The organism is Paenibacillus macquariensis (genome assembly GCF_900156375.1).
GTDB classification, from domain to species: Bacteria; Bacillota; Bacilli; order Paenibacillales; family Paenibacillaceae; genus Paenibacillus_AQ; species Paenibacillus_AQ macquariensis.
This window is the reverse complement of sequence record NZ_FTNK01000003.1, coordinates 1-115,343: the sequence shown is the minus strand read 5'-3', so window position 1 is coordinate 115,343 and position 115,343 is coordinate 1. Positions and strand designations below refer to the sequence as shown.

Annotated in this window: 113 protein-coding genes, 12 tRNA genes, 2 pseudogenes and 3 other annotated features (1 of these 130 running past the window's edge); of the genes and pseudogenes, 26 read left to right on the top strand and 101 right to left on the bottom strand. The window is 40.1% G+C overall.

The features are described 5' to 3' along the window. From BW961_RS06265 to BW961_RS06230, 8 genes are all read right to left on the bottom strand, one after another. Positions 1 to 666: the 5' portion of a carbohydrate ABC transporter permease gene (locus BW961_RS06265; RefSeq protein WP_068582228.1), read on the bottom strand. It extends 201 nt beyond the left edge of the window; 666 of the gene's 867 nt are visible here — the first part of the coding sequence; it begins with the start codon at positions 664 to 666; the stop codon falls past the left edge of the window. Positions 667 to 737: 71 nt separating this feature from the next. Then, the gene (locus BW961_RS06260) at positions 738 to 1,973 is read right to left on the bottom strand and encodes an ABC transporter substrate-binding protein (RefSeq protein WP_068582226.1); all 1,236 of its coding nucleotides are present in this window, start codon (positions 1,971 to 1,973) and stop codon (positions 738 to 740) included. Between the two features lie 203 nt (positions 1,974 to 2,176). Next, on the bottom strand, positions 2,177 to 3,199 hold the full coding sequence (locus BW961_RS06255; RefSeq protein ID WP_068582224.1) for a LacI family DNA-binding transcriptional regulator: 1,023 nt from the start codon (positions 3,197 to 3,199) through the stop codon (positions 2,177 to 2,179). Positions 3,200 to 4,020: 821 nt separating this feature from the next. Continuing rightward, a complete protein-coding gene (locus tag BW961_RS06250) occupies positions 4,021 to 4,632 on the bottom strand; it encodes an SMR family transporter (RefSeq protein WP_244555889.1) in 612 nt (203 codons plus the stop codon). A gap of 31 nt (positions 4,633 to 4,663) precedes the next feature. Beyond that, positions 4,664 to 5,476 (bottom strand): MBL fold metallo-hydrolase, encoded by an 813-nt coding sequence (locus tag BW961_RS06245; protein ID WP_068582223.1) that lies wholly within the window; start codon positions 5,474 to 5,476, stop codon positions 4,664 to 4,666. An 80-nt stretch (positions 5,477 to 5,556) separates the two neighbouring features. Continuing rightward, entirely contained in the window at positions 5,557 to 7,146 is a 1,590-nt protein-coding gene (locus BW961_RS06240) for an extracellular solute-binding protein (RefSeq protein WP_068582220.1), read from the bottom strand. Positions 7,147 to 7,221: 75 nt separating this feature from the next. Continuing rightward, on the bottom strand, positions 7,222 to 8,076 hold the full coding sequence (locus tag BW961_RS06235; protein ID WP_394327602.1) for a carbohydrate ABC transporter permease: 855 nt from the start codon (positions 8,074 to 8,076) through the stop codon (positions 7,222 to 7,224). Positions 8,077 to 8,132: 56 nt separating this feature from the next. Continuing rightward, complete coding sequence (locus BW961_RS06230) at positions 8,133 to 9,056, bottom strand: ABC transporter permease (protein ID WP_082867387.1); 924 nt, start codon at positions 9,054 to 9,056, stop codon at positions 8,133 to 8,135. A 249-nt stretch (positions 9,057 to 9,305) separates the two neighbouring features. Here BW961_RS06230 and BW961_RS06225 point away from each other — a divergent pair, with 249 nt between their 5' ends. Then, positions 9,306 to 11,546: an AraC family transcriptional regulator gene (locus tag BW961_RS06225; RefSeq protein ID WP_068582213.1), complete on the top strand. Its 2,241-nt coding sequence runs from the start codon at positions 9,306 to 9,308 to the stop codon at positions 11,544 to 11,546. 304 nt (positions 11,547 to 11,850) lie between these two features. On the opposite strand, the gene BW961_RS06220 is transcribed toward BW961_RS06225, so the two are convergent. The 4 genes from BW961_RS06220 to BW961_RS06205 form a co-directional block, all read right to left on the bottom strand. Further along, positions 11,851 to 12,804: an AraC family transcriptional regulator gene (locus tag BW961_RS06220; protein ID WP_068582211.1), complete on the bottom strand. Its 954-nt coding sequence runs from the start codon at positions 12,802 to 12,804 to the stop codon at positions 11,851 to 11,853. Positions 12,805 to 12,844: 40 nt separating this feature from the next. Beyond that, entirely contained in the window at positions 12,845 to 15,250 is a 2,406-nt protein-coding gene (locus tag BW961_RS06215) for a glycoside hydrolase family 3 N-terminal domain-containing protein (protein ID WP_068582208.1), read from the bottom strand. Between the two features lie 890 nt (positions 15,251 to 16,140). Further along, on the bottom strand, positions 16,141 to 16,254 hold the full coding sequence (locus BW961_RS29475; RefSeq protein WP_082867386.1) for a YjcZ family sporulation protein: 114 nt from the start codon (positions 16,252 to 16,254) through the stop codon (positions 16,141 to 16,143). Positions 16,255 to 16,396: 142 nt separating this feature from the next. Further along, entirely contained in the window at positions 16,397 to 16,591 is a 195-nt protein-coding gene (locus BW961_RS06205) for a hypothetical protein (RefSeq protein WP_068582194.1), read from the bottom strand. A gap of 55 nt (positions 16,592 to 16,646) precedes the next feature. Between BW961_RS06205 and BW961_RS06200 the strand changes: the two are divergent. Beyond that, positions 16,647 to 16,875 (top strand): annotated as a pseudogene (locus BW961_RS06200) (transposase); the annotation flags it as partial. Positions 16,876 to 16,992: 117 nt separating this feature from the next. On the opposite strand, the gene BW961_RS06195 reads toward BW961_RS06200, so the two are convergent. The 5 genes from BW961_RS06195 to BW961_RS06175 form a co-directional block, all read right to left on the bottom strand. Beyond that, positions 16,993 to 17,481 carry a DedA family protein gene (locus BW961_RS06195; RefSeq protein ID WP_068582192.1) on the bottom strand — a complete coding sequence of 163 codons (489 nt, stop codon included), beginning with the start codon at positions 17,479 to 17,481 and terminating at the stop codon, positions 16,993 to 16,995. Beyond that, complete coding sequence (gene pssA, locus BW961_RS06190) at positions 17,472 to 18,011, bottom strand: CDP-diacylglycerol--serine O-phosphatidyltransferase (RefSeq protein ID WP_139331549.1); 540 nt, start codon at positions 18,009 to 18,011, stop codon at positions 17,472 to 17,474. Before pssA ends, BW961_RS06195 begins: the two co-directional genes overlap by 10 nt. A gap of 207 nt (positions 18,012 to 18,218) precedes the next feature. Continuing rightward, a complete protein-coding gene (locus BW961_RS06185) occupies positions 18,219 to 18,836 on the bottom strand; it encodes a DedA family protein (protein WP_068582190.1) in 618 nt (205 codons plus the stop codon). 118 nt (positions 18,837 to 18,954) lie between these two features. Next, positions 18,955 to 19,380, bottom strand: coding sequence for a MarR family winged helix-turn-helix transcriptional regulator (locus BW961_RS31525; protein WP_068582187.1), 426 nt, complete (start codon positions 19,378 to 19,380; stop codon positions 18,955 to 18,957). A 543-nt stretch (positions 19,381 to 19,923) separates the two neighbouring features. After that, on the bottom strand, positions 19,924 to 20,727 hold the full coding sequence (locus BW961_RS06175; protein WP_068582184.1) for a MerR family transcriptional regulator: 804 nt from the start codon (positions 20,725 to 20,727) through the stop codon (positions 19,924 to 19,926). A 134-nt stretch (positions 20,728 to 20,861) separates the two neighbouring features. Here BW961_RS06175 and BW961_RS06170 point away from each other — a divergent pair, with 134 nt between their 5' ends. From BW961_RS06170 to BW961_RS31100, 3 genes are all read left to right on the top strand, one after another. Beyond that, the gene (locus BW961_RS06170) at positions 20,862 to 21,494 is read left to right on the top strand and encodes a GNAT family N-acetyltransferase (RefSeq protein ID WP_068582181.1); all 633 of its coding nucleotides are present in this window, start codon (positions 20,862 to 20,864) and stop codon (positions 21,492 to 21,494) included. Between the two features lie 58 nt (positions 21,495 to 21,552). Continuing rightward, positions 21,553 to 21,654: a DUF7695 domain-containing protein gene (locus tag BW961_RS31865; RefSeq protein ID WP_425298674.1), complete on the top strand. Its 102-nt coding sequence runs from the start codon at positions 21,553 to 21,555 to the stop codon at positions 21,652 to 21,654. Positions 21,655 to 21,982: 328 nt separating this feature from the next. Next, positions 21,983 to 22,249: a hypothetical protein gene (locus BW961_RS31100; RefSeq protein WP_068582178.1), complete on the top strand. Its 267-nt coding sequence runs from the start codon at positions 21,983 to 21,985 to the stop codon at positions 22,247 to 22,249. Positions 22,250 to 22,857: 608 nt separating this feature from the next. Here BW961_RS31100 and BW961_RS06160 read toward each other — a convergent pair. Next, on the bottom strand, positions 22,858 to 24,081 hold the full coding sequence (locus BW961_RS06160) for a chloride channel protein (RefSeq protein ID WP_068582175.1): 1,224 nt from the start codon (positions 24,079 to 24,081) through the stop codon (positions 22,858 to 22,860). Positions 24,082 to 24,397: 316 nt separating this feature from the next. Between BW961_RS06160 and BW961_RS06155 the strand changes: the two genes are divergently transcribed. Then, entirely contained in the window at positions 24,398 to 25,375 is a 978-nt protein-coding gene (locus BW961_RS06155) for a tRNA dihydrouridine synthase (RefSeq protein WP_068582172.1), read from the top strand. A gap of 243 nt (positions 25,376 to 25,618) precedes the next feature. On the opposite strand, the gene BW961_RS06150 is transcribed toward BW961_RS06155, so the two are convergent. The 8 genes from BW961_RS06150 to BW961_RS06115 form a co-directional block, all read right to left on the bottom strand. Continuing rightward, complete coding sequence (locus BW961_RS06150) at positions 25,619 to 25,846, bottom strand: hypothetical protein (RefSeq protein ID WP_139331548.1); 228 nt, start codon at positions 25,844 to 25,846, stop codon at positions 25,619 to 25,621. A 234-nt stretch (positions 25,847 to 26,080) separates the two neighbouring features. Beyond that, the gene (groL, locus tag BW961_RS06145; protein WP_068582167.1) at positions 26,081 to 27,709 is read right to left on the bottom strand and encodes a chaperonin GroEL; all 1,629 of its coding nucleotides are present in this window, start codon (positions 27,707 to 27,709) and stop codon (positions 26,081 to 26,083) included. A 53-nt stretch (positions 27,710 to 27,762) separates the two neighbouring features. Next, a complete protein-coding gene (gene groES / locus BW961_RS06140; protein ID WP_068528071.1) occupies positions 27,763 to 28,044 on the bottom strand; it encodes a co-chaperone GroES in 282 nt (93 codons plus the stop codon). Between the two features lie 368 nt (positions 28,045 to 28,412). Then, positions 28,413 to 29,189, bottom strand: coding sequence for a twin-arginine translocase subunit TatC (gene tatC / locus BW961_RS06135; protein ID WP_068582164.1), 777 nt, complete (start codon positions 29,187 to 29,189; stop codon positions 28,413 to 28,415). 91 nt (positions 29,190 to 29,280) lie between these two features. Continuing rightward, on the bottom strand, positions 29,281 to 29,508 hold the full coding sequence (locus BW961_RS06130; protein WP_068582161.1) for a twin-arginine translocase TatA/TatE family subunit: 228 nt from the start codon (positions 29,506 to 29,508) through the stop codon (positions 29,281 to 29,283). A 214-nt stretch (positions 29,509 to 29,722) separates the two neighbouring features. Further along, positions 29,723 to 30,208: a MogA/MoaB family molybdenum cofactor biosynthesis protein gene (locus BW961_RS06125; RefSeq protein WP_068582158.1), complete on the bottom strand. Its 486-nt coding sequence runs from the start codon at positions 30,206 to 30,208 to the stop codon at positions 29,723 to 29,725. 36 nt (positions 30,209 to 30,244) lie between these two features. Then, on the bottom strand, positions 30,245 to 30,718 hold the full coding sequence (gene moaC, locus BW961_RS06120) for a cyclic pyranopterin monophosphate synthase MoaC (RefSeq protein WP_068582155.1): 474 nt from the start codon (positions 30,716 to 30,718) through the stop codon (positions 30,245 to 30,247). After that, positions 30,696 to 31,352: a 5-formyltetrahydrofolate cyclo-ligase gene (locus tag BW961_RS06115; protein ID WP_082867385.1), complete on the bottom strand. Its 657-nt coding sequence runs from the start codon at positions 31,350 to 31,352 to the stop codon at positions 30,696 to 30,698. The genes moaC and BW961_RS06115 overlap by 23 nt, the downstream gene beginning before the upstream one ends. 278 nt (positions 31,353 to 31,630) lie before the next feature. On the opposite strand from BW961_RS06115, the gene BW961_RS06110 reads away from it, so the two are divergent. Further along, on the top strand, positions 31,631 to 33,577 hold the full coding sequence (locus BW961_RS06110; protein WP_068582151.1) for an ABC-F family ATP-binding cassette domain-containing protein: 1,947 nt from the start codon (positions 31,631 to 31,633) through the stop codon (positions 33,575 to 33,577). 354 nt (positions 33,578 to 33,931) lie between these two features. Here BW961_RS06110 and BW961_RS06105 read toward each other — a convergent pair whose 3' ends face one another. From BW961_RS06105 to BW961_RS06075, 7 genes are all read right to left on the bottom strand, one after another. Next, positions 33,932 to 35,494, bottom strand: a complete 1,563-nt coding sequence (locus BW961_RS06105) for a 2-isopropylmalate synthase (protein WP_068582149.1) — start codon at positions 35,492 to 35,494, stop codon at positions 33,932 to 33,934. A 142-nt stretch (positions 35,495 to 35,636) separates the two neighbouring features. Next, positions 35,637 to 35,908: a binding site (T-box leader), on the bottom strand. 45 nt (positions 35,909 to 35,953) lie between these two features. Next, positions 35,954 to 36,280, bottom strand: a binding site (T-box leader). A 97-nt stretch (positions 36,281 to 36,377) separates the two neighbouring features. Then, positions 36,378 to 37,430, bottom strand: a complete 1,053-nt coding sequence (gene tsaD / locus BW961_RS06100; protein WP_068582147.1) for a tRNA (adenosine(37)-N6)-threonylcarbamoyltransferase complex transferase subunit TsaD — start codon at positions 37,428 to 37,430, stop codon at positions 36,378 to 36,380. Further along, the gene (rimI, locus tag BW961_RS06095) at positions 37,423 to 37,944 is read right to left on the bottom strand and encodes a ribosomal protein S18-alanine N-acetyltransferase (protein ID WP_068582144.1); all 522 of its coding nucleotides are present in this window, start codon (positions 37,942 to 37,944) and stop codon (positions 37,423 to 37,425) included. Before rimI ends, tsaD begins: the two co-directional genes overlap by 8 nt. A gap of 19 nt (positions 37,945 to 37,963) precedes the next feature. Further along, on the bottom strand, positions 37,964 to 38,764 hold the full coding sequence (gene tsaB, locus BW961_RS06090) for a tRNA (adenosine(37)-N6)-threonylcarbamoyltransferase complex dimerization subunit type 1 TsaB (protein ID WP_068582142.1): 801 nt from the start codon (positions 38,762 to 38,764) through the stop codon (positions 37,964 to 37,966). Beyond that, positions 38,761 to 39,249 (bottom strand): tRNA (adenosine(37)-N6)-threonylcarbamoyltransferase complex ATPase subunit type 1 TsaE, encoded by a 489-nt coding sequence (gene tsaE, locus BW961_RS06085; protein ID WP_068582316.1) that lies wholly within the window; start codon positions 39,247 to 39,249, stop codon positions 38,761 to 38,763. The genes tsaB and tsaE overlap by 4 nt, the downstream gene beginning before the upstream one ends. Before the next feature lie 311 nt (positions 39,250 to 39,560). Further along, on the bottom strand, positions 39,561 to 39,749 hold the full coding sequence (locus tag BW961_RS06080) for an H-type small acid-soluble spore protein (protein WP_068582140.1): 189 nt from the start codon (positions 39,747 to 39,749) through the stop codon (positions 39,561 to 39,563). A gap of 27 nt (positions 39,750 to 39,776) precedes the next feature. Further along, complete coding sequence (locus BW961_RS06075) at positions 39,777 to 39,986, bottom strand: hypothetical protein (protein WP_068582138.1); 210 nt, start codon at positions 39,984 to 39,986, stop codon at positions 39,777 to 39,779. 206 nt (positions 39,987 to 40,192) lie between these two features. Between BW961_RS06075 and ku the strand changes: the two genes are divergently transcribed. Continuing rightward, a complete protein-coding gene (gene ku, locus BW961_RS06070; RefSeq protein WP_068582136.1) occupies positions 40,193 to 41,041 on the top strand; it encodes a non-homologous end joining protein Ku in 849 nt (282 codons plus the stop codon). A gap of 25 nt (positions 41,042 to 41,066) precedes the next feature. Then, on the top strand, positions 41,067 to 41,960 hold the full coding sequence (gene ligD / locus BW961_RS06065) for a non-homologous end-joining DNA ligase (protein ID WP_068582134.1): 894 nt from the start codon (positions 41,067 to 41,069) through the stop codon (positions 41,958 to 41,960). Between the two features lie 58 nt (positions 41,961 to 42,018). On the opposite strand, the gene BW961_RS06060 is transcribed toward ligD, so the two are convergent. Next, positions 42,019 to 42,861, bottom strand: a complete 843-nt coding sequence (locus tag BW961_RS06060) for a YitT family protein (RefSeq protein ID WP_244555897.1) — start codon at positions 42,859 to 42,861, stop codon at positions 42,019 to 42,021. Positions 42,862 to 43,030: 169 nt separating this feature from the next. After that, positions 43,031 to 44,461: a cardiolipin synthase gene (gene cls, locus BW961_RS06055; protein WP_068582132.1), complete on the bottom strand. Its 1,431-nt coding sequence runs from the start codon at positions 44,459 to 44,461 to the stop codon at positions 43,031 to 43,033. Between the two features lie 231 nt (positions 44,462 to 44,692). On the opposite strand from cls, the gene BW961_RS06050 reads away from it, so the two are divergent. Then, positions 44,693 to 45,679, top strand: a complete 987-nt coding sequence (locus BW961_RS06050) for a M23 family metallopeptidase (RefSeq protein ID WP_068582130.1) — start codon at positions 44,693 to 44,695, stop codon at positions 45,677 to 45,679. Between the two features lie 182 nt (positions 45,680 to 45,861). Then, entirely contained in the window at positions 45,862 to 46,278 is a 417-nt protein-coding gene (locus BW961_RS06045; RefSeq protein ID WP_068582126.1) for a bactofilin family protein, read from the top strand. A gap of 142 nt (positions 46,279 to 46,420) precedes the next feature. Here the strand turns inward: BW961_RS06045 and BW961_RS06040 are convergent, their stop codons facing one another. The 12 genes and pseudogenes from BW961_RS06040 to BW961_RS05985 form a co-directional block, all read right to left on the bottom strand. Then, a complete protein-coding gene (locus tag BW961_RS06040; RefSeq protein ID WP_326112070.1) occupies positions 46,421 to 47,215 on the bottom strand; it encodes an ABC transporter permease in 795 nt (264 codons plus the stop codon). After that, positions 47,199 to 48,110: an ABC transporter ATP-binding protein gene (locus tag BW961_RS06035; RefSeq protein ID WP_068582122.1), complete on the bottom strand. Its 912-nt coding sequence runs from the start codon at positions 48,108 to 48,110 to the stop codon at positions 47,199 to 47,201. Before BW961_RS06035 ends, BW961_RS06040 begins: the two co-directional genes overlap by 17 nt. 418 nt (positions 48,111 to 48,528) lie before the next feature. Further along, positions 48,529 to 49,011: a DUF1854 domain-containing protein gene (locus BW961_RS06030; RefSeq protein ID WP_169810263.1), complete on the bottom strand. Its 483-nt coding sequence runs from the start codon at positions 49,009 to 49,011 to the stop codon at positions 48,529 to 48,531. Positions 49,012 to 49,069: 58 nt separating this feature from the next. Then, complete coding sequence (locus tag BW961_RS06025; RefSeq protein WP_068582118.1) at positions 49,070 to 50,038, bottom strand: LCP family glycopolymer transferase; 969 nt, start codon at positions 50,036 to 50,038, stop codon at positions 49,070 to 49,072. 26 nt (positions 50,039 to 50,064) lie between these two features. Continuing rightward, positions 50,065 to 50,310, bottom strand: a pseudogene (locus tag BW961_RS06020) (cupin domain-containing protein); the annotation flags it as partial. 21 nt (positions 50,311 to 50,331) lie between these two features. Next, the gene (locus BW961_RS06015) at positions 50,332 to 51,084 is read right to left on the bottom strand and encodes a sugar phosphate nucleotidyltransferase (protein ID WP_068582114.1); all 753 of its coding nucleotides are present in this window, start codon (positions 51,082 to 51,084) and stop codon (positions 50,332 to 50,334) included. 46 nt (positions 51,085 to 51,130) lie between these two features. After that, positions 51,131 to 51,367 (bottom strand): glycosyltransferase, encoded by a 237-nt coding sequence (locus tag BW961_RS06010; protein WP_280175191.1) that lies wholly within the window; start codon positions 51,365 to 51,367, stop codon positions 51,131 to 51,133. Positions 51,368 to 51,680: 313 nt separating this feature from the next. Then, positions 51,681 to 52,847, bottom strand: coding sequence for a DUF1972 domain-containing protein (locus tag BW961_RS06005; RefSeq protein ID WP_068582111.1), 1,167 nt, complete (start codon positions 52,845 to 52,847; stop codon positions 51,681 to 51,683). 25 nt (positions 52,848 to 52,872) lie between these two features. Then, the gene (locus BW961_RS06000; protein WP_280175190.1) at positions 52,873 to 53,136 is read right to left on the bottom strand and encodes a glycosyltransferase; all 264 of its coding nucleotides are present in this window, start codon (positions 53,134 to 53,136) and stop codon (positions 52,873 to 52,875) included. 199 nt (positions 53,137 to 53,335) lie between these two features. Continuing rightward, complete coding sequence (locus tag BW961_RS05995; protein ID WP_082867381.1) at positions 53,336 to 54,034, bottom strand: sugar transferase; 699 nt, start codon at positions 54,032 to 54,034, stop codon at positions 53,336 to 53,338. Positions 54,035 to 54,470: 436 nt separating this feature from the next. Continuing rightward, positions 54,471 to 54,908 carry a YveK family protein gene (locus BW961_RS30340; RefSeq protein ID WP_076576701.1) on the bottom strand — a complete coding sequence of 146 codons (438 nt, stop codon included), beginning with the start codon at positions 54,906 to 54,908 and terminating at the stop codon, positions 54,471 to 54,473. A 114-nt stretch (positions 54,909 to 55,022) separates the two neighbouring features. After that, entirely contained in the window at positions 55,023 to 55,430 is a 408-nt protein-coding gene (locus BW961_RS05985; protein WP_068582104.1) for a hypothetical protein, read from the bottom strand. A 205-nt stretch (positions 55,431 to 55,635) separates the two neighbouring features. On the opposite strand from BW961_RS05985, the gene BW961_RS05980 reads away from it, so the two are divergent. Then, positions 55,636 to 56,004, top strand: coding sequence for a helix-turn-helix domain-containing protein (locus BW961_RS05980; protein ID WP_068582102.1), 369 nt, complete (start codon positions 55,636 to 55,638; stop codon positions 56,002 to 56,004). A gap of 86 nt (positions 56,005 to 56,090) precedes the next feature. On the opposite strand, the gene BW961_RS30335 is transcribed toward BW961_RS05980, so the two are convergent. The 4 genes from BW961_RS30335 to BW961_RS05965 all read right to left on the bottom strand — a co-directional run bounded on the left by BW961_RS30335 (position 56,091) and on the right by BW961_RS05965 (position 64,537). Further along, positions 56,091 to 56,240 carry a hypothetical protein gene (locus BW961_RS30335; protein WP_156510103.1) on the bottom strand — a complete coding sequence of 50 codons (150 nt, stop codon included), beginning with the start codon at positions 56,238 to 56,240 and terminating at the stop codon, positions 56,091 to 56,093. Between the two features lie 253 nt (positions 56,241 to 56,493). Continuing rightward, a complete protein-coding gene (gene gltB / locus BW961_RS05975) occupies positions 56,494 to 61,089 on the bottom strand; it encodes a glutamate synthase large subunit (RefSeq protein ID WP_068582100.1) in 4,596 nt (1,531 codons plus the stop codon). Between the two features lie 366 nt (positions 61,090 to 61,455). Then, positions 61,456 to 63,798: a YhgE/Pip family protein gene (locus tag BW961_RS05970; RefSeq protein ID WP_068582098.1), complete on the bottom strand. Its 2,343-nt coding sequence runs from the start codon at positions 63,796 to 63,798 to the stop codon at positions 61,456 to 61,458. Positions 63,799 to 63,943: 145 nt separating this feature from the next. Then, the gene (locus BW961_RS05965) at positions 63,944 to 64,537 is read right to left on the bottom strand and encodes a TetR/AcrR family transcriptional regulator (RefSeq protein ID WP_068582095.1); all 594 of its coding nucleotides are present in this window, start codon (positions 64,535 to 64,537) and stop codon (positions 63,944 to 63,946) included. Positions 64,538 to 64,862: 325 nt separating this feature from the next. On the opposite strand from BW961_RS05965, the gene BW961_RS05960 reads away from it, so the two are divergent. After that, complete coding sequence (locus BW961_RS05960) at positions 64,863 to 66,023, top strand: MGDG synthase family glycosyltransferase (protein ID WP_068582092.1); 1,161 nt, start codon at positions 64,863 to 64,865, stop codon at positions 66,021 to 66,023. 136 nt (positions 66,024 to 66,159) lie between these two features. On the opposite strand, the gene BW961_RS05955 is transcribed toward BW961_RS05960, so the two are convergent. Further along, the gene (locus BW961_RS05955; protein ID WP_068582090.1) at positions 66,160 to 66,948 is read right to left on the bottom strand and encodes a cell wall hydrolase; all 789 of its coding nucleotides are present in this window, start codon (positions 66,946 to 66,948) and stop codon (positions 66,160 to 66,162) included. Between the two features lie 91 nt (positions 66,949 to 67,039). Further along, positions 67,040 to 67,621 carry an RNA 2',3'-cyclic phosphodiesterase gene (gene thpR / locus BW961_RS05950; protein WP_068582087.1) on the bottom strand — a complete coding sequence of 194 codons (582 nt, stop codon included), beginning with the start codon at positions 67,619 to 67,621 and terminating at the stop codon, positions 67,040 to 67,042. A 401-nt stretch (positions 67,622 to 68,022) separates the two neighbouring features. On the opposite strand from thpR, the gene BW961_RS05945 reads away from it, so the two are divergent. Next, a complete protein-coding gene (locus BW961_RS05945; protein WP_068582084.1) occupies positions 68,023 to 68,994 on the top strand; it encodes a D-2-hydroxyacid dehydrogenase in 972 nt (323 codons plus the stop codon). An 88-nt stretch (positions 68,995 to 69,082) separates the two neighbouring features. Here the strand turns inward: BW961_RS05945 and BW961_RS05940 are convergent, their stop codons facing one another. The 11 genes from BW961_RS05940 to BW961_RS05885 all read right to left on the bottom strand — a co-directional run bounded on the left by BW961_RS05940 (position 69,083) and on the right by BW961_RS05885 (position 80,764). Next, the gene (locus BW961_RS05940) at positions 69,083 to 70,846 is read right to left on the bottom strand and encodes an ABC transporter ATP-binding protein (RefSeq protein ID WP_068582081.1); all 1,764 of its coding nucleotides are present in this window, start codon (positions 70,844 to 70,846) and stop codon (positions 69,083 to 69,085) included. Between the two features lie 18 nt (positions 70,847 to 70,864). Continuing rightward, on the bottom strand, positions 70,865 to 71,257 hold the full coding sequence (locus tag BW961_RS05935) for a CopG family transcriptional regulator (protein ID WP_211269756.1): 393 nt from the start codon (positions 71,255 to 71,257) through the stop codon (positions 70,865 to 70,867). Positions 71,258 to 71,460: 203 nt separating this feature from the next. Continuing rightward, the gene (locus BW961_RS05930; RefSeq protein WP_068582078.1) at positions 71,461 to 72,870 is read right to left on the bottom strand and encodes a deoxyguanosinetriphosphate triphosphohydrolase family protein; all 1,410 of its coding nucleotides are present in this window, start codon (positions 72,868 to 72,870) and stop codon (positions 71,461 to 71,463) included. A gap of 148 nt (positions 72,871 to 73,018) precedes the next feature. Next, on the bottom strand, positions 73,019 to 73,321 hold the full coding sequence (locus BW961_RS05925; protein ID WP_068582076.1) for a hypothetical protein: 303 nt from the start codon (positions 73,319 to 73,321) through the stop codon (positions 73,019 to 73,021). A 25-nt stretch (positions 73,322 to 73,346) separates the two neighbouring features. Further along, entirely contained in the window at positions 73,347 to 74,525 is a 1,179-nt protein-coding gene (locus BW961_RS05920) for an anti-sigma factor (protein ID WP_068582073.1), read from the bottom strand. Then, entirely contained in the window at positions 74,518 to 75,027 is a 510-nt protein-coding gene (locus tag BW961_RS05915; protein WP_068582071.1) for a sigma-70 family RNA polymerase sigma factor, read from the bottom strand. The genes BW961_RS05920 and BW961_RS05915 overlap by 8 nt, the downstream gene beginning before the upstream one ends. A 462-nt stretch (positions 75,028 to 75,489) precedes the next feature. Then, positions 75,490 to 76,323 (bottom strand): carbohydrate ABC transporter permease, encoded by an 834-nt coding sequence (locus BW961_RS05905; protein WP_068582066.1) that lies wholly within the window; start codon positions 76,321 to 76,323, stop codon positions 75,490 to 75,492. A gap of 104 nt (positions 76,324 to 76,427) precedes the next feature. Further along, complete coding sequence (locus tag BW961_RS05900) at positions 76,428 to 77,318, bottom strand: carbohydrate ABC transporter permease (protein ID WP_068582061.1); 891 nt, start codon at positions 77,316 to 77,318, stop codon at positions 76,428 to 76,430. Positions 77,319 to 77,410: 92 nt separating this feature from the next. Next, positions 77,411 to 78,817 (bottom strand): ABC transporter substrate-binding protein, encoded by a 1,407-nt coding sequence (locus tag BW961_RS05895; RefSeq protein ID WP_068582057.1) that lies wholly within the window; start codon positions 78,815 to 78,817, stop codon positions 77,411 to 77,413. A 301-nt stretch (positions 78,818 to 79,118) separates the two neighbouring features. Next, the gene (locus BW961_RS05890) at positions 79,119 to 80,270 is read right to left on the bottom strand and encodes a transglutaminase domain-containing protein (protein WP_068582050.1); all 1,152 of its coding nucleotides are present in this window, start codon (positions 80,268 to 80,270) and stop codon (positions 79,119 to 79,121) included. Positions 80,271 to 80,311: 41 nt separating this feature from the next. After that, on the bottom strand, positions 80,312 to 80,764 hold the full coding sequence (locus tag BW961_RS05885; RefSeq protein WP_068582047.1) for a hypothetical protein: 453 nt from the start codon (positions 80,762 to 80,764) through the stop codon (positions 80,312 to 80,314). A 217-nt stretch (positions 80,765 to 80,981) separates the two neighbouring features. Here BW961_RS05885 and BW961_RS05880 point away from each other — a divergent pair, with 217 nt between their 5' ends. Together BW961_RS05880 and BW961_RS05875 are read left to right on the top strand one after the other, a co-directional pair. Next, the gene (locus tag BW961_RS05880; RefSeq protein WP_068582044.1) at positions 80,982 to 82,163 is read left to right on the top strand and encodes an MFS transporter; all 1,182 of its coding nucleotides are present in this window, start codon (positions 80,982 to 80,984) and stop codon (positions 82,161 to 82,163) included. A 432-nt stretch (positions 82,164 to 82,595) separates the two neighbouring features. Further along, positions 82,596 to 82,946, top strand: a complete 351-nt coding sequence (locus BW961_RS05875; RefSeq protein WP_068582043.1) for a toprim domain-containing protein — start codon at positions 82,596 to 82,598, stop codon at positions 82,944 to 82,946. A gap of 79 nt (positions 82,947 to 83,025) precedes the next feature. On the opposite strand, the gene BW961_RS05870 is transcribed toward BW961_RS05875, so the two are convergent. After that, complete coding sequence (locus BW961_RS05870; RefSeq protein WP_068582304.1) at positions 83,026 to 83,643, bottom strand: SCO family protein; 618 nt, start codon at positions 83,641 to 83,643, stop codon at positions 83,026 to 83,028. 61 nt (positions 83,644 to 83,704) lie between these two features. Continuing rightward, a complete protein-coding gene (cyoE, locus tag BW961_RS05865) occupies positions 83,705 to 84,640 on the bottom strand; it encodes a heme o synthase (protein WP_068582301.1) in 936 nt (311 codons plus the stop codon). 213 nt (positions 84,641 to 84,853) lie between these two features. On the opposite strand from cyoE, the gene BW961_RS05860 reads away from it, so the two are divergent. Next, complete coding sequence (locus BW961_RS05860) at positions 84,854 to 85,843, top strand: metal-dependent hydrolase (protein WP_068582042.1); 990 nt, start codon at positions 84,854 to 84,856, stop codon at positions 85,841 to 85,843. Positions 85,844 to 86,019: 176 nt separating this feature from the next. On the opposite strand, the gene BW961_RS05855 is transcribed toward BW961_RS05860, so the two are convergent. After that, entirely contained in the window at positions 86,020 to 86,235 is a 216-nt protein-coding gene (locus BW961_RS05855) for an alpha/beta-type small acid-soluble spore protein (RefSeq protein ID WP_068582041.1), read from the bottom strand. 118 nt (positions 86,236 to 86,353) lie between these two features. Here BW961_RS05855 and BW961_RS05850 point away from each other — a divergent pair, with 118 nt between their 5' ends. Further along, positions 86,354 to 86,539 (top strand): hypothetical protein, encoded by a 186-nt coding sequence (locus tag BW961_RS05850; RefSeq protein ID WP_068582040.1) that lies wholly within the window; start codon positions 86,354 to 86,356, stop codon positions 86,537 to 86,539. Here the strand turns inward: BW961_RS05850 and trpS are convergent. After that, positions 86,536 to 87,531, bottom strand: a complete 996-nt coding sequence (gene trpS / locus BW961_RS05845; RefSeq protein ID WP_244555888.1) for a tryptophan--tRNA ligase — start codon at positions 87,529 to 87,531, stop codon at positions 86,536 to 86,538. The two genes, BW961_RS05850 and trpS, sit on opposite strands and share 4 nt — an antisense overlap. 50 nt (positions 87,532 to 87,581) lie before the next feature. Further along, positions 87,582 to 87,832 (bottom strand) — a binding site (T-box leader). A gap of 136 nt (positions 87,833 to 87,968) precedes the next feature. Between trpS and BW961_RS05840 the strand changes: the two genes are divergently transcribed. Next, positions 87,969 to 88,940, top strand: coding sequence for an aldose 1-epimerase (locus BW961_RS05840; protein WP_068582034.1), 972 nt, complete (start codon positions 87,969 to 87,971; stop codon positions 88,938 to 88,940). Between the two features lie 135 nt (positions 88,941 to 89,075). Next, complete coding sequence (locus BW961_RS05835; RefSeq protein ID WP_068582032.1) at positions 89,076 to 89,315, top strand: alpha/beta-type small acid-soluble spore protein; 240 nt, start codon at positions 89,076 to 89,078, stop codon at positions 89,313 to 89,315. 95 nt (positions 89,316 to 89,410) lie between these two features. Here the strand turns inward: BW961_RS05835 and BW961_RS05830 are convergent, their stop codons facing one another. Together BW961_RS05830 and BW961_RS05825 are read right to left on the bottom strand one after the other, a co-directional pair. After that, positions 89,411 to 89,815: an O-methyltransferase gene (locus BW961_RS05830; RefSeq protein ID WP_068582030.1), complete on the bottom strand. Its 405-nt coding sequence runs from the start codon at positions 89,813 to 89,815 to the stop codon at positions 89,411 to 89,413. A gap of 257 nt (positions 89,816 to 90,072) precedes the next feature. Further along, positions 90,073 to 91,872 carry a M3 family oligoendopeptidase gene (locus BW961_RS05825; RefSeq protein ID WP_068582028.1) on the bottom strand — a complete coding sequence of 600 codons (1,800 nt, stop codon included), beginning with the start codon at positions 91,870 to 91,872 and terminating at the stop codon, positions 90,073 to 90,075. 124 nt (positions 91,873 to 91,996) lie between these two features. Here BW961_RS05825 and BW961_RS05820 point away from each other — a divergent pair, with 124 nt between their 5' ends. Together BW961_RS05820 and BW961_RS31095 are read left to right on the top strand one after the other, a co-directional pair. Further along, positions 91,997 to 92,167, top strand: coding sequence for a YycC family protein (locus BW961_RS05820; RefSeq protein WP_076576698.1), 171 nt, complete (start codon positions 91,997 to 91,999; stop codon positions 92,165 to 92,167). Beyond that, positions 92,164 to 92,394, top strand: a complete 231-nt coding sequence (locus tag BW961_RS31095) for a hypothetical protein (RefSeq protein WP_068582025.1) — start codon at positions 92,164 to 92,166, stop codon at positions 92,392 to 92,394. The genes BW961_RS05820 and BW961_RS31095 overlap by 4 nt, the downstream gene beginning before the upstream one ends. Before the next feature lie 86 nt (positions 92,395 to 92,480). On the opposite strand, the gene BW961_RS05810 is transcribed toward BW961_RS31095, so the two are convergent. Further along, positions 92,481 to 93,188, bottom strand: a complete 708-nt coding sequence (locus tag BW961_RS05810) for a DUF2225 domain-containing protein (protein WP_170878532.1) — start codon at positions 93,186 to 93,188, stop codon at positions 92,481 to 92,483. Between the two features lie 555 nt (positions 93,189 to 93,743). On the opposite strand from BW961_RS05810, the gene ylbJ reads away from it, so the two are divergent. Continuing rightward, positions 93,744 to 94,952: a sporulation integral membrane protein YlbJ gene (gene ylbJ, locus BW961_RS05805; protein WP_068582297.1), complete on the top strand. Its 1,209-nt coding sequence runs from the start codon at positions 93,744 to 93,746 to the stop codon at positions 94,950 to 94,952. Positions 94,953 to 95,032: 80 nt separating this feature from the next. Beyond that, a complete protein-coding gene (locus BW961_RS05800) occupies positions 95,033 to 95,839 on the top strand; it encodes an NAD kinase (RefSeq protein WP_068582293.1) in 807 nt (268 codons plus the stop codon). 39 nt (positions 95,840 to 95,878) lie between these two features. Here the strand turns inward: BW961_RS05800 and BW961_RS05795 are convergent, their stop codons facing one another. Beyond that, positions 95,879 to 96,190 carry a YutD family protein gene (locus BW961_RS05795; protein ID WP_139331546.1) on the bottom strand — a complete coding sequence of 104 codons (312 nt, stop codon included), beginning with the start codon at positions 96,188 to 96,190 and terminating at the stop codon, positions 95,879 to 95,881. 43 nt (positions 96,191 to 96,233) lie between these two features. Next, positions 96,234 to 97,115, bottom strand: a complete 882-nt coding sequence (gene lipA, locus BW961_RS05790; protein WP_394327601.1) for a lipoyl synthase — start codon at positions 97,113 to 97,115, stop codon at positions 96,234 to 96,236. A gap of 204 nt (positions 97,116 to 97,319) precedes the next feature. Here lipA and BW961_RS05785 point away from each other — a divergent pair, with 204 nt between their 5' ends. Continuing rightward, on the top strand, positions 97,320 to 98,399 hold the full coding sequence (locus BW961_RS05785; protein ID WP_068582017.1) for a M23 family metallopeptidase: 1,080 nt from the start codon (positions 97,320 to 97,322) through the stop codon (positions 98,397 to 98,399). Positions 98,400 to 98,528: 129 nt separating this feature from the next. Here the strand turns inward: BW961_RS05785 and yunB are convergent, their stop codons facing one another. From yunB to BW961_RS05755, 6 genes are all read right to left on the bottom strand, one after another. After that, positions 98,529 to 99,335 carry a sporulation protein YunB gene (yunB, locus tag BW961_RS05780; protein ID WP_068582016.1) on the bottom strand — a complete coding sequence of 269 codons (807 nt, stop codon included), beginning with the start codon at positions 99,333 to 99,335 and terminating at the stop codon, positions 98,529 to 98,531. A gap of 86 nt (positions 99,336 to 99,421) precedes the next feature. Beyond that, a complete protein-coding gene (locus BW961_RS05775) occupies positions 99,422 to 100,129 on the bottom strand; it encodes a response regulator transcription factor (RefSeq protein WP_068582013.1) in 708 nt (235 codons plus the stop codon). A 189-nt stretch (positions 100,130 to 100,318) separates the two neighbouring features. Beyond that, positions 100,319 to 101,677 carry a glycoside-pentoside-hexuronide (GPH):cation symporter gene (locus BW961_RS05770; protein ID WP_082867378.1) on the bottom strand — a complete coding sequence of 453 codons (1,359 nt, stop codon included), beginning with the start codon at positions 101,675 to 101,677 and terminating at the stop codon, positions 100,319 to 100,321. A gap of 80 nt (positions 101,678 to 101,757) precedes the next feature. Continuing rightward, a complete protein-coding gene (locus BW961_RS05765) occupies positions 101,758 to 102,663 on the bottom strand; it encodes a phosphatase PAP2 family protein (RefSeq protein ID WP_068582007.1) in 906 nt (301 codons plus the stop codon). Between the two features lie 265 nt (positions 102,664 to 102,928). Continuing rightward, positions 102,929 to 103,726 carry a TrmH family RNA methyltransferase gene (locus BW961_RS05760; protein ID WP_068582004.1) on the bottom strand — a complete coding sequence of 266 codons (798 nt, stop codon included), beginning with the start codon at positions 103,724 to 103,726 and terminating at the stop codon, positions 102,929 to 102,931. Positions 103,727 to 103,757: 31 nt separating this feature from the next. Further along, entirely contained in the window at positions 103,758 to 104,420 is a 663-nt protein-coding gene (locus BW961_RS05755; protein WP_068582002.1) for a potassium channel family protein, read from the bottom strand. 122 nt (positions 104,421 to 104,542) lie between these two features. On the opposite strand from BW961_RS05755, the gene BW961_RS05750 reads away from it, so the two are divergent. Continuing rightward, positions 104,543 to 104,776, top strand: coding sequence for a small acid-soluble spore protein SspI (locus BW961_RS05750; RefSeq protein ID WP_068528273.1), 234 nt, complete (start codon positions 104,543 to 104,545; stop codon positions 104,774 to 104,776). A gap of 53 nt (positions 104,777 to 104,829) precedes the next feature. Here the strand turns inward: BW961_RS05750 and BW961_RS05745 are convergent, their stop codons facing one another. From BW961_RS05745 to BW961_RS05640, 22 genes are all read right to left on the bottom strand, one after another. Next, a complete protein-coding gene (locus BW961_RS05745; protein WP_068582286.1) occupies positions 104,830 to 106,413 on the bottom strand; it encodes a peptide chain release factor 3 in 1,584 nt (527 codons plus the stop codon). Between the two features lie 105 nt (positions 106,414 to 106,518). Then, positions 106,519 to 108,069 (bottom strand): glucose-6-phosphate dehydrogenase, encoded by a 1,551-nt coding sequence (gene zwf, locus BW961_RS05740; RefSeq protein ID WP_068581999.1) that lies wholly within the window; start codon positions 108,067 to 108,069, stop codon positions 106,519 to 106,521. A gap of 172 nt (positions 108,070 to 108,241) precedes the next feature. Next, the gene (locus BW961_RS05735) at positions 108,242 to 109,000 is read right to left on the bottom strand and encodes a YwmB family TATA-box binding protein (RefSeq protein WP_068581996.1); all 759 of its coding nucleotides are present in this window, start codon (positions 108,998 to 109,000) and stop codon (positions 108,242 to 108,244) included. A 165-nt stretch (positions 109,001 to 109,165) separates the two neighbouring features. Then, positions 109,166 to 109,822: a response regulator transcription factor gene (locus BW961_RS05730; RefSeq protein ID WP_068581993.1), complete on the bottom strand. Its 657-nt coding sequence runs from the start codon at positions 109,820 to 109,822 to the stop codon at positions 109,166 to 109,168. Continuing rightward, positions 109,794 to 110,876, bottom strand: coding sequence for a sensor histidine kinase (locus BW961_RS05725; RefSeq protein ID WP_068581989.1), 1,083 nt, complete (start codon positions 110,874 to 110,876; stop codon positions 109,794 to 109,796). The genes BW961_RS05730 and BW961_RS05725 overlap by 29 nt, the downstream gene beginning before the upstream one ends. Positions 110,877 to 110,893: 17 nt before the next feature. Next, positions 110,894 to 111,541 (bottom strand): cell wall-active antibiotics response protein LiaF, encoded by a 648-nt coding sequence (gene liaF / locus BW961_RS05720; protein ID WP_244555887.1) that lies wholly within the window; start codon positions 111,539 to 111,541, stop codon positions 110,894 to 110,896. 130 nt (positions 111,542 to 111,671) lie between these two features. Beyond that, on the bottom strand, positions 111,672 to 112,370 hold the full coding sequence (locus BW961_RS05715; RefSeq protein WP_068581986.1) for a PspA/IM30 family protein: 699 nt from the start codon (positions 112,368 to 112,370) through the stop codon (positions 111,672 to 111,674). Between the two features lie 3 nt (positions 112,371 to 112,373). Continuing rightward, positions 112,374 to 112,817: a PspC domain-containing protein gene (locus tag BW961_RS05710; protein WP_068581981.1), complete on the bottom strand. Its 444-nt coding sequence runs from the start codon at positions 112,815 to 112,817 to the stop codon at positions 112,374 to 112,376. Between the two features lie 4 nt (positions 112,818 to 112,821). Next, the gene (locus tag BW961_RS05705; protein ID WP_068581979.1) at positions 112,822 to 113,496 is read right to left on the bottom strand and encodes a PspA/IM30 family protein; all 675 of its coding nucleotides are present in this window, start codon (positions 113,494 to 113,496) and stop codon (positions 112,822 to 112,824) included. Between the two features lie 48 nt (positions 113,497 to 113,544). After that, a complete protein-coding gene (locus tag BW961_RS05700; RefSeq protein WP_068581976.1) occupies positions 113,545 to 113,844 on the bottom strand; it encodes a LiaF transmembrane domain-containing protein in 300 nt (99 codons plus the stop codon). 382 nt (positions 113,845 to 114,226) lie between these two features. Then, positions 114,227 to 114,308, bottom strand: a tRNA-Leu gene (locus tag BW961_RS05695). 9 nt (positions 114,309 to 114,317) lie between these two features. Continuing rightward, positions 114,318 to 114,394, bottom strand: a tRNA-Arg gene (locus tag BW961_RS05690). Between the two features lie 19 nt (positions 114,395 to 114,413). Further along, a tRNA-Leu gene (locus BW961_RS05685) sits at positions 114,414 to 114,502 on the bottom strand. Between the two features lie 8 nt (positions 114,503 to 114,510). Next, positions 114,511 to 114,584: transfer RNA gene (locus tag BW961_RS05680), tRNA-Cys, on the bottom strand. 10 nt (positions 114,585 to 114,594) lie between these two features. Next, positions 114,595 to 114,669: transfer RNA gene (locus tag BW961_RS05675), tRNA-Gly, on the bottom strand. Between the two features lie 7 nt (positions 114,670 to 114,676). Then, positions 114,677 to 114,751: transfer RNA gene (locus BW961_RS05670), tRNA-Gln, on the bottom strand. Between the two features lie 18 nt (positions 114,752 to 114,769). After that, a tRNA-His gene (locus tag BW961_RS05665) sits at positions 114,770 to 114,845 on the bottom strand. Positions 114,846 to 114,883: 38 nt separating this feature from the next. Continuing rightward, positions 114,884 to 114,959 (bottom strand) — tRNA-His (locus BW961_RS05660). Positions 114,960 to 114,986: 27 nt separating this feature from the next. After that, a tRNA-Trp gene (locus BW961_RS05655) sits at positions 114,987 to 115,060 on the bottom strand. 10 nt (positions 115,061 to 115,070) lie between these two features. Beyond that, positions 115,071 to 115,155 (bottom strand) — tRNA-Tyr (locus tag BW961_RS05650). Between the two features lie 7 nt (positions 115,156 to 115,162). Then, positions 115,163 to 115,238, bottom strand: a tRNA-Thr gene (locus BW961_RS05645). A gap of 28 nt (positions 115,239 to 115,266) precedes the next feature. Beyond that, positions 115,267 to 115,342, bottom strand: a tRNA-Phe gene (locus BW961_RS05640). Between the last annotated feature and the right edge of the window lies 1 nt (position 115,343).

Here is a 115,343-nt window from a genome sequence, read left to right as displayed (position 1 = left end):
CATCAGTCCGCTCTTCATAGCAAGCACCATATTTATAGTGAAGAAGGAAGCCAGTAAAGGAAAAGTAATACTAATGAATTCTCTAAACTTGCCTGCTCCATCCAGATTCGATGCTTCATACAAATCCTTTGGAATCGTCTGGAGTCCAGCCAAATACAAAATCGTATTAAACGCGATCCCCTGCCATACAGCAACTATAACAATCCCGATCCACGCCCAATCGGCGTTACCGAGAATATTTTGCGAGAGAAATTCACTACCCATTTTCGCTCCCCAGGTCGTGAGAACATTGGAGAATAAGTAGTTGAAGATGAAACCAACAATAAGTACGCTGAGAATGTTAGGCAAGAAATATACACCACGAAAAAAGTTCTTGAATTTGATCTTTGCGTTCAATCCCAAAGCAATAAGCAAGCTTATCACATTAATTAAGATGGTCACGACAATCGCATATTTAAAAGTAAATATATATGAATTAATCACATTCTCATCTTTAAAGAGGTTCACAAAGTTCTTGAATCCTACAAAATCGTAACTTTCGCCAAAACCATCCCAGTTCGTAAATGCATAAAAGATCCCTTGCAACGCAGGGAAGGTATGAAAAGTAAAGAACAGCAACAAAGCAGGTATAGTCATCAGGTAAAAGGCAATGCGGCGTTTAGCCATATGTTGGTTCTCCCTTCTAAAGAAACAGCGGAGACAAGAGCACTTCATACTTATCTCCGCGCATTTCTGTATTATTTACGGTTACTAATTTTATCCCACTCGGTATCGAATTTAGTCAGATACGCGTCAATATCTTTCTTTTGCAAGAATTCTTGAAAAATTGTCTCTACTTTCATACCAGCAGGGATATAGTGATCCGCGAAATCGATCAAATTACCACTTTCGAATGATTCCTTCAGATCAGCCACACTAGCATCGTCTTGTGTCACACCTGTCACAGCTGAGAATGCTTTTTGTTCGGAGATATATTGTTTAATGTTATCTGGTTGAAGCAAGAAGGCTACAAATTTCTTGGCCTCTTCTTTATGCTTCGAGCTCTTAGCAACCGTTAGCAATGTATCCACACCGGAAACAAGCTTATTCTTCGTTGCATCATTTGTGCTTGGGAATGGGAATACACCTAATTCAATAGCAGGGTTTGCCTTTTGAATTTCTGGAATAGCCCATACGCCTTGTAGGTACATGGCAGACTCGCCTTTAGCAAAAGCAGTGTTACCGTCATTATAATTCTTACCAAATACATCCTTCTGAGCAAAATCCAGTACCTTAAGCTGCTTCTCAGCAACCTCACGATACGTATCCTTGAACGTTACTGTGCCTGCTGCACGCTGTGCGAAGAAATCAAGACCAACGATATTACTTTCTAGAGGATTGAAAATGGAAAGTGTTGTCCAAGCATCCTTTAGTGTGAGATAAAAAGCATTTTGGCCGGAATCCTTAACCTTTTGAGCAACTGCCATGAACTCATCCCATGTTTTCGGAATCGTAAGGTTCAGCTCTTTGAAGATCGCTTTGTTATAAATAACACCGTTCGCATTGGTTGAGAAAGGAACACCATTCATCTCCGTCAACCCTGTCATATTTGTCAGCATTTCTAGATATGCGGGTTGGATATCCTTAATCAATGGATCATTTGTAAAATCTTCAAACAGTCCACTTTTGGAGAGTGTCGAGAACGTATCCGTTGCCCCCATTCCCACTACATCAGGAATATCCTTCTTCGCTACGCGTGTCTTCAGAACTGTTTCTGCATCCGGTGGATTCACTTGGGTTACCTTAATATCTGGGTTAGCCTCGTTGAACTTGGTAATCAACTTGTCGAAAGTGGCTTTAGCTTCAGCTTTACCTTGGAAGAATTCAACTTCGACCTTGCCGCCTGCTCCTTCAGAATTACCATTATTACCACATGCACTAAGTAAAGAGATCGCTAGTACGCCTGCCAAAATAGGTTTAATTACTTTTTTCATCATGTAATCCCCTTTAAAAAATTTATGGTTATAGTTATTATTCCAGCTCTTAGTTATTTCTACTATTTAATTAATCAATTCACAGGAGTAAACGTTTACGTTATGTTCATGTGTTAATCTTTCCTCTTATTTCAAGTCCCCTCTCTCAAATACTACGTTTAAGATTCATGCAGTAAACGTTTACGTTATATCGAAAAAAGGAATCAAGTAAGTCGCCTTACTGTCTGCCTTTCAACAATCCTATGAGGCATAATACTACTATCGGCCACGCAGTGATTCTCAATCATATCAATTAGTTTCCCAGTAGCTAATTTCCCCATGTCATACAGCCGCTGATCCACCGTTGTTAAAGGCGGCACTGCCATTTCAGCAAGCTTCAGATTATCGTAGCCAATCACAGAAATGTCATCAGGAATCTTGAGACCATGCTTAGCAGCAACGGCCAGAACTGCAACCGCCATTTCATCACTTGCCGCAAAGATAGCAGTAGCCTCCGGCGCATTCTGAATCAGCTTCTCCATAGCTATACATCCCTCATCAAACGTGAAATTTCCATAGACTAGATAATTCTCTTTAAAAGGAATCCCATAATCCTGTAACGCTTTCAGGTAGCCTTCAACTCTGGTAGTTCCAGCCATTGTATCCGTCTCGGTTCCGCTAACCATAGCAATTTCACGGTGACCATGTAAGATTAAATATTGTACCGCATCATACGCGGCCTGCTTATCATCCACTTTGATGTAGGGTACGGAAGCATAATCCGCTTTGGAGGATACCAGCACAACAGGAACTTTCATCGCTTGTAGTACTTCATAATACTCTTCCTTCAGCATTTCGCTGGAGAATATAATACCGTCCACCTGTTTCTCCCGCAACACATGCAGGTATTTCATCGTACGCTTGCCATCCTCATCCGTATTGCAGACAAATACACTGTAGTTATGGTCGTTGGCGAACTCTTCAATACCATGAAGGATGTCCGCAGAGAAATAACTCGATACATTCGGGAACATAACCCCGATCGTCTGCGTACGTTTATTGATGAGACCACGAGCAATTGCATTGGGTTGATAGCCTATTTCTTTAATAACCTGATTTACCTTTTGCTCCGTTTTGTCCGAATACCCGGACAAATTATTAAGCACCCGAGACACAGTGGCTATAGAGACATTGGCCTTCCTTGCTACATCTTTTATCGTTGGATTATTTGAAGCGTTTGGATTCATATATATCGATTCCTCTTTTACCTGTCATGAACAATAAATATAAGCGACTTAGCATCTCAATTACTTACCATCTATAAAAATTTAATCAATAAAGCAACTTTGTAGGTAAACGCTTACCTAAAATATAAATCTTGCTGTTATTTTTGTCAACCACCGACCAATAATGAAATAACCCTGTTACCTATATAGGAGACACTAAAGTATTTATTTAGTTATTGTGAATGCTTCTGTTATATCTTCCAAACCAATGAATAAAACCATATTCACAGATTACCATGATAAAAACTTTATATTTGTCCATGATAATGGATACCCGTTCCGTCATAAACACAACAGTATGATCTAACCGACAAAATGAAAAAGAATGCCTACGATAGATTAAAACCCACTTTAATTCTATCAGAGAATGTGATCTATTGAAATAAGGCTCCCTCTCGGGAGCCTTACACACACTAGTAGATCAGAGTTCGTGATGTAATAATTACATCATGCCGCCCATGATATTAGGTGAGTTTTTTGTGTATTTCAGGTCTTATCATAGCTTTTCTATCCGAATTCCCCTAAGAATCAGTCCTATATTTCCAAGTAAATATGATCCGTTCGCAGTGTTCGTTGTCACCATGTGGTCAAGCGACTAGATAGTTCAAAGCTTCCAATTCCTCATCTTATACATTTCTGCATTGGGTATAGACCCAACTTATCCCCATAAAGCAATGGAGATGATCCCACAGGTAATCACAGCCGACATGATAATTCGTCGAAGTCCTTGCTTCTCTTTTAGTACAAGTATACCAAGAATCGTACCTATCACAGTTCCAATTTCATGTATGGGCGCAATTGAGGCTAGTGGAGAAAGGAACAATTACATAATTAATATTGGATAATTCAAGCGTGGATAGTGGCGATAATTGCTGGACAATCAGTTTATCCATTAATGTATAGCCCGCAACACAGATCCCTACTACAATTGCATACAGAATGGATATGGAATGTGCTGATTCCCCTTGATTTGCATGACGATTAACGATTCCACTAATAATAAAGAGCCCTGCTAAGATACAACAAAAGCCTATCCAGCCTGCCATAGATAATGAATCCCCGAATAACACAACACTTAACAAGGTCACTAACATGACGCCAGTGCCTCGCATGATTGGATAGGTCTGTGATAAATCACCGTAGGAATACGATTTGGAGAGGAATATAAAGTACATCCCTTGGAAAAAAGCAGATATCACCATATAGCCAACTGTCTCTACTTGCAGCTCAACTTGGAGCAGTTCAATTATAAAATAAGGAAGTAGAATTACTGTACCTACAATATGAATGGACCAGAGAAATACGTATTTATTCAGACTTCTCTTTGTAAATAGGTTCCATACCGCATGTGTGAAACCTGAAAATAGAACTAATAAGAATGCCATTGAAATCATAGAAATATCCTCATTTCACATATGCGCTAACTCATATTTCCAGTTGCATCCCATCATAGGCTACCGTGATACCACTCTGCTCAAAAATTTGAACCAAATCTTCATGCAATAGATGCGCATTATGAGAGAAATGAGTGACTACGATTCGTCCTTCTGCTTGCATAACATGATTCTCTACTAACCAATCCCGTGTTTTTAGTGTATCCTTGACATTCATATGACCGTCGCATTGTTCGGCATTCCCCGTCGTACATTCCAGTATGGCAAGATCCAGTTTCTTCCCTTTCAACCAGTCCCAAGTCGGTTTGGGAAACCAGCCGCTGTCGTGACCATAGAAGATGGTTTTGCCGTCCTTCTCTATTAAGTACAATAAACAAGTTTCTTTAGGATCATGGTTGGCAAGCAATGGGGTAATCGTAGCTGTTTGCGTGTGTACGGTTTCAAAGGGTTTCAAATTGTGGAATTGGAATCGATGCCTTTCCGTGGCAAGCAATTGACTGCAGTGCTTAATAGGCAAGTCATGCCCATACAGATGGAGTTCTTCCTCTTCATTAAATTGGGCATAACCAAACGCACGAATCAGTAAATCTTCAGGATACAAATGATCTGAATGTGAATGTGTAAACAATAAATCACGAACCTTATCCATATCTACAGAATCACGAATGGAATGATGTAAGGTGTCCGCCGGAAAATCAATCTTAAGTACTTCATCAATCAAGACCGAAGTGCGTGTACGAATATTTTTCCCACCAAGTACTTTGGCTTGCTTGCAAGTCTCGCAATGACAGAATAAAGAAGGAATTCCTTCGAATGCAGCTGTTCCATGAAAATGAACTTTCATAAATATTATCCCCCTTATCGAATAGAAGAGAACAACAGGACCTTAGTCCTGTTGTTCTCTCTAAGTAACTCTAGACTAGCTTACTTAATGTTTGAATCATCCAAATACTGTACCCATTGCTTCGTGTATTCCGCTTGAATTTTATCGAGACCAGCTTTTTTGGCCTTTTCCATAAATAACTTCAGGCCGCCTTCAACATCCTTAACCATACCATCATTCAAAGGATATAAGTATTGCTTTTCAACTTGTAGAAGGGCAGCCTTCTCTGCTTGATAAGACGTCCAATCCTCTCCGAAGCCTTGGAAAATATTCGGCTTCGCTATCTTATCCATTTCATCGAACATGTCTAGCACAGCTTGATAGCTCTTATCAAACAACATGAACTCCGGATTTCTCCATGCCCATCCATTCATACCTTCTCTTGTGAAACCGTTTGATTGGGCATCACCAAGCATTTTGTAATATTTCCCATCCTCAATTTCAAAATTTTTGCCTTCGATACCGTATTGCGTCAGCCAATTGTAGCGTTTATCCGTGACCAATTTCTCATAGAAAGCAAGCGCTCTCTCTGGGTTTTTGCTACTGCGTGGGATGGCAAAGCCATTATGAATCGGGTGAACGGGTGAAGCAAACCCTTTTATATTTGGATATGGGGTATAGCCTAGCTCCCAATCCGGGTGCAGTGATTTCACTTTGACAACAGCATCACCAAAGCGGTTTGGATTCTCAGATCCTAAAATTGCTGCGGCTTTACCGGCGGCAAATATATCACTACCACTATCTTTAATGTTCAGCATATTCTTCATAAAGAACCCTTTTTCCTGCCAACTCCTGAACATTTTTAAATCTTCCAAATGCTGCGGAGAGCCCCAATAGCTGGTTACGTCTCTTGGGGTGTCATACATGATGTTAAGTCCATATGGAACTTTATCGTTGGTATTCACTACTTTAGTTGTCATTTGACGGACGGAATCTACATGACTAACCTCAGTATCCGCCAGAGGCAGCATATCCGGTTCATTCTTGCGTATGCCATCCAAATACTGCTCTAGAGTTTCGAGTGATTCCGGCTTTGGCAAATTATACTTTTTACGCAAATCTTCCCGATAGGCAATACCATCGTTTACATACTCCTTCCAGATCGCTGGAACTGTGTAAATTTTCTTGTCAACCTTGACTGCTTCCCAGAAATCCTGCGGTACATATGCTTGTAGCTTAGGTGCAGCCTTCGGTAAGAGATCATCTATCGGAAGGAAAGCTCCTTTCTTCGCATATGACTGGTAATTTGTCCATTCTGCCGTAAAGATCAGGTCAATCGGCTGCCCTGAGGACAACAGAAGCTTATACTTCTGATCCCAGTCTGTCCAGGTTGTGAAGTTGAATTTGACGGTTGCATTCAAATCTTCTAAAGCCAGTTTGTTAACTTCATCCTGAATGAGCTTTAAATCCTTTGGGGCATCGCCTAGCATATAGAACTGAAGCTCCACTTTTTTGGATGTGTCGATTCCAGTTGCTTCTTTTACAGTCGCTTCTTTTACAGCTGGAGTCTCCGTGCTGGTATTTGACGTAGTCTCCCCAGTTTTCGCAGTACTACTGCAGCCAGCAAACAAACTTGCAGTTAAGAATAAAGACGTACTGATCGTTAACAATTTCTTTTTCCCTTTTCTCATACTAACCCTCCCCTTAAATTGAAAAATATATATGTCAGCCGATCGCATACGAGTTTCTTTCGTTTGCTTTCGGTACTAACCCTTCACCGCACCAATCGTTAATCCCTTCACGAAATATCGCTGCACAAACGGATACAAGAAAATAATTGGTCCTGTAACGACGATCGCCATCGCCATCTTGGTCGATTCCGTCGGAATTTCGCGCCCAAGGGACACCCCAGTTCCAGTGGCCATTTGAGAAACGAACATCATGGTATTGACCGTGTTATACAAGTAGTATTGAAGCTGATACATGCTAGCGTCATTAATGAACAAGGAAGACATGAACCAGTCGTTCCAGTACGTCAGAGCAAGGAACAGACCGACAGTCGCTATACCAGGCATAGCAAGCTTCAGCACGACACTGTAGTAGATCCTAAAGTCGTTCGCGCCATCGATTTTGGCTGATTCGAATAATTCTTCCGGAATCGCAGATTTGATAAAGTTTTTCATTAAAATAATGAGAAAAGGTGTCATAAGACCAGGTAATATAAGTACGGCATAGGTGTCTGTCAGCCCAAAGTATGTGGTCAGCATGATGTACCAGGGCACAAGCCCCCCTCCAAACAGCGTTGTGAAATAAATGAAGAAGGACAAGTGATTGCGATACTTGAAATCTTTCCTCTGCAGAACATAACCTGCCATCGTAATAAGAAACAATCCCAGCAGTGTTCCAACCACAGTTACAAAAATCGTAACACTATAAGCCTTGAGTAGCTGAGCCGGAAAAGTAAACACCATTTCATAACCTTCCAGCGAGAACACTTTAGGAATGAAGTGAAAACCGTCACGAATAATGGATTCATTGGCTGTTAATGAGCCTGAAATGATCAGAATGAAAGGAAAGAGACAGAGCAAGGAAAAAATCGTAATGATCAGGTAAGCCATCATGCGGAAAATTCTAGAACTTAGAATGTTGTCATCCAATGTAATCCCTCCTCCCTATTTTAGAACAATGCATAATCATCATTAATTTTCTTGATGATATAATTCACTGTCATAATCATTACAAATCCGAAGATAGACTGATACAAGCCAGCAGCAGTTGCCATACCAATATCAAAATTAACTTTCAAAGATCGATAAACGTAAGTATCGACAATATCCGTAACGTTGAAGAGCACTCCGTTGTTCCCGACAAGCTGATAGAACAGATCGAATTGACCTTTCATAATGCTTCCGAGTGCAAATAAGAGCAGAACGATAAATGTTGCCTTCAGCATAGGTATGGTAATATACCAGATTCGATGAAAAATATTTGCACCATCCATTTTGGCAGCTTCGTAATACTCATCGCTGATTCCCATAATGGATGCAAGATAAATAACCATGGAGTAACCTAGATTTTTCCATATATAAAATGCTGTAATCAGAATTGGCCAGAGCCATGGTGTATTGTATATGTCTACAGGATCGAATCCGAACGATGTTAGTACCTGATTAACAAAACCGGAATCAGCATTAAACATGTTAAACGCTAACACACTAATCAGAACAAACGAAACGAAGTAGGGTAGAAACATAATGGATTGTGATAATTTTTTAAATAACTTACCTCGGACTTCACTTAATAGGATTGCAGCCCCTATAGATATCACGTTACCTAATATGATAAACACCACGTTGTATCCAAGCGTATTGATTGTTAACTTTAACAGAATTCCAGATTGAGATAAAAATTTAAAATTGTCTAATCCTACAAACGGACTTCCAAATAAACCACCTGCAAAATCATAACTTGTGAATGCATAATAGATGCCGACCATTGGAAAATAAGAATTAATTAAGAAAAAAAGCAGTGTCGGTGCTATCATCAAAAACATGATTTTATTCTTATTTAATTCATATAAAAAACCTTTCTTCTTAAACATGACTGACCTCCTCCTGAATAGAATTACTCGTGAATCATTACTTCCAAATCATAAAGGAGGATAATTCGATAATATACTGTACAATGCCGCACATTGCTGTAATCTCGGTACTTCTGAAGTATGAACTTTCTGTACTTTTGTGAATATTCACTACATTTAACCTAATATTGGCAGTTAAATTACAAATTTGATTGAAAGCACCAAACTGATGAATTATACTCAGACTAGTGATGAAAGGGGTTTCATAAAATGATGAAACAATGGTCTAGAGAGCATAAAAAAGTTTATAGCCGAATACTCCTTGGCTCTATTGGATGTGTTGTTATTACCCTTTTGATAACTTCAACTATTCTTTATATGAACTTCACAAGCATCGCACTCAAACAAGTTTATCGTTCCGATTCGAATAGTCTGAATCAAATTAAAACAGAATTATCTATTATGACAGAGACTGTTACCTCACTGTCCTCCCAGATTTACTATGATTCTGCGGTATCTAAATTGTTGTATTATGCGAACTTGAATATCTATGACGTCATATTTGCACAGCAACAACTTGATAACTATCGCGCATCCTTACCATTCATTGAATCCATTTATGTATATAATGCGAAATCCAATCAGTTCTATATTAGTTCCAATAATGCACGAAGCGGAATTCAACCGAAGTCCGAACTTGATGATGATGGAATTCTAGATCTTTTTAAGAAATTCAAAGAACATCGCCCCTTTCAACCGATTCCCAGAACTTATAACATCGGTTCGGTTGAGACCACTCCAGTATCAAGCTACACTTACTTGTGTTATAGCGTCATTGATGATAATAACAATTTAAATACAGCTGTCGTTGTTAATATCTCGGCATCATGGTTAGGCATGCGAATGGAACAATCGGAGAAAGAGATATCGGAGCATAACACGTTTATCATTAATAAGGATGGAATATTATATTCCAGTAATGACAAGCAAGCGATGCTAACTGATCTGTCTGATAAAACCTATATACAGAAAATTATTCAGGATACTTCAGAATCTACATATTTTGTAGACACAGTAGATGGAGTTAAATCTTTAATAACGTATACTTCACCCGATTCATTAGGCTGGAAATATGTTCGCATTACCCCTTATAGCACTATCACTCAAGAAATAAGTGAAATGAGGTATCGAATATTCTTTATCTGTATTGGTATTCTTCTCTTAGGATTGTTGATTTCGTTAACTTTATCCCATGGTGTATATCGCCCGATTGACAAAGTCATACGCAAATTCAAAACGCTGGAAACAGAAAAACGTAATCATCAACATATTCTCAAGCAGGATTTCCTTAGAAATACGATTTTAGGTAGAGAAAACAATAAAGCTGAGGTCTTGCAACAAAAATTGCAATACTTCAATTCAGGACTTATGGTTAATAGTAAATCCTTGATTGTTTTGGTACGGATTGATCAGTTCCCATCAGTTCTCGAGAAATACAAAGATGATATTACATTGCTCAAATACGGCATAATGAACGTTTGCACGGAAATTGCCTCACCGATCTTTCAAATCGAAGCCATTGATATGGGCGATGATAGTCTTTTACTTATACTCAACTTCCATGATCCGCTTAATAATATGGAACGGGATTCGCTGATAGAAATGGCGGAGCTTATGCAGTTGTCAATTACCAAGCATTTGAAGTTATCCATCTCGATTACCATTAGTCCTGTGAAGGAATCCATCGAGCAATGCATTTTAGTCTACAAGCAAGTACTTGAGGCTTCTTACCATCGATTATTCAAAGGACACGGCAGCATCCTCTTTTCGGTTGACATTATGAACTTAAAATCCAAAGAATATATGTTTCCCGTTCACAAAGAAAAACAGTTCATTGAATCCTTAATGTCAGGAAATGTGGATAAGGCCCGCAGCTTTTATATCGATATCGTAGGAGAAATATCAGAATATTCTTTCATCGTTGTTCAACTTGTCATATCGCATTTAGCACTCACCGTTAATAACGTCTTGAGGGCACTAAAAAAGAACAATGCGATTTTAACGATACCCGAATTCGATACAACGTTCTTACTTCCAAACCATGTTGAAACCATGGAAGAAATCAACACTCCGTATTTCAAGATATTTGAAGAAATAAATCAAAAACTTGAAGAGAAACGAAGTACAAAACAAGAAGATCTCATTAGAAAAGTACATCAAATTATTGAGCGAGATTATTGCAATTCCAGCCTGTGCTTAAATTCAATTGCAGACGAGTTATCGATGTCTCCAATTTATTTCAGCCGGTTATATAAACAATTAACCACAAAAGCACTATCTGATAAAATTAGCGAAATGCGGTTGAATAAAGCCAAAGAGCTACTGAAGACTTCTGAATACACCATTGTTGATATCGCTGAAAAAACAGGGTTTACGAGTAGTTCGTATTTTTATCGTTTATTTAAGAATAGTACGGGCATAACCCCAAGCGATTATAGGAAAATACAATAAATGTTTGAGAATAAACATAGTGTGTAGCATGTTGATTAAAATCAGTACAACACTAAAACAAGGTCCATGCGCAATTGCATGGGCCTCTCACAGATCCGGACGTGCGGGTCGTCGAGGTGAACCGGCTTCGTCGTCCTTATAGGACAGCCCTATCGATCCTCACGGATTTGTCCAACTTACCTAATAAGGCCCTCATCTATATAAAGTTGCTCTACAAAGTCATATCCGCAAAACCAAGATTACTTACCAAATCACCGAGACCATATCCGAACTTTCCCTGAAACTAATTTTATGCGCTTCCACGTTAATCCTCCTTTGAATTGCTTTTTGCAATATAGTTGGATAGAAGCTCATAGCCAACAATGGGATTTACAATTGAATAGCCTTGTATCTGAAGATTACTTCGCTTTTGTCCTGCTTCACCGATTTCCCTGTATTCTGTCGGTGTAGTCCCTGTTGCCTTGCGGAAGGCTCGATAGAACGATGCCATACTCATAAATCCGCATGCTTCAGATATATGCAGAACCGTATGCTTTGTCCCAGTCAGTAGTTCCTTTGCATGACTGATTCGTACGCTGTGCAAATACTCCGCGAAAGAAATCCCCATTTTATCTCGAAAAAAACGACATAGCGACGAAATGCTCATATTTAGACTATAAGCAGCATTGTTCAGAGTCACTTTCAACTGATGGTTTTTATTGATATATTCTATAATCGTGGTCAATTGTTCAAGATCTAGGTTGCTTCTCTCAGATTCTGCTTTATGGGCGGGATCGTAGTGGGTATAACGAAACAAGTATCCAACAAGTTGGTATAACAACGATTTCATATAATATTGGAAGCCATCATTTTTCAAAAATAGCTCCATTCCAATTTGTGCAAGTATAGATTGTAATTGTTTATAATCCGTTGTCTGGGGTTGCTCAGTTTCAGATGTATTTAAATGGAAGTGGAAGTGAGCGGTTTTCCCATAGTCGGACTGATAGATATCTGGATTAATTTGTAGAACCAGTGCGAAATTATCCTTATCCAAGCAATTTATTGAATGAATCGTATTACTATTGAAAAGAATAATATCTCCGGTTTTCATTGTGTGCTTTTTACTCTCCGAAGTTACCTCTAGAGAACCTTTTAATAGAAATAATACTTCAAACTCATTATGCCAATGTGGACTGGAATGTTCGATTCCAGCAATAAAACACTGCATTGGCGCTTCTTTGATATGCTCAATCATTTCAAATTTATATTTTCCTTCCATGGTAAAACCACCCTCCCTTCATCTACTCTTTCAAATTATGTCACACCAAGACTGCATCAGCGAAGAAAGCCCGATTACTATTCTCTAAGGTGATCCCGTCCACAATGGTAAATTGACCATTTAAACGTATATCATCAGAAGATGAACCAATCATTACACCAATCTCCCCTGCCTCAACGATCCAATTCATCTGCTTATCCAGAAAAGCTAACTGGCTCATTTGTAATGTGAAGGTAATATTCTTACTTTCCCCAGGCTGTAGCGAAATTCTCTTAAAACCCACAAGCTCCTTGTTTGGACGTACCATGGAAGCAAGTTTATCGGTTATATATACCTGTACAACCTCGTCACCTTCATATTTCCCTACGTTTGTAACCTTGCAAGTGATTTCAACCATTCCGTTGGCTGGTACCTGTTCGGAAGAAATTTCAAATTCGGAATAACTAAAATCTGTATAGGACAAGCCATGTCCGAAACTGAACAAAGGCTTGGCTGTTTCATTCACATATCCATCTTTGTTGTTCATCATTTCAAAACCCCTGGTCGCGTAACCACTTCCTTTTTGATAACTGTAGTAGGATGGTCCTTGACCCGCGCTACGAATACTAGTGAACGGAAGTTTCCCTCCTGGGTTATAATCGCCAAACAGAACGTCGGCTATTGCCTGTGAACCGCACTGTCCTGGATGCCAGGCTTCAATAATTGCCGATATGTTCTCCGTTACCCATGCACTGCACAGTGGACGTGGACTCATGTGCACGACAATCATAGGCTTATTGGTCGCATGAATAGCTTTAATTAGTTCCTCTTGTACACCAGGAAGGCCAATATCTGAACTATCAATTCCTTCACCAATGGAACAGCCTTTTCCCCATCCACTTTTAGCACCCATCACCATAATAACGAGCTCAGCTTCCGAAGCATGATTAATCGCTTCCTCAAAGCCTGAACGATCTTCAGCCATGATATCGCAACCTTTGGTATAAGTGACATGAGCACCGGGAATCTTTGTCTCAATAGCTTTCTTCACTGTTGAAGACTTTGGGTACATGCCTTGCAACATCGGTTCAAGCATTGGCATTTCTATTAAATCACCCTGTATATTCATCTCGGTGATATCTACACCAGCCATGCCGCTTGTATCATTATTTGCCATCATTCTCATACCCATTTCCACCATTGCAGGGAAGGTATACGCCCCATAATTGCTCCGGAACAAATCACCATTCGGCCCGATTACTGCTACTTTTTTAATTTCTTTGGATAGTGGTAACATGTTATTATCATTTTTTAATAGGACAATGGATTCTTTAGCTAGCTTATAAGATAACTCATCATCTTCAGGCTGGTGGTAACTTTCTTCAATAGCCTTATAATCCGGATAAGGATTCTCAAATAACCCTAGGCGAAACTTTGTCTCCAGTATTCTACGTACCGATTGGTCAACAAGTGAAATTGACAAGCGATTCTGTTTGACAGCTTCGCGCAAAGCAGCTCCATAGCACTTTACCATGGGTAGTTCGATATCCATACCTGCTTGCAACGATTGTATGCCTGCATCTGTTATATCTTCAGCGGTATGAAAAGATTCTGTCAGTCTTTCGATCGCCATATAGTCCGAAACCATGATACCATTAAAGCCCATTTCTCCTCTTAACAAATCTGTAAGAATCTCTTTGGAAGAGACAACGGGTTCACCATCAAGTGAACCGTATGAGTTCATAACCGAAGCAAGATCAGCCATCCGAATTGCAGCTTCAAACGGCTTTGCATATACTTCACGAACTTCTCTGCGAGTCATATGCTGACTGCTCATATTCAATGCGCCTTCAGACATGCTATAGCCAAGAAAATGCTTGGCAGTTGCGGCAACACCTTCTTTTAAGTCATTCCCTTGTATGCCTTTAACAAAAGCGACGCTAAAGCTGGATATTAATGTTGGGTCTTCTCCGTAGGTTTCACCAATTCGACCCCAACGCAGATCGCGTGCAACGTCCATAACGGGTGAAAGCGCTTGCCTAAAACCGATTGATTTCATCTGTTTGCGGATCACATCACCCATAAGCTGCACTTTTTCCGGATCCCAGGTTGCACCCAGTCCAATGGCAATAGGATAGTTGGTTGCTTCTGCAAATACACCACCTGATAACGCTTCCACATGTATGATAGCTGGAATACCAAGATCCGTTTCTTCTACAAGATACTTTTGGATTTTCTCTACCAAACTAGCATTATCTGCAGCCGTCTTTCCGCCCATCATCACAGCCACTTCACCGATACCATTGGTTAGTTGAACATCCAAATGATCCAATATTCCACCCATGGATATCACACAGCCGAGCTGGGTAATTTTCTGTTCGAGTGTCATTCTAGACATCAAGTCCTCAACTCGTTTATCGATGGTTAGTTCAGGATTTTGATATGGAGCATTATTTACTTTTGACATAAACTTGCACCTCCGAAATTTATAATGTCCTACATTTATAATATATAGAATCCTACATTTATTATCGTTTCAAATCATGTCATTCACCATCTCATTTTATTCCAGATTCCTCAAATTGCTTGATTTATAGTTCCGTTTCGTACCTAGACGATAAAACCCGGAGTTGTTCACCCATAAAAGGACACCTCTTTCCTTGTTAAGTGAATTATCCGACTTCACTTATCAAGGAAAGAGGTGTCCACTTTTTATTTTAGCTCTAATTGTCTGTTCAAGCGAACAAGGGAGAACTTATCAATTGGATTCTAGTAGTTGATGATTCATATAGTGTACATGGAAATATTGATAAAGAGTATAGGATGGAGAATAGTATTATTATTGTAAAAATCCCATCACTTCTGCTTGCGGTGATAAAGCATATACTCCGAGTGGGACCACAATGAAGAAAATAGTCACTGTTCTTCGAGAAGTGGACCCTTCCATCAAAATCGATCAATTTTGGGACTTATAAATATCGGCACAAAAAAAGACCCCTTTAGTTTTACATACTAGTGGCCTTCTTCTATATTATTTAGAACGCTTATTCTTCCTGTTTAAATCGTAGTTCAGTTATTTTAACGTCAACTGAGCCTTCCTTCCATTCTTTAGATACATCTTTTGCCTGATAATATATTCATGCACAGATCACGTGTGGATACACCATCAACTCCACATAAAACATTAGGTAGTAGTAAAGCTTCGGATTGATTAAAATACAAAAAAACACCCTACCAACCATTTAAGGTGATGGGGTGTTTTTACCGATGTTTTCGGATTGCATAACGATGCTTCCGTGTTTGATGCTAGGACTAATATAATAATTTGGGACAATCAGTTAATTACTGCGAATTAATTTAGATACAGAACGTTTTAGTGATAATAACCAGCAAAATGAACAATACTAATATTGCCGCTGTACTTCCACCAACACCGCAATATCCGCCAATTCCTCCAACAACTTCACCCATAGCAATTCCTCCTTTGGTTTAAGGTACATCATATCTTATGTAGTAATTAGGGATTAGTAAGGGCTGTACGGTAAATAAAATACCCAGGGCTTTTATCATCCATTCTGTTTCTTTTGTCCAGAAGCTTCACGTAGTGTATCAGCTAACCTTCCGATTCCCTTCTTTTCTGCTGGTGTCTTAGCAACTGCATTTCGAATACCTTGTCGTTGTTTGGATCGTATACATCAATCATTCCATTGTTGATCCCGACTAAGAGGATATAGTGACCACCATCTGTGAAATGACCTTTACCCATAGATGAAATAACTAATTTGCCGACACTTAAAGCTTCCTTCACATCTGAAAGGCTACCTGTTTCCTTACATCTATGACAACTAGCCTAACACAGGGGGATCCGAAAAATTATTTATACGACCAACATCATTGAGAGTTACCACCGTCAATTACGTAAGGTTACCAAAGGTAAAAGCATCTTCCCTACGGACCATTCCTTACTGAAAATACTCTACTTAGCCACGATGGATGTTACCCGTAAATGGACAGGCCGTGCAGAATTGGGGGAAAATGCTCCTTCAGCTTTCCGTATTCTTTCCGGATCGCATCGGACAGTATCTCAGATAACTTTTCTCCCCTCGGGAGGAGTCTGTTAAAACAGTACATTTTTTTTACTTTGAGCGTTATAAAATTCTTAAGTTGATGGATGTGGGGCGATACCCCAAAATAGGAAATGGGCTTGTATTAATCATGTATAATCCCAATGACCTTTCCAATTGTAATGAAAGTGAAACACCATAAAAAAGCACCAATCGCAGCAAAAGTAATATATGTTTTTAATTCCATTTTGCCGATTCCCGCAAAGTAACAGGTTACATGTCTGAAACCTGGAATGAAGTACCCGAAAACAAGTGCATACGCTCCGTATTTCTTCATCCACCTTTCTACTTTCATTACTCTCTTTTCTTTCAGCCCGATCCATTTTCCATATTTTTCTATTAAAGGACGACCAGCTTTTCTTCCGATTAGATAACTGATCATCATCCCTATAAGCGCTCCTGCAAAACTAATGAAAATAGCAAGTTCATAATTCAGCACATGAATATTGGTAAAATAACCGACAATTGTCAATAGGACTTCATCGGGTATCGGTATTCCAACGATTCCAAGAATCAACATTAAAAAAATTGCTAGATACCCATAAGATGCAATTAATTCCTGAATTATTCCCATCTTCTTGCCTCTGAATTTTCAACTGTAAGTCTTTTAAAATGTGGAAACTTAATTTTGCTCACCATCAAATAAGAAAGCCCACATGTGCCTAATGCTAATGCGATTGAGTTATTGTTATTCATGAAACTTAATATAACAAGACATATTCCTGCGAATGGAATCGGCATTCCAATGAATGTCGGAAAATCGCTTTGATGAATATTAAATCTGGAAAGGCGAATCACTCCACAAATGCCAAATGCCAGCGTACACAAAATCCCAATAAACGAAATACTATGCAATGCTACATTGTAAGCGAGCATAGAAGGAGCCACACCAAATGTGATTAAATCAGCAAAAGAATCAAGTTCCTTCCCAATATCCGAAACGGCATTTAGCTTACGTGCGGCCATGCCATCGAAAAAGTCGAGAAACATACCAACAAAAATGAAGAACGCTGCTGCATAGATATCATGAAATAACAAAGAGCGAATTGCAAGAAGTCCGCAAATAAAGTTTCCGATTGTAATCATACAGGGTATAAGCTTCACAGTATAATAAACCTCCAATTAATTCAAATCAACACAATGGATAAAAAACAGTCTTACAGCACCACCTTGAAAAATAGAGAAGTGGTCACGTTTCATTTCTCGACTTCTCAACAAACTGCTAATTATATTGTGAAAGGTATTTAAGTAAACGGTAATATTAGGTACAACTCTTAACTCTTCATATATCAACATCTCTTTCTATAAGAATCATTGATGTGTGTTTTGTACAAATAAACGTTTCAATTTTTCACGGAAACGAATACCTAACGTAATAGCTGCAATTACAATAACTCCAAAAACAATCTTCCCGATGTGTTGTTCCATCATATTAAAGACATAATGCAATTTTTCACCTAACAAGTGACCACCAATTAAGAAGAAAGATACCCAAAACAAAGCACCTGAATAAATTATTATTGCAAAACGGCGAAATGATAAATTGATTATTCCTACAAAGTATCCAGTAAAATGACGTACACCTGGAATGAAGAATCCAATAAAAAGCAGGAGGTATCCATATTTATCAAACCACATTTTCGTTAAATCGATTTTTCTCTGTGTTAAAAACACATACTTTCCATACTTTTGTACAAACGGCATTCCAAGTTTATTACCTAGAAAGTACTGAATCGTCATCCCAACACTTGTCCCAATAAACGATAGTAAAATTAATATCAGTAAGTTTAAGTCTCCCATATGTGCTAAATACCCTGCATAAACTAATGTTGGCTCCCCTGGAAATGGAAGAGCAATATATTCTAACAACAATCCAACTAATACAACATAGTATCCATACTGTTGAAATAATTCATAAATCCATTCCATGTCATCTCTCCAATGGTTACTTTTTTCATCATAGATCTTCCAATTTCTTAACAATCATATTTGGCGTTGCCCATTCATCACGATCGAAATCTTTAGCAAATTTTAATTCCATCTGTAATTACTCCATAGCTTCTTTTGTTAGTATTTTTAGAGTTTTTCCAAATTGTTCTATTTCCTCTGCGGTACATCTTTTTTCCAAATTTATTATTATATTATTAATATAGTTATTATTAATACAGTAATACTCCATAAATTTATCTGTTACTTGAAGGTAATATACACGTTTATCTTTTTCGTCATTGAATTTTGTAAGATAGCCTTTTTTAATCAATTTGTTGATTCTATACGTTACGTTCGGCTGTGATATATTAAAAAACTCTGAAAGCTCGCTATAGGTAGGTTTTTTCAAGAAATATACAACTTCAAGGCATGCCATTTCTACAGCACTTATATTTTCAATCTCTACTGTTTGGCCGTGAGCTGCCTTTTTATAAAAATTCATAGCAAGTTTCATATACAAATCTTCAAAGAGTTCATTCAACACATTTTTTTCTCCTTTCTGCAATAAACTTAAAATATTTTAATTAAAATATTTTAAGTTTATGCTAAAACAAATAACTTTCATTGTCAAATGTTATAGAAAAATAATTAAATACTGTAAAGTAATCATTCTGCAAGATTTTATACCTGTTGCAGCTGGTGATCGAACAAAAAAGCCTTCAAACCAACCATGTAAAAAATCTTGTATACGCAATAGCAGGTTATTCAATAGAAAAGCAAGTAAATAACGTCGGTTATTCGTTTTTGAAGTTGTTCCTCTAGCACTCGCTTCACTGGAATCCCTGCTATTCGCATTTCAATGGCCTTCATTTTTACCTCTGCTAGATAACTCACTCTTGTACCATATAGAAAAAACACCTCCACGTTGAATTATTGGTATTCAATACCAGTTTTTCAACGTAAGGTGTTTTTCATTTTTTAGGTGGGTGAAAAATCATCTTGATAAAATAATTAGAGTTTTTCTGTGATATTTAAACAACTATATTTTTCTGCACACTCATTATTCTTTTAATACATGTATAATCAACTAATTCTCTTCTATAAGCATTTGAATCTGACAACTATAGTATTCTGTATTAAAGAAGTCATTGAATAACTCTACTTCAATACAGTTTTTAACATTTAAATTATTTACTTTTATATAATAAAGTATTTTGTTTATATACTCCTTCTCGTCATCCTTACTATAAGCTAAGGTTAAATACTTACCCTTAGGTAATATCATTATACTATCATCAACTTCTATATTATAATTTTGCTTTAGTCCATTAAATACATATATCGGTTCTGCATCTCCATTACTATTAAAATTATATATTATTCCTCTCTCCATAGACCTTTCTAGATTATTATCTGTTATGACTTTATCTAAATCAGAATAATAAAGTAACTCCTTTAAACTACCCACTTCTTTACATGGAGCAAAAATTATATAACGCTGTTCTAAAACTTCGATATTTATTTCATTATTATGTAAAATATCCTTAGAATGCTCTACAAAAGTAATAATATCATCAATATTTTTAATTACTTCGTTCATCTTGTTTATATCTTCTTGTGCTTCATATTTTTTTATTTTTAGAAACTCTAATAGCTCATCAGTATTACATTTCTTAAAAACTTCTTGAAGTTCCGCTATACTAACCCCTATAACTCTGCACCCTTTTATAACATCTATAGAAATAAATTGATCTATGGAATAATATCTATAACCAGTTGTATCATCGATATATCTAGGAATAAGAATACCTACCTTATGATAATATCGTAAAGCTTTTATTGTAATTCCTTTGATTTTAGCAACTTCTCCAATAGAAAAAAATTTATTAATCTAAATCACTTCCTTATATTTCCTTATATTTATTTGTGTACTCTACCCTTAGGGGACATTTTATAATATCTATAGGCTAGTTACAATGACATACTATATTAAAATTTAATTATATGAAAGGGTAGCGTATAAACATGGATAACGTAACGTATAGAAAGTTAACTAAAAAAGATTATGAACGTGTTAAAGAATTGATTTGTGATGCATTTCGGTTTGGTGAATTTATTGAGGATAAGAAATTTTTAGATTCAATATTAAATATATATCTTCATAGTTGTATCTTAGATAGTTCCTTTAGTAAAGTTGCTGAAAAAGATAACAAGGTTATCGGTGTTATTTTAGGTAGTGCAAAAAAGGATAAGAATCGCCTATCTAAGTCTCATAGTATTTTAGTCACTGCCTCTGCATTTTTCAAGTTAATGATATCTAGCAAAGAGAATAAAAAGTTATTTAAAGAATTTTTAAAAATTCAAGATATTTATAAAGAAATTATCCAAGGAAAACAGGATTCTCTTCAAGGTTGTGTACACTTATTTATTATCTCCAAAGAATCTAGAGGGCTTGGTGTTGGTAAAACTTTGATTAATTATTTATCTAATTATATGCAAAGTATGGAGGTGGAGTCTATGTATCTATATACAGATACTAGATGTAACTATGGGTTTTATGATAGCCAAAACTTTAAACGCTTAAATGAAAAGGAAATTTATTTGGATTCAATCCAAGAAAAACTTAATATATTTTTATATGGCTATGACTTTAATTAAGTATAAATACAGTAATCTAACATTTGGGCATTATCGATGAAGAAGAAACTAAAACCGAATCCGTTGCAAACACTGTGGAGATACAATCGAATCGAAAACTACACATGACTTTCAGTTATGTACATGTGGGGCAGTAGGTATTGATGGAGGATTAGACTAGCCGAAACGCATTTTTGGTTCGTATCTGGCAGAAGAACATTACGAAGAATTATCGGAATATGAGTGAAGAGAAGGAACCTATTTGGAAGAAACAAACCAAACGTTTAATGCATTTGCAAAAGAGTGGCTCACGATCTACAGTGAAGCAAAAGATGTAAAGCCGGGAACCATACGAAGTCAGACTTCATGAAATTTCGAAGTTGATTACTTATTTTGCTCAACTAAAATTGAAGGATATCACAAGAAAGCTCTATCAAAATGCTCTCAACGATTTATAAGACAGAGGATATTCTGATAGTACAAGGGAAGGAATACATCGATCTGGGAGAATGATTTCTCGAAAAGCATTAGAATTGGAGCTTATTAAAAAGGACACTAACGAGTTTGCCTATCTTAAAAAAGATAAAAAAACCATTGAACAGCTGGAGGAAGAAGAAGTCCCTAAGTATTTGGAAAAGGAAGAACTTGCAATGTTCTTAAAAACCGCTAAAAATCAAGGATTGGCGCCAGACTACTTGACGTGGATATCCTACAGTTATCAAAATGGAACAACTCAGGATGGCAAGACTTCTTGCAATCGCAAAATTAAACTCTGACTTAACACCTCATTCATTGAGACATACACAACAATTTATGGACATTCTTGGTCATTCAGATGATCAAATCACCAAGAATGTCTATCTCCATGCAACAAAAGAAATGAAAAAAGAAGCTTCCCAAAAGTTTGCACAACTAATGAGAAGCCTCGATTATAATCCTCTATGTTAGCAAAATGTTAGCATTTCACTTTCACCTTACATACAAACCCTTATATATCAAGGGTTGCAGCGGCTTATTACATCATGCCGCCCATGATATCAGGTGAGTTTTATGTGTATTTTAGGTCCTATCATAGGTTTTCTATCCGAATCCCCTTAAAAATCAGTCCTATATTTCCAAGTCAATATGATGTGTTTGCAGTGTACTTGGTCAAAATGTAGTCATGGAATTATCCAATCATATGTTTCGTATGCGGGAACATATTAACCTAGGATGTGCCTTGATTTACGCCCTTTTCACATGGAGGCGGTAGATCTACATTTCCAGCTCCAACCAAGCCACACACTCAACATGTATCGAGTGCTGACAGTAGAATAAACTAAGATGTGGCTGTAGAAGCCAATATTAACTTCCATATTTTAAATTCCCCAAGGGTAGCCTTAAGTTATCCCCGTTTCAGCTTTAATAAATACACTGGTAAATATGCTGCAATTAACATAGGTATAACCAGCTTCACTTGGAAGATCATGATTAAAAGCAAAAAAACTGCCAGCGGCTTCCGGAGTACTGCACTGGCGAGAGATGTGGTGACTACGGCAATGGATGTTACCGGATCTATCGAGAATAACAACGCAATTCCATAGCCTATGCTTACCCCTGCGAAAATAATAGGAAATATATGTCCTCCACGCCAACCAGAGGCTAAACAAAATTCAGTTAAAAATAGCTTTACAATACCTATTGCCAATAATAAATAAGCTGACATACCGGTCCACTTAGCAGCTATTTCGGTTAACTCATGCTCCCCCGAAAATAAAGTAATAGGGAGAATCGTACCGACTAATCCTAGTACTATCCCGCCAATAACAGCTCTAATGACTTTATAATTTTCAAGTGGTTTGAGTACCTTTTGGGCACTATGACTAAATAATTCATATAATTTTGCAAGCAATACTCCTAAAAGGATCAGCGGAATTATAGCTAATATTTCATATCCGCCTAATGCTGGTGTACCAAAATCCGCTATGGAAAATTGTTTGTTATCTATTTTGGATAATAGGATAAATACAGAAAAACCTGCGGCAGTAGTTAATGAATACACAACTGTCTTTATTAGCTTAATATGCCTTGATTCTTTTGTATCTTCTAACAATGTACTAACTCCAAATAGCGGCGCCCTAAAAACCATACCTATTGTTGCCTCAATACTATATTCGATGATGATATCTCCATGTTCATTTAATATAGATTTTTTCTTAACTAATGATTTCAAAACATCTCCTGCCCACGTAGAAAGGCCTCCTACTATCCCGACTAAAGCCGCCTCGGGACCAAGACTGGCACCAAAAGAAAGTACACAAATTGCAGTTATGGCGCCCTTAAACACTGAACTGTAATCAATTCTTTTTGTTTGCTTGAATTCTGCTACTACTTCATCTGTTAAACGCGGGTAATTACCAAGGTACTTTTGAGATAAACCTATCAAAATACCGCCAACTACACACACGATTAGTGGCCAAGCTCCAATATCAATTACATTCGGCAAATCAACCCATAAAAAGCGAGTCGTTACAGTAAGAATAGCTAAAAAGCTCCATACGAGAAGCCCAACAATCCCTCCTGTAATGATGCTATATAGAATAAAAGTACCTGCTCCTAAAAACTTCATTCTCTTATTGCCCCACTTTCCTAATAAGCACAGATCCTGATGCATTAATAATTTCTGACGTTGCCACAGGCAGGGTTCGTTACAGTTTAATTATTTCTTATCAATACTGGTGTTATACGTCTCAGCAGTACGATAGTTTCCACATGCATCGAATGTGTATACTTAAGCCCCAACATGGATATTTAACATCCACGCCTCAACCGCTCACACAATCAATTCTGTGCATCAAACGAAAAAAAATGATACTATGTATGATGGGCAAAGGACTTTGCTATAGATAATATCGTTTTTATATGTTGCATCAGAAGGAGATAATATGAGTAACGAACAAAATTTTTGGCTTGATTTACCAAAGCCGTTTTTTATATTAGCACCAATGGAAGATGTCACAGATGTTGTATTTCGTCACGTCATTAGTGAAGCTGCAAAACCCGACGTATTTTTCACGGAATTCACAAATACAGAAAGTTATTGTCACCCTGTAGGAAAAGACAGTGTACGTGGTCGATTAACGTTCACAGAAGATGAGCAACCGATTGTCGCTCATATTTGGGGCAATAAACCTGCATTTTTTGAACAAATGAGTATTGATCTGAAAAAACTTGGTTTTCGTGGTATCGATTTAAACATGGGATGCCCAGTACAAAATGTCGCAGCCAATGGGAAAGGTGCTGGATTAATACAACATCCTGAAGTTGCAGCAGAAATTATTCAAGCAACAAAAGCAGGTGGATTGCCGGTTAGTGTTAAAACAAGATTGGGTTACTCTGACATTGACGAGTGGCGCGATTGGTTAGGACATATATTGAAACAAGATATTGCGAATCTTTCCATTCACCTTCGTACAAAAAAAGAGATGAGTAAAGTAGATGCACACTGGGAACTAATCCCTGAAATAAAAAAATTACGCGATGAAATTGCTCCAAATACGTTGTTAACTATTAATGGAGATATTCCTGACCGCGCAACAGGTTTAAAATTAGTAGAACAATACGGCGTTGATGGTGTCATGATTGGCCGCGGCATTTTCACCAATCCATATGCTTTTGAAAAAGAACCTAAAGAACATAGCGCGAAGGATTTTCTCAATTTACTTCTTTTACAGTTGGATCTTCACGATAAATATTCAAAAGAAACCGAACCACGTCCATTTAAACCACTTCTTCGATTTTTCAAAATCTATGTTCGTGGATTTAGAGGCGCAGGAGAACTAAGAAACCAATTAATGGACACCACGTCAACAGATGAAGTACGTCGTTTAGTAAAACCTGTTTTAGATCAAGAATTAGATTGAGCATACCCACCTGTGCATGATTTAAAAGACTTACTGTTAAAACAAGTCTTTGAAAATGTACCTTATAGAATAGACACTTAAATGGATACTGACCTTTTTATACAACGTAGGCTTCCCTCTCATGAGGAAAGCCTACGTTGTTTTTGATGATCGTATGGAACTTTCATTTACCTAGTATTCCAGAATCCGAATTTACTTCTCCTTCAAAAGGAGAAGTAAATATAAAAAGACTACCTCCTATTGTTAGGAAGTAGTCTTTAATATCGCTAGGATGGCAGCAGCTACAGGTAGAGAGGTTAATCCTCCATGTTGGACAACCACTCCACCAATTGCGGATCCACCTGCGATTCCTAAGTTAGAGGCTACTGGATTCAACGATGTAGCGAGATCCTTCGCTTTGGGTGAAGACTGCTTAGCCAAATCAATCAAATAAAGCTGGGCGGATGCACTCACAAGACGTGATGTTTTCATGGTACTCTCCATCCTATCTATCTCCATTTTAAATTTTACATATCCTTACTCATAATACTCATTGGACTATATTGAGCAATCCTATTTTTCGCACAACATGAATAACGCCCCCACAATTGCATAAAAAAAGAAGCCCCCCACAAGTTCAATGAACTCATGAGAAGCTTCTTTTGTGTTACCATTTAGAGGTCCCCCTTACGAGAAACCCTTGATGTATAAGGGATTAACCCCTTATTACATCATTCCGCCCATTCCACCCATGCCGCCCATATCAGGCATACCAGCTTTTTCTGGCTCTGGCTTGTCAGCAATTACTGCTTCAGTAGTCAAGAACATTGCAGCTACAGATGCAGCATTTTGCAATGCAGAACGAGTTACTTTAGCAGGGTCAACGATACCAGCTTCGAACATGTTTACCCATTCGTCAGTAGCAGCATTGTATCCGATACCGATAGCTTCTTTCTTCAAGCGTTCCACAATAACGGAACCCTCTTGACCAGCATTAGCTGCGATAGTACGGATTGGTTCTTCAAGAGCGCGTAATACGATGTTTACGCCAGTTCTTTCGTCGCCAGTCACGTCTACAGCATTTACTGCATTATATACGTTCACGAGTGCAGTACCACCACCGGATACGATACCTTCTTCAACCGCAGCGCGAGTTGCGTTCAAGGCATCTTCGATGCGTAGTTTGCGTTCTTTAAGTTCTGTTTCAGTTGCAGCACCGACTTTGATCACTGCTACGCCACCGGACAATTTAGCCAAGCGCTCTTGCAATTTCTCTTTGTCGAACTCGGAAGTTGTATCTTCCAACTGAGATCTAATTTGGCTTACACGAGCATCGATATCGGATTTGTTACCAGCACCGTCAACGATGATTGTGTTTTCTTTAGTTACACGCACTTGACGTGCAGTACCCAATTGTTCAATTGTTGTAGATTTCAGGTCAAGACCAAGTTCTTCAGTAATCACTTGTCCACCAGTCAATGCAGCGATATCTTGCAACATTGCTTTACGACGGTCACCGAATCCTGGAGCTTTAACAGCAACTGCGTTAAATGTTCCACGCAATTTGTTAACGATCAGCATAGCTTGTGCTTCGCCTTCGATATCTTCAGCAATGATAACAAGCGGTTTAGCTTGTTGAACGATTTTCTCAAGTAATGGCAAGATTTCTTGTGTGCTGCTGATTTTTTTATCTGTGATTAGGATATATGGATTCTCAAGAATAGCTTCCATTTTGTCCGTATCTGTAATCATGTATGGAGAAATGTAACCGCGGTCGAATTGCATACCTTCCACGACTTCCAATTCAGTAGCGAATCCACGGGATTCTTCAACAGTGATAACACCGTCATTACCCACTTTTTCCATAGCTTCAGCGATCAATTCGCCTACTTCTTCGTCAGCAGCAGAGATCGATGCAACTTGTGCAATGGAGTGTTTGCCTTCGATTGGTTTAGCGATGTTCTTAAGTTCGATTACAGCTGCTTTAACAGCCTTCTCGATCCCTTTACGGATAACCATTGGGTTAGCACCTGCAGTAACGTTCTTAAGACCTTCACGAATCATCGCTTGAGCTAGAACTGTTGCTGTAGTTGTACCGTCACCGGCTACGTCATTCGTCTTTGTAGCCACTTCTTTAACGAGCTGTGCGCCCATGTTTTCAAACGGGTCTTCAAGTTCGATTTCCTTAGCAATGGTTACACCATCATTGGTAATAAGCGGGCTACCGAATTTCTTCTCAAGAACGACGTTGCGGCCCTTAGGTCCCAATGTTACTTTTACTGCATTTGCCAAAGCATCAACACCGCGCAGCATAGAGCGGCGAGCGTCTTCACTAAATCTAATATCTTTTGCCATGGTGATGTATTCCTCCTTATGGATTATATATTACATACGTTCATTTATGATAATTAGCCTACAATCGCATGGATGTCGCTTTCTTTCATAATCAAATATTCTTTACCTTCATATTTGATTTCTGTTCCGGCATATTTAGAGAAAAGAACCTTGTCGCCTTCTTTTACTTCAAGAGCAACACGTGCTCCATCTTTTACCGCACCGCTTCCTACTGCAATAACTTTACCTTCTTGCGGCTTTTCTTTAGCGGAGTCTGGAAGGACGATTCCAAATGCTGTTGTTTCCTCTTGCTCGATTGGTTCTACCAATACGCGGTCACCTAAAGGTTTGATCATGAAAAATAGCCTCCTTATTAATATAGTATGTTGTGATACAGTAACATCTGTCGAAATATGTATTAGCACTCGACATGCCTCAGTGCTAACAACCAATTTTTATGATACTCAACTTGGGCACATTTTTCAAGTCCTTTGATGGCATTTTTCAAAATAAAATGTGTAAGCTCTCATCCATTCTATCCACCCACAGGTTAAATATGCCTCCGATATCGTTAGAACATTTCCAAATGATTACTTTTAAAAAAGTATAACTTATTCAGTTGATTGGCATATCTTTTTTTTAGGATAGAAAAGATATACCTTGCTCATGTCGCGACAAACGGCTTTATCATCCCTTAAAGGACAATAAAGCCGTTTGCACTTCATTATTCGGTTGTATCCGTAGGTTGACGATATTTCGCTTCCAGCGCCGCATCAGCGGCTAACTGTTTACGATAGATAATTGACGATACAAACACGCTGAACTCATATAATAATAGGAGTGGAATTGTCACTAAAAAGTCAGAGATGAAATCGGGCGGTGTAATCACTACAGCTATAAATACAAGCACAAAATAAGCCATCTTCCGCATCTTACGCAACCGTAGTGGATTCAAAATTCTAATTTTGGTTAAAAACATCACAACAAGTGGTAGTTCAAAGAGAAGAGCTAAAGGAATCACTAGACTAAACATAAAGCTAAAGTATTGAATGATGCCATACGTTTCTTCTAAGCCCATGCTTGTAGTTACGGCAGTTGTAAAAGATAGTGCCATCGGGAACACAACATAATAAGCAAAGGAAATTCCAGCTAAAAAGAGAATCAACACAAACGGCACATATCGTAACGCTGCTTTACGTTCCCGCTCCCGTAATCCTGGACTTACAAAAGCCCACAATTGATACGCGATCCATGGAATGGATATCACGAGAGATACAACCATAGAAATTTTCATGTATATTCCAATACCATCCCAGAAAGAGAAGGCATGTAGTACATAATCCTTGGCAGCATCTGCTTTCAGTAAATAATCATAAATAGGCTTGGCCAGAAACAGCCCGATGATAAGCCCCGCAAGAAATACGATCAAAATATAAATAATTCTTTTACGCAGTTCACCCAAATGTTCAAAAATAGACATCTCATCCTGCGCTACTGACATGTATGCCACCTCCGATTTCTACGTCTATTTTGGGCAGAACAAAATCCCTCCCCAGAGGAAGGGATGAGACTGTCAATATGATGCTGACGTACTATTCAGGAAGGCGTTTATTGTCCGATTCATTCTGAGAATTTTCAACTTTTTGGACTTCGGTCTTCTGCGGCGCTGGATCATCCATGATCTCGCGTGCTCCATTCTTAAATTCGCGGAATGTCCGTCCAACAGCACGTCCTAGTTCAGGTAACTTGTTAGGTCCAAATAGCAGTAACGCTAATATTACAAGTAGAATAATACCCGGTGTTCCAATACCACTAAACATTGTTATATACCTCCTCATTAGTAAATCATATAACGATAAGGAATGAGCTAGGAACGAGTATAGACTCTTGTTCATTCTTTATATTTCCTTATGTAAGATTCTCAGATGATCTTTCCTTCAACTATAAACAAATATTCAATATACGAATTATACCATAACTTAAATCACATAAAAACAGCAATTTCGGTTGCAAATTCGCCATCAATGATAGGCTCTATTGCCGATATTGACCCGTCACCATCAGAAGTGCTTCAGGTAGCTGATCCATAATCGCTGCTAGACATTCGTGTACGCCTTTAGGGGTACCTGGTAGATTCACAATAAGCGTTCTGCCTCTTATGCCACATATACCACGAAATAGCATGGCAGATCGATTACGTTGCATTACCGCTTCTCTCATCGCTTCTGACATCCCTGGGACCTCACGTTCAATGACCTTCCTTGTGGCTTCAGGTGTTACATCTCGGATGGCAAGTTCCGTGCCTCCTGTGGTTAGAACGAGATCCGCCCTGAAATAATCCGTTAGTTCAATAAGTGATGCCATGATTTCATCCTGTTCATCAGGCACGATGCGGTATTCTACGATCTCTCCGCCCAATTCCTCTTCTATTAACTCCCGGATGACCTGGGCACTCGTATCCTCACGCTCACCTCTTGCTCCTTTATCGCTAGCCGTTAAGATCGCTGTTTTCCATACCATGTGATCACCCTCCTCCTTCTCTTCTTGATTCTATCTCTACGCTTTAAGCTGATAATCCCCATTCTTCCCACCTGTCTTAGAGTGGAGTAACGTCGGTCCAATGACCATATCCTTTTGCAGTGCTTTACACATGTCATATACCGTAAGGGCAGCGGCAGATACAGCCGTAAGTGCTTCCATTTCAACGCCTGTCTTTCCAGTCGTCTTAACGGTTGCTTCTATGTATAGTTCATTATGATCATTGTCTGTAAATTGAATATTTATGCCCGTAAGTGGCAAGGGGTGGCACATTGGAATCCAATCGGATGTTTTCTTCGCAGCCATAATACCTGCTACTTGAGCTACGGCCAGTACATCACCCTTGCTAATTCTTCCCGTCTTGATCCTCGTTAGCGTCTCCGCTTCCATTATAACCGTTGTGTGGGCAACTGCCGTACGTGCGCTCACGTCTTTGTCGGACACATCCACCATACGCGCTCTACCCTGTTCATTGAAATGAGTCAATTCCATGCTTACCCTCCTTCTCACAATTCATAATTCCGTTTTCTGTAACCAGAATATCCAGCATTGCATCATGCCTATCCATAGGCACTTTATTCACGACCTGCATTTCATAACCAAGTCCCATCAAGATCGGTGCTCCCTTATGATCAACATATGGCTGTAAACGTTCATACAACCTATCATAATAACCTCTACCATAGCCTAATCTTCCTCCAAGGCTATCATAAGCAAGACCCGGTACAATGATCACCTCTGGCACATAATCATGTCCAAGAGCGCTTGTCCGCAAAGGGTTAGGTTCCTCTATACCATATGATCCTGAGACCAATTCATCCCAATCTTGAAGAGGATAGATATCCATAGAATAATCATTTGAATCGCATCTTGGAACTAGAACTTGTATGCCCTTATTCCATCCCCATTCAATTAAGGATCTTGTATTGAGTTCAGATCGAAACGAAATATAGACTAGAAAATTATTAATTCTCATGGATTCTAGCTTTTGAGTCATATGACGAATAGCCTCAATAGACCACTGTTCACGTTGAACATTTGTTAATGCATTACGCGCATTATTCATATTATACCGCAGATTTTTTTTGATATCGGATAATGGGTCGTTATTCCCGTTCATTCCCATGCTACCGCCTTCTCTATACTTACTTTTACTTGGGATTTGCCTATAGTGTAACACTGTTGGTTTCTTTTCGCCAAGATTGGTCTGAAGTCCTGCTACGGAAGTCGCCTATTGTAAGCTTTTCATGTAAAATAACTATCAAGTAGAAACGGCCGTACTGTCCTTTTTTCATTAACAGAACCCGTTTTAGCGGAAATATAAGAAATAGAGGGGTAGAGGGTCAAGCGAAACTTTTACTTTCTAATATTTTAAATAAGCACAAAGATGGAGGTTTCTACCGCATGTTACTTCAAGCTACTGGAATTAGAAAATTATACGGAGTTCATCCGGTTCTCGATGGTATTAATATACAAATCCTTGAAAAAGAGCGCGTCGGACTCGTTGGCGTAAATGGTGCAGGAAAGTCTACCTTCCTACAGATTCTAGCCGGGGAAATATCCCATGAGGGAGGTCAGATCTTCAAAGCCAAAGAAACAACCATAGGATATCTAGCCCAAAATAGTGGTCTACATTCGGATCGGACACTTTGGGAGGAAATGCTAACCGTATTTACACCATTGATTAATGCTGAACAAGAACTGAGATTAATGGAGAAGCAGATTGCTGATCCTATATCGATGGAGAACCCTAAGAAATATCAAGATCTATTAGATCGATATGCGCTACGTTCCGATTGGTTCAAAGATCATGGTGGTTATGAAATGGAGACCAAAATACGTAGCGTACTTCATGGTATGGGTTTCGGTGATTTCGCACCTGATACACCCATTACGACGCTTAGTGGTGGACAGAAGACTCGACTTGCGTTAGCGCGAATCCTTCTGCTTGCACCCGATTTACTTATGCTAGATGAACCTACGAACCACTTGGACATCGCTACGTTGACGTGGTTAGAGGATTACTTACGTTCTTATTCTGGCTCTCTATTAGTCGTATCCCATGACCGTTATTTCTTAGATCGGTTAGTAACGACAATCGTTGAGATTGAGCGACATCAGTCCAAACGTTACACAGGCAATTACAGTCGATATATCGACTTGAAGGCTGCTGAATATGAATCGCAATTGAAACAATATGATAAACAACAAGGTGAAATTGCACGTATGGAGGACTTTGTTCAACGCAATATTGTACGTGCCTCTTCCACAAAGAGAGCGCAGAGTCGCCGCAAATCCCTTGAGAAAATGGATAGACTAGACAAGCCCCTTGGGGATCTGAAAAAGGCACATTTTTCTTTCGAAGTGGAATATTCATCAGGTAAAGAAGTGCTACAAGTACGTGAATTATCCGTCGCATTTAATCCGTTAGAACCCTTATTCCAACATGTGTCTTTTGATATGCGTCGTGGTGAAACAGTTGCCTTAATTGGCCCCAACGGGATTGGGAAATCGACATTGTTCAAATGTATGCTCGACACACTCGTGCCTGCTGCAGGTAATATCCATTGGGGCACGAAAGTGAAAATTGGGTATTATGATCAAGAGCAGACCAACTTAAATTCAGCAAATACGGTTCTTGAAGAGTTATGGAGCGAATATTCCCATATGGAAGAATCCCGTATTCGGACGGTACTTGGGAACTTCCTATTCAGTGGCGAAGATGTCCTTAAGAAAATCTCGTCACTTAGTGGTGGAGAGAAGGCTCGGGTTGCGCTAGCCAAGCTCATGTTGCTCGAAGCTAACATGTTAATCTTGGATGAGCCCACTAACCATTTGGACTTATATAGTAGAGAAGTGCTCGAATCTGCCTTAATCGATTATGAAGGGACTCTTCTTTTCATTTCACATGACCGTTATTTCCTGAACAAGATGGCAGAACGAATTGTAGAACTATCTCCAACAGGGACAGAACAGTTTCTTGGAAACTATGATGATTACACAGAGAAGAAACAAGAGTTAGCCGAAATACAACAAGAAGCAATCCTTGCAGCAAAAGCCACATCGAAATCGGATTCCAGTTCAGATCTTGTAGACAAGCCTGGGGCATCCTCATTTGAAGCGGATAAACTAGCCAAACGTGAAGAACGTAATCGTCAGCGTAGATTGGTTACTTTAGAAGAAGAAATTCACGTTCTAGAAGAAGAGATTCAGTCTATTGAAGCCAAGATGGCCCTTCCAGAGATTTTTCAAGATTATATGGCTCTACAAGAACACCAGCAGATGGCCGATTTGAAGAAAACAACGCTCGAAGCCGTTTATAGTGAATGGGAAATCCTTGCTGCGGAATAAGTAAGAAATGCTCGTAAATGCAATGATAAAAGAAATACAAAATAAAGTTTTATTCTAATATTTGGAGTTATGCACAATGTTATCCCCGTAAAACGTGCATAACTCCAACCTAAAAATAGCCCTGAGGGCTATTTTTTTGGGGTTTATTGCGTTTTTTTAGAAAATTCCACTTTTATCCACGGAGTTATGCACATTATCCACAATTTTCATGAAAAAAGTATCCACGGTTTCAAAATTCATTCAAAGCTATATATATTCCTAATTGAAGGGATTTGTACACAATTCGACATGGATATGTGGATAACGTTGTCCACATCTTGACAAGCAAGTTTATCCTTCTATAAAGACGACATCTTAGAGACTTGCTGTTCCACGATTATTAATTTCTGAAAGTGCACTGTTACATGCGGCAACATACGCCAATCCTCCAGCCATGACGATATCTTGATGAATGGCTGTACCCCGATAGGTCTTGCCTTCCCATTCCACCATGACACAAGCTTCAGCATGTGCTTCTTCTCCAGTGCTAAGAGAATGCAATTCCAAATCACCAAAGATGATGTCTGCCTCTATCCCTTGACTTATCGCTGTAATCAAGGCTTCCAAAGGTCCTTTTCCTGTAGCCGTATGTGTAGATTCACGGTCTTCATGGAGATGGCGTAGCGTAACGAATGCAACACGTTCTTCTGCGCTACCTGATTGCACCTGAACTTCTCCGAGTTCAAAATTCTGCATCCTTTTACCTGTCGTCTGACTCACCATCTTCAACAACAGGTCATCACTAACGACTTTTAGCCGATCTGCTGTTTCTTTAAAAACACCGTACAGGACTTCTAGCTCTTCTTCCGTCATCTGCATCCCGTATCTTGCGATACGATCTTTCAGAGCATGTCGACCCGAATGTTTACCTAAGATGATCATGTCACGTGGGATACCTAGTGATTCAGGATTCATAATCTCATACGTACTTCGATCCTTAAGAAGTCCATCTTGATGGATACCAGACTCATGCTGGAAGGCATTGCGACCAACGATAGGCTTGTTGAATGCCATTGGGAAATGCATGGCACTACTAACTGCCTTGGATGCTCCATATAACTTCTCCATCGCAATGCCCGTTGAGTAGTTCAGTACATCTTTTCTCACTTCCAAAGCCATAACCAGTTCCTCTAACGCACAATTTCCGGTTCGTTCCCCCACCCCGTTCACGGTTACTTCGATCTGAGATGCACCATTCTGAATGGCAGCAAGGCTATTCGCTACGGCAAGCCCCAAGTCATTGTGGCAGTGCGCGCTATATAGCACGCTCGATCCTCCTCTTGCGCCTTCACGGACCTTGCGGAACATATCCCCGTACTCTTGCGGAAGTGCATACCCAACGGTATCTGGGAGATTGATCATGGTCGCTCCTTCTTCGATCACAGCTTCTATCATCTCAATGAGATCGTCTATCCCTGTCCGTGCTGCATCCATCGCTGTGAATTCAACCTGATTACTGAATTGCTTAGCATAAGCTGTCATCTCTCGGGCCTTAGCCACGGCTTCTTTGCGGCTCATACGCAATTGGTACTTCAAGTGAATATCAGATGATGATAGAAAGAGATGAATCCGACGACGCTCAGCATCTCTAGTGGCCCGAACGGCAGCATCAATGTCTCCCTTTACAGCTCTTGCGAACCCACATATCTCTACTTGCTGGAACTGCCGTGAAATGGCCTCTACCGCAGCAAACTCCCCTGGACTAGATATAGGGAACCCCGGCTCTATCACATCAATACCAAGCTCTACAAGCTTCGCTGCAAGCTGTACTTTCTGGTCTGGTTGCAGACTTGCACCCGGTGCTTGTTCTCCGTCACGTAGCGTTGTATCAAATATAATAATCTTTGATCCAGTTGATATGTTTGTTATGTTTGTCATTTTAAAAACCTCCCGAAATATTTGTGGAGCTATGCTCCTTGAATTTACTACTAACAAAACTCTTATTGGAGAGATAGGCTCCCCTGTGTAATCATCGTTTTCTTAATCCAAGAAAACGAAAAAAACCTGCCATCTCTTATTTATAAGAGACGACAGGTTTTCACCTTCCGCGGTACCACTCTTGTTGGCGCTATCTCGCTAAGCACCCCACTTTGTTCTTTACATACGGTTGCGCGACCGTACATAAAGAGATCCCTTTAACGGTGGACAACCGAACTCGTGTACACTTCTTTACGAAGTTTCCACGAACTTAACTTCCGGGCGAGATTCAAAGGGGTCTGCCGCTGTGTCACACCAATTCCACAGCTCTCTGAAAGACATTGTCCTTTTACTACTCCCGATCATAGTTTGTGTTGATATTTCTATTTTTGTATACAAAAAAGCCCGTCATCTCTTAAATCAAGAGACGACAGGCTGTTCACCCATTCGCGGTACCACTCTTGTTGTCCTTCCTACCCATGTAAACATAGGATTATGGGAAGAACCCCTCAAACGCCTTCAGCCATAACTAACGTTAAGAAATGGACTAACTGGCTTACCCTCTTACGGAGGCTAACGTAACGGTATACTCCCCAGCGTGCACTTACTGGGCCTGTGACGACTCATTCCTCACAGCATTCCACCGCTCCGCTCCCAAGCGAGTTCAGGTTCCTTCGACTGCGTTGCACCAACCCGCAGCTCTCTAATATCCAGGATAACCTTACTACTCTTGTTCATCACGTTTATCACAATCTGAAATTTAAACTGATTATATCTACCCTAAATACAATTGTCAATAAGCGAATGTCCACATGACTCTTATCCCAATGAATGTATACCTCATTTAATCTATGCTATTACTACCCCAAGCTTCCAACGAAAGTTGTGGATCTGCCTTCATATCAAGGGATGTGAAATATTGTTCACGCCACTTAAGATAGGCTGCAGCACCGATCATTGCAGCATTGTCAGTACAATATTCGAATGGAGGAATAGAGAGATCTATCCCTTCTTTATCACATTGTCGACTAAGTTCTGCTCGTAGTCCACGGTTAGCAGCAACACCACCGCACAACAGAAGTTGCTTCACATCATAGGCCTTCACAGCACGTATCGCTTTGGTCACTAGGACTTCCACGACTGATTCTTGGAATCCGCGGGCAATAGCAGCGGGATTCATGTCATCTCCACGCATTTTACGCTGATTAATAACGTTCAATACCGCTGACTTCAAGCCACTGAAGCTGAAATCATAAGATCCTGGTTCTAACCATGCACGGGGAAGAACAATAGACTCCTCAGACTCCAGAGCCATCTTATCGACATGCGGTCCTCCAGGGTAAGGAAAACCAAGTGATCGTGCCACTTTATCATATGCTTCCCCTACAGCATCATCCCTCGTACGTCCGATCACTTCGAACTGACCTTCTTGCTTCATATATACAAGCTCTGTATGACCGCCAGATACCACTAATACCATACATGGATAATGAATTTCTCCAACTAATCGGTTAGCATAAATATGTCCTGCGATATGATGTGTACCAATCAAAGGTTTAGCTAAAGCCACAGAGAGACTTTTAGCAGCTACAACTCCGACCAATAGGGCACCTACAAGCCCGGGACCCTGCGTTACTGCAATTGCGGATAAATCTGTCATCTTGATTCCTGAAGCTGTTACGGCTTCATCAAGCATAAGAGTTATATTCTCAACATGCTTACGTGAAGCAACCTCTGGTACCACTCCGCCAAAAGCTTTATGTGTCTCAATCTGGCTTGCAATCAGATTGGACATAACAACATGACCGTCTTTCACGATAGCTACAGCCGTTTCATCACAGCTTGTCTCGATCGCTAATATATAACAGGGTTGTTCTTCGATCTTGTGTTCACTCATCAATCTCTACGCTTCCTTCCCTACTTCCGTACTCCTCGTATTGCGGCAAATCTGCCCACATGATCATAGCATCCTCATGATTGTCTGAATAATAACCTTTGCGAAGTCCTACCGATACAAATCCCTTTTTCTCATACAATCTTTGAGCAATGGTATTTGACACACGTACTTCCAATGTCATCCGAATCATGCCCATATTAGCAGCCGTCTCTATCAATTCATCCAAAAGACGCTCACCTAATTTGCGTCCACGATATGCCTTCAATATAGCAATATTCGTCACATGTGCTTCATCAACAATCGTCCACATACCGGCATATCCAATAGGTTTTCCATCGTTCTCCATAACCAAATAACGTGCAAAGAGATTGTTCATTAATTCGTTACGAAAAGCTGTATCTGACCAAGGTAGTGTAAATGCCTCATGTTCAATGACCATCACATTAGGGATATCCTCTATTGTCATTAGACGAAACGAGAAACCTTCATGTTCCTCATTGTTACTCTGTTCCATTAATATCACCTAACTCCCTTCATGGTTTGCGAAGGAGATTGGCTTCCGCCTCAGCAAGTTGGGTATAATTTGGTACCAGTGAATGCATATCATCTTGTTCGCCAGCTAGAAATTTCTCCGTTCCTAACATCCCAACGTATCGACCCTCCAAATCGTATGAAACGATATGAAGTGGGATAGCATCACCTAGACGTATGCTAAGTCGTTCAGCCGTCTCTTTATGCAGATTAACATCCCCTACGAACCAGATAGACTGTGGCTTCTCTTCCTCTGAGGTAGCCTCGATTCGTTGCAGTAACTCCTCTGTCCATTTCTCCATTAAGCGTATAGCATCCTGCTCAATACGATTGGGAGCACTTGATTCAGAGGCACTAAACAGTGCTGTATATACTTGACCACGCCTAGCATCAATAAGAGGAATAATCCAATTGATCTGACCAGATTCCCGCTTATCCTCTTGTCCATCTATTGCATGAATAAAGCCGCCATATGCTAATGAATGAAGCGTTGATATGCCTACTACCGGGACATTCCAAGCCCAAGCCAACGTCTTCGCTGCGGTAACTGCAATACGAGTACCCGTATAAGAACCTGGACCGACGCCTACCGTAATACCTTGTACATCTGTATTTAATGTAGCAGAGGCTTTCAGTACCTCTTCTACGATCGAGAGAATACGAATGGAGTGATTTCGTTCGCCAAATTCATTGATCTCGTGTAGTACCTTGCCATTGTCCATAATAGCTACAGATAATGACGTTGTGGATGTATCCAATGCCAAAATCCGTTGTAAGGATTCTGAATTCTGTGGTTTATTCATGATTTAAAGACTCCATTCTTATTCAGGTTACAACACCAATCCTCATATGGACTTCCAAACCCTCGGATCGTAATCTTACGTTCATCAATTCCCGTGGTCTCCATAAATAAATGCAAATGAGGTTCTGGCAGAAGTTCACTTATGATCTGGGACCATTCTACCAAACATACACCTTCGCCATAGAAATATTCGTCCAGCCCAAGCTCATCCGCTTCATCCATAGAAAGGCGATACACATCCATATGATAAAAAGGTAATCTACCTTCATATTCTTTAATAATCGTAAATGTCGGACTGTTCACGATACCTTTCACACCTAAATGCTTAGCGAATAGTTGTGAAAAAGCCGTCTTCCCCGCACCTAAGTCACCATCAAGCCCGATCACAGTCCCTGGAATTGCAACATCAGCAAGCCAAGCCGCTAGCGCCTCCGTGTCCTGTAAATGATTAGAAGTATATATGTATTGCTCTTTATCATGACTCATTTCCAATATAAACCCACCTTTACGGCCATTTCCATCATAACTTGACCTTTATTATATCGGTCCACGCTAGGACCCGCAAGAAGCGACAACATCTATTTCATAATGCGAAGCACAAGATACGTCTCAAAAAGAACTTCGCAATACCTTAACAAGACGTCAATCGAAATGGTTCGTTCCATAATATGCATAAATCTGCCTTTATATAAAATTATAAAAAAGGCCCAACCCGCTACTTTCAACGGATTGAACCTTTCTGAAGTTATGATGATATCTGCTCAATGTCATGTTCGTGTTCTATAGTTGCTCAGTTATTACTGATGCTCATCTTCAATAAGACGATCCACACTTACCGTATGCGTATTATCCGGTCGTGATCCAAGCTGAACGGTTGCCATACCATTGAATTCATCCACTTGTTCAATCCATACAGGCTTCCCGTCTAATTTAACGGCATAATTATACTTGTCATTAAAAATATCAAGGGCTCTTCTAACGTCCATTATTATCGCTCCTCTTCACTGTCGTATTCAGAACTCGTCTTCTGACTCCAGGAACAACTTATCTGGTGGAATATCCCCAATGTACCCATTAGATATCGTTACTTGTCCACCACCCAGACCTTCATTCACCATTCGATCCACATCCAATAGATAAGCTTCTTCATCATTGTCCGACTCAGGAGATGTAAGGTTGTTCCCATTCATCGTTTTTACTTCTACTTTTTCTTGATCGCCCATGACTTATCACTTCCTCTTCTGAGTAGTTCATAATGGTTTCAAATTTGCCTTATTAAAATGCCCCACATCTAATCCTGTCATGCACAAGTTGATCCACTAAAACGATTGCTTATTGGATATACTACCTGTTAACTCAGCAAGATATTTAAGCGAAGTACTTGAACTTATTTCTTATCCTTTTCCAAAAAAAATAGGAGTGATCATTCATGCATACCGTATGGAAAGGTGCCATTAGTTTTGGATTAGTTCACGTCCCAGTCAAAATGTTCTCTGCGACAGAAGATAAAGATATTTCAATGAGGTATGTTCATAAAGTATGTGGAAGCCCACTTTCATACGTTAGAAAATGTCCTGTTTGTGAGAAAGAAGTGGAATGGGAGGAAATATCCAAAGGATATGAATATGAGAAGGGAAAATTCGTATTATTTGAAAAAGAAGAGCTTGAGCAATTATCCGATCAAAATAATAAAAACATTACCATTTTAGATTTCGTGGATTTGAATGAAATTGATCCTATTTATTTTCAAAAAACGTATTATTTATCTCCGGATCAAGCCGGTTCGAACGCCTATATGCTTCTTATGGAAGCGATGCGTCAATCTGGTAAAATAGGCATTGCCAAAATCTCGATCCGGTCTAAGAGTAGCTTAGCCGCCATTCGTGTACTGGATAAATGTTTAGCTATTGAGACTATCTTTTATCCCGATGAGATTCGGCCAGTCTCTCAAGTACCCAATCTCCCGGAACAGACTGTCGTGAATGATAAAGAAATGGATATGGCTAAGATGCTTATCGAACAGCTCTCAACCCCATTTGATCCGGTGAAATACACAGATGATTATCGCGTAGCGTTGCTACAACTGATTCAGAATAAAGTCGCTGGCGAAGAAGTTAAAATTGCCCCAGCTCGACAAGAGACCAATGTCATTGACCTCATGGCAGCACTTCAAGCAAGTATCGAAGCGGTGAAACCCATTGTTACCGATGCTGGTAAACCTAAGCGAAAACGAAGTGGAAGCACAACCCCTTCTAAGAACAAAAAGACAGTATCTTAGACGTAGAAAAGAGGGCTATTGAATAATGTCACCTGCTCGCCTTAAAGGAAGTATTATCGTGGAAGGTCAGCAAATTGCTGTATCCAACCCCGACAAATTACTATGGCCCGAAATGGGAATTACCAAGGCGATTTATTTACAAAAGCTTGCATTACTTGCTCCTTACTTACTTCCTTACTGTAGGAACCGTCTGTTGACTACGATCCGTTATCCCAATGGTGTGAATGGGGATTTCTTCTATCAAAAGAATGCGCCTTCCCCACTTCCACCTTATGTATCCACAATTACACATGATGATATTTCGTATATTGTGCTTCATGGATTACCTGATCTACTCTGGCTTGGAAATTTAGCCGCATTGGAATTCCATCCATCTCTTCATTATGCTCATAGCGAGCTACCTTGTGAGTGGATGATCGATCTAGATCCATCACTTGAAATCGAGCCACGGATCATGGAAGCGACAGCACTCGTAGGCGAGGTTCTCTCCTCGTTAGGAATACAGTCTACTCCCAAAACATCAGGAGCAACCGGTGTTCAGATTATCATCCCTGTGGAAGAAGGAATCACTTTCGACGATTTACGGAAGATTGGGCATTTCGTGGGACGTTATGTTGAGGAGCGCCATCCTGAGCTATTTACGCTAGAAAGGCTGAAGAAACACAGAGGGGATAAAATATACTTTGATTATTTACAGCATTATGCAGGTAAAACGTTGGCAGCACCTTACACTCCCCGTGCTAGAGCACGAGCTACAGTCTCTACACCTCTAACATGGGAGGAAGTTCATAACAATGTCTCTCCGTTAGACTTTCATCTATTGAATATTGAAGCGAGGCTAATGGAACATGGCGATCTACTTCGTCTTATCCCTCCACAACCTCTTCAACATATACTGCATCATTTAAAGCACAGATAAGCCCGGATAGTAGTACTCTCCGGGCTTATCACATATATTTATGTCATTAATTTTAGATTTAATGGATTGCTTTCTTCTTAAAGCGTCCGCCTTTGACGTCATGAATATTACCGATTGCGATAAATGCGTCTTTATCCCATTCCGCAACAATCGTTTTCAATTTGGCTTCCTCTAGTCGAGTAATAACAACGAAGATAACCTTCTTATTCTCACCAGAATAGGATCCTTCACCTTCGAGATACGTTACACCACGTCCAAGACGTTGTGTTAAGGCGTCACCGATATCTCTATATTGTTCACTGATGATCCAGACTGATTTCGATTGATCCATACCTTCATTGGTAACGTCAATCAATTTGAAAGCAATATAATAAGCTATTAAGGAATACATAGCATGGTCCCATCCAAAGACGAACCCCGCACTACTAAGTATGAATAGATTTATAAACATAACAACTTCCCCAACAGAGAAGGGAGACTTCTTACTCAAAAGAATAGCTACAATTTCCGTTCCATCTGTTGATCCACCTGCACGAATAACAAGCCCTACACCAACTCCAAGAATAACACCACCAAATACGGCACCAAGAAGGGGGTCAGTCGTAAGTGGGGCAACCGGATGTAAGAAATAAGTCCCTGAAGACATTACAATAATAGAGAATAATGTCGATAAAGCAAATGTTTTACCAATTTGTTTGTAACCAAGAAATAGAAATGGAAGGTTAAAGAGGGTTAGAAATATTCCCAGAGGTAATTCCGCAAAGTGCGACCCCATAATCGATATCCCTGTTATTCCTCCATCAATGATATTATTGGGTACTAGAAAAATTTCGAGTGCCACAGAGACAAATAGCGCTCCAATAATCATCATAACCACTCGGAGTAACTGAACTGTCTTCAAAACAGGTGCTTTGGGTGGAAAATTTGGTTGCTTTACAATATCATCTTCAATAATGTTTGTACTTTTACTCACAAAACTCCCCCTATTCATATTATCCTTATTTCGTCTATGTTTTATATTATACCACAGAGTCTATTATGAATAATAAATGAGTTGGCACAAATTTTCTTTATAATAATGGGGATAACATACGACTTAATAACTCCCTTCCCTTCTGTAGACGAGACCTTGTTATAAATTCACTAGGTTGTATCTCTGTACAATCTTGAAGATCATCTTCGAAGTCTTTCACAATACGTTGTATCATACCCTCTTCAAATAATACTGCGGTCAGCTCGAAGTTACAGAAAAAGCTCCGCATATCCATATTCGCTGTACCCACAGATGCCAGCAGATCATCCACAATTAGAATTTTGGCATGTACAAAGCCTTTCCGGTATTGAAAGAAACGGACGCCAGCTTCTAGCAATTCTTCTACATAAGACAAGGATGCATAATGAACAAACTGCGAATCCGGCTTCCAAGGAATAATAATTCGTACATCCACACCACTCACCGCAGCAGACTTGAGTGCCTCATATATAGCTGGATCAGGGATAAAGTATGGAGATGTAATCCATATCCTTTCGTTCGCAATTGCTATGGCTCCAAAACACATCTCCTGAATAGCATCCCACACTTGATCAGGACCACTGCTCAAAATTTGAATTTGCTGATCTCCACGACATTCATGCGCTGGAAAAAGGTTAGGATCAATAATTCGCTGACTTGAAGCTAATTTCCAATCGTTAAGGAATATATTTTGCAGAAAATAAACCGCATCACCTTCCACTTCCAAGTGAGTATCCCTCCAATATCCCACTTCAGGATATAAGCCTAAATAATCATCACCTACATTAAGACCTCCTACGAATCCCTTTTTACCATCTACAATAATAATCTTACGATGATTTCTGTAATTAATACGACGATCAAGGGTAGCAATAACGGGCGGAAGGAAAAAGTAAAATTCAACACCCGCTTCTTTAAATCGGTTAATAAACGTTCTCTTTAAGTGATGACTTCCAACCCCATCACAAACAATACGAACCTTAACTCCTGTCTGTGCCTTGCGAATCATAACGTCCTGAAATTCAGTGCCGATCATATCATCCCTAAAAATATAAAATTCAACATGAATATGATCCTCTGCGGACTTCATTGCCTCAAGCATGGCTTGATAGGCTTCTTTCCCATCCGTTAGAACCCGACTTTCATTGCAACCCGTTATCGGACTCTCTGATATATTCGATAGCAAATTAAACAAGCGCTTTTGAGTGTGGAACTTATGATTCTTCATCTCTTCCACATGATCTACAATGACAGCTTCTTCCCATAATCGATCGCGGATTTCCCGAAATAATCGTGATCCTTTTGAACGAACCTTCTTACGTTTACTGTATTCCTGGGCTACAAAGTAATACACAATAAAGCCAACCAGTGGAAAGCAAAATAATATAAACATCCACGCTAGCGCTTTTGCTGGATTTCGAAATTCAAGGATTAGTATCGTTGCCATTTGAAAAATAAATACAAACAATGCAATAAGGACCCACATCATACGGCTGACCTCTTTCACAATAAAAATTATTATCCCTAAATAATTTAATCCATCTATGTACTATGTAAAGATCATCATCGACCAGCCTAATAGGGGGTTATTCAGTACATACCCACTAGATAGGGAAATTTAACCACTAAACTCAAAATATATTTGACATGTTTAGAGATTTCTACGAATAAATAGAATATAACCAAGCTATCTACATCCAATGCCTAGAAAGGAGTTGCCATGAAAAGTACGAAGTCCAAACAACCCATAACCCTACTTGTTCTACGTGATGCACAGCATTCCGTTAAGCAAATTCAACTCTCTAAACCGTTACTTATCGCCGTACCTACTATTGCTATTCTGTCCCTTTCCGGCCTAATTATCTCCATGCAAGTTCATTCTTCCCAAGTCATCTCTAAAATGGAACAGCAATTGCAGCATCAGACGATGACAAACAATAAGATGGAGATCACGGTAAGTAACCGTGAAGAAGCTATCTCTAGATTACAAAACGAAATTATTAACCTTTCCTCTGACGCACAAGATATGAAGGGCAAGATGCAACGTGTCAATGATCTTGAAAAAGAATTACAGAAATTTATTAATAAAAATAACACCAGCATGAGTTCTGAAAAGAAAACAATCACCCCAACCTTAAGCAATGATGATCCAAAGCATGTCGGGGGCGAATTTATTGCTGTAGACACGAGTGAAATTCTCGACCTTACACGTGAGACAAAGGATGACTTTGTAGAGCTTCGGAAATTACTTGATTCTATGGAGGATAATATTCCACGAATGCTTGAAAAGGCCCAAGAGACACAAGACATGTTAGCTGGTATTCCTAATATGTGGCCCACTGAATCCCACGTTATTTCATCTAGCTTCGGGTATCGAAAAGATCCCTTTACTGGTGTAGCTGCCTATCACGCAGGCCTTGATATTTCGGGTAATACAGGAGATCCTGTCTACGCCGCTGGAGCAGGCAAAGTCGTTGAGGCTGAACAAGGAGGGGCACGTGGTCTCTTTATAAAGATTGAACATCCAGAAGGCTTGCAGACGACATACATGCATTTAAGCAACATTAAGGTAGCTGTGGGGGATTCAATCTCTAAGGGTGATCTCATCGGTAAAATGGGAAGTACGGGCCGAAGTACGGGTGCTCATCTTCATTTCCAAGTTGAGAAAATGAATGAAGTCGTAAATCCACTTCCATATATTCAATAGTCAGGGGAGTTTTGCTCTCCAAAGACTTTTAGCTAATGCTTTCGATGCTAGTTTTGTTCCGAAGTACATTCCGTGAGGCATCGCTTCACAAAACTTTAAGCTTATGCTTTCGATGCTAGTTTTTGAAACGACGTTTATTCAAGGAAGTATTGCTCTTCAAAAACTTTTAGGAGGTTACAAACATGGCTCGACGAGCACGAAATTCAAATCGAAGAAACTCAGGAACGGATACCCTTATTGGACAAGGTTGTGAGGTTACTGGGAAGATACAATGCGAAGCTAACTTGCGGATTGAGGGTTCTTTTAACGGTGAGATTGAGAGTCAAGGGGATATCACGGTTGGAGAAAATGCGGTAGCTCGTTCTAACATTCAAGCAAGGGAAGTAGTGATTGCAGGTAAGGTGTACGGGGACGTTGCTACAACAGGTAAACTCACCATCACTGCAACCGGACAGATGTTCGGGGATGTATCCGCCTCTTCTCTCATTATTATGGAAGGTGGCGCATTAAGTGGCACGAGTACAATGAGCCAACCGGAGCCTGTATCTGAGAAGTCAAAAGATATCCATTCTCACTATTTACAACCCGAAGTAAGCTAAACATCTTCTGATAAATTGCAATCTTATCTCATTCTACATGTAACCCTGTCATTCTGTACGGATCACAATTCAATAAAACCCTGAAGAATAGAATGAAATCCTATTCTTCAGGGCTTTATTGTTCAAACATCAGACTATCTTATTATGTTGCAACATCCCGTTTGTTAAAAATAACCCATGTGAGCACTAAGAAACAAATATAATAGATTGCCAGCACAATCAACGAGAAGGCCAATGTTGAACCTCCAGGACCCACGGGAGAATCAATGTAACCTTTTAAATCCATTTGCGTGAATATAACATATTTCATCCACACATATTTATCCGGATTAAGTAGAAGCAGGAAGATATCTTTAGAGAATAAGACGACCAATGATAAGACAATAGCAAAGGTGCTGGAACGAAATAGGGTAGAAATCATAAAGGCTATCGTCGTAATCAATATAAGTTCAACATATTTACAACCTAGAATCATGAGGGTATACGACATCGCACTCCAAGAACTTGAGATTAGTCCTGTACTACCCACATCATAGGTGAACCAAATATTTGCGAATAGAAAGGTCACTCCAAACATCATAAGTGTACTTAATATCCCAAATAGTATCACCGATATATACTTGGACAATAGAATTTTTGAGCGACTCCATGGTCGAATCAGAAGTAACTTAATCGTTCCCCAAGAAAATTCACTAGCCACAGAATCAGCTGCAATGACACTTGCAAATATAATATTCATAAAAAATGTAAAGGTCATCGTTAATAAGACAACTTCCCAGACACTAGGATTCTCTTGTGAGCCAGCCATGAAAAATACAAATGGCATAAGAATACTTACAATAGCTAGAATACTTAACATAATCCAAGTACGGGCACGACGGTATATTTTCATATTCTCATTTAATACTAATTTATAAAAGTTAGCCAATTTGTTCACTTCCTGTCATTTCTAAGAATTGATCCTCAAGCGAACGCGTAACTTCACGAATACCGTATACTCTTATCCCCGCCTGAACGAGTCGTGCATTAATATCAGCTACTTCTTCACGCGATACCCGCATAATAAGTAAATTATTCTCCACACGATCCACGCCAAGTATAGCCGCAGCCTGTTGTGGATGATCCACATCAAATGCTATCTCAGCAGCGGAAACGGCTACCCCATCCTCGTTCTTTAACTGTCGTACATCAATGAGTCGACCATTCTGGATAATGGCCACTCTGTCGCACATCAGTTCCATCTCAGAGAGTAGATGACTCGATACGAAGACTGTAGTTCCTTCGACCCTACAAAGATGTCGTAAATAGTCCCGTAATTCCCGAATTCCCTGAGGATCAAGTCCATTCGTAGGCTCGTCCAAAATAAGAAGCTTCGGGTTGTGTAGAATAGCCTGAGCTACGCCTAGTCTTTGTCTCATACCTAGTGAGTAGGTTTTTACTTTGTCATGAATTCGGTTATCCAACCCAACAAGAGCAATAACCTCTTGTATTCTTTGCTTCGTAATTCCAGGCATCATACGAGCGAAATGCTGTAAGTTCTGATATCCAGTAAGGTATTTATACATTTCTGGGTTTTCTACAATAGCCCCTACATTTGCTATCGCTTCTTCGAATTGATTCTTAATGCTCTTCCCACAGATCAGGATGTCTCCTTTACTTATAGATATTAATCCAACCATCATACGGATCGTCGTGGTCTTCCCTGCCCCATTCGGACCCAGAAATCCAAACACTTGCCCTTGTGAGATCTCTAGACTCAGATTATCTATTATTGCTTTAGAAGAGATTATCTTCGAGACATTTTCTAAGCGAACAACTGGTTCCTCTTGCAATTAATACACCCCTTCTCCTTAACAAATATGACCCTAGCCTATTTCAATTCTAAGTATACATTAACCAATGTTTAGAGCATCCTCTCCACAATATGAGAATCTACATATAATTCATTTTGAGTTAATACACATTCCTTACAATACCCCATAGATGTGTTATACCGGTAAAAACAAGTTTTGAAAATGGCACTTTCCTGGTTCCCATCTACAATCTTCTCACAGTATACACAATAAAATTGAAATTGCTCAATCATTCGAAAAACCTACCCCTCACAGGAATTATCATGTTATTCGACTAAATATATCAATCAACTTCACTAAAAGATACACTATGTATCAATAACTGTAATGTACTCGACATTTATTGCAATGTCAAGAATTTCCTTAATGTGAATAGATATGTTTTTCTCGTAATTGTTCATATCTTAGCAATGAAATATTGGTTATTCAATTTTTCCCATTGCTTCAAACTATTCTCATCCAGTTCATGAATATTTAAAATAATAAACCTACGTCCTTCAATATCACTTAGACTCCAACTCACTTGGCTCAAAGGATGTACACTTTCATACTTTTCGTTCATTCGAAAATTCATTCTACCAGAACTGGTATCTACTACTCCTACCCACTCACATCCAATCTCATTCAAAGAGATAATACTCTCAATGGTGGGACTCATATAATACCGCTGAAGTTCCTGCTCTGCTACCCTTCTACTTTCACCTTCTAACAAAGAAAGATCTGTAATCATTATAATCTCCTCGTTGGTATCTGAGCGAACTGAGATAAATTGTTCCGGCATGGTCAATGGAAATGAACGAATCAATTTGACATCCTTGTGCTTCTTTCCATCTTCGTAAGCTTCAAGTACGTTATCAGAGTTTCTCAACAATTGTATCATAGGTCCTTCCACCTCCATTAGCTCTTCCTTTATTGCTTCCGAGATGCTCTTTCCTCATTTATTTTTTTGCCTTTTGCAGTTGCTCTTCAATCAAATTATGGACGCGTTCTTTCTCTGCATTATCTATAATGTAATAATAAACTCCGTTTATTCTCTTACCTTGCCCATTGAACTCCAAGGTTTCAATCGTATTCAGATCCGTGCGATAATCCGTTATAAACTTCTTCATTTCTTTAAAGGTAATATCCGTTTTCACATTGTTTCCCACTTCAGTAAGCATGGATTGAACATGAACGATATTAGAGACCTGTAGAGCATTCTTCAACGTCTGTTTCAGTACCTCACGTTGTCTTGCGTTACGTCCAAAGTCTCCTCGAGGGTCATCATAGCGCATACGTGAATAGGCAAGCGCTGCAGTGCCGTCAAGCTTTAAATGTCCTTCTTTGAAATCATAACCTTCAAATTGAAAAGAAAATGGATTCTCAAGCTCCACTCCGCCTAGTAAATCTATAATTTGACTAAACCCCTCCATGTTTACTTTGATGTAATAGTTAATGGGAACTTTCAAGAGATTCTCTACGGTTTGAATGGACATATTTACTCCACCAAAAGCATAGGCGTGATTAATTTTATCTATCGTGCCGTGCCCTATAATCTCCGTTCGAGTATCCCTTGGAATATTGAACATGAGAATCGATTCTTTGGATGGGTTCACGCTCAACATAATCATGGAGTCTGATCGACCAACATCGTTCTCTCGTTGATCTACCCCCATAACAAGCACAGTAAATGGGTCTCGTTCATCCATTTGAACAGGTCCACCACTATTGAGTTCTGTACTAGATACTTCTGGTTTAGTCGGTTCCAACGGATCTTGCGTTGTCGCTACAACTTTAATTGGTTCTCTTGGTTCATAGATTGCTTTAGCAGTCGATTTCACAGATGTATACAAATATATTCCATAGCCCACTATAATGAAGATACTTAAGGATACGGCTAATACTGTTACCTTTACCCAGCGTTTCATTCGTTGTACCCCTTTATTTCATATATTCAAATCGAATTAACCAAAATATCTGACCATTCTAGCTTCAATCGAATAATGTCCTCATCTACCAATTCACTTCCCATTTGTACTCCGATAATTTCTAAATCACGGATTGCTCTTACACTGTGACAACTGCCCTCTGGAATTTCAAGAACGTCTCCCTGTTTAATTATCCAACGTTGTTCATTGAGTACAAATTCTCCCTCATCTGAGATGATGGTCCACAATTCTCTACGTTTCAGATGAAAATGGTAACTTAGATTGTGTGTTGTCTAGTGTACGAAAGCAACCCTTTTACCAAAGTTCATATCAAACTCCTGATTACGAACCAGTTCATTCGAATACGCTAATGACTCGTGAGTACCGGCATCTGTCCACCATCCGGATAAAATATCATACGTCAACAGCCCTTGAGCGATATAGGCATTATTAACATCCGTTATCTCCAATTCCCCTCTTCCTGACGGCTTCAAGTTTCTGATAATGCTGAATACTTCAGAATCGTACATATATATACCTGTCACAGCGTATGAACTCTTCGGCACCTTAGGTTTTTCTTCAATGGATTTGATATTCCTACCTTCCAATTCAGCCACTCCGTAACGTTCTGGATCGGCTACCTCTTGCAGAAGAATTTTTGCTCCTTTATTCTGTCTTCTGAAATTATTTACATAAGAGGATAACGAATCAGAGAATATGTTATCACCTAAAATAACCGTCATCGGCTGCCCTTGTGCGAAATCTTCTGCTAATCCTAAGGCCTGTGCAATTCCTCCAGCCTGATCCTGAACTTTGTACGTAAAGTTGACACCGAATTCGTATCCACTCCCTAACAAATTAACGACATCTCCCATATGGTCACGTCCCGTGACAATGAGGATGTCGTTAATTTCGGCTTCTCTGAGTTTATGAATGGAATGGTAAATCATCGGATATTTCCCTACGGGAAGTAAGTGCTTGTTCGTCACCTTTGTTAATGGGTAGAGCCTTGAGCCTGTACCGCCTGCTAAGATGATTCCTTTCATGAATCTTCACTCCTCTAATTATTTGAATTTGGTGAACCCCGGATTTTCACACGTACATGAGTCCCCCAGCCACAGTAACAATCAAAGGATTCCCACAATCCATAGCTTCAATAGCCACTCTTCCGAAGGCTTCCTTCCTGGAGCAAACGACTTCAACATCAGAATCCTCTCTCAGGGTCACTAAATCATTTGTGAAATCAATGAATTCCACCATATCCTGAACACCATATTCCACTACTTTCTGAAGTAGTTGATCGTAATATTTCTTCTTTGTTTGACCAATAATGAGTATCTAATAATTCCTGTTTGTGTCTTGTTTCAATTTATTAGCCAATTCGACTAAATCTTCTTGACCCTTAATTTTGTATACTGTACCAATACATGTAATGGTAAATGGTTTGAATACCCCTTTCATCCGTTTAAGTTCATCTTTTCGAATAAAGGTAAATAATTCCCTTTTTAACCAATGGATATCCTTCTTAAGATTCTCGTAATACTTATTTCCTTCTCTGGAGAATAGTCATTTATGAGTATAAATCTATGTTGTTCAGTGTTCGGGCAAGTTAACAACGATTGATTACATTCTTTTGTTTCTTCTATCCAATTGAGTTAGACGAAAATTCTATTTCCGTATTTCTCTCTACTTGATTGAGATAACTTGCCGAATTAGAAGTCATTAACTCACTGTAAGATCTTGCAACTGCGTCCCATTGATAGTTACTATACAACCGCTCTTTCATTCCTAGTCCTTGATCTTCCATGGTGATAACTTGTCTAAATTGTTCAGCTAGTCGTTCTAAGGTAAACAGTTGTCCATATTCACCTAAGACCTCTTTACTGAATGGACCATCAATAGCCATCACTCTCTTACAAGACCCCATGGCTTCTAATAAGGCAGGGTTTGTACCCCCAACAGAATTCCCATGAAGATAACACTCAGCATTCGATCTTAATACCGCAAGCACATCTTGATTGTAATTAGCAGGCAGAATACGAACACCATTCTTTCCATCGTGAGATTTCAACAATTCAGAATACGGCGTTGAATCTCTATACCCTACTAATATGAACTGATATCCTTCTTCGTACAGCTTAGATTTAATGAATCCTTCTATGATCTTCAGAGGGAGATTGTCGAGTTCAAATCTAGTAATTTGAATGAAGTATTTCTGTCCACTTAGGTCATATTTCTTCAAAACATCTATTATCTTCTCGTCCTTCATTGGCGAAATGATGGGTGCACCATATGGAATGAATTGTGTTTTTCTGAAAAAGATAGATTTGTAATAGTTTTGAATGGCAACAGAATCTGAAATTAGCTTTTTGCAGAATAAACATATGAGTAACGAAGAAAAAAAATAATATAGTTTGAACGGCCATGACCATTTCATTCTTCTCCATTCTAATCCGTCCGTATTTACAGCCATCGGAATTCCAGCCAATCGAGTAATAAGAATTCCTGGTAAATTCGCATTATTAAACCAAAACACGAAGTCATATTCCTTTCGGTGTTTAAACAAGTATTTGCCCGTATTTATGGATGAGACAAACGTATCCAGCTTTCTTGATGCACTTCCTTTTACATTAACAATTTTTCTATCATTAATTGGATCACTTTCGCCCTCATTCTCAGATCTTCCAAACACATGACAATCGAAACCCTCTTGAACTAATCTTAAGCTAATCTCATCGACAGCTGTCTCAAATCCGCCATAAGCAGCAGGTATTCCCCTCGTACCGCAAAAAGCAACTGTAGCTTTCATATTCCCTCTCCGTTCAACTCAACTTTTATAAAAATGTAAATTCATCGACAGCGTCCAGATATAATTGCGCCGCAGATTGCCAAGTCCATTTGGCTGCTTGAGCATATCCCAACGAAATAAGCTCTCTTTGAAGGTCGGGATCACCCAGAAGTTCTCCAATGCTTTCCGCAATCTCTAAGGGGTTATTTGGGTCGATAAGAATTCCTGCATCCCCAATAATTTCTGGAATTGCTGTTGTGTTGGAAGATACAACCGGAACACCACAAGCCATCGCTTCAATTGGAGGAATACCGAAACCTTCTTAAATTTCACATATTGATGATCATCTCCATAGGGATATCCAGAAGACCAATGACCAAAGAAACAGTAGTTATTAGGGTTCTCTCGATTCAGCACTTCATGAAATAAATTCAACAGATACGTTCTGCTCCCTTGAAACTTACCTGCCAATATGTGAGCATCTACTCCAATTCTCATTTGAACGATCTTTAGAATGCGTTTTTATCTCCAAATAGCATTCGTATGGTTTTGAAGATAATACGGATATCATATGTAATACTTCTCCGATCTATATATCGAATATCCAGTTCTACCATCCTCTCAAACCCAACATTATTTCTTCCACTCACCTGCCAAAGGCCTGTACATCCAGGTGTTACGCGAAGTCTTTGTTTATCATATGAGGAATAGTCTGCAACTTCCCTCACAAGTGGGGGTCTAGGTCCAACTAGGCTCATATCTCCACGTATTACGTTCCATAGCTGAGGTAATTCATCCACACTTGTTTTTCGGATAAACTTCCCTATTCTTGTGATACGGGGATCATTCTTCATCTTAAACATCGCACCACTCACTTCATTCTGATCCAGTAACTCTTCAAGCAATTCTTCAGCATTTGAGACCATCGACCTGAATTTGAACATATGAAATCTCTTTTCATTCTTACCTACTCGAATTTGATGAAAGAATACAGGACCCCTTGGATCCTCAAATTTAATAAGCAATGCTACAATAGCAAACAACGGAGACAATAGGAGTAGACCACATACGGCTCCCATCACATCCATCATTCTCTTTACCAATAAATACGATTTAGTCGAACGAGAATGATTAGGCACTGCATGTGGATAAACCACCTTTTTTTCAAGGAGTAGTTCACCTTCATTCCTTTGAGATGATGGAATCATTTATAATCTCCTCTATCCATTTAAATTATTTGAAAGCATGAGTTGTATTGGTTTATATGGAAGTAAACCCTCACAAATCATACCTTCAATATGTCAAAGTAGGCATTCAACCCATCCTCACTTCACACCCTTGACGATTCACGTCTAAGGTCCGGGGACCCACAGTATGACCGAGTACCTACATTGATAAAGGCATAGTAGGCATTACCTATAGTTACACTACAACGCTGCTATTTATTACTCACCACAGTAATAGGTATCGAATAATATGACATCATACAGATCCTTCACCTCATCCAGAACTGTTTTCATTTTTAGAACTTAACATTTCAGAGGAATTTTTGGGGGATAGGAGCTGATGTGATGACATCGAAATGATCTATTAATGTTTCTATTACAACATCTTGAAGTTCATCTCGATTGGTCAGAACGCTCGTTAATCCAACAGAAGTACCAGACCTATGGCAAGCATAAGTCCCATTATGAACCCGATTATAATGACCATTACTGGATTGATATTTAGTGGAATTGCTTCATCGGTGATTTGAGCAGAACTCAGAATTGTAACATTATCTACCTTCATAATATTCAGGATTTGTTTCTCAAAAACCATTGCTATCGCATTGACAATTTTGGATGCAACTTCATAGGAGGGATCTTGGTAATTTAATGTCATTACTAGTGATTCATTCGTTGTACTAGCCTTAATGTTACTAGCTAAATCATTTGCCATTATGCACAGATCAGGGTATTCATGTATTACCTTATCTATAATTGACGATGACTTAATAATTTCCATGTACGAATTAATGACCATAATATTCGTTTGAATCGTACTATAATCCAATGATGCTCTACCTTTTTGAAACTCCACAACAACCCTTACTTTATAAAAATATATGTATTTTTTGGGTTTATTGTCCTAATGCACTTCGTAGCAATATATAGTAGAATGAAATTAACTGTATTTAGGTATAATTCTTTCTTTTCAAATAGATAGATTGATACGCTTATGAATGCCAACTTTGTTTTTTGTGATTAAGAAATAGTTTAAGTTGATTAACATTTTTTTTAAAAGACTCGTATTGTATAACTTATATTCTTTTATGTCAGGTAATTTGACTCGATATTGAAACATACGTTCATATAACCCTTTAGCTTCTATTTTCCCTGAAAGTCTAACCTTTGAACTAGAGTCCTCGATATCAAAGCCAAACACGACATTGGGTATCATCGGTAAATCTAAATCGCTTAAGAAACATATTGAGTTATCACCTAACTCCATTAAGAATATAGGACGACGTTTGCTGCTATTGACCTTACTTCCTCTTACTTCTCTGATATAGATGTGTGCATTTAGAGAAAGATTGGCCCAATCATGAATATTGGGTTTCATAGCTTCATTCCTTTATCAAAGTTTATGCTGTTTCAAAAGATAATTAATTGGGTAATATACTAAATGATACATATTGTATCCCTTACTTCTAATTTACGATACATATTGTATCATGTCAAGCTTAAATTTACTGTTATTATTAGGTTTTCAAATTTTATTAACATAATTGAAAGATCTAGATAAAATCGCCAACAGGGGGAAATTCATGAATCACCAGAATCGCATTGCGGAATTACGTGAAGGAAGACAATGGACCCAAGAAGAGCTCTCCCAATCCATTGGTATTACGAGAGCTTCCCTTTCCCATTACGAGAAAAATCGACGTAAGCCTGATTTCGAGATATTAACCAAACTCGCTGATGTATTCGGAGTGTCCATTGATTACCTCATTGGCCGAACTACCCATTCTGAAGTCGTTATGGATGACGATGTACGGCATTTCGTGGATGATTTGGAACTATCTGATGATAAGCTTTTGGAAAAGTTTAATCTTACGATTGATGGGCGTAGTATTTCGGAGGAAGAAGCTAAACGCTTTATTGCTTTTATTCGTATGGAACGGAATATGAATTAAATGTCTAATCAAAAAAGCCTTAGTAACCAAAGTGATTTCTTTGGTTACTAAGGTTTTTTTGATTTTATCTTTTTTGAATAAACCCGTCACTTATGCTGTGCGCCTATGTAGTTTTTCCATTTTTCAGGAGGAACACCACATTGCTTCATAATGTTAAGGATGTCTACACTTACCTTCTTTGGTAGCTCACGGTTGGACCCTCCTACTTCGGTTCCTACCTCTTTTGTTTCCTTCATTAAAGATAACCTCACTCTATTTTTCATTGTTAGTATCTAGCCCGCACAGCCAATTCACTACTTAATTAGTATTATATATTAACCTTTTTCTTTATGTTGTCGTCTTGTGTTATTTTTAAAAAATAATAGAGTTCTTATTTTGTCGAAAAAAAACTTACTTACAAGGCTCTCCAACAATGCCCAGTAAGTAAGTTTTATTCTATATCCGTTATGCATGTTCTTGTGGTGATCATTTTACTTTTGATTGTTGAATTTAGTTACCAGAACGTGCAAGTTCACGCATATTCGCTTCGAATGCTGCTAGAAGCGCAACTTCTCCCGTCAATCCACTCGCATGAACCTTCTCAATTTGCTGTGTCATCTTTTTATAATCTTTCGGAATAACGCGTACGAACCTACCCAGACTCTCTGTCCAATGATCTAACACCCATTGTCCTTTGGTACTTTGCGTATGGGACACATGATTGAGAATCATCCCGCGTAACTCTTCCACCTCTGTTGCAATCTCTACCCGTTCAAGTAATACCATTTCTAGATTACATCGATCAATAAAGGTTCCATCATGGTCGTACACATAAGCAATACCACCTGACATCCCTGCTGCAAAGTTGCGTCCTGTTTCACCAAGTACAACGACACGTCCACCCGTCATATACTCGCAGCCATGATCGCCCACACCCTCTACGACCACATTGACTCCAGAGTTACGTACAGCGAATCGCTCACCCGCGATCCCACGGATATAGGCTTCACCGCTAGTTCCACCATAAAATGCTGTGTTACCGATAATAATATTCTCTTCCGCTTTAAAAGTAGACTTCGGTGAAGGCTTCACAATCAATTTACCTCCAGAGAGACCTTTACCAACGTAATCATTTGAATCACCTTCTACGGTTAAGGTTACTCCCTTCGGTACAAATGCACCAAAGCTTTGACCTGCTGTTCCTAAGAAAGTAAACTCAATCGTATCATCTGGTAGGCCAACTGCTCCATATTTACGTGTAATTTCACTTCCCAGTATCGTTCCAACAGCACGGTTAACATTGGTAATCGGAAGAACACCCTGTACGGAAGTTCCATTCTCCAAGGCTGGTGCTGCAAGATCTAACAACTGTTGAATATCTAATGTTTCATCTAAGCAATGATTCTGCTGTTTACTGTTGAATCGAGTACTACCTTCAGGAAGGGTAGGTGAATGAAGTAGAACAGACAAGTCTATCCCTTCCTTCTTCCAATGACCCACTGCCTTAACCTCGTCCAGACAGTCTGTACGGCCTACCATTTCTTGAATGGTACGGAAACCAAGACCAGCCATGATCTCACGTAAATCTTGAGCTACAAATGTCATAAAGTTAACTACATGTGCTGGGTCTCCTGTGAAATTCTTACGTAATTCTGGGTTCTGAGTAGCGACCCCAACCGGACACGTATCCATTTGACATACACGCATCATAATACATCCAAGAGCAACTAGTGGTGCAGTAGCGAATCCATATTCCTCCGCTCCTAATAACACAGCAACTGCTAAATCGCGTCCATTCAGCATTTTACCGTCCGTTTCAAGAACAACACGATCACGTAAATTATTTAGAATGAGTGTCTGATGTGTTTCTGCAAGTCCAAGCTCCCATGGGAGTCCAGCATGACGGATTGAACCTTGTGGTGATGCACCCGTTCCGCCATCATATCCACTGACAAGGATAATGTCCGCACGACCTTTAGCTACACCTGCGGCAATCGTTCCAACTCCAACTTCAGATACCAATTTCACGTTAATACTCGCACGTGGATTAGCATTCTTAAGATCATAGATCAATTCTGCTAAATCTTCGATCGAATAAATATCATGATGCGGCGGTGGAGAAATCAGGCCTACGCCTGGCGTCGATCCACGAACTTCCGCTACCCAAGGGTACACCTTACGACCTGGAAGCTGTCCGCCTTCTCCCGGCTTGGCTCCTTGAGCCATCTTAATCTGAATCTCATCTGCGTTAACTAGATAATTCGACGTTACGCCGAATCGTCCTGAAGCAACCTGCTTGATTGCACTACGGCGAGAATCTCCATTGGCATCTGGAATATAACGAGCCGGATCCTCTCCGCCTTCTCCCGTGTTGCTCTTTCCACCAATACGATTCATCCCAATGGCTAAACTTTCATGCGCCTCTTTACTAATTGAACCGAATGACATGGCCCCCGTCTTGAACCGTTTCATGATGGACTCTACGGATTCAACTTCATCGATAGCTATTGGCTCACCTACTGGTTTCAACTCGAGCAATGAACGAATCGTCATACGTTGTTCATTCTCACCTTGAACGAGGCTCGCGTATTTCTTATAAAGACTGTAATCATTCGTACGAACGGATTGTTGTAGTAAATGTATGGTTTGTGGGTTAAAGAGATGCTCTTCCCCATCTTTACGCCATTGATACTCCCCACCAGAATCCAGTTCTTTATCATTTCCATCTTTATCTGTAAACGCACGATTATGATGAATGAGCGTCTCTTTAGCTACTTCTTCTAGACCGATACCTGCGATCCGTGAAGGCGTCCGTGTAAAGTACTTATCTACAAAATCTAAATTCAATCCGACAGCTTCAAAAATCTGCGCACCACGATAGGACTGAATGGTTGAGATACCCATTTTGGATAATACTTTAACCACGCTCTTCGTTGCAGCTTTAATATAATTCTTCACAGCTTTCTCATGTGAAATCCCACGTAACATCCCTTGCCCGATCATATCATCCAAGCTCTCGAAAGCGAGATACGGATTTACTGCGCTGACACCATATCCTAATAGGAGTGCGTAATGATGCACTTCACGAGGTTCTCCTGATTCCAACAGAATACTAACCATAGTCCGAGTACCTTGGCGAATCAGATGATGATGCAAACAAGATACCGCAAGGAGAGCTGGAAGTGCAGCATTATTTTTGTCGACACCACGGTCGGAAAGAATAAGAATATTATGACCTTTATCAATTACACGATCTGCAGCTTTACACAGAACATCTAATGCTTCACGCATTCCCTCCGCTCCATCCTCAGCAGGAAAGAGAATCGGAATGGTCATGGATTTAAATCCTGGACGGTGCACATGACGGATTTTACCGAAATCTTCATTAGATAATACTGGTGTATCAAGGCGAATCTGACGACAACTCTCTGGTTCAGGATGTAACATGTTACGTTCCGGACCAATCGTTGTTCCCGTAGCCGTAATAATCTCCTCACGAATCGCGTCAATAGGAGGGTTCGTAACTTGCGCAAACATTTGCTTGAAATAATTATACAGACGCTGAGGGCGTTCCGAGAATACAGCCAATGGAGCATCGTAACCCATCGATGCAATCGCCTCAGCTCCTGTGGAAGCCATAGGTTCTAGCACTTTACGTAGTTCTTCAAAAGTATAGCCAAATGACTGCTGTAATTGCTGAACATTATCATGCTTAGGATTCGGAAGCTCTGGTGCATCCGGTAATTCATCCAGATTAATCAAATGCTCATCCAACCACGCACGATAAGGCTTCTCTGCAGCAATTTCAGCTTTCACTTCCTCATCAGAAATGATTCTTCCTTGCTTCGTATCTACCAACAACATACGTCCTGGACGTAACCGATCTTTGTAGAGAATATCTTCAGCTGGAATATCCAACACGCCTGCCTCAGATGATAATACGATTAGATCATTCTTCGTTACATAATAACGAGCTGGGCGTAGTCCATTCCGATCGAGCATAGCACCAATCTGAACACCATCGGAGAAGCCCATTGCTGCCGGTCCATCCCAAGGCTCCATAAGCGTACTATGATATTCATAGAATGCTTTTCTTGTATCATCCATCGTCTCGTGGTTATTCCAAGGTTCAGGAACCATCATCATAGCTACATGCGGTAACGAGCGTCCGCTCAAATATAAGAATTCAAACGTATTATCAAACATTGCTGTATCTGAACCATCAGGATTGATAACAGGCTTCACTTTCTCCAGATCATCACCGAACACTTCGCTTGCAAAAAGGGACTGACGTGCATGCATCCAATTCACATTACCACGAAGTGTATTAATCTCCCCGTTATGAATCATATAACGATAGGGATGGGCGCGTTCCCAACTCGGGAACGTATTCGTACTGAATCGAGAATGGATCAGTCCGATAGCAGATTCAAACAACTCATCTTGTAGATCCACGTAGAATTGACCTACTTGAATCGTTGTTAACATACCCTTATATACGATTTTACGGCAAGAAATACTGGTTAGATAGAAGCTTTCGTCTTCTTCATTACCACTATAACGGGTAGCTAATTCAACTCGTCTACCAATCACATACAACTTCCGTTCAAACGCCATTTCATCTTGTAATGCGCTATTGCGTTCAATAAACACCTGACGAACAAAGGGTTTCGCTTCCTTAGCCGATTTGCCAAGTGTATCGTCTACTGTGGGGACGTCACGAAATCCTAAACAAGTCTGACCTTCCTCAGCAATAATATCTTTTAGTTTATTCTCATGAGCTTCACGGATCAACGGATCTTGGGAGAGAAAGATCATCCCTACGCCATAATGTCCCTGTTCCGGAAGATTAAATCCTAATTTTGTTGCTTCTGCCGCGAAAAAACGATGTGGAATTTGTACCATGATACCGGCACCATCACCTGAATTCGGTTCACTTCCCTGTCCACCACGATGTTCCATGTTAACTAGCATAGTCAAAGCTTGACTTACAATTTCGTGAGAGACTTTCCCCTTAATATTAGCTACAAATCCCATTCCGCATGCATCTTTTTCATGTTGTGGATCGTAGAGTCCCTGTTTCGGCGGGAGCGCTGTATGTCTCATGATTCGCAACCTTTCTATATATAATATGAATTTACAAATAAACGAAATCGTTCTTCTTTAAACATGAAATATACATCAGACTTCTGAACGTACTAAATTGGTTATGTTATTCTATCATCAAGCCAAGCCTCTATACCATTTAAACTTTTTTATAATAGTGATAAGAATTGTTTTACACGAAAGCTTTAATGTACGAAAGCTAATTTTTAAATAATTATGCATAAAAGAGATTCAATATTCAATAGAATGTCAAGTAAATTGGTGATAGAATTTTTCTTTCGAAAAATTACAGATACAAAAAAAGAAATGGTCCCAAAGGTCAAATTTCTGACTTTTGGGATCATTCCTTGTATAATATGCCCTAAATTATGCGCTTAGGGAATGTTCTTCAATAAGGTTCTTGGGTTGACGTATGAAGTACATGAATGTGGCTAACAGGAAGACACCTGCAAATATAGCCAGAACACCTACGTCAGACCACATGGCACCGAAATTACCCGTAGAAATAACTGCTTTGTATCCTTCTACGCTATACGTCATAGGGAACCATGGGTTGAACACTTGTAACCAACCTGGAATCAATTCTTTAGGGAATGTTCCTGCACTTGTTGTAAGTTGTAGGATAAGAATAACAATAACCATGAATCGCCCTGGTTGATCGAACCATGTTACAAACGCCTGCACTAAGAACATGAATGTAAAGCTTGTAAGTAATGTGAATAAGAAGAACAGTGGTACACTTTGAACTTCCAGATCTAATCCATATAACATCACTACTGCTGCAAGAATCGATTGAATAATTCCTATGCTGCTGAATGCAAATGTCCGACTTACAAATTTATTGAATCCTGAAGCGTTTGGTACGCTAGAATCTCTGCTTGGTAATACAATGGTTGAGATCAGCGCACCTACAAACAATCCTAAGGATAAGAAGTATGGCGCGAATCCTGTACCGTAGTTAGGTACCTTGCTTACTTTTTCTTCTTGAACGGTTACTGGCTCAGCAAACATATTATACGTCGCTTCCGTTCCTTTTACTTCTCCTGTTGTAACTGCTGCTTCATTTAATTTAGAAGCAAGTTCATTAGACCCGTCTTTCAACTTCACAAGACCATTTTCTAATTCCCCAGCTCCATCGCTTAATTTCTTAGAACCATCAGTAATGGTCCCCACACCGCCGCCTAATTGACTCATACCACCAGATAACTGTGCTGATCCAGAAGCGATCTTCTCAGCTCCGCCTGCCAATTGTTGACTGCCGCTTACAGCATCACCCATCTTGCTACCAAACAATTGAAGACCATCAGCCAATTTTGTTTGCCCTGATTCTAATTGTGTAGCACCTTGAACAAGCTTCTGCTGCCCTTGATGTAATTCTGTGCTTCCTTGTAACAATTGTTGTGCACCTTCACTCAAAGCACTTGCACCACCATGAAGTTTCTGTGCCCCTTGATGAAGCTGCGTAGCACCTTGGGCCAATTGTGTTTGCCCTTGGTTCAATTGCGTAGCACCCTGCAATAATTGTTCCTGGCCTTGACTTACCTTTTCACTACCTTGAGCAACCGCTTGGCTCGCTGCTAACAATTTCTGAACATCTGCGTTAGCGGCTAGATCCGGGTTCGATGCTGCTAATTGCTTCAATCCTTGTGCTACTCCCGCTGCACCAGTCGCTACTTGCTTACTACCTGTAGCAGCATCCTTTATACCTTGTTCTAGCTTAGCACTTCCCTCAACGGAAGACTCAAGCCCACTTTCCAATTTCGCTGATCCATCTACAGTAGATTGAAGTCCAGTTACCAATTGTTTAGATCCATCTACAGATGATTGTAGACCTGCTACAATTTTAGCACTTCCCTGTTCGGAAGATGCTAGACCAGCTTGCAATTGAGTGGTCCCTTGTTGGGCTTGCACAGCACCAGTCTCTAACTGTTTCTGAGCTGCTTGTAGTTGCGTAAGTCCACCTGCAAGATTTGAAGAACCTTCCTTCAATTGTGTCGCGCCTACACCAAGATCATTTACCCCTTGGGTAAGAGGCTTAATACCATCTTGTAACTTTATGGATCCGTCAACCAACTTAACTAAATTATCTTTTAGCAAAATGGCTCCATCGTCCAATTTACTTGCACCTTCATTAATCTCGCTAGCACCATCACCGGCTTCTTTAAATCCCGTAGATACAGTTTTGATCTGATCAAATAATGTCTCCGTATATACTTGAGTCACTTTCGCAGATACTTGTGCTCTGATCCGTTCTACTGCAGTACCACCAATCTGTCCTGCCAAGAAGTTATAACCTTCATTAGGCTTAAAGATGATTTCAGCAGGTTCTGGTTTCTCATTCAATAACGTTGTCGCTTTAGAAGAGAAATCCTCTGGAATGAGAATAGTCATATAATATTTATTATCACTCATTCCAGCTTCTGCTTCTTTCATCGTCACGAATTCCCACTTGAACCCATCCGTCGTTTCCAGTTCCTTCATTAGATCATCACCGGCATGAAGTGACACACCTTCATAATTAGCACCTAAATCCGTGTTAACTACAGCTACTGGCAGATCGGTCATCTTACCATAGGGATCCCAGAAGGCACCTAAGAACATGCCGCTATACATTACAGGGATAAACAGAATAGCAATCATACTAACCAATAACTTACGGTTTTTGATGGCTGATCCCGCATCTTTCAAGAATACAGATATTGACTTCATAATCTCATTTTCTCTCCTTAATTTTCACGAATACATAATGACCACTTTTCTCATTCGGTCAACTTAGAGCGTAGAAAAACTTCTCTACGAATTCGATGCCATTCTCAGTTCCTACGCATCGCTTCCACAGGAAGTTCGTTTCTAATTATACAGTTACATCTCGCACTTCTGCCAACCCTTCAGAGAGAAACAAACGAAAGTAATGCTTAATCTCTTCCTTATTCAATGGCTCAGAAGACTTTCTAGATTCTGTAGTTAATGTAATGTACAATCTTAATATGACATTCGCTACAATTTTGGGATCACATGGTTTGATTTCCTTGTTATCCAACGCGAGCTTTAATTCCCGCTCCATATACTCCAATATGACATTCTCTACTTTATCGAGCGCTTCAAGAGCTTGTGGCGTTCCAAAGTCCCTCACCTCATGCGATAACTTGATGAATAACTCATGTTCTCTACGATATTCAAGTAAACGATCAAGAACTCTATATAGGTTATCAAAAAATTCCTTGTCTCGACTGATTTCTCGATCTGCAATCTTCTTCATATCTAAGATGGCTCCATAGAGAATTTCATCAAAGAGTTCTTCCTTATTCGCAAAGAACGTGTAGATCGTTCCCTTACCTACATTTGCTATCTTTGCTACTTGATCCATGGTTGTTGCTTTGTATCCAAATGTTGCAAAGGACTGGGCCGCAGAAGCTAACACTTGCTTACGCCGATCCGTCACAGCCATTATATCGCCTCCTTCTTTTATGATGTTGTTTGTTCATCCTTGGAAAGTGACTAATTTTCATTAACGGTCACTTGGTCATAAATCATTTTAACATGCTCATATTTAAATATCAACATCAAGTTCATAATTAATTATTTATAAATAATCCCATTCTCTTGTCCATATATATTCAATAAATCTTCCCCGTCCAAAGTCTAGGAATAAAAACCTCCTCTGGTCTATTTAGAAAAGGTTGCATCTGCCTTATAATAAATACATAATTACATAACAATGCCCCATTTATTGTAAGTGTAAGTTATAGAACGATAAAGAAATAGGTGATCTCATGAGAAAAAAGAGAGTATTACTGTTATCGGAAGGATTCGGAACAGGACATACGCAAGCTGCTCATGCCTTGGCCAACGGAATGAAGATGCTTCATCCACATTTACAATGCAGAGTTATCGAGCTTGGTAATTTCTTAAATCCAACCATTGGGCCTTGGATACTATCTGCGTACCGCAAAACGATTAATACATCGCCAGCCATCATAGGCATGTTCTACCGAAATAAATATGACAAATCGTTGAATAGGCTCACTCAACTTGCTCTTCATCGTATTTTCTATACACATGCAGCTCAAGTCATTTCACAGCTTAAACCTGACGTGATCATATGTACTCACCCTATCCCAAACAATGTCATTGCGAGATTGAAAAAACAGGGGATTGATGTTCCACTTATTACACTTATCACAGATTATGATGTTCACGGAGCATGGATTAGTCCAGAAGTTAGTCACTATTTAGCGTCCTCACCGAAGGTCAAGAACCTGCTGATTGAACGTGGTGTACAACCCGACAAAATCCAGACAACAGGTATTCCTGTCCATCCTGATTTTTGGAAGATAGGTGATAAAAACCAACTTCGTAAAGAATTGAAGCTAAAAAGTATGCCAACCGTACTCATCATGAGTGGAGGATGGGGTCTAACACTTAAACCTGAATTACTGCGTCAGTTAACTTCATGGGCAGACCGAATCCAGCTCATTTTTTGTACGGGTAGCAACATGAAACTTCAAGAAAAAATGGCAGAGAATTCGATGTACGACCACCCACATATCACGATTCTTGGATATACGGATCAGATTAATAAGCTCATGGATGTATCTGATCTATTGATTACGAAACCGGGTGGTATGACTTGTACAGAAGGTCTCGCTAAAGGAATTCCGATGTTATTCCATGAAGCTATCCCAGGACAAGAAGAGCAAAATAGTCGCTTTTTTGTAAATCAAGGGTTTGCAGAAACGATTCATTCGCCAGATGTTATTGAAAAGTGGTTTCATTTAATAACGGACCACTATGAACAGTTCGAAGCCCGCAGACAACAACCCAAACGAATCGAACCGTACCTACAGCCCGCATACTGCGCTCAGACCGTCTTAAATATGGTTATAGAGCAATCCCATACCCCAACCGCTTGGACGACAGTAGTCAACCCTTAGGATACGTTAAACAACTCCCCACTATAACAACAGGGGAGTTGTTTTTGGTGATGATATCTCTACGAATGCGGCATACTAGAACATAACAAAATACATCTTTATAGATCCAACAACATGATCTAAAGATTGAACATGACTACTTATAGAATGAATGATTGCCGATTCGTTTACTAAATGTACGCGTGTTGTGCACTGTTAAATCATCAGCTAGCTTTAGCGATAGAAAATAATACGTATCATCACTAACTTCTTTATGTCCATTTAATGCCTCATTAACCGCATAAATTGAATCCTCATTAGGATTAACACGATCAAATCGCCCATTAGCCACAGGGCTGAATTGATATTTCTGATAAATTACTTTATAAATAGTTTTTGGGAAGTTGGCTGACCGCAGCCGGTTTAAGACAACATTGGCAACTGCCACTTTGCCTTGGTACGGTTCACCTTCCGCTTCTGCCATCACGATTTTACGGAGCAGAAGCAGTTCTTTATCCGTTACAGTGTATTGCCAAGTCGAAAGATCTTTCTCATTCTGACTTAACATCTGCGTCCGAGTAAAGAATAATGCTTTGGGGGGGTTGAGCCGAGAGTTAACCTCGGTCGATTTGTTCACTTGCTCAACTTTTTCCGTTGTCAGTTTCTTACTGTCGGTTGATTTCCCTGAAGTGGTCGTCACTTCTTTTTGCTTCACAAAGAACTGTTGATTATCGTTCAATACGTGAAACGATTCCTGATTCTCTATAGAGGACATTAACAAAGGATTAAATCTATGAATATCTGTTCCTTTAATAACAACAGGCTTGTACAATTTCCCTATATCTTGCTTTTCTTCTATCTGCAACAGCAGACATATCGCAGAGAAACACACTAAAATAACACCGATCAAGAGTGCAACCCAGCGGTTTTGTCTAATTAAATTCATATTTACCTCCCAAAATTCCGGCACTTTCCTAAAATGTAACCGAAAATATAGGTTTTAAATAACCATTCTAGCCATTTTCGAAACATTATATTTATAAGGAAAATTTGTCCACGACTTCATACATAGGTTGAGAACCCATTTTCGTGGAGAATAGTACAAATTCACTGATATACCAAGGTAATGACTCCAAGGACGGTATTGACGATAATAATGCTTGTCCCTGAAAAGTAGATTCTCCTTCGTATTTACGTGCCAAAGTGATATGGGGCCGGTACTCACGTGTTTCTTTATGAAATCCTAGTAATTCTGTAGATTCAGTTACTGCTTGTTGGAGACGTCCAAGTCGCTCTAGGCTACCTGTGACACTTGCCCACAACACTCTTGGTGATTCCGCCAAGCCGAAGGTGGACCAATATCCAACGCCTAACGTAAAGGGTGAAGCTTGCGATGCACTATGCCGTAAAGATTCACATAGGTCTGGAATCTTCTCTGACTCTACATCACCGAGAAATTGTAAAGTAATATGATAGTCTTCAGGAAATGTCCATTTACGGAAAGGAAGATGCTCCTTCCAATCGCTACACTGTTCCTCTAACATCCATCGAAGTTCATCTGATACTCTTACAGCTACAAACAACCTTTGCGAGCCAGTATTTGTTGGGTGTGTTCTCATATTTTAGGCTCCTATGACTGACATAAGATAACTAACATTTGTAATTATAACTGTTTCAGTTCTAATGCTCAACCCGTATATCTACGGGCAGACAGTAAAAACCCCCTCTCAATCACACCATGATCACCCCTCCAAAATATTACATTTTTCAATCAAATCCAGTAGAACCAAGGCTTCAGAGTGTTCGTATTTTTTAATAAATACCCATTTAAATGTCACCTTTTAGAATAAATTGGTCAGATCATATTTTTTTTATTTATTATTTTTCTAGCTTTTTATGATGATTTTTTCCCATTAAATCCTATATTTATCATGGAATATCCCAGATTATATGATATATAAGGTTCAATCTGTTATGCTTTTTATACGATGTACACGATCTATCTTAGGAGGTTGAAATCATGCATCAAATTATTAGTCTACATCAATTATCACCTCAGCAACTTAACACAATCCAAGAGATTGCTCCGGGGTACACGATTACGGTAGGTAAAAGCAAAGAATTGGATCCAGAACTTCTAAAGAAAGCCGAAATATTGTTGGGATGGTCTAAAGTCATCGAACAACATGTTCTCCAAGTTGACAGCCCATTGAAATGGATTCAATCTTGGTCTGCAGGTGTAGATAAGATGCCTTTGAATCAGTTCTCTGAACAAGGTATCTTATTGACGACTTCCAGCGGTGTACATGCCGTCCCTATTGCTGAATCCATCTTCGCCATGATTCTAGCCTTCTCCAGAGGTATCCAACAATCGATTCAGAACCAACAAGCGAATCGATGGGATTCCAATGTGGGACCTGACGGATCAGCCACATTGACTGAATTACGAGGTAAGACCATCGTCATTGTCGGTGTAGGCGAAATTGGTAGTGAGACGGCAAGAATTGCCAAGGCATTTGGTATGAATATTGTCGGCGTAAGGCGTTCTGGCAAGTCTGATTCGAACGTTGATACCATGTATACCATGGAACATTTACACCACGCATTAGCCCAAAGTGATTACATTGTTAATATTCTGCCTCTTACCGAGGAGACTTATCACATATTCGATACAACGGCCTTTAATAGCATCAAACCAGGTGCTTGCTTCATTAATGTAGGTCGTGGTCCTACAGTGAGTACAGATGCTCTATTGGAAGCATTGGAGAATGGCATTATCCGTTACGCAGGTCTGGATGTATTTGAAGAGGAACCTTTACCAACAGATCATCCTCTGTGGAGTATGAAGCAAGTCATTATGACATCACATATTGCGGGGAGCACCGAACATTACGATAAACGTGTCATTGATATTTTTATAAATAATTTAAAGGCTTATATAGAAGGACAAGTTCCTCCACGAAATCTAGTCAATTATAATTTGAAATACTAAGAGTGAAATATAAGAAGAGCCGAATGGAGATGCCTCCCCTCGGCTCTTCTTATATTTATATGATTTCGCGAAGAAACTCTAGATTCAGCTAACCTTGTTTAAGCGTCTCTTCATGAGTCACTTCTTTTTGCAATTGAGTTGTATAGAGCCGAAAGTATCTTTCTCCCTGTCGCATGAGATCTGTATGATGACCATTTTCCACAATCCTGCCGTTCTCCATCACAAGAATTCGATCTGCATGTGTGATGGTAGACAACCTGTGTGCAATGACCAACGTTGTGCGTCCTACCATCAGCTTCAATAGAGCATCCTGGACAAGACGTTCACTTTCATTATCAAGTGCGGCCGTAGCCTCATCAAGCAATAATACAGGTGCGTTTCTCAAAATGGCGCGAGCAATAGAAATCCGTTGTTTCTGCCCACCTGACAGACGAGTTCCCCGTTCTCCAACTTGCGTATCTAACCCTTCCTCCATTTCCATAATGAAGTCATAAGCATTAGCACTACGAGCAGCATTCATAATTTCCTCCTCTGAAGCATCGACCTTTCCATCGGCAATATTATCTCGTATGGTACCCGTGAAGAGATGGTTCTCTTGAGGAACATATGAGAAGTAACCTCTCAATTCATGTAAAGACATTTCCGCGGTATTGTTACCATCAATAGATATCTTGCCTGCTGTTATGGGATAGAATCCAAGTAACAATTTGAATAATGTCGACTTGCCCCCTCCGCTTGCTCCTACAACCGCAACAACCTCACCGCCGGTGGCATGAAAACATACAGAATCGAGGACTGGAGTACTGGAACTTGAATATTGAAAGGTAACATCACTCATCGTCAAACTTCTAAACACCTTGTTGGCGTGTCCTTCTTCAGGTAGCTTTTCAACTTCCGTTGGTGCGTCCAGTAAAGAAAATATACGATCCGCACTCCCGAGTGAGCCTTGAAATGAAGCCCACTGTCCCGGCAATTGCATGAACGGTCCTACTAAATAATTCATCAGTTGAATGAATGCTAACATTGCCCCAACCTCTAAGGAACCTTTAGCAACCCAAAATGCGGCAACTAATATGGCGATCAAAAAAGTTAGATTTCCAAATACTTCTGAAACTGAAGTCGCTGCACCTTCAATCTTACCTCCGTTTGTTTCCAATTGAACCAGCGTAGCATTGTGTCGACTGAATTTACGCAGCAATTTACGCTCTAACCCAAATGTTTTTACAACTGCTACACCACCAAGTACATCCTGTAGAAAAGCTGACATACGTCCCAACGTTTCCTGTAAATTCCCCGTATTCGATCTCATTAATTTACCAAATACGCCGCCGATCAATACCGTCAAAGGACCAATGCCTAGACAGATTAATGCTAACTGCCAATGAATGAGAAGTAGATATACGAATGAAGCCATAATAAGAATAGGATTCTTAATTAACGACATGAGCGTATGCCCACACCCGTTCCCAACCGCTTGATTATCAGTTGTTATACGAGACAATAATTCCCCGGAATGGTTATCATCCCGATATGGAACACTCACCTTAAGTAATTGTTCCATGGTATCGTTGCGCATATCTTTTCGGATGTTCACAGATACTTTCGTTTTCCAATAATGATCTAAGTAAGCATTTAATCCAATCAAGACCAGTACGACTGCCCCTAACCCTATGAAAAATGGCCAGCGCTCTATTTCTCCTACTGACGCAGCATTAGTCACATTCGATAAGAACCAAGCTATCCACAACTCTAAGGCGACACCTAATAACATCGTGAACGTCAAACCAGCATAGAGTAGCCGTTGTCTTTTCATATAAAAGAATAGCCTGTTCATCGTCTTACCTTGACTCATTACGAATTCCTCTTTTCTTTAGGAAAGATCACGCAAAGTCTGTAAATAATTCTTGATGTCTGTTCTTGCTTTAATAATTCCGAATACTTTAACACTCTTGAATGTTTCTTGCACTAAGGTAAGAGGGACATTCTGATCAATAATTAGCGTACCAATCACTTTAAGCTCCAATTTCTTATTATCTCGTTGTAACTCTTCTAGTTCATCTAAGGAATATTTAAACACACCTAACGCACTATACTTATACGTTGTCGTTTGCTTTATCTCTCCAGAATGAACGATAAGTTGTTGCCGTATCGACTGGCGAATAAAATCTGTCCGGTTCGAATAAAATCCTTCCTCCACCAATAAATCAATCTGACCTAAATCCACTGCTCCTAAGTTGATCGTAACTTTTTCTAATTCCGACACAATACGCTCCTCCATCCATTTATCATCCGAATAACATCCATTAACCATCCCTATGGATGTTATTGTAATGTGATTTACCTGAAATATCCATAACTTTTTTTCAAAATAAAAAAGGATACCATCCATAACGGACAATATCCCTCTTCGCACGTTCTACTCCAACATCATTTATTAACTAAATAATGTCTACTATCATCCTATCCTTAATCCAAGTCGTAGATCGAACCTACCTTCAACCCATATAATTCATTGTATATCTTCTCTGCAAAAGCATCTGTCATCCCAGCAATGTAATCAATCACCATATGCTCCCAAGTCCACATCGGTTGATCCTTCAGCTGATCTCTCTCATATCGTTGCAACCAGTCTGAAGGAATAATCGACTTCGATACTTCTGGATCTAAGAATGCATCCCAGAGTCGCTTAATGATCCATTCGCTTCTTTTTTGCAGACGTTGTACCCGCAAGTCCTTAATCATCGTAACCCATGCAAAACTCTTTAACACACTTACCGTTCGAAGCATGTCCTCGTTCTCTGCATTGTCTTTCACGAATGTGACCTTCTTCCAATTCCCATCCGCTATAACACCTAGATTACTTACGAAATAACTTACCCAATACGCTTTCACTTCACGTCTTGTACGTGAATAGTCATTCTCACATAACGGCATCTTTTCTTTCCATACTTGTAGAAATGAAGACAATACTTCTTCCACCTTCGGCTGTATCTGTTCTTTCTCCATACCATCCCAGAAAGAATCCTCAAGCGTCGTAATCTTCTCCACGATCAAACGTATTATATAGGGATCAAATAAGAAATGCTCGTGCACTTCTATCTTCCCCGCTTTAATCCCATCCTCTAAGTCATGAGATGAATACGCAATATCATCGCATAAATCCATTAATTGAGCTTCTAACGTCTTCTTACCATACGGAATTCCCCAATTATTGCGAATCTGCGAAATATATTGCCATTCATGCTGATATAATCCCTTTTTAAGTTCCGTACCTGGAAATGGATATTTGTTTATGCCCAGCAAGACTGCATCCGATAGATTCAGACCGTCCACATTCTCTCTTTTCTCAAGGAACATAATTAATCGGAAATTATGTGCATTCCCCTCGAAGTGTTCATATTGGTTCTTAAGTCCACTACGGACTTTCATAAGATGTTCTGGCGAGACGTTTTTTCCCTCGGTTGCAACCTTTACTTTCTCTTCGATAAACCGCTCGAGGATACCATCCAGCACCTCTTCTCCTTTATGTCCAAACGGCGGATGTCCAAAGTCATGTGCAATAGATGCACATTCAACCACTTCAGGATCGATAACAAGGCCTGGATTATCCGCCATCTCAAGCGTAACCTCCGGGTAGGAGCGTAGCAGACTCCTTGAGGCCTCGCGGGCAATTTGTGCAACTTCAAGCGAATGCGTCAACCTCGTTCGATAATAATCACCTGTCCCCGCGCCAAACACTTGTGATTTCCCTTGAAGTCTTCGAAACGTCGGAGAGTGTATGAGTCTTGAATAATCTCGTTCATAGGTAGCACGTGAAGCATCTACCTTTGTTTGTTCGGGATATTGCCGATGTTCTCTTTTCTCTTTGAGTGTCATAGTCAGTCTCTCCTTACTCCGTCATCCATTTCGTATTGGTTATATATATAATGCTCTATTATAAGCGTTTTTGTACAATGTGCACAAAAAAAAGCCCACCCTTGTGCTCACATTGTAGGGAAGGCATATCATTTCTATAGTAAATACACTAATGTCGCTTATACTTTTTTTTACTTCGTGATAATGAAATACCACCAAATCCGCTAATAATAGCAATATAAAACCCTAAGTCATACCACCAACCATTATTATAGATTTCGTAGATGCGAATATCTTCTTTAAACAATCCAACAATTAATGAGATCGGTGCAATCCAACCATGCCATACTCCCCAGAAGAATCCCGCTGGATCGTCGACGGTATTCTTCCCATCCCCAGGAACACAGCCCGTTAAGGACATGATAAGGAGTAACATTACCGTCATAAGAATCCAGAACCTTTTATTCTTCATCTAATACCCCTCCTCATTTCTACACTTATTTATCGTTCCAGTCCCATAATGTAACTTCACCTATACGTATGCTAGATACAAATGGATCATCCTTTAACTTCAACAATTCTTTCGTTGGCCCAGTGACGACAGCACCATATAATCTCACGCCATGCTCTTCAATATAAGATACAGCACGGTCGATATCGTGAAATGGTGCCAATCGCTTCGTAATGGATGGGTATTGTTGAATTAACTTTAATGTTTTGATGAAATTAGCGTTACGAAGATCACCGTCCCCATTCGTGTCGACAGACGGAGCAGTTGCTGAGCGCATCGTCACCTTCATGCCCCACCCTTTCTTACTCTCTGAGATATTCGTAACCGTCATATCATCTGGATGCCAAATAGGATTGCTCGGAAAACCAATGGGTTGGATAATGACTCCGTCGCCATGATCGAATTTGTTATCGTTCCCAATATCTACAGCATACCAGACAGCTTCCAGATTCTTGTCCTTGAACTGAGCTAACAACTCATCTGTTGTGAAATATTTATGATAGGATACATAGGCTTCAGCCACCGTTCCCTCGGGTAGCATCTTTAGACGTTTCCAGTCAGCATCACTATTGAAGCCTTCAGATTCAGGTAGCTGAAATATCGCGTTATTATTTTGTCCCTGCTTATTCCATGCAAAATCATATGTGCGTAAAAAATTAAAAAAGAATGAACCTGTAAATTCTCCGATGGCAAGCCGAGCTGCACCCACCTGCTTCTTAATCTCTCCCTTAAGTTGCATTCCCACATAAGGTCCTGCATTACTGCTTAAGTTCACTTCAATATTGGGCTGAGTAATCTTCACTACTGAACTAACGACATCTCTATATTGGTCGCCACGATCAGGTTCACCCCATTGATAGAATACCATTGTCCCGATGGATGTAATCAACGTAAAGATCAGGAATATACTGATCATAGTAAAAGCAGTACTCAATCGTGCTTTCCATTTACCTTTTCGTAGAATCCTCGCTTCATTCAAACGGGATGAATCCGAATGCCATTGCGGATGTTTAATTTCAGTCTTTTCCCCGTCTCTCATCATTTCTTCCATATAAGACTGGTAGAGCTCCATCTTCTCTAGTTCCTTCTCCATCTCCATACGCTCCTCTTCTGGTAGCGTACCCTCCATATACCTTTTCATCTTTTGCTTGAATTCCTCACTCAACGTCATCACTCCTCTCACGATTTCTCCTCAACCCTTGTCTAGCCCGAAACAGCAGTATTTTAAAGTGAGATAAGGTAACACCCATAATATTTGCGGCTTCCTGATAACTGAATTGGTTCATATCAAATAATAGGATTGCCTGTTGCTGTAGATCTGGTAAGGCTGAAATCCATTCTTTAACCTCTTCCATAGTCTCTTTACGTAGAAGCTGTGCCTCTGGCCTTGAAGCGGATGGATCTGCCAATCCGTGAAAAAATGCTTTTTCCCGCACCACACTTCGCTTCTCTTTACGCAACATATCAATAAAAGCATTATAAGCGACTCTGAATAACCAGGGTTTTACGTTTTCATCTTTATAATTTTCCAAATGGATATAGGCGCGATAAAAAGTCTCCTGAACCAAATCTTCTGCTGTCGCATCGTCACTGCAAAGCAACCGTAAGTAACGGTAAACATCCATCATATATTTCCTATACACTTCATCTAATGTGCTGGGCTCCATATTATCTCCCCTTACCCCTATCAACGTACGAGATTTATAAAAGTTACAACTCCTTACAAATTCGAATTATAGATTGTCCAAAAAAAAGAAGAACTTCACCCCATTCCAAAAGGGTAAAGTTCTTCTTTTCCTAAAGATTAAGTCATCATAACGCTACTAATTTTTCATTTTGGGATCCATCGCATCTCTTAGACCGTCCCCCATAAGGTTAAACCCAAGTACAGTCAACATTATTGAGATACCTTTTTTACGAACTAACTGATACATCATTCGTCCAAACTGAGATAAAATATTAGCGCATACATTTTGTGGATTAATGAAATATGGAAATACATAAGATATATTTTGATTCCCACAATTATCGTCATGATTATATAATTTAATATTATTTTATGTGACACTATAATACAAAGATTCACTGCCTCGACAAACTTCTCTCCTAGCGATCCATCACAAATCTGATTACCCTTTCATGCCACCCTGTAGACCGAACCCTTTGGACATATACTGCTGAGAGAGAATATACATGACCACTGAAGGAATTGCATATAACACAGAAAACGCCGCTAATTTACCGTAATCTGCCATACCATATTGGCCGAAGAATTGGTACAACTTCAAAGAAGCCGGGAAGTTCTCAGGTGTTTGTAATAGAATATAGGGGACAAAAAAGTTGCCCCAACTTCCGGAGAATGTAAAGATAGCTACCGTACAAATACCCGGAACCATCAAAGGTGCGACCACCGTTCGAATGCCAACTAAGACAGATGCCCCATCGATCCATGCTGCTTCTTCCAAGTCACTTGGAACTGCATCCATGAAGTTTTTCAGCATCCAAATGCCATATGGCATAGATGATGCGACAAAGAATAAAATGACACCAATGATATTGTCATATAATTTTATGCTTAAGAACAATTGATAGACAGGTACCATAACGGCTGTAATCGGCAAAGAAGTCATAAATAAAATAGTCAACATGAATGACTTCTTATATTTCAATTGATAGCGTGACAACGGATACGCGGCAAGTAATGCTAATATAACAACGATAACAGCTTGGCCAACGGACATAATGAGACCAATGATAAATGCACGTTGATTCACACTATTCGTGATCACATCAACATAGTTCGCCCCGGTAATACGACTGGGTACTTTAAGAGATTGCATCGCATTGGAATCGATGGATGCGACAAAAACCCATAGAAGAGGTAGTAAGAAACAAATTCCGATCACGGCCAGAATCAAATACGGCATAATTCGATAAATGATTAAACGTTGTTTCGTATTCATATGAATTCTCCTCAAAGTTTTGTGAGCGTTACTACTGCGGTTATTCTTCTAACAAAACTCACCCCGGAAGCATAAGCTTTAGTTTTGTGAGCGTTACTTCATTTTCACTCTTTCATTGAGCGAATATAGAACAAACTCAGAATAATACCAATAAGGAGTAGCAATAAAGATATCGCAGTCCCATAGCCTAGTTGATAATTGACAAAGGCTTGATTATACATAAAGATAGGCAATGTTGTCGTTGAAGTTCCAGGCCCTCCACCGGTCATTGCATAGATCAGTCCGAATACCCCTAGCGTCTGAAGGGTAACTAGCATCATATTTGTGGTAATCGTATCTTTAATATATGGAATGATGATTTTCGTGAGAATTTGCCATTTAGAAGCCCCATCTACAACTGCCGCTTCTTCAATCTCGCTCGGCACATCATCTAGTGCAGCTTGAAACACAAGCATAGAGAATGCCGTACCGTGCCAGATGTTCGCAAGTATGATGGTAATCATGGGAACGGTATACAACCAAGTAACTTCCGGAATACCGAAGAATGTAATGATGGCATTCAGTGTGCCGTCATCTCCGAAAAAGCTATACAGACATAACGCACACACAATTTCAGGGGTTACCCAACCTGCTAACACAATCGTCCCGATGACACGTCGAAACATCTTGTTCTTATGCTTCATCAAGAGAGCCACAAGAAATCCCAATACTTGCTGACCAATAACAGCAGATCCAATCAAGAAAATCAGTGTATTCCATATGCTAATTCTGACCGTCGGGTCTTCAAACATACGAATGTAGTTATCAAATCCGATAAATTTCAGTTCCTTTGCAGCTTCTCCAGTTAACGCAAGATTCGTGAAGGAATAATAAAATGTTAACAAAATAGGATATATAAAAAACACGAGCATAATGGCTATCGAAGGCAGTAAAAAATATAGCCACGTATATGTTTTTCTTTTTTTATAGGAAACATCAACTGTCACGCTACTCATGCATCGTCCTCCTCCCGCACGCTGAAGATCTAAAAAAACGGCTTGCCCAAGCACTCCTACTCACTAGGGCTGCTTGAGCAAGATTCCCGCTATTACTTTTCCATCACATGATCGTTGCCAGCAATTCTTGTTACGTCCTGAGCGTATTTTTTCATCGCATCCGCTGGAGACGTACCCGTAGCCACAGATTCAACCATGGTTTGTATTTGTGTAGACACTTCAGGGTATTTATCCTGTGCCGGTCTAAATTCAGCATTCTTTAGATAATCCGTGGCAATTTCATTAAACGGCATCTTGGTATAACCTGGATCTTTCGCAACATCTGCCCGGACCGTTATATTTCCAGATGCAATAACAAGCTTCTGCGTATTCTCTTTATTAAGTGCATATTTGATGAAATCAAAAGCCTCGTCTTTGTGCTGCGCATTGCTTGGAATGGATAATGCCCACCCTCCGGCTAATGTGATCGATCCCGGTTCTTGACCTTTGCTTGTTGGCATTGGCGCAAAACCTAACACGTCTTTATATTCTGGCCAAGGTGCCGCACCATTCTCAAAATAGTTACCTGTAATCCACGAACCATCTAGTGAGATAGCAAGCTTGCCTTTAGGTAAATATTCACGAGAAGAAGTATTTCCTGCTTGCCCGTTTAATACTTTAGATAACGGTGGACCCAGCTTTTCTTTGTTAACACTCTCAATAAAGCTCAGAGCATCCAAAATCCCTTGACTCTTAATGATCCACTTACCACTCGCATCATCATAGAGTCTATCCCCTGTTCCATAGAGCAGCATTTCGTAGGTCTGCATCGATGTAGCTTCCCCTGTAGCCTTGCCCATGTTCATCCAGATCGGAACGATATCCTGACCTGCCTTTTCCTTGATTGTTCTTGCTGTCTTTAAGACATCATCCCATGACTTAGGTTGCCAATCTTCCGGAAGACCTGCTTGTTTAAAGATTTCTTTGTTATACCAGAGCCCTCTGGAATCGGTATTATAGGGAACACCGTATACTTTGCCGTCACTTGCTGTGACCCCTTTTTTCATAGCTTCAATAAAGGAGCCATTCGTCCAATCCTCCCAACCCTTTAGTCGTTCATCCATGGGTTCAAGAAATCCTGCGCTTGCGTCCGAATTCAAAATAAAGGTGTCTTCCGTTACAATATCTGGCGCCGTGTCCTTGGATTTCAGTGCTAAGGCGATCTTGGCGAAATAATCTCCTTCGGATGCTTGAATTGGCGTTGGCTTAATTTCTACATCCTTGTTCGGATAACTGGCTGATACTTCCTTAATCCATTTATAGAACACGCCCTCCTCACCAATTCCGTCATCTCTATAAGTAATCGTGATGGTTTTCTTGGTTGTCTGAGTACTGTTTTTCCCTGTTCCTGCATCACCAGTATCTGTTGTTTTGTCCTTGCTATTTGTACAACCAAATAACAAAGATGCACACAATAAAGTAGTTGTGATGAGCAACAACTTTCTTTTACCGTTCGCCATGAATTTCCCTCCTTTGTTTTGTTTACTGCCGGTCACACTATGACACCTATTTTTGTATACGCTTTCTCAAGGTGTTATTTAACATATTTATATAACGATATCTTTATTCAAACTATTTAACATCCTAAGCATCAATCGATATCCATTCCTCTCCTAATAACTAAGAAACATGCTGCTACCTATGGATTTGTGGCTTCAGCAACATCCAAAAAAAATCCTAATAACCTTCAAGCAACAAAAAAAGAGAATTCCCTTATTTAAGGAAATTCTCTTTAATATTCCATATATTTCTATCTCATTACTATAATGTCTGTTCCTTAACATGCGTCTGTGCAAATTGAGGAGGATTAAACCAATTCCCACTTTTAGCCCAGGTCGGGTCAAGAGGAATCCATTTGTTCTCATTCGTTAAAAAAACTTCATTCCATGCATGAGGTCCATAGCCACCTTGTCCATTATATCCAAGTCCTGTGACGACTTTGACTTTAAGGCCTTGTGATCGCGCCATGACAGCATATAATCTTGCATAATCTATACATACGCCAAGTTTCGTATCAAAGGTATTCTGTGGTGTCTGTTCATGCCATATTCCCTTTTGCTCATAATCATCCACTTTACGATTATCATAAGAAATACGCGAGCCTACCCATTCATATAAGAGGCGTGCCTTCTGTTCTTCACCCTTAGCTTGTCCAGCAATTTTCTCAGCCGCTAACTCAATATCAGCCGGAACAGACCGATCAATGATGTCATACTTACGCTGAAGAATGCCACCTAACTCTTTCTCCACTGCCTTTGTAAACACTGGAAGTTTTTCTTTAACCAGATTTCCTGATAGTGGTTCAATAATCATCCGCGCGCCATCTTGGTAGATTGGTGAATCCTCAACATAATGACTAAAAGTCTGGTTGGGATATAGCGTAACGAATATAAACAGAAAAGCGACAACGAGTATACAACGAGACGCACCCATTATTCCGCCAATCGCGAGACCCGCTAGACGACTCAGTAGGTTGGCTGGACTTTTGTTACGACTAGAGAACAACGACATTCTTCTACCAAATATCAAAGAGATGAGGACATTGAACAATAATCGAATCAATGAATAAATAATAATAAACAACACCGCAAAACGCATTAACGGAAAATCTGCCATGGACGTCATAAATGTATAATAGCCCTGCTCCCAACCATTCAAGTCCCTATTCGGCAATTTCGTAGTATAATCTACTAACCACAACTGCACTCGAGATGATAACCATAGCGTAAAAGGAACGGATATCGCTAATCCAAGGAGTGTAAGAATAACGCCACACAGCAGCGTAAACAATCTACCTGCAGTATTGGATGCTCCCCTACGCCAGCCTTGGAACAACGATATCCCTAGAATAAACAATAGGATTATTGTGACTACATTGAAATCCTGTAAACTTTGAAACCATGTGTCGAACACGTCATTGATCTCCCCTTTATTTATATACAGGGATGGACTATTTACTTAGATGTGGTTGATCCGTTACTCTGTGCACTCTCAATGAACGTAATGATCGTATCATTTACTTTCCATTCTCCCAAAGGAACCCCTTTGAAAGTAACCTCCACCGTTTCAGTTCCAGTCTCACCTTTCAGACTCACATTAGGTGTCGTTACGGCGTAGCTTCCGTCAGCGTTCTTTGTATACTTTGCATCCTTAGCTTCTTTTAACATCATATTCATAGCTTCGCTTTTAACCGTATCTACGGTCTCATCTTTTATTGTTGTAACAACTTCTCCGATTTTATCAAGAGAGATACCGCTATAAATAAGCAGTCCTGCCACAATCACAATTGCAAGTACCCATTTCACCATGGTCTTGACTAGATTGAGAACGACAAAGAGCACAACAAGCGCGATGACAATCACTAGCCAGTTTTGCTGCAAAAAATCAGTCCATACCTGTACGTTCATTAATTTAATACACTCCCATCGACTAAACTAACTTACAACCATCTATTTATTAGAAGGCCATTCCCTAATTATACATGATTCCCAGATAACCTGTAAGCTTAACCCTACTTATATAAAAAAAGGTATATGCACGTCTGTTTCAACGTACAAGTAGTAGATAGGGATAAACGGTTGATTATCAGTGCCATTTAACAATACGCTTAAAAGGAGTGATGATGTGAAAACGGCTTTTTGGCTTTATCTATTTCTATTTTTGGCCTTTTTCGATCTACATGCCCAGTATCCTATTCTTACCCCATTTGCCATTTCCATTGGAGCAGCTCCTGTCTTTATTGGATGGATGATGGGTATTTATGCACTTACGCATCTTCCTGGTAATATCATTGCAGGGAAAGTCATTGATCGCCATGGGAGCCGTCGTTACATCATTTTCAGTCTTCTAACCGCTGGCGTTATTCTTCTCCTTCAATCCTATGTTACGTTTCCGTGGCAATTGCTGGTATTACGATCCCTTAGCGGTTTTGTATTAGCTTTTCTGTCACCTGCTTGTCTAACGCTACTAGCCTCACTATCTCAAGATTCAGTCACCCAGGGCAAATATATGTCAGGACATGGTGTAGTCCATACCCTTGCCTCTGTCATCTCACCTGCCGCAGGTGCATTTATTGTCGCTAATGCAGGATATTCTGGAACATTTCAAAGTCTTGGTTGGTTGCTAATTGCCACTGGCGTGATGGCTATCTTCATGGTACCTTCGTCGGCATCCATATTGAAATCGGCTTCCAAAGACGGAGCAAGGGATCATACGCTTCTATCCGATCCACTCACACAGACACAACCCGCTCCAATCTCTTGGCGTTACTTCACTCTTCCATTCGTTGTAGCATTTGCACAAGGTATTCTTTTCTTTGAGCTTCCCCTCCGAAATACAGGGATATCGGGAATCATGTCCACAGGTATTCTATTTTCAATACTTAGTGTGGGTGCACTCTTTACGCTAGGTCTATTCTTTCTGAATCGTTACTCTCCTGTAAAACGAGTCGTTAGTGGGATTATGCTCATGGCTTGTTGTTTCTTCGGTTTAGCAGCATTGCCAAACATCCCTTTAGTCTACATCCTTTTTGTGTTAGGTGCATCGAAAGGGCTTATTTTCCCCGCCATGGCCTTATTATTCATTAGACTTAGTGGTGGCGGTCGATTAGGCAGAGTATTCTCATTCCAATCCATAGCCATGTCCCTAGGCTCGTTCATTGGACCCGTTACAGCAGGACAGCTACGTGGTCAGCTTTCACCCTATTTCATCGCATTCCTACTGTTAATGGTTGGATTAATGATGTTACCTATTCCTCGTCAGACCATTGCAACACGTTATCCACACAGCAACCCTGATGTTCTATAGGCATGAATACAAACAAACTTGTATAGGCCTTTGCACAATCCCTTAGCCCTTCTACACATAGGATACTGTGTGGTAATCAACTACGAAGGAAAGCGAGGTGAAATTATGATGAGCCAATTCAATCACTGTTGTCCTCCCGTACCACAACCTCTACCCGTTGCTGTCGCTCCTTGTGTTGGCGGGGGTACGACAGGAATGATACTCGTTCTCTTCATTTTATTAGTCATCATTTTACGCGCATTCCCAATCTTTTGTTAATCAATCCATAGAAGTAATATAAAACAGGGTCCGCCATAACCATGGGGGACCTATATCCACTGTTTTGCATGTAACTCGTAAAAAAAGATACACTAGAATTACCCGTACGATTTATTCTAACATTTCCCGGGGAATTCTGAGGAATCTCTCCTCTCGTTATGAGGTGAACCATCTATGTCTATATATATTATTGTCGAAGGAAAGAATGATCGTAGTAAGCTGAGACGCCTACTTATGCCTGATGTAACCATCCTATGTACATTTGGTACATTGAGCTCCATTAAGTTGGAGTCCTTACTTAACAAGGTAGAGGATAATGAAGTATATCTATTTATGGACAATGACAGTTCTGGAAAGAAAATACGTGGTGTGTTGCGCGATTCTTTTCCTGACGCTGCTCATATGTATACACGCCGTGGTTATGCAGGTGTTGAGGGTACACCTGATGAGTATCTCATTTCGCAATTGGAAAAAGCATCACTTCATGAATTCATCATCTATTCAAGTATGCCCGATAGCTTATGAGAAGTGACATTCATATACAAGAAAACCTCATACCTACCCAGGGGTAAGTATGAGGTTTCCTATGTAAAGGTATGCTTAGTTACTCTTTTGCGAGATCCTTTATATCCTTAACTAGTGTATCTACCGACACATCTTCCGTGTCATTCGCGTTATATAAGTTACGAACCTGATTATTCCGATCCACCAAAGCAATAAGATTAGCATGCGAATAGTTACCTTCTTTATCGCCTATAATCATCGTTTTGAATGATTTCTCTGCTAAATCCCATATCTTTTGCTTGTCTCCCCGCAGGAAGTACCAGCCATTATAATCTACTTTGAACTTATCCCCGAACGCTTTAATCTTATCTACCGTATCCACTTCAGGGTCAAATGAAATGGAGACAAACTCAACATCTTTGCCAAATGTTCCGTCTTCCACCAACTGCTTCTGTGCTTGGCTAAGCATAAAGGTCGTAACCGGGCACACATCTGGACAACTGGTAAAGAAGAAGTAGAACAACCGTACCTTACCCGTCGTATCATCAAGAGTGACGGTTGTCTTATCTACATTTTCCAATGAGAAATCCTGAACCGTTCCAATAACAGGCCATTTTTCTTTACCTAGCCCTAATGATGATACCAATAAATATGCTGCGAAGATCAATATGATAATAATAGAAATCCATGTCCATTTATAACGTTTTAACGTTTGCATGAGAAACACAAAACCCCTCTTTCGCCCAAACCATATTTCACTAGGAATATCATTCCACAATCTAATGTGTTGTGTTAATGATTAAAACAATAAGACTCAATGTTAAGTAGTTAATCGAAAATAAGAATACTTTCTTAGCCCAAACCTCATCGTTTTTCGCTTTGAAGCCTTGTAAAGAAAGATAAAGCCACACAATGGATAACACCAATGAAATAATCATGTAATAAATACCGGCATATCCGTACACATACATTAGGATGGGTACTGGAATCAAAGCAATAAGATAAGGAATCATCTGGATCTTAGTGCGTTTGATCCCCTTAACTACAGGCAGTAATGGATATCCTGCTGCTCGATATTCTTCCACACGACGTATCCCTAGTGCCCAGAAGTGCGGAGGCTGCCATAAAAATAATAATGCAAATAACAATACAGCTCCCATATCCACTTCACCTGTGACAGCGACATAACCCACGAGTGGTGGGACAGCCCCTGAGATTGCACCAACGGATGTACTCCACGTAGATGAACGTTTCAACCAAAGTGTATATATTACGACGTAGACCAGCATCCCAACGATACCGAACAGACCCGCAAGTATCCCCGAGAAAGAGAATAATATCGTAAGACCTACAACCCCTAATATGATCGCATACCATAACACGACCCCTGGTTTCAACCTACCTGTAGGAAGTGCACGTTCTCTCGTCCGCGTCATCTTCAAATCCAGTTCACGGTCAAAATAATTATTGAACACACATGAAGATGCCAGAATAAGCACAGTTCCCAACAGAGTTAGAATCATTTTCCCAATCTGAAAATCCCATTGCGATGCAACCCAATAGCCAGCAAAAGCCGACATAAAGCTTGAACGGACAATGCCCGGTTTCGTTATATTAATGAAATCTCTCCAGGTTCCTGATTCGTTAGATGGTTTCTTATTTTCAGAAACCGCTGCGGAGTCCGAAGAAACTTGATAACTCATATGATTTTCCACGCCTAAAGCTCCTCCTCTTTTCTGTGTTAAAGAGAACATAAAAATCCTCTGCTATAAAGTTTATCATATACGAAGTAAAAAGTATTCGACAATCAGCGCTATTTAACTTTCAATTTGACAATTTGATGACATTTGTCATTACGCTTTCCGATAGAATGGCTAAGAATTGGGTATTTACTATATAGTAAGGTTATCACAAAGGAGAGATTGCATATGGATACAGGCACACATCTGGTTATGGGATTCACCCTCGCAGGCTTAGCGCATATCGATCCTGTTGTCGCAGCAAGTCCTTCGCTTGCAATCGCTGTAGCTTTCGGAACTGTCATTGCATCACAAGCTCCCGATATCGATGGCGTCCTTCGCTTGAAAAATAATGCTGTATATATCCGTAATCACAGAGGGATTACACATTCCCTTCCTTTTTTACTTCTATGGACCGTGCTCATCACCGCGGCAATAACATTGGTATTTCGAGATGTATCCGTACTCCACTTAAGCTTGTGGACTGGTATTGCTGTATGCGTTCATGTCTTCAGCGATATGTTTAATACGTATGGTACACAGGCATTTAGGCCGTTTACAGAACGATGGATTTCATGGAACATTATTCACATCTTTGATCCATTTATATTCGGAACTCACTTATCCGCAATCTTGCTATGGGTTCTTGGGATCGTACAACCTGCACCTCTATTCACAATTCTGTATAGTGTGACTATCTGTTATTATGCTTGGAGAACCATCGTTCATTTCCTAAAAACAGCGCAAATGGTACGACTGGACCCCAGTTATCTTGAGGGTGATAAATATTATGTACTCCCTACGGTTTATCTGCGGCAATGGCATCTGGTCAAGTTACGTTCTGACGGAAGTTATGACATTGGGAGAGTGAACCGTAGCGATCTACAATGGAGTCAACAATCTGTAGTCTCTTCAAACCATCCGGCAGTTGTGTCTTCTAAAGAGCACGCTAACGTAAAAGCTTTCCTTTATTTCACTTCCTTTGCTGTAGCGGATGTAGAAATAATCATGAATGGTTATGTCGTTCGATGGGTAGATGTACGTTATCTTCACCGAACGCAGTATCCTTTTGTAGCTGTAGTCGTTATGGACAAACACTTCACACCGATCAGTTCATATATTGGATGGCTTAGCGAAGAAAAGATGAATGAACGCTTGTCCATTGATTATTCTTCTTGACAAGAGGAATGCACCCGAGTCTAATATACAAGTAGAAGGATGTTACCGCCTATAAATAGGCGGTAACTTTTTATACGATGAATTCAATAAACATAAGCTAAAAAACCTAGAGCAATCGCTCTAGGCTTTCACAATGGAATTCATATATCAAGCGATACGTTACGTACGGTGTACATTTATTTACCCGATAGAGATTGTTCTGCTAATTGGACTAAGCGTTTCGTAATATACCCTCCGAGAGAACCTACTTCTCGTGAAGTATAGTTACCATAATAGCCATCCTGCGGAATCGTAACACCGAGTTCTTGAGCAGCCTCCATTTTAAGTTGATTTAGTGCTGCTCTTGCCTGAGGAACCACGAGATTGTTGGAACCTGATTGTCCTTGTGCCATAATAATAATCTCCTTTCACTTCTGTTTCTGTAATGAAGTGCAAGCTTGCAAGCTTAGTATGGCTATATCGTAAGACATTATTCTTTAATTCCCTAATTAAACACTGGAGGTTTTTGACATGAATAAAGGTCTCTCATTATGGTTCGCAGCGTCCTCAATCATTATCCTAGCCGTAGCGGCTATCGCCATCAGTTATTCAGGATGGATCGCCTTACTTTTAACTGTCGTAGGCATTTGTAATATCGGCTGGGGATTCGTAATCAAAGCTAAACAAAGAAGAGCATCCCTTAAAAGTCTTAGCTAGTGTTTTCTAGAAGTTAGGAAACCCATCCGTTGTTTAACTTCATCCAGAGTCTTCGTAGCCGCTATACTTGCATTCTCAGCTCCTTGAGCTAGGATGTCTTGAATTTCGCCAGTTTGACGGATTTCATTATAACGATGCTGCAAAGGCTCTAAGGTTGCAACGATTACTTCTGCAAGATCCTTTTTGAAACCACCGTACATTTTTCCCTCATACTTCACTCGAATGTCTTCAAGAGAAAGGTCCGAACATTGAGAGTATATCGTCATCAAGTTGCTAACCTCAGGTTTGGTCTCCACGTCAAATCTTACTTCTGCACCTGAATCTGTTGTAGCTCTGCTAATTTTTTTGCGAATTACATCTGGTGCATCCAATAGAGCAATATAACTAGCAGGAACTGCGCTACTTTTACTCATTTTTTTACTAACGTCATCCAGAGACATGATTCGTGCTCCTACTTCTGGAATGTAAGGTTCCGGAATCGTAAATAATTTTCCAAAACGGCTATTGAAACGTCCCGCTAGATCACGTGTTAGCTCCAAATGCTGTTTCTGATCTTCACCTACTGGAACTAGATCTGTGTTATATACCAGAATATCAGCAGCCATAAGTGACGGATACACAAATAAACCGGCTCCTACTGACTCCTTCCCATTCGACTTATCTTTAAACTGAGTCATTCGCTCTAATTCACCCATAGACGTCAACGTAGTCAACAACCATCCAAGCTCTGCATGTTGAGGTACCGCTGATTGTAAGTAAACATTAGACTTCGAAGGATCAATTCCTGCCGCAATATATAACGCCGCATTTGCAACAGATCGCTCGCGAAGATCTTCTGGTTCTTGGGGTACTGTGATGGCATGTAGATCTGCCACCATGTAATAACATTGATAAGGATCCTGTAGCTTAACGTAATTCTGCATAGCGCCGATATAATTGCCCAGCGTTAGTCTTCCACTAGGTGTTATGCCTGATAATACTGTTTTTTTCAATTTAACCCCTCCTAAATAATAAATAAAACAACAGAAAAAGGCCCACATCCGCAAGGGACGTGAGACCGTGGTGCCACCCTTATTTATCGTAAATAGTTGATTGTTCCAATAGAAACAACACACGTACGACCTTCAATTTCCGTAACGTGGAAAAGACGGCCTGTCTATTAAGGAATGTATCATTCCCGTTCAACTCGGCACTCAAGGGTCCATTCGGCATATCGGCTCCACCGGTTCGCATCAACCACCGGCTTTCTGAAGGTCATCCGTCTAGCTTACTTGTCCCTATCATCGTGTTCATGATCTTTATCATATACTTAAATGCAATGATAAGACCTATGGCCCATAATTGTCAAACTCATTTTTACCAAATCATAATTAATCTGTTATGATGAAAATAGATTCTTTTAGATTATAACTGCAAAGGAGCTTAACCAATGACACAATTAACCAAAGGAACGTGGAACGGTTATGACACGTATATCCTTCATAGCAACGATCTTCAAATCACCTTACTTCCGAGACTTGGTAATAATGTTATTGCCATCTGGGACAAGCATGAAGAGCGACATATACTCAGAGAACCTGATGAGCAAGATCTTGATTTCTATTTATTGAAACCTTACCATTTCGGCATTCCTCTATTGTTCCCTCCAGGTAGACTTCGTAATGGTCAATTCAGTTATGACGGCGTGGATTATCAATTCAATCGCAACACAGCAGGTGATAACCACATCCACGGATTGCATAAGACTCAGAGTTGGTGTGTAAGTGACATTGAAGAGGATGAGGATGGTTGTTCAATCACAACTGAATTCTTATCAAGTGATGATAGTCAATGGATGGCTCAATCACCGATTCCTCTTAAGTTCCAAGTTATTTTCAAATTACAAGGATCACGTTTTACTCAGCAATTAAAAGTAACAAATCTAGGTGAACATGCTTTTCCAGTTGGACTTGGATTTCACTCATGGTTCTTATTGAATGGACAACCTCAAAATTGGACATTGAAAGTACCTGTTGAATCTATATACGAACTCGATGAAGCATTAATTCCATCCGGAGGACTAGCTCCCTTAGGTTCTCTAGAAGATCTCAATGTGGGTCTTAATTTAGCAGGTACTAATCTTGATACGATACTCCGAATCGGCGAAGGACAACCTGTGGAAGCCGTATTGTCTCATAAAGATGGTTACGGACTTAGATATGTTGCAGATGATCGTTACTTCAAACATTGGGTTCTCTATACTAAGGGAGAAGCAGATGAATTCTTGTGCATAGAACCATACACTTGGTTACCTAATGCTCCTAATCTTGAACAAGGACCCGAATTCACGGGATTAATCCGTCTAGAACCACAACAAACCTTTGAAACACAGCTTTATCTGGAGTCAATACATCGCCCTTAGTTTCAGATAACCAGATTCATAAAGGGATGCTCATCTTAAAGTAATAATTACCACTTCTAGACTACTTGTTTTCTTGTATGATTTTAATTGTTTCGATCCATAATAACCTCATTAAGTACAAAGGAGGTGAAACACATGGGTCACGCAGGTCAACAAGGTCGAGGTAGTCGTTCCAACAACTTGGTAGTCCCTCAAGCGACAGCTGCTCTACATCAATTGAAAATGGAAGCAGCTCAAGAGCTAGGCGTTCAAATTCCTCAAGATGGTTACTATGGAAACTACACATCCCGTGAAACTGGTTCTTTAGGTGGGTATATCACTAAACGTCTAGTACAATTGGCTGAGCAACAATTATCAGGTCGTTCCAACTCATAATCTTGCTCTTCACATGATATTCAAACTAATGATTAAAAAGGCGGCCTTTCTCTCAAGGTCGCCTTTCTTTGTTGTTTAATAAATGAATAATAGTATTATAAGTCCGATGAAGCTTCATTATAGGTTTGACGAGGATAACGGATCATCAAATTTGCCATGTTATAATTGGATTCAAGAACAGCATCTACCACGATAATACCCTGACGTACCATGAAATCATAAGTAATCTCGCCATGTGTCCAATGATGCTTGTATTTCAGACTTTCTATAGCCATGTTTCGAAAGGATAGTTGATGTACAGCAGATAGACCTTCTTCAGAGAAAGTAAATTGCCCATTGCGCCCTGCAATAGGGTTATGACGAATTCCAAATTTGCCAACTGCATTGTTGCGTATTTGTACAAATAAAGTGCCCGCAGTTAATCCCGCCAATTCTTGTTCCACCTCTTTAAATACCATATCCATCTGCCTCGCCAACGATAATTGATCAATTTTTATCATTTGACATTCTCCCCCTAATTCCACCCATGACATAGGGCTTATGACTCATTATAAATCGTCATCAGGTAGTCATCAACAATATCAAACATAATTGGGTATTTATCCCTATTAATTGCGCGATTCCCAAATTTTATTTGCCAACATTAGTCAAAATAAATCTAAATACGACAAAATTTACCTTTTGCTTCTCAACAAAAAAGATCCCCATTTCGGGAATCTTCATCTTTTTTCTACTTAATATTCGCTTTTCTCTTAAATTACACCAAATGTTTCGTCAATTCCATAAACTCTTTCACATCAGCAACACACAAATCCATAGCACTCTGCCAGAAGTCAGTACCTGTCAAATCTACATCGAGATGTTTAGCTGCTAAATCTTCTACGGTCATCACGCCTGTATCTTGTAATAATCGATCATATTTATCCGCAAACGTTGCTCCTTCCTGCTGAGCACGCACATAAAGCCCTGTACTAAACATATAACCGAACGTGTACGGGAAGTTATAGAACGGAACTCCTGTGATATAGAAATGAAGCTTAGACGCCCAGAAGTGTGGATGATACGACGAAAGTGCTCCACAGAAGGCCTCTTGTTGTGCTTCTTCCATAAGTTCACTTAATTCCTGTGCACTAACAAGTCCATTCTTCCGCTTATCATAAAAACGAGTTTCAAATAAGAACCTTGAATGGATATTCATAAAGAATGCGATACTGTTCTGTATTTTCTCTTCAAGTAAAGCAAGTTTCTCCTGTGGATCTGTGGAGGCCTTAACCAAAGCATCCGCTACGATCATTTCTGCAAATGTAGAAGCTGTTTCAGCTACGTTCATTGCGTAATTCTGATTAAACATATGCAGATCCTTCATCAGGTGTTGATGATACCCGTGCCCAAGCTCATGAGCTAGTGTCGAGACATTAGAAGCTGTCCCACCAAATGTCATGAAGATACGCGTCTCTTTACTCACAGAAAGCGAAGTGCAGAATCCACCTGGACGCTTACCAGAACGGTCTTCTGCTTCAATCCACTCTTTATCAAAAGCCATCTCTGTAAATTCAGCCAACTTCGGACTGAACGTGCGGAACTGCTTCACAATATTTTCTGCTGCTTCCTGATAAGTGATTTTACTTGAGATGTTACCTATTGGAGCTTCTACATCAGCCCAGCTTAATTTGTCTACACCAAGAATGGCAGCTTTACGATCCAAATACTCTACAAAAGTAGCCTTATTAGCTATAATGACATTCCACATGGCATCTAACGTCTGCTCCGACATCCGGTTAATCTCTAGGGGTTCTTTAAGAATGCCATTCCAACCGCGACGCTCATATAATTTAAGTCGGAACCCAGCCAAGTGATTCAATGTATCGGCACAATAATCCTCTGCATCCGTCCACGTATCTTCCCATTTAGTCAACATGGCCTCTCTCGTCTCGCGATTTGGATCATGAAGTTTATTCGAAGCTTGGCCTGCCGATAACATCACCGTCGTACCCTCTTCATCAAATGGAATTTGAACATGACTGACAATCGTATCATAGAAATCTCCCCAGCCATGATACCCGTCAACAGCCAAATCAAGCGCAAGGCTTTCAAGTTCAGGACTTAATTTCTCCCGAGCACGATCACGACTCTCACTTAAGACAAAGGATAGTTCACGTATGTCTTCACGCGCCATCCATACCTTCCATGTCTCATCATCTGTACTACGAAGTACATGTTCAAATTCAGCGTCAACACTCATAATCTGAGCTTGTAAGTCCGTCACTTTACCTGATAACTGAACTGCCTTCTTATCTTGTTGATCCTGTGCGCCTAAGCAGGAGACAAACGAACTAGCCTCCGATATTCTCTCATAGCAACTTGCTAATTCCGTAATAAATGCATCAAATGCTGTAGTCCCTTCAATATCCGTAGGAGCGATCGCTTTTTTGATTTGTTGTTGAACATGCTTAATATCTTTTTCTAAGGTTTGCAAAAATGTAGCGAATTCTTTAGAAGAGGAACCTCCCGGAAAGATCGACTCTAAATTCCATTTTAACGATAAATTAGATTTCAATTCGTAAATCTCCTTTCATATTTCGCCTTTATTTTGTATTTTAATTTGAATTGGCGTTCGAGAAACGATATAACTATACTATACGATTGTATTACACCTTACCTATATTGGAGGAAACTAGACTATGAAACCATTACAAATTTCAGCCGAAACGGCCATTACACTATCCAAAAAGCTAGGCGTTCCTATTGAACACCTTATGCATATGCCACAACATATTTTATTACAAAAAATTGCTGAACTCAGCAAAGAGGAAACATCCTCTGAGTCCACTATTGAGAAGGACCCATCGTGATTCCATTCCAAAACACTTGGCCCTATGACATTATAATGGGTGACATTTATGTTCATCGGTGTCCCTATTGCTCTCAAACGAATGTCCTCATCCCTATGAAACCACAAGAACTCGTCATCATTCGTGAGGGAAAGAAGAAACTACTTGTCTTTCCTTGTTGTCACAACAAGATAACCATCATTGATACTGACTCAGATTATTTATTGTGTGATCAACAGGTTCGTTAACATAACACCTAATGTTTGAAAGTAACCACGTTTAGAGATGAACGGATCGGCTATGTCCTCTCCCGTTAATCTCTACGCGTATAGAATTACCTGTGATCTTTCATTTCTTCAGGCAATTCCATTTGTTTCGCATTCATTTGTTCTCTTAATACACTCCATTGTTCTCTTGAAGCGCGAATCATAGCCGCATCCATAATTTTTTTATCATTAATAACACGTGAGAACCATTGAACAGCTTCGTTATAATTACCTACTCTTCGGTTAAGTTCCCCTATTAAATATAATAATTTGGCGTTATTGGCACCTACGCCTTCCTTTTCATACACCTGTATGTAAGACTCCAGAGAGAACTTCAAGAACCTCTGTTCCTGCTCATGATCTCCCTTGTAACGATACAACCACGCAATATGCTGAAGAAAACTTGCAATAATCCGTTCTGTATCCCCAATCGTCTGTGCGCAAAGTAGCGCCAACTTATACGTCTCAAGAGCCGTGTCCCACTCCCGTTGTCCTCCGAAATCCCGTTCAATCCAACGTACATTTATTTTATCCTTAAAAATAGCTCTTTGTTTGTCTGTTAACTTCACAGCCGAATTTTCTGTAGAAGAAAACCCACATTTCGGACATACCCTCACCACATAGAAATCAGGATTCTCATTCTTATAATAGGCACAAAAGTCAGCATCCGTACGCACAGCCTTCTTGAAGCTAGGTCTAACGCGCGAAGTCATAAATTCGTGTTCGCAGTTTAAGCAAGTTACTTTGATGGAGTAAAGCGGTTCCAAAGTACTCAATATTCTGACTTCCCTTCATTTGTGTCCTGTATTCTAAATACGATTGTCATCTAAGGCTATTCACAAAAAATTTGTTCTTCTCCAAGATTATCATAGATGCTCTGATTAGGATTCATAGGGTTGCCAACTTTCATCTCGATAAATAGGAGATCCATTATATTATAACAAAAAAAGGCGCTAAACGGATGTACCGTTTAGCACCTTGACATCATATTAGTAACTTTTCCAATCCTCTTCACCTGAACGAATTAATGAGGCGCGAATGACATACACGAAAGCGCAGACGAGAATACCGGCGACAACACTCATGATCTATTCACTCCATTCATATCACATATACTCAGAAAAGATAAGCCTTCATAATATTTACTTTACCACAATATCCATTAAAAAACACCCCGGAATGTAAACGCTTTCTATATTTTTTTGTACTGTTTGTCCTCCCAAGATCATACAACTATGACAGAAGGATTGTTCCTCAGTTATAGCAGGTTAGAGAGGTGGCTGTTCGTGACATTAAAATCGTTCGCAATTCCAACTTTCATAACTGTACTCATGGGATTATGCGTACTCATGTTTGTCTATCCCGTTGCATACCTTGCTGCCGCCTTACGTGGATTGGCTATTTGGTGGGATGTATTATTCCCTTCGCTCTTCCCCTTTTTCATCATATCTGAAGTTCTACTAGGATTTGGCATCGTTCATTTAATTGGAACATTACTTGATCCGTTTATGAAACCTATCTTTCGGATCCCGGGGAGTGGTGGCTTCGTCGCGGCTATGGGATATGTATCAGGCTATCCTATAGGTGCCAAATTAACGGCGAAATTGTGGGAACAACAAATGGTAACCCGTGATGAAGGGGAGCGTTTAGTCGCGTTCACTACGTCCTCTGACCCTATCTTCCTCATAGGTGCTGTTTCTATAGGTTTCTTTCATAATCCAGGCATTGTTCCTATATTAGCCATCGCACACTACGGGGGCGGATTTCTTGTCGGACTCCTAATGCGTTATCACGGGGCTAGAACTTCACAAGAAACCCACTCGGTATCCAAATCCCCTTCGAAACCTCGTAGTAACCGTCTACGAGATGCGATACGAGCGATGCATAAAGCCCGTATTGCAGATGGAAGAAACCTAGGGGAGCTCATTCAAGATGCCATACAATCCTCTTTGAAATTAATCATTGTCGTTGGAGGACTTGTTGTCTTTTTTTCTGTGTTTCTGGAGCTACTCACGCAAGCAAATATCATGATGGGATTATATTTTATTATTGAGCATGTGCTATCCTTTATGGGTATGCCCCCTGCATTATCAAAGTCATTAGTCGGAGGCATATTTGAAGTCACCTTAGGTGCACGTTACGCAGGTGAGCCCATAACCTCTATTCCCCTGTCTTTCAAAGTTGCTTCAGCAGCCTTTATTCTTTCATGGGGAGGACTATCCGTTCATGCACAAATTGCAAGTATCCTTCATTCCACAAACCTTCGATACTGGCCCTTTATGATGGCACGTTTCATCCATGGCATTCTAGCTGCATCTCTGGTGCTTGTACTGTGGAAACAGTTGGCAGGAGGACTAGATTCACAGAGCACTATGATACCCTTTGATATGCCCATCCAAACCAACTTTCATTCATCTCTAGGTTTTATAAACAATATTTTCATCTTTGTCATTCTGCTCTTTGCTATAACTTTATTATCCATCATTTTCAATATGATGATTTCCTTATGGATAAGACTTCGACACGCTTTGGGTAAATGAAACGTTGTGTTCTGGTGAGATATTGATTATGATCGATATAAACTCATCACAAAGGAGCCTTATTACCCTTGAGACCACCCTTGAGATATTATGTTCTGGACCGTGGGGATCAATTATCGGTTGACTTAGCAGAACAATTCCACACACTGGCAGCACAGCACCATTTCGTAATGGATGCAGAGTCACCTAATATTGTCATTTCCATTGGCGGAGACGGCACTATGCTGCACGCTTTTCATACGTTTATTGACCGAATCTCTGATATTGCGTTTGTTGGAGTACACACGGGCCATTTAGGATTCTATTCCGACTGGAAAGCAGACGAGCTACCCGAATTGGTTGAACTTATGAGTAACAGTCTACTATCAGAGGATATACCACCACGTATCGTGAAATACCCTCTCCTAGAGCTTACTATTCATAAGAAATCAGGAACTACCTCTCACATTGCACTGAATGAATTCACGCTTAAGGGAGTAGATGGAACACTTGTCGCACAAATTGATATCAACGACCAGCTTTTTGAAATGTTCAGAGGCGATGGTATTTGTATCTCAACACCTTCAGGAAGCACTGCTTATAATAAGAGCCTTGGAGGCGCGATGGTTCATCCTACCATTGAGGCCCTACAGATTGCAGAAATTGCTTCTATAAACAATCGTATTTACCGTACGATGGGCTCCCCACTTCTACTTCCTAAGCACCATCATTCCGATATTTATTCCCGCAAAGATCAGCGTCTTTTACTGACCGTTGATCACAAAAACTTCACGATAGACGATTTGATATCCGTTAGCTGTCAAGTCTCTAAGCAAAAAATTAGTTTTGCAAGATATCGCCCGTACCCTTTCTGGAATCGTGTCAGATCCGCTTTCCTAGAAGAATAAAGATTCAATATGGATATTAAAAAAAGCAGCCCCTGTTAATCAGGAACTGCTTTTTTCCATTTCTTTGGGTTGCTGTGACTCCCTGGTCTTCTGAAGAACAAAATACGCACAACCGAAATTACAGTATTCATTTATATAGTCTACCATACTCGATATAGCCGATTCTTTAGTTGCCTTAGGGTGGTTGTCTCGATAAAAGCCCTTCAAACGCAATTGACTATATCCCCAGTCACCGATTATGTAATCGTATCTTTCCAGCACATCGCTGTAACGATCACGGAAAGCCTCTGGATTCCAACCATCTTTGTGATCTTTCAATATTTCATAGTTTTTTCCACCTGCTATAATCAAGCACCATTCCCCTGCCTTTCCTCATGAGTAACCCCATATTATATTATATACGTTCAGCAGCTGACTTCACCTGTGCATGTGCGTTATAAGAACTCCGAACAAGCGGTGCCGATTCAACGTGACTAAACCCTCTTTTCAATCCTTCTTCTTTCAATATTGCAAAATCAGCGGGTGGGTAATACTTCTCTACATCCAAATGTTTCGGTGATGGTTGTAAATACTGACCCAGCGTCAGAATATTACAATCAACCGCACGTAAATCATCCATGGATTGTAGAATTTCATCCCATTCTTCCCCAACTCCAAGCATAATGCTTGATTTCGTTGGAATCGTAGGTTGTAACACCTTCGCATTCTGCAATAATTCCATAGAACGACTATATTTAGCCTTAGCACGAACACGATCAGATAGACGCTCTACCGTCTCAATGTTGTGATTCAGAATATCAGGTTTAGCATCCATTACAATCTTCAGCGCATCTGGATTTCCCAAGAAATCCGGAATCAGTACTTCAACACTACAAAGGGGAAGGCGCTTACGCACAGCATGAATACTTGCAGCAAAAATAGACGCGCCTCCATCTTTCAAATCATCACGTGCTACGCTAGTAATAACACAGTGTTGCAGATTCATACTTTCAGCTGCTTCTGCTACGCGTTCTGGCTCATCTAAATCCAGTTCTGTTGGCATACCTGTATTCACCGCACAAAAACGACAAGCACGTGTACAAATATCACCCAAGATCATAAATGTTGCCGTTCGATTAGCCCAGCATTCATATATATTCGGACAGCGTGCCTCTTCGCACACGGTATGAAGAGTCTTAGAACGCATCATACTCTTAATTTCCTGATAATTATCACCAGTCGTTAATTTAATCTTAATCCAGTCTGGCTTAGCTTGCTTCGTGGTAGTTCTCGACAAGGACATATACCACCTTTCATACATGTTTTGACATCAGATATTCCATATTATATCACGAACACAAGGGGATTACCTTACTTTCAGGCTTAGAATAAACAGTTTGGATAAAATCATCCATATTGATTCAACCTAAGTACATAAGCACATACACGCTTGATGATTACAATTCAACGGAGTTGTTTTCATAAATTAGGAGGTACATTGATGATTCCCCTTCGCACTAACAAGAACCTACAACGTTGCAGATGGATTTGTGCCTCAGTTGCAGTTGCCTTAACACTATCTTATTGCTCGCCTTTAAATGCATCAGAAGTTCCTAAAGTTAAAGCATCGAAAGGCAGCCAAACGTCTCAACCTGAGGATATTTATACTTCAAGAAAATTACTGTATGAGAAGATTAGCACAGTCACGCAAATTCCTTGGTACCGTTTAGCCGCCATTGATCAATATGAACGTACCCTAACGAAAGCACATCCTACAGACCGGGCACACCTCCCTCGTCTGACTGCTGTTTTTATGCCTCCACCCACTTGGTCTGGTGCACTCAACCCCGATCAATCAGATACAAATCCTTTGTCCATTTCCATTTTCTCTGGATTAGGTAGAGATGGTACAGGTGACCAAATAGCGGATGCCAATAACGATATAGATGTACTCTACAGTATCGCTAATCACTTACTTCATTATGGACAATCGAAGAATGATTTCAACATAGCTCTTTGGGAATATTACAATAACAGTCGCGCTGTACAACGCATTCAACAATTCTCCAAATTGTATGAGAAGTTTACTCCATCAGAATTAAACGGTCATGCCTTCCCGCTTCCTCTAAGCAGCGTGTATTCTTACCGAAGCACCTGGGGTACTGGACGTAATTGGGGTGGGTTTCGTATCCATGAAGGAACGGATCTCTTCGCAGATTACGGCGTTCCTGTACGTAGTACACGTTATGGGGTCGTTGAGATGAAGGGTTGGAATGCGTTCGGAGGATGGCGGATTGGTATTCGTGATATCAATAACCATTACCATTATTACGCACATCTTCAGGGCTTTGAAAAAAGAATCGAGGTTGGAGATCTTGTAACGGCTGGACAAGTCATTGGTTATGTAGGGAGTTCCGGATATGGTAAACCAGGTACTCAGGGTAAATTCCCTCCACATCTTCATTATGGTATTTACCGAGACAGTGGTCTTGTTGAATGGTCATTTGATCCTTATCCACTACTTCACCAATGGGAACAAGCAGAACGAAAAGCACTTAAACATGCAAGAAAGAACGGCTAACCATCCCTTATGAACGGGTATCCGTCTCTTCGGAAATATAAGAAGTAGTCTAACAAAATTGCAATAAGAGTACCTCATGATCATGAGCGTACTCTTTTGTATATAAGTGAATAATTAAAGTTATTTACTTTAAGGATGTATCTCCGAATTCTGATCTTGCTTACTATTTGTGCCCGACTGCTGAGTCTGCGTATTGGTATCATTAGTAGATGTACCTTTGGAGTCAAAGGGTATCGAAATGTTGGGAGCCTCTGCCCCATTCCCACCAACAGGTTCACCTTTTGCATTGTAATAATACATAGGAACATCCCCTACAACAAGCAGATAGGATAAAGGAATTTCCGTCTCAACATGTTCATTTTCCATATCAAATGGAATAACTACAGCTACGTCTACATTTACATCAATATATACTTCCACCAAGATCATATTAATCCCAGCATCCCGTTGCCTTGTTGATAACTCCACCTTGGCTGCCCCTTGCGGTTCGATTCTCACTGGAATCTTTGGGCCAAATGAAGCTAATACAGGACTTCCTAACGCCATCCCCACAGGGATATGTTCTGATAATTGATTCACATCATTTAACGTAGCTTGCACGACCTTGAACGTATTGGATGTAATCTTCATCTGCTCAGCATAATTCATCATAAAACCAGACACTTTCCCTGAAGTATCCATCTTCCAATTTACTAGCTTATCAAAGTCTTGTTGCTGTGCAACCTGTGCTGTAATAGCCTCATTAATAGCTTCAGTAGCAACCTGTTTAATTCTAATTTTGGCCAAATTCATGATAGGTGGTTTTAAATTACGATCTACGTAAGCGAATCCCTGAAATATAATGATTAAAAAAACAAGAAAGCCTACGAGCCACAACCTTCGTCTGCTTCTAGGTCTACTGCTTCGTTGGCTATGCCACCTTGCTCTTCTTATCATGGAGACCCCCCTCTAACGACGACTCTATACAAGCATATGATGAGGTTGACCAATTAAGAAGAAAATCGCAGTTCACATTTCCACATTCATTTCAGTTCGCCCGTCGCATTAAACTTGTATCCTACTCCCCATACGGTTTGAATCGGGTTATAAAGAAGCCCTGACCTTCGTGTCTTATCTCGAATATTCTTCACATGAGTATCCACAACTCGATCATCTCCATCGTAGTCATAGCCCCACAATAAATCTAACAATTCTCCTCTGCCATATGCACGTTGCTGATTCCTTGCCAATGAAACAAATAAATCAAATTCCTTTTGTGTAAAATCTACTAGAAGGTCATGAATATAGATTTCACGACCTTCAGGATGAATCTTCACGTCTTGAAATTCCAATATAGACTCTTGTTGAACAGAGACTTGTGTCATCGTCGATCGTCGAATGAGCGAGTAGACACGCGCAAGTAATTCTTCTGGTTCAAATGGCTTAGTTAAATAATCATCAGCCCCTATACCAAGGCCTAATACTTTATCTTTCGTCTCTGAACGTGCTGTTAGCATGAGTATCGCCACATTGTCCGTCTCTCGAACCTCTTCGCATACCTGCCAACCATCCATATCCGGCATCATGACATCCAAAATAATAATATCAAAAGAATGTTCTTTAACCATGGACAATGCCTCTCGTCCATTAGATGCCTCCTTAACGTCGAATCCTTCCCTTGTCAAATAAATGCGAAGCAAATTTCTCATTTTCCATTCATCATCCACGATAAGGACTTGTAGCTTTGACATCATGATCACCTTCCTTTGAATATCCTAACACTATTAGTTCCAGAATACCTTTTCTCATTTGGTCTTTGTGATCACTTAGATCATTTATTTAAGAGTGAAAAAGAGAGGCAAGCGACAATCCGCTTACCTCTCTTTAGACTTACCCAATCAGTTCTGCTAGCTGCACTTCATGCGGAGACAACATACTCACTAACGTATATGCACCTGTCCGTTGCGGCGTTCTTCGAGCTCACGTAACATAGCCGGTTGAATCTTATCAAGACGATAGAATAACAACAGAATAATCATGATGACTTGACCAATAATCGGTGCCCACAAGTAGTTAAACGAAATCGCTGCTAATGCGGAGCTTGACTGCACATCGCTTTTAGCCACATAACCACCCATTGACAATATCAAGCCTCCAAGTGCTCCGCCAATTCCCATTCCGACTTTGACCCCAAAGCTTGAAGCGGAATAAAGAAGGCCTTGCGCCCGCACGCCGGATCTCCACTCGCCATAATCAACCGTATCTGCCATCATTGCAAAGATAAGACCAGCACCCACTCCCATGCCAAGCCCGCTTATAAGTAACCCTGACAAAAGCCCGGGAACAGAATGTGCATTTCCCCCAACAATAGCGACGATGTAGCCACCTATAGATACAATAGACCCAATTAGAATTGTGTTTCTTTTGCCAATTTTTTTCACAGCAAATGGGGCGAATACCATTGAAACGATCATGAGTAATTGCATTGAATTCACAATAGAAATGAGCTCAGGCTTTTTCATATAATAGGTCATATAATAGATACTCGTCTGTCCTTGAATCGCAGTTGTAATCCACATGAACAGGCCCAATAGCAACATGATCAACCACGGTGTATTGCCTTTAAGTGCTTGAACCCCAACACGGAAAGGGAGCGGCTTCTCATCAATCGCTTTTACGCGTTCTTTCGTGTTAGCGAACATATTTAGAAAGAGCAGTAGAGCAATGACCGAGAACAATAATATGGTGACAAAAAAGCCCTTTGCTTCATTGCCTCCACCAAAAGCATTCACAAGCGGCATCGTTCCAGCGCTTACGATAACAACCCCAACAATGGCGAACACCATACGAACCGTGTTGATCACTGTACGTTCATTTGAATTACTTGTCAGACTTGGCAAGATCGCCGACAATGGTAAGTTAATACCAGAGTACATAATACCGAGTAAGGTATACGAAATATATGCGTATACAAGTTTGCCTGTATCACCAAAATCCGGTGTCAAAAACATAAGTACAGCCGTAATGCTAAAAGGCACGGCAAGCCAGAGGAAATAAGGTCTGCATTTGCCCCACTTTGTTTGCGTGCGGTCAATCATTACCCCGATGAATGGCTCGGCAATCGCATCAACAACTCGTGCAACAAGAAATAATACAGCTACCGCAGCAGGATTTAGACCAAATACATCCGTATAGAAGTACATGAGATATAGTGTTGTCATTTGAAAAATCAGATTAGATGCAGTATCACCCAGACCGTAACTGATACGCTCTCTCCATGGCATTTGATTTTGATTCAAACTATCATCTCCTCACGTTTTTTGGTAGTGCATTCACAATGAGATTGTAACGTTATGCTAGCTATCAAACTGTCCGTATTTCAACTTAAATTGGGGGCGTTTTTATCTTTTAGTTGAACGGATGAGTTCTTCTTCATATCAGGATATAGGTCAACTTTGAACACCTTGCATAGCAGCAACATACATGTGATCGTGATAAAGGCACCAAACAGAACATCCGTTGCAAAATGGGCCCCCATAATGACGCGGCTAGTTGACGTACATACTCCCCATGCTACCGCAATGACAAGCATGAAATTACGCCATTTAATCACAAAAGGCATAAACAACATCCACACCATCATAGTCCAACCATTAGCAGAGTGACCGGAAGGAAATGATTTATGTGCTTCAGCTGTGACGCCACTCGCCTGAATACCTTGCGGAAGGAACCAGCTAGTAAACTGTGAATAATCACCATCCATATTACGAAAACGCATTCTGCCCCAAAAAATCTTGAGTACATTAATAACCATAATCTCCGCAAATACAATAGCGATTGCTGCCCAAGCAGCCCGGTTATATTGGCTTAGCTTCTCAACAGGAACACGATGCAACAGCCATTGTGACAGTATTGCGATCAGCAACGCTATAGCTAAACAGATCAGCATAACGTTACCTCCATCTAGCTCGTATCCACGTATCAAGACAATAAATACGATACTAAACCCACTCAGTAGGATGAATACACCGGATATCAGGCGAACCACAATCTTTTTAATCAATCGTTCGCCTCTAACCGTGCTAAAAAGAATACTGCCCGCTGCAAATAACAATAAGAAGGCCGGATGCTCCCCATACACATCAAAAAATCTTCCAAACTGAGAATTCTCCTCATTGAATACTGCCTTTGATACATTCAAATCATTAAAAGTAAATATCGCCATCAACACAACCCACAGTATAAAAAATCCCCATATAAATCGCTTTGTCCCTCTAGTCGTCATCTCCGTTTCCCCCTTTAATCATTTCGATTTAGAAAACGCTTTCATTTTAAATTATATAGGTCCATTCATCCACTCGGATAGGCGAATATTAACGAAAACTAAGGCGTATTTTAACCATCCTCTTTATTGGTCATGTGATTAAAGCAAGAGGTCCGTAGAAATGGAGATGGAGAGAAAAAAAGACTGAAGAATAATCGAGTAAGAACCCGATCATTCTTCAGTCTTTGGTGAGTTTGAAGACAATTACTTCGTGGTGTGGTCAAGATTATTTATTGTTTGTAGAATAATGTCGTTGCCGCATAGCCTCGAACATTAACACAGAAGAAGCCATACCCACGTTCAGTGACTCTGCCTGTCCACGCATAGGGATAATCAAAGTATCGTCCACTAACTGCTGTACACGCACTGACACACCCTTAGCCTCGTTACCAACAAGTAACCACGTAGAACCAGCGAATGGATACTCATAACATGTATAATCTGCTTGGAGACTTGTACTCACCAATCGAGCTCCCCCCTGCTTAGCTTGTGGCAAAATATCGAGTAAATCTCCCTCCACTACAGGTAGATGGAAAAAAGATCCCATCGTAGAACGAATGGTCTTAGGGTTGTATAAATCTACACATCCTTGACCTAATATCACGCCATCCGCTCCTGCCGCATCCGCACTACGTATAATCGTGCCTACATTCCCTGGATCTTGAACGCCATCTAGTACCATCACCAAGCTATTCTCTATAGAAAGTAACTGAGCAAGATCAACAGAGCGCTTACGAACAACTGCGAATACGGGTTGAGGCGTAACCGTATCCGTACATTTTCCTATGATTGCTTCCGATACACCAATCCATTCAGCATCATTTGAGTGAAAATGCTTCAATTCCGCAGGAATTCCCTTGTCCATATCATAAGCAACACATTCAATATCTGCTTCAGATTGAAAAGCTTCTTGTACTAAGTGAACGCCTTCTACAACAAATTTATGACTTTTATCCCGATGTTTCTTCTCTAACAATTGCGTCCATTCTTTCACTCGTGCATTGTGTAGGGATGTAATATCCATCTTAAACCCATCCTTATCTTGGTACCCCTATTTATTTGGATAATTCTAGTTCTAATTTAACTAAATCATCTTTTTGTCCTAAAATAATGAGAACATCATCTTTGTCTAACGGTTGATTTGCATTTGGCGAGATATTCATCTTCGTCCCCGTCTTAATAGCCATGACATTACATCCATATCGGGCTCTTACATCAAGATCCTTGAGATTCTTACCAATCATTTTATCTGATGCTTTCATTTCGACAATACTATAATCATCAGACAGCTCAATATAATCAAGAATGTTCGGTGACGTCAAATGGTGAGCAACCCGGAGTCCCATATCCCGTTCTGGGAATATGACTTTATCTGCACCTATTTTGTTTAACACTTTCCCATGCAATTCATTCTGCGCTTTTACGATAAGTGTAGGAATACCCAAGTCCTTTAAAATCAATGTCGTTAAGATACTCGACTGTATATCTTGCCCAATGGCCACAACGACGACTTCGAAATTACGAATACCGAGGGCACGCATGGCTTCTTCATCTGTTGAATTAGCAGATACCGCATGAGTTACAATGTTGGATATTTCCTGAATTCGTTGTTCATTGGAGTCAATTGCCAAGACATCAAAACCCATGTCCGTCAGTGCAGTTGCTACACTAGATCCAAACCTGCCCATTCCAATGATGGCGTACTGTCTTTTTGCCATTGTTCAACCTCCGTTTGTTCAAATATCTTCAATGATTATATCATACTGGTACCCAAACTTGAATTGCAGCCAGATAAGAAGGGAATATTAAACGATGACTCACTACAGTAGGAGGGGATAACATGCCAATCGTACTCGACTTACGTCAAGCGATTGTACACAAGGTTCACAATAAGACCGATGCAGATCTACGTGACATGATTGAAGGTTCAGTTGATGGTCCAGAAGCAGCTCTACCCGGACTTGGTGCCATATTCGAAATGATATGGAAAAATATTGAGTCCAAGCAACAGGATGAACTGATTCAAGTAGCTCAAAAACACCTTCAATCCGTTACCCCCACGCCACTATCCTAAGTCAAGAAAATCCCTCTACCCCATATAGGGTGGAGGGATTTCTCTATTATCTATTAAGGTGCAATTTCAAGGAACTTAGCGGTTGGATTTTTTTCCATGGCAGTCCTCATTGCGTATTCATTCTCAAACAACACTACATAATTACCTTTTTTATCTTTTACAAGCGTCGAGTTAATGCGGAATTTACTTGCATCAATGTTATCGTCCACAAGCCATCTTGCGAATTGATATTGCATCCTCTGAAGCTGTACGTCTACGCCATACTCACCCTTCATACGGTATTCGAACACTTCGAATTGAAGTTGGCCCACAACGCCAAGAATCGTATCATCAAAGCTCACCGTTTTGAACACTTGAATGGTACCTTCCTCCGTTAACTGGTCAATCCCCTTCTGGTACTGTTTGTGTTTAAGAGCATTCTTGGCAGTTACCTTGGCAAAAATCTCAGGTGAGAATGTCGGAAGCTCTTCGAACACCATATCACTTTCTTGACTTAAGGAATCACCAATTCGGAAAATACCTGGATCAAACAAACCAATAATATCGCCTGGGAATGCCTCTTCCACAATATCACGGTCCTGTGCAAGGAATTGCTGTGGCTGCGACAATTTAATGTCCTTTCCTACACGGATATGCTTAACGCTCATTCCACGGTGGAATTTACCTGATACGATACGAAGGAAAGCAATTCTATCGCGGTGGGCAGGATTCATGTTGGCCTGAATTTTGAATACATATCCAGAGAATTTCTCATTGGTTGGATTCACAAGACCGCCAATACTACGTCGTGGTTCTGGCTTAGGTGCTAGTTGTAAGAAGTTCTCTAGGAACGTTTGAACGCCGAAATTGTTAATCGCACTCCCGAAGAATACAGGCGTTAGTTCTCCGTTGTTAACCTTCTCCAGATCAAATGGATCTCCCGCAACATCAAGTAACTCCAAATCCTGACACAGTTGATCATGCAAGTATTCGCCTGCCATCTCACGAATAATTGGATCACGGTAGCCCGTCACCTTCTGAACTTTAATGACAGAGTGATCATTCCCTTGGAATAGTTCCACTTGATTATTCATCCGGTCGTATACACCACACAGATCGCGTCCTGTACCAATAGGCCAGTTCATTGGAACTGAACGAATCCCTAGTACTTCTTCAAGTTCTTCCATGAGTTCAAACGGGGTACGGCCTTCACGATCCAGCTTATTCACGAATGTAAAGATTGGAATGCCTCTTTGGGCGCATACTTGAAACAGCTTAACTGTCTGTTTCTCCACCCCTTTAGCTACGTCAATCAACATCACTGCGCTGTCTGCTGCTGTCAGCGTCCGATAGGTATCCTCACTAAAGTCTTGGTGACCTGGCGTATCTAGAATATTAATGCGATGTCCAATATAATCAAATTGCATAACCGAAGAAGTAACTGAGATTCCACGTTGCTTCTCAATCTCCATCCAGTCACTCGTAGCATGTTTACTAGCCTTCCGGGCTTTAACTGTACCCGCTAGACGAATGGCACCACCGAATAGGAGTAATTTCTCCGTTAATGTTGTTTTACCAGCATCCGGGTGAGAAATAATCGCAAAGGTTCTGCGCTTATCCACTTCCTTCTGCAACGTTGGATCTAATACTTCGCTCATTTCACATTTCCCTTCATCACTAAAGTCATGTCTATTATTGTACCACATTCTATACGCAAATCATCCTCATACACTGAGGCATGAGGACGATTTATTATGAATTTTTTAATTTTGTTTATTCCACACAACGTTATCTTCATCCTGACCGTTCACAGGCCACCAATGGAATCCGTCTTTTTCCAAAAGCTCATCCGCTTCTGTCGGACCCCATGATCCAGCTGGATATGTTGTAAGCTTGCCTGGATCTTCTGCCCAAGCCTCCGCAATTCGGTCAACAAAGGACCAAGCAGATGCCACTTCATCCCAACGCGTGAAATATGTAGACTCCCCGCGAACTGCATCATGTAGTAAACGTTCATAAGCTTCAGGAGAGTTAATTCCAACCATACAGCTTTGACAGAAATCCATCGCTACCGGTTGAATGTCGCTCTCAGAACCTGGTTTCTTCGCGTTAATCTTGACATAAATCCCTTCCATTGGATTCACTCTTATCACCAATAGGTTAGGCTCAAGCTTATGCTTTTGACCTAGGTATACATTCGTTGGCATGCTACGGAATTCGACTACGATTTCAGTTGTTTTAACTGGCAGTCTTTTACCTGTACGAATATAGAATGGAACCCCTGCCCAACGGAAGTTATCCACGAACAATTTGGTTGCAAAGTACGTTTCCGTATTCGAATTAGGATCAACTTTATCCTCATCACGATACGCTGGCAATTCTTGCCCATTCGCACTTCCCGCGATATATTGTCCACGAATCACGTTCTTCTCAACTTCTTCGGCATTAAGATATGGACGCAATGAACGAAGAACTTTAACCTTCTCGTCGCGAATATCTTCTGGTAACAAACGACTTGGTGGCTCCATAGCAATCATCGTCAGCATCTGAAGCATATGGTTCTGACCCATGTCCTTCAAAGCTCCTGCATGGTCATAATAGCCCCCGCGCTCTTCAACCCCAACCGTTTCACTTAAAGTGATCTGGATGTTAGCAATATGCATGTTATTCCACAAAGGCTCAAAGAAAGCATTCGCAAAACGGATAACCTCGATATTTTGTACCATTTCTTTACCCAAATAATGATCAATACGATAAATATCTTCTTCTTTAAAAACTTGACGAATTTGTTCATTAAGAGTTTCTGCTGACTTCAAGTCATATCCGAAAGGCTTCTCAATAACAAGACGCTTCCATCCTTTGCCCTCTAGCATGCCACCCTTTTCTAAATTGAATGATACACTCCCGAATAACTCCGGTGCTAGAGCCAAATAAAACATACGGTTACCAGGAATATGATAACGGTCTTCAATCTTCTCCGTCTGTTCCTTTAATTCACAGAACCCATTAACATCGTTAATATCTAGAGCTTTATATTCAAAATGCTGAGCAAATGCATACCATTCTTCGTTTGCTTCTGCCTTATAACGACAAAACTCTTGAATGGATTGGAACACATCTTCTCTGAATTCTTCTTGTGTACGTGGACGACGCGCAACGCCAATCACTGCGAAATCATCTGCCAATTTACCTTCACGGTATAAACTATAAATAGCAGGAAAAAGCTTTCTTCTTGCCAAATCTCCGGTTGCACCGAATAAAAAAAATACCGAACTTGGGGTCTGTAATTGTTCAAGATTTAAGTTTTCAGCCATGGCTCCTCATTCTTTCTATGTAATATAGTGTATTTTTATGCATGATAGCACTTATAACTTCTTGAAAGAAGCATAAATGATGTGATGTTATTTTAGCATATTGTACTTCATCATGCCATCTTATTCCTGACAAAAATACTCAGATATCTCGAACTAATGAACCCCCATGCATTTAATATTCAATGGTGATGATGGGGAACCCTAGCGAAACTCTACTCATACCCGTGATTTCATCTAGATGAACTGCAATCTGCATATCCATATGATGGTCCCCACTAGCCAAGTCAAAACCAAGTGAAGGAGCCTCATAGGAACGACTAATGGTCATTTCATCCGTATAACTCTCTACCTGACTAAATTTCAGGTGCGAATGAAGCTTCGTTTCTACTTCCTTTATGGTTGTTGTTACAGTCTGTCTTTCTTTAACATTCCCCTGAACGGTGGCATTCCATGCAGCATCAATATCCAAAAGATTGATTTGAGTTCGATACATATCCTGTAAACGTAGAAGCGTAGAACGATTCATTGTGTCCATCGATTCCATCTTCACAATTAAATAACTCTTCTCTTGAGAAATAACTTGCCAGCTAAAAGTAACTCTAATACCTTCAATCGAAGTGATGGACCGATAGGTTTCATGATCTACATTAGATACTGCTTGAGGTGCCGGTAGTTCCATAAGATTCGCAAGTTGTTGCGCTGCTTCTAAAGAACTTAACTCCCCTCCATTCGTCCATTCACCTTGCCATTTAACCACAACTTGAAGAGGCATATCTACCAGCTCTTGACCCCATTGAATTAAATTCTCTAGTCTCTTGTCCTCTTTATTTGCTTCTTGATCTGCAAATGCATTCCATCCAAATCCTATGAATACAACAATGATTGATATTAGTATAAGTCCGAGTCTTGTGATCCTTCTTTGATTACTCATTATGAATTCCTACCTTTCGATTCTAAATCTATGAATCTACTAAATAGGATGACCCTTTTACTATTCTTTTATACCTCATGTATTTGTAACAACAAAGAAACCCGTGATGCACCATCATAAATGGGCTTCACGGATTCTAATTTAATAGAGTCCAACACGTCTACCTTACTCTGTTAATCCATTCTTATAGGCATAAATAGCGGCCTGTGTCCTATCATCTACATTTAGCTTAGATAATATGTTAGTAACATGGAATTTCACTGTCTTGATCCCGATGATGAGGTCATCAGCGATTTCCTGATTAGCCTTACCCTGCGCCATCAGACGTAGGACTTCCATCTCTCTGTCCGTTAACTCTTTATGAGCCGCTTCTACAATCTGAGGATGGCGTAAGCGATTCATCATCTTAGATGCAACTTGCGATTCTAGGACGGATTGACCACGGGCTGCGGCACGGATCGCTTCTGCAATCTCACTTGCTCGTGATGTCTTAAGTAAATAACTGAATGCTCCCGCCTCTATAACCGGATACATCTTCTCGTCATCTAAGTAACTTGTAAGTACAATTACTTTACAATCAGGATAGAGCTTCAGTAGTTCACGTGTCGCTTCTATACCGTCCATCCCCTCCATGACAAGGTCCATCAAGACTACATCGGGGTTATACTCTATAGCCAGTCTAATTCCTTCTTCACCGCTGCCAGCTTCACCAACCACTTCTATACCATCTTCCGTGCCTAATACTGCTGCCAGACCTATGCGTACCATTTCATGATCGTCCACTAGTAATACTTTAATTTGTGATTCGTTCTCGTTCTCCATGAATCTCTTCCCCCATATCTTCGTGCACAATTGGAATTGTGATTTCAATACGTGTACCTTTATTTAATGCCGTAATAAACTGTAGTGAACCACCGATCTCGCTCACTCGTTCCTTCATATTTGATAGACCATAGGATGTCTGCTTTTTGTCATCTAATTCAAATCCTACACCATCATCATAAATCATTACCCTTACGGTCTCTTGTCTGAGGTGAATACGAATCTCCAGCTTATTTGCCTTTGAATGACGTAGCGCATTAGACATAGCCTCCTGCACAATTCGGAACAAATGATTCTCGATTCCCTTCATCAAATGGATACCCTTATCCATTTCAAATACAATTTCCATGGGAACCTTCAACTTCAATTCATTCACTAACTCCATTAGACCTTGTTCTAACGGTTTCCCTTCCAAATAAACAGGTCTTAGATGAAGTAAAAGCGCACGCATTTCAGATTGAGCTACAGCTGCCATTTCCTCAATTAAAGCTACTTGCCTCTGTGCTTTGTCAAAATCCTTATCTAATGTCCTACCAACAGCCGTGGCTGTCATTGATATTGCGAATAACTGTTGCGACACAGCGTCATGTAGTTCGCGCGCTAGTCGCTGTCGCTCTTCTATGATCGCAGTTACTCTTGCTTGTTCTGCTAATTGTGCATTATGTGTAGATAAACGTTGTAGCGACGTAACCTGGTCCTCCCACTTCTTGCTAATCCGTCCAAGCTGTACACCAAGACGTCCAAGTTCATCTTCTCCAAGAGCGGGCATAGAACGGGCCACAATACCCTTTTCCCATGAAAGCAATGTTTCACGCAAGAGTACCAGTTTACGTTTCATGCGGTAGCCTTGGTAAAAACCACTCACTGCACCTATGCCAAGAGGAATTAGCACAAGTGTGGCCACAGTCTTCAATCCTACTCTCCATGAATCAAACGGTGCCAAGTAATCGTAGGTATACAACAAATAAAGAATGACAAGAAGCAAGACGAAAGAAAGAAGGGCTCCTTCGCCCATGCTTCTTGATAGCATGTTGACAGACTTCTTTGTCTTCACTAGGGAACCCCTCCAATTTATATTAAACGTATATCAATATCTCCAACGATATATGACACTATTACTTTCACTTTATAGTCTGTATCCACATAATTCGCAGATCTCCATGTCAATCGATTCATCATCCCACTGTCTTTCTTCCCATCGAAGTCAATAGAGCCAAAGAGAACGAACGCTTCAATCTCAACCCCATAATAATCAGGAATATCCAAATCCATATCACCCATAACGCCCTGAAAGACGATGATAGTCTCTCGTTCTTCTGGCATCCCAAGGGATAAATCTAAGTCGCTCTCACCGAGCACATGCCATACACTCATACTTTTCATCACCCAGGGTGATTGATCCCAGTCAAAGTTAGACATAAAACTCATCTTTTGTATGAATCCTTCATTCGAATGACTTTTCTTTGATTTACCATAAAACAATCCTAATGAGATAAGGCTAATGGCTACGACTAGGATCAAGTTGTCCAAAAGAATCAGAACAGCTCCAATCGCTAGAAATGTGTAACCTTTTTTAATATCACCATTGCGAATTTTATAAATTCCAAATAGCAGTAAGAGGAGAGCAACAAGGCTTAGAAAGCTGAGCCACTTGCCTGAAAGCATAAGCATACCAATGCATATCATTCCAATAGCTATGATTCGATTTCTTTTTCCCAAGGCGTTGCCCTCCTTTGATTAGTAGATTTCATACGTTGTGGAGTTGGAAAAGCCATAGCAGTATGGAATTCCATACTGTATGGCTTCGCCTTTCATAATATATCATACCAACCGTTGTTACGAATACATATTATTTAGTTTCGCTCTTTGTAACTGCTGGACCATTCATCTTACTTTTCAAAGCCTTTAATTGTTCTTCTACCTTAAGCGATTTCTCAGCATCAACTGAACTTACAAATCCTGCATGAGCTGAACGGTAGGGAACTTGCATAACATCAGCTTCCGCTTCTAATTGCATGATCTTTTCTTCCATACGGTGGAAACCAAGTGAAGCACTTCCACTTTCAATACTATGAATGCTGTTCACTTGAGACATCTGTTTCTTCGCTTTGGCCATTTGAGCACGTGATACCAATTCATTACGCTTATTGCGCATCTTGTAGAATTCATCTTTCATTTCGTGCAACTGTTGTACCAAATCCTTAGCTTGAGCCTCCGCTTGAAGGTGTAGTCCTTGATATTCCGTGTGCTTCTGATCGAAATAAATTTTTTCCTCCAAAAGCTTGCGAGCAACTTCTTCCTGTCCGTTCTTTAATGCCAATTCAGCTTGTGCTTCACGTTGTTCACCCATCTTCACAGATTCATCTACGCGTTGTTTCATACGACGTTCATTCGCCATTTGTTTAGCGACTGTAACCTCTGCTTCGTGTATTTCCGCCTCCATATCACGTAAATACTGGTTCAACATCACAATTGGATCTTCTACCTTATCTAGTACCTCATTAACTGATGCTTTTGTCATATCTTTCAATCTTTTGAATACTCCCATATCTTACACTTCTCCCTTCTCGTATCTAGATAGTTTAATTTTTAATTCTTCCACTTCTTTTTTCAAAGCTTTTTTCTCAATATCCTTCATCATGTCATCCAGATCAGAGCTACGAACATTGTTGTAACCACCTGAATTAGCATTGGAGTTGTTAAATTCGGAACCATACCCTACATTGTTATTTCTGTATGAATCCCCGTTAGTATAATGACCACCTGGGCCATGATTCGAATGTCCATTCCCATATGAATTAAATGGGGGAACACCTTCCTTCGGAATCACAAGTGCTGCTATAAGATATATGAACAGTGTAGTACCGCCACTAAAAGGAATACTGATAAACACAAGAATCCTCAGTATTGTTGCATCAATGCCAAATACTTCTGACAGTCCACCACATAGACCAGTGACCATTTTATTACGTGATGAACGGTACAATTTACTCATGAAGTTACTCCTTTCCGCTGTTGTTCAGCTTTTGTTTCAGTCTAGCCATTTCCTTCTCCAGAATACTGGATACTGAGGAACTAGCTTGATCAAGATAATCTTGACCCGCGCGCCGTAATTCACGTAGACTTCGTGCTTCTAATTCCCAGTCCGTAAGTCGATCTTCTAGCCGGTCGAACATCTTCGGAATATCTTTCCCACCAAATTCACCCATGCGTTGGTTCATTCGCTGTTGTAACCGTATGTTCTCCATACGAGCTGAATAATATTGACGTTTACTATATACAGTCTGATATTCCAGTTTTAATTCATTCATCTGATTCTCGAGTTCACGAAGAGATAACCTACTATCTTCAAGCAACTCTCCATATTGTTCTAGCTTTTCTTCATATATAATCTTCTCTTGAAGCGCTAACTTAGCTAAATGATCCTCTCCTGCTTTGAGGGCCAATATTGCCTGCTCTTCTCGTTTATCCTTCATTGAAGACGCTTGATCTACCTGCTGCTTCAATTGTTTCGTATGTGATGCATACTGTTGAAATAATTTCTCAACCTCTGTAATATCGTCTCGTGTAGCCCTCAGGAATTGATCAATTAACTTCACTGGGTCCTGACTTTGCTCCAAACGTTCGTTCAATGTTGCAACGGTTATATCTCTCATCCGCCGAAAAACGCTCATACTTATTTACTCCCTCCTTAAGCAATCTGTCTTCACACCTAATTTATTTTAGTAAGTATTTCTCTTTCTTCTAAAAAGTGATATTCCAAAGATAAGTATCGCAATTCCTAGAAGAGGTCCGATTATCCATGATAATTTAGCAAACAATGCCATTATCCCAATCACTAAGATAACCCATCCAATAAATACTTTCCCACGACGAACTCCATAATAACCTAACGCGATTAAAATGATTGGAAATACTAATCCAAGTAAACCACCAATCAATGGTCCCAATATACCCATTAGCATTAGTGCTCCAATAACAATCAACACAACTGCTAGACCATTACCTCGTTTTAAATTCATGTATTCTCACCGCCTTTCATCTCATCACCTTATGTACTTATTGTAGGTTAACCGCAGATATTTCAAAACAGACCTCCGACGGTTTTTGTTCCTAGACCTTAGGCGGGGGGCTACTTAGTCTTAGGTAGGGTAATGAGAACTAACCTCGGTTATTCACACTGGTTAGTATACCCTTAGGTTATGTTCAGTCTCCCTAACTTACTATTGAACCTATTACTGTTTAATTCGACTTAATTACCCTACAACAAAAAGACAGATCCGGAGTTAATCCTTCATCTGTCGTCGTTTGCTCGCTTATTCACTTGCTAAAATACATCCTGAAAACAGAAAAAGGTTTATAAGTTCGCTTAGATAAGCAATCTTATAAACCTTTTATACTGTATACCGATGGCCGGACTCGAACCGGCAAGCCTCGCGGCACCGCATTTTGAGTGCGGCGTGTCTGCCAATTCCACCACATCGGCAAATCTTAATGGTGCGCCCTAAGAGATTCGAACTCCTGGCCTTTTGATTCGTAGTCAAACGCTCTATCCAGCTGAGCTAAGGGCGCAAACATTTCTAAAAAAACTTGGTGCGGAAGACCAGACTTGAACTGGTACGATAGTCACCTACCGCAGGATTTTAAGTCCTGTGCGTCTGCCGATTCCGCCACTCCCGCATACTTGATGGAGGCGCCACCCAGATTTGAACTGGGGATAAAGCTTTTGCAGAGCTGTGCCTTACCACTTGGCTATGGCGCCGTGATAATAATGGAGCGGACGACGGGAATCGAACCCGCGACCCTCGCCTTGGCAAGGCGATGCTCTACCGCTGAGCCACGTCCGCATAAAAATGGCTGGGAATATAGGATTTGAACCTATGCATGACGGAGTCAAAGTCCGTTGCCTTACCGCTTGGCTAATTCCCAAAAACTTAATTAAAAATATGGGGCGACTGATGGGACTTGAACCCACGAATGCCGGAACCACAATCCGGTGCGTTAACCCCTTCGCCACAACCGCCATAATAATTCTAATTTCAAACATTTACTCAATAAAAATGGGGCGACCGATGGGTCTCGAACCCACGAATGCCGGAACCACAATCCGGTGCGTTAACCACTTCGCCACGACCGCCATACTAATGAGTAAAAAAAATCTTTTTGGCAGGGGCAGCAGGAATTGAACCCACACTAACGGTTTTGGAGACCGTTGTTCTACCCTTAAACTATGCCCCTAAAAAAGAAATGGTGGAGGATGATGGATTCGAACCACCGAACTCGTAGAGAGCAGATTTACAGTCTGCCGTGTTTAGCCACTTCACTAATCCTCCAAAACAATGGTGCCGTCGAGAGGACTTGAACCCCCAACCTACTGATTACAAGTCAGTTGCTCTACCAGTTGAGCTACAACGGCGCACCTTCAAAACTTACTGTAAAATCAATGGTGGCTCGGAACGGAATCGAACCGCCGACACAAGGATTTTCAGTCCTTTGCTCTACCGACTGAGCTACCGAGCCA

Coding starts and splice junctions, on each gene's coding strand:
- BW961_RS06075 (WP_068582138.1), bottom strand. CDS start 39,986: ATGGGCGATCAAGAAAAAGTAGAAGTAAAAACGATGAATGGGAACAAC.
- BW961_RS05745 (WP_068582286.1), bottom strand. CDS start 106,413: ATGAGCGAAGTATTAGATCCAACGTTGCAGAAGGAAGTGGATAAGCGC.
- BW961_RS31100 (WP_068582178.1), top strand. CDS start 21,983: ATGATTTCTCGAAAAGCATTAGAATTGGAGCTTATTAAAAAGGACACT.
- BW961_RS05705 (WP_068581979.1), bottom strand. CDS start 113,496: ATGAGCGTTTTTCGGCGGATGAGAGATATAACCGTTGCAACATTGAAC.
- rimI (WP_068582144.1), bottom strand. CDS start 37,944: ATGGAACAGAGTAACAATGAGGAACATGAAGGTTTCTCGTTTCGTCTA.
- BW961_RS06225 (WP_068582213.1), top strand. CDS start 9,306: ATGATGAAACAATGGTCTAGAGAGCATAAAAAAGTTTATAGCCGAATA.
- tsaB (WP_068582142.1), bottom strand. CDS start 38,764: ATGAATAAACCACAGAATTCAGAATCCTTACAACGGATTTTGGCATTG.
- BW961_RS06115 (WP_082867385.1), bottom strand. CDS start 31,352: ATGGGAATGAACGGGAATAACGACCCATTATCCGATATCAAAAAAAAT.
- BW961_RS05980 (WP_068582102.1), top strand. CDS start 55,636: ATGAATCACCAGAATCGCATTGCGGAATTACGTGAAGGAAGACAATGG.
- BW961_RS05925 (WP_068582076.1), bottom strand. CDS start 73,321: ATGAAGAATAAAAGGTTCTGGATTCTTATGACGGTAATGTTACTCCTT.
- BW961_RS05945 (WP_068582084.1), top strand. CDS start 68,023: ATGCATCAAATTATTAGTCTACATCAATTATCACCTCAGCAACTTAAC.
- BW961_RS06155 (WP_068582172.1), top strand. CDS start 24,398: ATGAGTAACGAACAAAATTTTTGGCTTGATTTACCAAAGCCGTTTTTT.
- BW961_RS05870 (WP_068582304.1), bottom strand. CDS start 83,643: ATGCAAACGTTAAAACGTTATAAATGGACATGGATTTCTATTATTATC.
- BW961_RS06080 (WP_068582140.1), bottom strand. CDS start 39,749: ATGGACGTTAGAAGAGCCCTTGATATTTTTAATGACAAGTATAATTAT.
- BW961_RS30335 (WP_156510103.1), bottom strand. CDS start 56,240: ATGAAGGAAACAAAAGAGGTAGGAACCGAAGTAGGAGGGTCCAACCGT.
- BW961_RS05735 (WP_068581996.1), bottom strand. CDS start 109,000: ATGAGTAATCAAAGAAGGATCACAAGACTCGGACTTATACTAATATCA.
- BW961_RS05970 (WP_068582098.1), bottom strand. CDS start 63,798: ATGAAGTCAATATCTGTATTCTTGAAAGATGCGGGATCAGCCATCAAA.
- groES (WP_068528071.1), bottom strand. CDS start 28,044: ATGATCAAACCTTTAGGTGACCGCGTATTGGTAGAACCAATCGAGCAA.
- BW961_RS05985 (WP_068582104.1), bottom strand. CDS start 55,430: ATGAAACCCAATATTCATGATTGGGCCAATCTTTCTCTAAATGCACAC.
- BW961_RS05755 (WP_068582002.1), bottom strand. CDS start 104,420: ATGGCAAAAAGACAGTACGCCATCATTGGAATGGGCAGGTTTGGATCT.
- BW961_RS05750 (WP_068528273.1), top strand. CDS start 104,543: ATGCCAATCGTACTCGACTTACGTCAAGCGATTGTACACAAGGTTCAC.
- tatC (WP_068582164.1), bottom strand. CDS start 29,189: ATGTCAGTAGCGCAGGATGAGATGTCTATTTTTGAACATTTGGGTGAA.
- BW961_RS06160 (WP_068582175.1), bottom strand. CDS start 24,081: ATGAAGTTTTTAGGAGCAGGTACTTTTATTCTATATAGCATCATTACA.
- ylbJ (WP_068582297.1), top strand. CDS start 93,744: ATGGGATTATGCGTACTCATGTTTGTCTATCCCGTTGCATACCTTGCT.
- BW961_RS29475 (WP_082867386.1), bottom strand. CDS start 16,254: ATGGGTGAAGTTGTTGGAGGAATTGGCGGATATTGCGGTGTTGGTGGA.
- BW961_RS06025 (WP_068582118.1), bottom strand. CDS start 50,038: ATGAAACGCTGGGTAAAGGTAACAGTATTAGCCGTATCCTTAAGTATC.
- BW961_RS05885 (WP_068582047.1), bottom strand. CDS start 80,764: ATGAACGTACAGGTATGGACTGATTTTTTGCAGCAAAACTGGCTAGTG.
- BW961_RS05915 (WP_068582071.1), bottom strand. CDS start 75,027: ATGGAGCCCAGCACATTAGATGAAGTGTATAGGAAATATATGATGGAT.
- BW961_RS05775 (WP_068582013.1), bottom strand. CDS start 100,129: ATGTCAAAGCTACAAGTCCTTATCGTGGATGATGAATGGAAAATGAGA.
- zwf (WP_068581999.1), bottom strand. CDS start 108,069: ATGGCTGAAAACTTAAATCTTGAACAATTACAGACCCCAAGTTCGGTA.
- cls (WP_068582132.1), bottom strand. CDS start 44,461: ATGATGTGGGTCCTTATTGCATTGTTTGTATTTATTTTTCAAATGGCA.
- BW961_RS05995 (WP_082867381.1), bottom strand. CDS start 54,034: ATGATTCCATCATCTCAAAGGAATGAAGGTGAACTACTCCTTGAAAAA.
- groL (WP_068582167.1), bottom strand. CDS start 27,709: ATGGCAAAAGATATTAGATTTAGTGAAGACGCTCGCCGCTCTATGCTG.
- BW961_RS05700 (WP_068581976.1), bottom strand. CDS start 113,844: ATGAATTTAAAACGAGGTAATGGTCTAGCAGTTGTGTTGATTGTTATT.
- tsaD (WP_068582147.1), bottom strand. CDS start 37,430: ATGAGTGAACACAAGATCGAAGAACAACCCTGTTATATATTAGCGATC.
- moaC (WP_068582155.1), bottom strand. CDS start 30,718: ATGGAATTGACTCATTTCAATGAACAGGGTAGAGCGCGTATGGTGGAT.
- BW961_RS06105 (WP_068582149.1), bottom strand. CDS start 35,494: ATGACAAACATAACAAACATATCAACTGGATCAAAGATTATTATATTT.
- BW961_RS06250 (WP_244555889.1), bottom strand. CDS start 4,632: ATGATTTCAATGGCATTCTTATTAGTTCTATTTTCAGGTTTCACACAT.
- BW961_RS06245 (WP_068582223.1), bottom strand. CDS start 5,476: ATGAAAGTTCATTTTCATGGAACAGCTGCATTCGAAGGAATTCCTTCT.
- BW961_RS05930 (WP_068582078.1), bottom strand. CDS start 72,870: ATGACACTCAAAGAGAAAAGAGAACATCGGCAATATCCCGAACAAACA.
- BW961_RS06050 (WP_068582130.1), top strand. CDS start 44,693: ATGAAAAGTACGAAGTCCAAACAACCCATAACCCTACTTGTTCTACGT.
- BW961_RS05730 (WP_068581993.1), bottom strand. CDS start 109,822: ATGGAGAACGAGAACGAATCACAAATTAAAGTATTACTAGTGGACGAT.
- BW961_RS05960 (WP_068582092.1), top strand. CDS start 64,863: ATGAGAAAAAAGAGAGTATTACTGTTATCGGAAGGATTCGGAACAGGA.
- BW961_RS06030 (WP_169810263.1), bottom strand. CDS start 49,011: ATGATACAATTGTTGAGAAACTCTGATAACGTACTTGAAGCTTACGAA.
- yunB (WP_068582016.1), bottom strand. CDS start 99,335: ATGATAAGAAGAGCAAGGTGGCATAGCCAACGAAGCAGTAGACCTAGA.
- BW961_RS06230 (WP_082867387.1), bottom strand. CDS start 9,056: ATGTTTAAGAAGAAAGGTTTTTTATATGAATTAAATAAGAATAAAATC.
- BW961_RS05760 (WP_068582004.1), bottom strand. CDS start 103,726: ATGGATATTACATCCCTACACAATGCACGAGTGAAAGAATGGACGCAA.
- BW961_RS05765 (WP_068582007.1), bottom strand. CDS start 102,663: ATGACGACTAGAGGGACAAAGCGATTTATATGGGGATTTTTTATACTG.
- BW961_RS05830 (WP_068582030.1), bottom strand. CDS start 89,815: ATGATAAAAATTGATCAATTATCGTTGGCGAGGCAGATGGATATGGTA.
- BW961_RS05835 (WP_068582032.1), top strand. CDS start 89,076: ATGGGTCACGCAGGTCAACAAGGTCGAGGTAGTCGTTCCAACAACTTG.
- BW961_RS05895 (WP_068582057.1), bottom strand. CDS start 78,817: ATGGCGAACGGTAAAAGAAAGTTGTTGCTCATCACAACTACTTTATTG.
- BW961_RS06170 (WP_068582181.1), top strand. CDS start 20,862: ATGGATAACGTAACGTATAGAAAGTTAACTAAAAAAGATTATGAACGT.
- BW961_RS05965 (WP_068582095.1), bottom strand. CDS start 64,537: ATGGCTGTGACGGATCGGCGTAAGCAAGTGTTAGCTTCTGCGGCCCAG.
- BW961_RS05855 (WP_068582041.1), bottom strand. CDS start 86,235: ATGGCACAAGGACAATCAGGTTCCAACAATCTCGTGGTTCCTCAGGCA.
- BW961_RS06185 (WP_068582190.1), bottom strand. CDS start 18,836: ATGGAATGGATTTATGAATTATTTCAACAGTATGGATACTATGTTGTA.
- ligD (WP_068582134.1), top strand. CDS start 41,067: ATGTCACCTGCTCGCCTTAAAGGAAGTATTATCGTGGAAGGTCAGCAA.
- BW961_RS06130 (WP_068582161.1), bottom strand. CDS start 29,508: ATGTTTAGTGGTATTGGAACACCGGGTATTATTCTACTTGTAATATTA.
- BW961_RS05850 (WP_068582040.1), top strand. CDS start 86,354: ATGAATAAAGGTCTCTCATTATGGTTCGCAGCGTCCTCAATCATTATC.
- BW961_RS05710 (WP_068581981.1), bottom strand. CDS start 112,817: ATGAGTAAATTGTACCGTTCATCACGTAATAAAATGGTCACTGGTCTA.
- BW961_RS06215 (WP_068582208.1), bottom strand. CDS start 15,250: ATGTCAAAAGTAAATAATGCTCCATATCAAAATCCTGAACTAACCATC.
- gltB (WP_068582100.1), bottom strand. CDS start 61,089: ATGAGACATACAGCGCTCCCGCCGAAACAGGGACTCTACGATCCACAA.
- BW961_RS05940 (WP_068582081.1), bottom strand. CDS start 70,846: ATGAGTCAAGGTAAGACGATGAACAGGCTATTCTTTTATATGAAAAGA.
- BW961_RS06260 (WP_068582226.1), bottom strand. CDS start 1,973: ATGAAAAAAGTAATTAAACCTATTTTGGCAGGCGTACTAGCGATCTCT.
- BW961_RS05785 (WP_068582017.1), top strand. CDS start 97,320: ATGATTCCCCTTCGCACTAACAAGAACCTACAACGTTGCAGATGGATT.
- BW961_RS05875 (WP_068582043.1), top strand. CDS start 82,596: ATGTCTATATATATTATTGTCGAAGGAAAGAATGATCGTAGTAAGCTG.
- BW961_RS06150 (WP_139331548.1), bottom strand. CDS start 25,846: ATGAAAACATCACGTCTTGTGAGTGCATCCGCCCAGCTTTATTTGATT.
- BW961_RS06110 (WP_068582151.1), top strand. CDS start 31,631: ATGTTACTTCAAGCTACTGGAATTAGAAAATTATACGGAGTTCATCCG.
- BW961_RS06220 (WP_068582211.1), bottom strand. CDS start 12,804: ATGGAAGGAAAATATAAATTTGAAATGATTGAGCATATCAAAGAAGCG.
- BW961_RS05820 (WP_076576698.1), top strand. CDS start 91,997: ATGAAACCATTACAAATTTCAGCCGAAACGGCCATTACACTATCCAAA.
- BW961_RS06005 (WP_068582111.1), bottom strand. CDS start 52,847: ATGAAAGCTACAGTTGCTTTTTGCGGTACGAGGGGAATACCTGCTGCT.
- BW961_RS06015 (WP_068582114.1), bottom strand. CDS start 51,084: ATGAAAGGAATCATCTTAGCAGGCGGTACAGGCTCAAGGCTCTACCCA.
- BW961_RS06045 (WP_068582126.1), top strand. CDS start 45,862: ATGGCTCGACGAGCACGAAATTCAAATCGAAGAAACTCAGGAACGGAT.
- BW961_RS06240 (WP_068582220.1), bottom strand. CDS start 7,146: ATGAGAAAAGGGAAAAAGAAATTGTTAACGATCAGTACGTCTTTATTC.
- BW961_RS05900 (WP_068582061.1), bottom strand. CDS start 77,318: ATGAGTAGCGTGACAGTTGATGTTTCCTATAAAAAAAGAAAAACATAT.
- tsaE (WP_068582316.1), bottom strand. CDS start 39,249: ATGAGTCATGATAAAGAGCAATACATATATACTTCTAATCATTTACAG.
- BW961_RS06255 (WP_068582224.1), bottom strand. CDS start 3,199: ATGAATCCAAACGCTTCAAATAATCCAACGATAAAAGATGTAGCAAGG.
- thpR (WP_068582087.1), bottom strand. CDS start 67,621: ATGAGAACACACCCAACAAATACTGGCTCGCAAAGGTTGTTTGTAGCT.
- BW961_RS06235 (WP_394327602.1), bottom strand. CDS start 8,076: ATGATGGCTTACCTGATCATTACGATTTTTTCCTTGCTCTGTCTCTTT.
- BW961_RS06125 (WP_068582158.1), bottom strand. CDS start 30,208: ATGGTATGGAAAACAGCGATCTTAACGGCTAGCGATAAAGGAGCAAGA.
- BW961_RS05715 (WP_068581986.1), bottom strand. CDS start 112,370: ATGGGAGTATTCAAAAGATTGAAAGATATGACAAAAGCATCAGTTAAT.
- BW961_RS06195 (WP_068582192.1), bottom strand. CDS start 17,481: ATGGGAATAATTCAGGAATTAATTGCATCTTATGGGTATCTAGCAATT.
- ku (WP_068582136.1), top strand. CDS start 40,193: ATGCATACCGTATGGAAAGGTGCCATTAGTTTTGGATTAGTTCACGTC.
- BW961_RS05955 (WP_068582090.1), bottom strand. CDS start 66,948: ATGAATTTAATTAGACAAAACCGCTGGGTTGCACTCTTGATCGGTGTT.
- BW961_RS05840 (WP_068582034.1), top strand. CDS start 87,969: ATGACACAATTAACCAAAGGAACGTGGAACGGTTATGACACGTATATC.
- BW961_RS05905 (WP_068582066.1), bottom strand. CDS start 76,323: ATGAATACGAAACAACGTTTAATCATTTATCGAATTATGCCGTATTTG.
- BW961_RS05860 (WP_068582042.1), top strand. CDS start 84,854: ATGGATACAGGCACACATCTGGTTATGGGATTCACCCTCGCAGGCTTA.